99 protein-coding genes and 2 pseudogenes (2 of these 101 only partly in view) are annotated in these 115,343 nt (G+C 55.3%); 46 read left to right on the top strand and 55 right to left on the bottom strand.

The features are described 5' to 3' along the window. Both BEI65_RS02070 and BEI65_RS02075 read right to left on the bottom strand, forming a co-directional pair. A protein-coding gene (locus BEI65_RS02070; RefSeq protein WP_099061901.1) for a VOC family protein crosses the window boundary here: on the bottom strand, nucleotides 1-295 show its 5' portion. Its footprint begins 287 nt before the window's first position; the window shows 295 of its 582 coding nt (coding positions 1-295); it begins with the start codon at nucleotides 293-295; its stop codon lies beyond the left edge, outside the window. A gap of 26 nt (nucleotides 296-321) precedes the next feature. Further along, complete coding sequence (locus tag BEI65_RS02075) at nucleotides 322-1,167, bottom strand: alpha/beta fold hydrolase (RefSeq protein ID WP_232518955.1); 846 nt, start codon at nucleotides 1,165-1,167, stop codon at nucleotides 322-324. Between the two features lie 379 nt (nucleotides 1,168-1,546). Between BEI65_RS02075 and dcp the strand changes: the two genes are divergently transcribed. Together dcp and BEI65_RS02085 are read left to right on the top strand one after the other, a co-directional pair. Beyond that, nucleotides 1,547-3,748, top strand: coding sequence for a peptidyl-dipeptidase Dcp (gene dcp, locus BEI65_RS02080; RefSeq protein WP_099061903.1), 2,202 nt, complete (start codon nucleotides 1,547-1,549; stop codon nucleotides 3,746-3,748). 168 nt (nucleotides 3,749-3,916) lie between these two features. After that, nucleotides 3,917-5,080, top strand: coding sequence for a serine hydrolase (locus tag BEI65_RS02085; protein ID WP_232518957.1), 1,164 nt, complete (start codon nucleotides 3,917-3,919; stop codon nucleotides 5,078-5,080). A gap of 30 nt (nucleotides 5,081-5,110) precedes the next feature. Here the strand turns inward: BEI65_RS02085 and BEI65_RS02090 are convergent, their stop codons facing one another. The 5 genes from BEI65_RS02090 to BEI65_RS02110 form a co-directional block, all read right to left on the bottom strand. Continuing rightward, nucleotides 5,111-6,418: an MFS transporter gene (locus BEI65_RS02090; RefSeq protein ID WP_099061905.1), complete on the bottom strand. Its 1,308-nt coding sequence runs from the start codon at nucleotides 6,416-6,418 to the stop codon at nucleotides 5,111-5,113. A gap of 145 nt (nucleotides 6,419-6,563) precedes the next feature. Continuing rightward, on the bottom strand, nucleotides 6,564-7,199 hold the full coding sequence (locus BEI65_RS02095; RefSeq protein WP_099061906.1) for an N-carbamoylsarcosine amidohydrolase: 636 nt from the start codon (nucleotides 7,197-7,199) through the stop codon (nucleotides 6,564-6,566). A gap of 9 nt (nucleotides 7,200-7,208) precedes the next feature. Beyond that, entirely contained in the window at nucleotides 7,209-7,910 is a 702-nt protein-coding gene (locus BEI65_RS02100) for an Asp/Glu racemase (protein WP_198404393.1), read from the bottom strand. Between the two features lie 67 nt (nucleotides 7,911-7,977). Beyond that, nucleotides 7,978-8,772: an alpha/beta fold hydrolase gene (locus tag BEI65_RS02105; protein WP_099061908.1), complete on the bottom strand. Its 795-nt coding sequence runs from the start codon at nucleotides 8,770-8,772 to the stop codon at nucleotides 7,978-7,980. After that, nucleotides 8,769-9,920, bottom strand: a complete 1,152-nt coding sequence (locus BEI65_RS02110) for an FAD-dependent monooxygenase (protein ID WP_099061909.1) — start codon at nucleotides 9,918-9,920, stop codon at nucleotides 8,769-8,771. The genes BEI65_RS02105 and BEI65_RS02110 overlap by 4 nt, the downstream gene beginning before the upstream one ends. 329 nt (nucleotides 9,921-10,249) lie before the next feature. Here BEI65_RS02110 and BEI65_RS02115 point away from each other — a divergent pair, with 329 nt between their 5' ends. From BEI65_RS02115 to BEI65_RS02130, 4 genes are all read left to right on the top strand, one after another. Then, nucleotides 10,250-11,308 carry a 2,5-dihydroxypyridine 5,6-dioxygenase gene (locus BEI65_RS02115; protein ID WP_099061910.1) on the top strand — a complete coding sequence of 353 codons (1,059 nt, stop codon included), beginning with the start codon at nucleotides 10,250-10,252 and terminating at the stop codon, nucleotides 11,306-11,308. Between the two features lie 66 nt (nucleotides 11,309-11,374). Then, a complete protein-coding gene (locus tag BEI65_RS02120; RefSeq protein ID WP_099061911.1) occupies nucleotides 11,375-11,848 on the top strand; it encodes a MarR family winged helix-turn-helix transcriptional regulator in 474 nt (157 codons plus the stop codon). Nucleotides 11,849-11,933: 85 nt separating this feature from the next. Beyond that, a complete protein-coding gene (locus tag BEI65_RS02125) occupies nucleotides 11,934-12,476 on the top strand; it encodes a (2Fe-2S)-binding protein (RefSeq protein WP_099061912.1) in 543 nt (180 codons plus the stop codon). After that, a complete protein-coding gene (locus BEI65_RS02130; protein WP_099061913.1) occupies nucleotides 12,469-16,044 on the top strand; it encodes a molybdopterin cofactor-binding domain-containing protein in 3,576 nt (1,191 codons plus the stop codon). Before BEI65_RS02125 ends, BEI65_RS02130 begins: the two co-directional genes overlap by 8 nt. 22 nt (nucleotides 16,045-16,066) lie before the next feature. Here BEI65_RS02130 and BEI65_RS02135 read toward each other — a convergent pair whose 3' ends face one another. After that, complete coding sequence (locus BEI65_RS02135) at nucleotides 16,067-16,948, bottom strand: LysR substrate-binding domain-containing protein (protein ID WP_099061914.1); 882 nt, start codon at nucleotides 16,946-16,948, stop codon at nucleotides 16,067-16,069. Nucleotides 16,949-17,060: 112 nt separating this feature from the next. On the opposite strand from BEI65_RS02135, the gene BEI65_RS02140 reads away from it, so the two are divergent. The 4 genes from BEI65_RS02140 (at nucleotide 17,061) to BEI65_RS02155 (ending at nucleotide 21,953) form a co-directional block, all read left to right on the top strand. Next, on the top strand, nucleotides 17,061-17,807 hold the full coding sequence (locus BEI65_RS02140; protein WP_099061915.1) for a sulfite exporter TauE/SafE family protein: 747 nt from the start codon (nucleotides 17,061-17,063) through the stop codon (nucleotides 17,805-17,807). Nucleotides 17,808-18,132: 325 nt separating this feature from the next. Beyond that, nucleotides 18,133-18,504 (top strand): hypothetical protein, encoded by a 372-nt coding sequence (locus BEI65_RS27080; protein ID WP_099061916.1) that lies wholly within the window; start codon nucleotides 18,133-18,135, stop codon nucleotides 18,502-18,504. 42 nt (nucleotides 18,505-18,546) lie between these two features. Beyond that, nucleotides 18,547-19,815: an HlyD family secretion protein gene (locus BEI65_RS02150; RefSeq protein WP_099061917.1), complete on the top strand. Its 1,269-nt coding sequence runs from the start codon at nucleotides 18,547-18,549 to the stop codon at nucleotides 19,813-19,815. A gap of 2 nt (nucleotides 19,816-19,817) precedes the next feature. Next, nucleotides 19,818-21,953 carry a peptidase domain-containing ABC transporter gene (locus BEI65_RS02155; protein WP_099061918.1) on the top strand — a complete coding sequence of 712 codons (2,136 nt, stop codon included), beginning with the start codon at nucleotides 19,818-19,820 and terminating at the stop codon, nucleotides 21,951-21,953. A 34-nt stretch (nucleotides 21,954-21,987) separates the two neighbouring features. Here BEI65_RS02155 and hpxO read toward each other — a convergent pair whose 3' ends face one another. Continuing rightward, complete coding sequence (gene hpxO, locus BEI65_RS02160) at nucleotides 21,988-23,145, bottom strand: FAD-dependent urate hydroxylase HpxO (RefSeq protein ID WP_099061919.1); 1,158 nt, start codon at nucleotides 23,143-23,145, stop codon at nucleotides 21,988-21,990. Between the two features lie 331 nt (nucleotides 23,146-23,476). On the opposite strand from hpxO, the gene BEI65_RS02165 reads away from it, so the two are divergent. Genes BEI65_RS02165 through BEI65_RS02175 form a run of 3 tightly spaced genes read left to right on the top strand, consistent with a single transcriptional unit; the run spans nucleotide 23,477 to nucleotide 27,472 of the window. Further along, nucleotides 23,477-25,684 (top strand): xanthine dehydrogenase family protein molybdopterin-binding subunit, encoded by a 2,208-nt coding sequence (locus BEI65_RS02165; RefSeq protein WP_099061920.1) that lies wholly within the window; start codon nucleotides 23,477-23,479, stop codon nucleotides 25,682-25,684. Nucleotides 25,685-25,697: 13 nt separating this feature from the next. Continuing rightward, a complete protein-coding gene (locus BEI65_RS02170; RefSeq protein WP_099061921.1) occupies nucleotides 25,698-26,156 on the top strand; it encodes a (2Fe-2S)-binding protein in 459 nt (152 codons plus the stop codon). 11 nt (nucleotides 26,157-26,167) lie between these two features. Next, the gene (locus BEI65_RS02175) at nucleotides 26,168-27,472 is read left to right on the top strand and encodes a cytochrome c (protein WP_099061922.1); all 1,305 of its coding nucleotides are present in this window, start codon (nucleotides 26,168-26,170) and stop codon (nucleotides 27,470-27,472) included. Nucleotides 27,473-27,506: 34 nt separating this feature from the next. Here BEI65_RS02175 and BEI65_RS02180 read toward each other — a convergent pair whose 3' ends face one another. Continuing rightward, on the bottom strand, nucleotides 27,507-28,676 hold the full coding sequence (locus tag BEI65_RS02180; RefSeq protein ID WP_099061923.1) for a cupin domain-containing protein: 1,170 nt from the start codon (nucleotides 28,674-28,676) through the stop codon (nucleotides 27,507-27,509). 588 nt (nucleotides 28,677-29,264) lie between these two features. On the opposite strand from BEI65_RS02180, the gene BEI65_RS02185 reads away from it, so the two are divergent. The 3 genes from BEI65_RS02185 to licT are packed head-to-tail and all read left to right on the top strand — an operon-like array spanning nucleotide 29,265 to nucleotide 33,406. Beyond that, nucleotides 29,265-31,130, top strand: a complete 1,866-nt coding sequence (locus BEI65_RS02185) for a beta-glucoside-specific PTS transporter subunit IIABC (RefSeq protein ID WP_099061924.1) — start codon at nucleotides 29,265-29,267, stop codon at nucleotides 31,128-31,130. After that, nucleotides 31,127-32,539: a glycoside hydrolase family 1 protein gene (locus BEI65_RS02190; RefSeq protein ID WP_099061925.1), complete on the top strand. Its 1,413-nt coding sequence runs from the start codon at nucleotides 31,127-31,129 to the stop codon at nucleotides 32,537-32,539. Before BEI65_RS02185 ends, BEI65_RS02190 begins: the two co-directional genes overlap by 4 nt. 27 nt (nucleotides 32,540-32,566) lie before the next feature. Beyond that, the gene (gene licT / locus BEI65_RS02195) at nucleotides 32,567-33,406 is read left to right on the top strand and encodes a BglG family transcription antiterminator LicT (RefSeq protein ID WP_099062080.1); all 840 of its coding nucleotides are present in this window, start codon (nucleotides 32,567-32,569) and stop codon (nucleotides 33,404-33,406) included. On the opposite strand, the gene BEI65_RS02200 is transcribed toward licT, so the two are convergent. Then, the gene (locus tag BEI65_RS02200; protein WP_099061926.1) at nucleotides 33,403-34,323 is read right to left on the bottom strand and encodes a LysR family transcriptional regulator; all 921 of its coding nucleotides are present in this window, start codon (nucleotides 34,321-34,323) and stop codon (nucleotides 33,403-33,405) included. The two genes, licT and BEI65_RS02200, sit on opposite strands and share 4 nt — an antisense overlap. 99 nt (nucleotides 34,324-34,422) lie before the next feature. Here BEI65_RS02200 and BEI65_RS02205 point away from each other — a divergent pair, with 99 nt between their 5' ends. Together BEI65_RS02205 and BEI65_RS02210 are read left to right on the top strand one after the other, a co-directional pair. Further along, the gene (locus BEI65_RS02205; protein ID WP_085116687.1) at nucleotides 34,423-34,995 is read left to right on the top strand and encodes a chromate transporter; all 573 of its coding nucleotides are present in this window, start codon (nucleotides 34,423-34,425) and stop codon (nucleotides 34,993-34,995) included. Continuing rightward, nucleotides 34,992-35,513, top strand: a complete 522-nt coding sequence (locus tag BEI65_RS02210; RefSeq protein WP_099061927.1) for a chromate transporter — start codon at nucleotides 34,992-34,994, stop codon at nucleotides 35,511-35,513. The genes BEI65_RS02205 and BEI65_RS02210 overlap by 4 nt, the downstream gene beginning before the upstream one ends. 39 nt (nucleotides 35,514-35,552) lie before the next feature. Here the strand turns inward: BEI65_RS02210 and BEI65_RS02215 are convergent, their stop codons facing one another. The 5 genes from BEI65_RS02215 to BEI65_RS02235 all read right to left on the bottom strand — a co-directional run bounded on the left by BEI65_RS02215 (nucleotide 35,553) and on the right by BEI65_RS02235 (nucleotide 39,913). Beyond that, a complete protein-coding gene (locus BEI65_RS02215) occupies nucleotides 35,553-35,912 on the bottom strand; it encodes an AprI/Inh family metalloprotease inhibitor (RefSeq protein WP_099061928.1) in 360 nt (119 codons plus the stop codon). Between the two features lie 142 nt (nucleotides 35,913-36,054). Beyond that, entirely contained in the window at nucleotides 36,055-36,555 is a 501-nt protein-coding gene (locus BEI65_RS02220) for a GNAT family N-acetyltransferase (RefSeq protein WP_099061929.1), read from the bottom strand. 29 nt (nucleotides 36,556-36,584) lie between these two features. After that, a complete protein-coding gene (locus BEI65_RS02225) occupies nucleotides 36,585-37,592 on the bottom strand; it encodes an alpha/beta fold hydrolase (RefSeq protein WP_099061930.1) in 1,008 nt (335 codons plus the stop codon). 132 nt (nucleotides 37,593-37,724) lie between these two features. Next, entirely contained in the window at nucleotides 37,725-38,894 is a 1,170-nt protein-coding gene (locus BEI65_RS02230; RefSeq protein ID WP_099061931.1) for a histidinol-phosphate transaminase, read from the bottom strand. A gap of 143 nt (nucleotides 38,895-39,037) precedes the next feature. Beyond that, the gene (locus tag BEI65_RS02235; RefSeq protein WP_099061932.1) at nucleotides 39,038-39,913 is read right to left on the bottom strand and encodes a LysR family transcriptional regulator; all 876 of its coding nucleotides are present in this window, start codon (nucleotides 39,911-39,913) and stop codon (nucleotides 39,038-39,040) included. Between the two features lie 126 nt (nucleotides 39,914-40,039). Here BEI65_RS02235 and BEI65_RS02240 point away from each other — a divergent pair, with 126 nt between their 5' ends. Continuing rightward, nucleotides 40,040-41,290 carry an alpha/beta fold hydrolase gene (locus tag BEI65_RS02240; protein WP_099061933.1) on the top strand — a complete coding sequence of 417 codons (1,251 nt, stop codon included), beginning with the start codon at nucleotides 40,040-40,042 and terminating at the stop codon, nucleotides 41,288-41,290. On the opposite strand, the gene BEI65_RS02245 is transcribed toward BEI65_RS02240, so the two are convergent. Next, nucleotides 41,247-42,164 carry a DMT family transporter gene (locus BEI65_RS02245; RefSeq protein WP_099061934.1) on the bottom strand — a complete coding sequence of 306 codons (918 nt, stop codon included), beginning with the start codon at nucleotides 42,162-42,164 and terminating at the stop codon, nucleotides 41,247-41,249. The genes BEI65_RS02240 and BEI65_RS02245 overlap by 44 nt on opposite strands. 176 nt (nucleotides 42,165-42,340) lie before the next feature. Here BEI65_RS02245 and BEI65_RS02250 point away from each other — a divergent pair, with 176 nt between their 5' ends. Then, nucleotides 42,341-43,210, top strand: coding sequence for a helix-turn-helix domain-containing protein (locus tag BEI65_RS02250; protein WP_099061935.1), 870 nt, complete (start codon nucleotides 42,341-42,343; stop codon nucleotides 43,208-43,210). A gap of 18 nt (nucleotides 43,211-43,228) precedes the next feature. Continuing rightward, entirely contained in the window at nucleotides 43,229-43,666 is a 438-nt protein-coding gene (locus BEI65_RS02255) for a glyoxalase (RefSeq protein WP_099061936.1), read from the top strand. Between the two features lie 52 nt (nucleotides 43,667-43,718). Here the strand turns inward: BEI65_RS02255 and BEI65_RS02260 are convergent, their stop codons facing one another. From BEI65_RS02260 to BEI65_RS02280, 5 genes are all read right to left on the bottom strand, one after another. Beyond that, entirely contained in the window at nucleotides 43,719-44,915 is a 1,197-nt protein-coding gene (locus tag BEI65_RS02260; protein WP_099061937.1) for a multidrug efflux MFS transporter, read from the bottom strand. 124 nt (nucleotides 44,916-45,039) lie between these two features. Further along, on the bottom strand, nucleotides 45,040-46,254 hold the full coding sequence (locus tag BEI65_RS02265; RefSeq protein WP_099061938.1) for a glycosyl transferase: 1,215 nt from the start codon (nucleotides 46,252-46,254) through the stop codon (nucleotides 45,040-45,042). Then, nucleotides 46,247-47,077 carry a mannosyl-3-phosphoglycerate phosphatase-related protein gene (locus tag BEI65_RS02270; protein WP_099061939.1) on the bottom strand — a complete coding sequence of 277 codons (831 nt, stop codon included), beginning with the start codon at nucleotides 47,075-47,077 and terminating at the stop codon, nucleotides 46,247-46,249. The genes BEI65_RS02265 and BEI65_RS02270 overlap by 8 nt, the downstream gene beginning before the upstream one ends. A 231-nt stretch (nucleotides 47,078-47,308) precedes the next feature. Then, on the bottom strand, nucleotides 47,309-47,641 hold the full coding sequence (locus BEI65_RS02275; protein WP_099061940.1) for a type II toxin-antitoxin system RelE/ParE family toxin: 333 nt from the start codon (nucleotides 47,639-47,641) through the stop codon (nucleotides 47,309-47,311). 22 nt (nucleotides 47,642-47,663) lie between these two features. After that, entirely contained in the window at nucleotides 47,664-47,897 is a 234-nt protein-coding gene (locus BEI65_RS02280; protein WP_099061941.1) for a type II toxin-antitoxin system Phd/YefM family antitoxin, read from the bottom strand. Nucleotides 47,898-48,043: 146 nt separating this feature from the next. Here BEI65_RS02280 and BEI65_RS02285 point away from each other — a divergent pair, with 146 nt between their 5' ends. From BEI65_RS02285 to BEI65_RS02320, 8 genes and pseudogenes are all read left to right on the top strand, one after another. Next, the gene (locus BEI65_RS02285; RefSeq protein ID WP_099061942.1) at nucleotides 48,044-48,907 is read left to right on the top strand and encodes a GNAT family N-acetyltransferase; all 864 of its coding nucleotides are present in this window, start codon (nucleotides 48,044-48,046) and stop codon (nucleotides 48,905-48,907) included. A gap of 246 nt (nucleotides 48,908-49,153) precedes the next feature. Further along, complete coding sequence (locus BEI65_RS02290; RefSeq protein ID WP_099061943.1) at nucleotides 49,154-50,026, top strand: MurR/RpiR family transcriptional regulator; 873 nt, start codon at nucleotides 49,154-49,156, stop codon at nucleotides 50,024-50,026. Between the two features lie 18 nt (nucleotides 50,027-50,044). Beyond that, entirely contained in the window at nucleotides 50,045-50,608 is a 564-nt protein-coding gene (gene ddpX, locus BEI65_RS02295) for a D-alanyl-D-alanine dipeptidase (RefSeq protein ID WP_099061944.1), read from the top strand. Nucleotides 50,609-50,643: 35 nt separating this feature from the next. Continuing rightward, on the top strand, nucleotides 50,644-52,194 hold the full coding sequence (locus tag BEI65_RS02300; RefSeq protein WP_099061945.1) for an ABC transporter substrate-binding protein: 1,551 nt from the start codon (nucleotides 50,644-50,646) through the stop codon (nucleotides 52,192-52,194). A 48-nt stretch (nucleotides 52,195-52,242) separates the two neighbouring features. After that, a pseudogene (locus BEI65_RS02305) lies at nucleotides 52,243-53,260 on the top strand (ABC transporter permease). A 5-nt stretch (nucleotides 53,261-53,265) separates the two neighbouring features. Then, entirely contained in the window at nucleotides 53,266-54,153 is an 888-nt protein-coding gene (ddpC, locus tag BEI65_RS02310) for a D,D-dipeptide ABC transporter permease (RefSeq protein ID WP_099062081.1), read from the top strand. After that, nucleotides 54,153-55,157 (top strand): ABC transporter ATP-binding protein, encoded by a 1,005-nt coding sequence (locus tag BEI65_RS02315; protein WP_099061946.1) that lies wholly within the window; start codon nucleotides 54,153-54,155, stop codon nucleotides 55,155-55,157. Before ddpC ends, BEI65_RS02315 begins: the two co-directional genes overlap by 1 nt. Beyond that, nucleotides 55,147-56,094: an ABC transporter ATP-binding protein gene (locus BEI65_RS02320; RefSeq protein ID WP_099061947.1), complete on the top strand. Its 948-nt coding sequence runs from the start codon at nucleotides 55,147-55,149 to the stop codon at nucleotides 56,092-56,094. The genes BEI65_RS02315 and BEI65_RS02320 overlap by 11 nt, the downstream gene beginning before the upstream one ends. A 12-nt stretch (nucleotides 56,095-56,106) precedes the next feature. Here BEI65_RS02320 and lpxA read toward each other — a convergent pair whose 3' ends face one another. Together lpxA and BEI65_RS02330 are read right to left on the bottom strand one after the other, a co-directional pair. Beyond that, on the bottom strand, nucleotides 56,107-56,895 hold the full coding sequence (lpxA, locus tag BEI65_RS02325; RefSeq protein ID WP_099061948.1) for an acyl-ACP--UDP-N-acetylglucosamine O-acyltransferase: 789 nt from the start codon (nucleotides 56,893-56,895) through the stop codon (nucleotides 56,107-56,109). Between the two features lie 231 nt (nucleotides 56,896-57,126). Beyond that, on the bottom strand, nucleotides 57,127-58,653 hold the full coding sequence (locus BEI65_RS02330; RefSeq protein WP_099061949.1) for an MFS transporter: 1,527 nt from the start codon (nucleotides 58,651-58,653) through the stop codon (nucleotides 57,127-57,129). 117 nt (nucleotides 58,654-58,770) lie between these two features. Between BEI65_RS02330 and BEI65_RS02335 the strand changes: the two genes are divergently transcribed. Next, nucleotides 58,771-59,637 (top strand): LysR family transcriptional regulator, encoded by an 867-nt coding sequence (locus BEI65_RS02335; RefSeq protein WP_099061950.1) that lies wholly within the window; start codon nucleotides 58,771-58,773, stop codon nucleotides 59,635-59,637. A gap of 7 nt (nucleotides 59,638-59,644) precedes the next feature. Here BEI65_RS02335 and BEI65_RS02340 read toward each other — a convergent pair whose 3' ends face one another. Beyond that, nucleotides 59,645-59,926, bottom strand: coding sequence for a YjcB family protein (locus BEI65_RS02340; protein WP_085116713.1), 282 nt, complete (start codon nucleotides 59,924-59,926; stop codon nucleotides 59,645-59,647). A gap of 293 nt (nucleotides 59,927-60,219) precedes the next feature. Between BEI65_RS02340 and mrdA the strand changes: the two genes are divergently transcribed. Together mrdA and BEI65_RS02350 are read left to right on the top strand one after the other, a co-directional pair. Then, nucleotides 60,220-62,145, top strand: a complete 1,926-nt coding sequence (gene mrdA, locus BEI65_RS02345; protein WP_198404388.1) for a penicillin-binding protein 2 — start codon at nucleotides 60,220-60,222, stop codon at nucleotides 62,143-62,145. 102 nt (nucleotides 62,146-62,247) lie between these two features. Then, nucleotides 62,248-63,966 (top strand): penicillin-binding transpeptidase domain-containing protein, encoded by a 1,719-nt coding sequence (locus tag BEI65_RS02350; protein ID WP_099061951.1) that lies wholly within the window; start codon nucleotides 62,248-62,250, stop codon nucleotides 63,964-63,966. A gap of 31 nt (nucleotides 63,967-63,997) precedes the next feature. Here the strand turns inward: BEI65_RS02350 and BEI65_RS02355 are convergent, their stop codons facing one another. From BEI65_RS02355 to BEI65_RS02370, 4 genes are all read right to left on the bottom strand, one after another. Then, nucleotides 63,998-65,236 (bottom strand): hypothetical protein, encoded by a 1,239-nt coding sequence (locus BEI65_RS02355; RefSeq protein WP_099061952.1) that lies wholly within the window; start codon nucleotides 65,234-65,236, stop codon nucleotides 63,998-64,000. Between the two features lie 441 nt (nucleotides 65,237-65,677). Next, the gene (osmB, locus tag BEI65_RS02360) at nucleotides 65,678-65,890 is read right to left on the bottom strand and encodes an osmotically-inducible lipoprotein OsmB (RefSeq protein WP_085116717.1); all 213 of its coding nucleotides are present in this window, start codon (nucleotides 65,888-65,890) and stop codon (nucleotides 65,678-65,680) included. 364 nt (nucleotides 65,891-66,254) lie between these two features. After that, nucleotides 66,255-66,548, bottom strand: a complete 294-nt coding sequence (locus BEI65_RS02365) for a hypothetical protein (RefSeq protein WP_099061953.1) — start codon at nucleotides 66,546-66,548, stop codon at nucleotides 66,255-66,257. Nucleotides 66,549-66,879: 331 nt separating this feature from the next. Further along, complete coding sequence (locus BEI65_RS02370) at nucleotides 66,880-67,425, bottom strand: LuxR C-terminal-related transcriptional regulator (RefSeq protein WP_099061954.1); 546 nt, start codon at nucleotides 67,423-67,425, stop codon at nucleotides 66,880-66,882. Between the two features lie 624 nt (nucleotides 67,426-68,049). Between BEI65_RS02370 and BEI65_RS02375 the strand changes: the two genes are divergently transcribed. Then, a complete protein-coding gene (locus tag BEI65_RS02375) occupies nucleotides 68,050-68,184 on the top strand; it encodes an AcrZ family multidrug efflux pump-associated protein (RefSeq protein ID WP_099061955.1) in 135 nt (44 codons plus the stop codon). Between the two features lie 39 nt (nucleotides 68,185-68,223). Here BEI65_RS02375 and BEI65_RS02380 read toward each other — a convergent pair whose 3' ends face one another. The 7 genes from BEI65_RS02380 to BEI65_RS02410 all read right to left on the bottom strand — a co-directional run bounded on the left by BEI65_RS02380 (nucleotide 68,224) and on the right by BEI65_RS02410 (nucleotide 76,332). Continuing rightward, on the bottom strand, nucleotides 68,224-68,985 hold the full coding sequence (locus tag BEI65_RS02380) for an amino acid ABC transporter ATP-binding protein (RefSeq protein WP_099061956.1): 762 nt from the start codon (nucleotides 68,983-68,985) through the stop codon (nucleotides 68,224-68,226). Continuing rightward, nucleotides 68,982-69,899 (bottom strand): amino acid ABC transporter permease, encoded by a 918-nt coding sequence (locus BEI65_RS02385; protein ID WP_099061957.1) that lies wholly within the window; start codon nucleotides 69,897-69,899, stop codon nucleotides 68,982-68,984. Before BEI65_RS02385 ends, BEI65_RS02380 begins: the two co-directional genes overlap by 4 nt. After that, the gene (locus BEI65_RS02390; protein WP_099061958.1) at nucleotides 69,896-70,810 is read right to left on the bottom strand and encodes an ABC transporter substrate-binding protein; all 915 of its coding nucleotides are present in this window, start codon (nucleotides 70,808-70,810) and stop codon (nucleotides 69,896-69,898) included. The genes BEI65_RS02385 and BEI65_RS02390 overlap by 4 nt, the downstream gene beginning before the upstream one ends. A 16-nt stretch (nucleotides 70,811-70,826) precedes the next feature. Further along, on the bottom strand, nucleotides 70,827-72,164 hold the full coding sequence (locus BEI65_RS02395) for an LLM class flavin-dependent oxidoreductase (protein WP_099061959.1): 1,338 nt from the start codon (nucleotides 72,162-72,164) through the stop codon (nucleotides 70,827-70,829). 17 nt (nucleotides 72,165-72,181) lie between these two features. Next, nucleotides 72,182-73,501, bottom strand: a complete 1,320-nt coding sequence (locus tag BEI65_RS02400) for an MmgE/PrpD family protein (protein WP_099061960.1) — start codon at nucleotides 73,499-73,501, stop codon at nucleotides 72,182-72,184. A 276-nt stretch (nucleotides 73,502-73,777) separates the two neighbouring features. Continuing rightward, the gene (locus tag BEI65_RS02405; protein ID WP_099061961.1) at nucleotides 73,778-74,641 is read right to left on the bottom strand and encodes an alpha/beta hydrolase; all 864 of its coding nucleotides are present in this window, start codon (nucleotides 74,639-74,641) and stop codon (nucleotides 73,778-73,780) included. A gap of 161 nt (nucleotides 74,642-74,802) precedes the next feature. Continuing rightward, complete coding sequence (locus BEI65_RS02410; RefSeq protein ID WP_099061962.1) at nucleotides 74,803-76,332, bottom strand: PLP-dependent aminotransferase family protein; 1,530 nt, start codon at nucleotides 76,330-76,332, stop codon at nucleotides 74,803-74,805. A gap of 183 nt (nucleotides 76,333-76,515) precedes the next feature. On the opposite strand from BEI65_RS02410, the gene BEI65_RS02415 reads away from it, so the two are divergent. The 7 genes from BEI65_RS02415 (at nucleotide 76,516) to BEI65_RS02445 (ending at nucleotide 83,837) form a co-directional block, all read left to right on the top strand. Continuing rightward, on the top strand, nucleotides 76,516-77,988 hold the full coding sequence (locus BEI65_RS02415) for a hypothetical protein (protein ID WP_099061963.1): 1,473 nt from the start codon (nucleotides 76,516-76,518) through the stop codon (nucleotides 77,986-77,988). Between the two features lie 13 nt (nucleotides 77,989-78,001). Continuing rightward, nucleotides 78,002-79,282 (top strand): acetyl-CoA carboxylase biotin carboxylase subunit family protein, encoded by a 1,281-nt coding sequence (locus tag BEI65_RS02420; RefSeq protein WP_232518961.1) that lies wholly within the window; start codon nucleotides 78,002-78,004, stop codon nucleotides 79,280-79,282. Continuing rightward, complete coding sequence (locus tag BEI65_RS02425; RefSeq protein ID WP_099061965.1) at nucleotides 79,270-79,977, top strand: class II glutamine amidotransferase; 708 nt, start codon at nucleotides 79,270-79,272, stop codon at nucleotides 79,975-79,977. Before BEI65_RS02420 ends, BEI65_RS02425 begins: the two co-directional genes overlap by 13 nt. A 4-nt stretch (nucleotides 79,978-79,981) precedes the next feature. Further along, nucleotides 79,982-80,782 carry a hypothetical protein gene (locus BEI65_RS02430; RefSeq protein ID WP_099061966.1) on the top strand — a complete coding sequence of 267 codons (801 nt, stop codon included), beginning with the start codon at nucleotides 79,982-79,984 and terminating at the stop codon, nucleotides 80,780-80,782. Nucleotides 80,783-80,811: 29 nt separating this feature from the next. Next, nucleotides 80,812-81,309 (top strand): YbaK/EbsC family protein, encoded by a 498-nt coding sequence (locus tag BEI65_RS02435; protein WP_099061967.1) that lies wholly within the window; start codon nucleotides 80,812-80,814, stop codon nucleotides 81,307-81,309. Nucleotides 81,310-81,324: 15 nt separating this feature from the next. Continuing rightward, nucleotides 81,325-82,236 carry an EamA family transporter gene (locus tag BEI65_RS02440; RefSeq protein WP_099061968.1) on the top strand — a complete coding sequence of 304 codons (912 nt, stop codon included), beginning with the start codon at nucleotides 81,325-81,327 and terminating at the stop codon, nucleotides 82,234-82,236. A 164-nt stretch (nucleotides 82,237-82,400) separates the two neighbouring features. Beyond that, nucleotides 82,401-83,837, top strand: coding sequence for an MFS transporter (locus BEI65_RS02445; protein WP_099061969.1), 1,437 nt, complete (start codon nucleotides 82,401-82,403; stop codon nucleotides 83,835-83,837). Here BEI65_RS02445 and BEI65_RS02450 read toward each other — a convergent pair. From BEI65_RS02450 to BEI65_RS02460, 3 genes and pseudogenes are all read right to left on the bottom strand, one after another. Then, nucleotides 83,816-84,217, bottom strand: coding sequence for a VOC family protein (locus BEI65_RS02450; RefSeq protein ID WP_099061970.1), 402 nt, complete (start codon nucleotides 84,215-84,217; stop codon nucleotides 83,816-83,818). The two genes, BEI65_RS02445 and BEI65_RS02450, sit on opposite strands and share 22 nt — an antisense overlap. An 81-nt stretch (nucleotides 84,218-84,298) precedes the next feature. Beyond that, a pseudogene (locus tag BEI65_RS02455) lies at nucleotides 84,299-85,554 on the bottom strand (LVIVD repeat-containing protein). A gap of 9 nt (nucleotides 85,555-85,563) precedes the next feature. Beyond that, nucleotides 85,564-86,637, bottom strand: a complete 1,074-nt coding sequence (locus BEI65_RS02460) for a sugar ABC transporter substrate-binding protein (RefSeq protein ID WP_099061971.1) — start codon at nucleotides 86,635-86,637, stop codon at nucleotides 85,564-85,566. A 222-nt stretch (nucleotides 86,638-86,859) separates the two neighbouring features. Here BEI65_RS02460 and BEI65_RS02465 point away from each other — a divergent pair, with 222 nt between their 5' ends. Further along, nucleotides 86,860-87,948 (top strand): oxidoreductase, encoded by a 1,089-nt coding sequence (locus BEI65_RS02465; RefSeq protein ID WP_099061972.1) that lies wholly within the window; start codon nucleotides 86,860-86,862, stop codon nucleotides 87,946-87,948. Nucleotides 87,949-88,002: 54 nt separating this feature from the next. Here the strand turns inward: BEI65_RS02465 and BEI65_RS02470 are convergent, their stop codons facing one another. From BEI65_RS02470 to BEI65_RS02515, 10 genes are all read right to left on the bottom strand, one after another. After that, on the bottom strand, nucleotides 88,003-89,424 hold the full coding sequence (locus tag BEI65_RS02470) for a hypothetical protein (RefSeq protein WP_099061973.1): 1,422 nt from the start codon (nucleotides 89,422-89,424) through the stop codon (nucleotides 88,003-88,005). Beyond that, a complete protein-coding gene (locus tag BEI65_RS02475; RefSeq protein WP_099061974.1) occupies nucleotides 89,405-91,330 on the bottom strand; it encodes a hypothetical protein in 1,926 nt (641 codons plus the stop codon). Before BEI65_RS02475 ends, BEI65_RS02470 begins: the two co-directional genes overlap by 20 nt. A 10-nt stretch (nucleotides 91,331-91,340) precedes the next feature. Then, complete coding sequence (locus BEI65_RS02480; protein ID WP_099061975.1) at nucleotides 91,341-93,002, bottom strand: hypothetical protein; 1,662 nt, start codon at nucleotides 93,000-93,002, stop codon at nucleotides 91,341-91,343. Between the two features lie 13 nt (nucleotides 93,003-93,015). Further along, entirely contained in the window at nucleotides 93,016-94,851 is a 1,836-nt protein-coding gene (locus BEI65_RS02485; RefSeq protein WP_099061976.1) for a hypothetical protein, read from the bottom strand. A 66-nt stretch (nucleotides 94,852-94,917) separates the two neighbouring features. Continuing rightward, the gene (locus BEI65_RS02490; RefSeq protein ID WP_099061977.1) at nucleotides 94,918-97,059 is read right to left on the bottom strand and encodes a hypothetical protein; all 2,142 of its coding nucleotides are present in this window, start codon (nucleotides 97,057-97,059) and stop codon (nucleotides 94,918-94,920) included. Nucleotides 97,060-97,080: 21 nt separating this feature from the next. After that, nucleotides 97,081-98,514, bottom strand: coding sequence for a hypothetical protein (locus BEI65_RS02495; protein WP_099061978.1), 1,434 nt, complete (start codon nucleotides 98,512-98,514; stop codon nucleotides 97,081-97,083). Then, nucleotides 98,511-100,262, bottom strand: a complete 1,752-nt coding sequence (locus BEI65_RS02500; RefSeq protein WP_099061979.1) for a hypothetical protein — start codon at nucleotides 100,260-100,262, stop codon at nucleotides 98,511-98,513. The genes BEI65_RS02495 and BEI65_RS02500 overlap by 4 nt, the downstream gene beginning before the upstream one ends. Before the next feature lie 3 nt (nucleotides 100,263-100,265). Then, entirely contained in the window at nucleotides 100,266-101,528 is a 1,263-nt protein-coding gene (locus tag BEI65_RS02505) for a Hint domain-containing protein (protein ID WP_232518963.1), read from the bottom strand. 426 nt (nucleotides 101,529-101,954) lie between these two features. After that, nucleotides 101,955-102,479 carry a hypothetical protein gene (locus tag BEI65_RS02510; protein WP_099061980.1) on the bottom strand — a complete coding sequence of 175 codons (525 nt, stop codon included), beginning with the start codon at nucleotides 102,477-102,479 and terminating at the stop codon, nucleotides 101,955-101,957. Nucleotides 102,480-102,997: 518 nt separating this feature from the next. Then, nucleotides 102,998-103,612: a TetR/AcrR family transcriptional regulator gene (locus BEI65_RS02515; RefSeq protein ID WP_099061981.1), complete on the bottom strand. Its 615-nt coding sequence runs from the start codon at nucleotides 103,610-103,612 to the stop codon at nucleotides 102,998-103,000. A 177-nt stretch (nucleotides 103,613-103,789) separates the two neighbouring features. Between BEI65_RS02515 and BEI65_RS02520 the strand changes: the two genes are divergently transcribed. Then, nucleotides 103,790-105,004, top strand: coding sequence for an MFS transporter (locus BEI65_RS02520; RefSeq protein WP_099061982.1), 1,215 nt, complete (start codon nucleotides 103,790-103,792; stop codon nucleotides 105,002-105,004). A gap of 45 nt (nucleotides 105,005-105,049) precedes the next feature. On the opposite strand, the gene BEI65_RS02525 is transcribed toward BEI65_RS02520, so the two are convergent. The 4 genes from BEI65_RS02525 to BEI65_RS02540 form a co-directional block, all read right to left on the bottom strand. Next, a complete protein-coding gene (locus BEI65_RS02525; RefSeq protein WP_085116739.1) occupies nucleotides 105,050-105,244 on the bottom strand; it encodes a ribbon-helix-helix protein, CopG family in 195 nt (64 codons plus the stop codon). Between the two features lie 56 nt (nucleotides 105,245-105,300). Further along, nucleotides 105,301-106,089, bottom strand: coding sequence for a spermidine synthase (locus BEI65_RS02530; protein ID WP_099061983.1), 789 nt, complete (start codon nucleotides 106,087-106,089; stop codon nucleotides 105,301-105,303). 35 nt (nucleotides 106,090-106,124) lie between these two features. Beyond that, nucleotides 106,125-106,580: a 3-hydroxyacyl-ACP dehydratase FabZ gene (gene fabZ / locus BEI65_RS02535; RefSeq protein WP_099061984.1), complete on the bottom strand. Its 456-nt coding sequence runs from the start codon at nucleotides 106,578-106,580 to the stop codon at nucleotides 106,125-106,127. Between the two features lie 255 nt (nucleotides 106,581-106,835). Further along, nucleotides 106,836-107,330, bottom strand: a complete 495-nt coding sequence (locus BEI65_RS02540; RefSeq protein WP_012145114.1) for a TIGR00645 family protein — start codon at nucleotides 107,328-107,330, stop codon at nucleotides 106,836-106,838. Between the two features lie 310 nt (nucleotides 107,331-107,640). Here BEI65_RS02540 and BEI65_RS02545 point away from each other — a divergent pair, with 310 nt between their 5' ends. From BEI65_RS02545 to BEI65_RS02555, 3 genes are all read left to right on the top strand, one after another. Beyond that, nucleotides 107,641-109,107, top strand: a complete 1,467-nt coding sequence (locus tag BEI65_RS02545) for a serralysin family metalloprotease (protein ID WP_099061985.1) — start codon at nucleotides 107,641-107,643, stop codon at nucleotides 109,105-109,107. A gap of 320 nt (nucleotides 109,108-109,427) precedes the next feature. Next, on the top strand, nucleotides 109,428-111,785 hold the full coding sequence (locus tag BEI65_RS02550) for a TonB-dependent receptor domain-containing protein (protein ID WP_099061986.1): 2,358 nt from the start codon (nucleotides 109,428-109,430) through the stop codon (nucleotides 111,783-111,785). A gap of 83 nt (nucleotides 111,786-111,868) precedes the next feature. Further along, a complete protein-coding gene (locus BEI65_RS02555; protein ID WP_099061987.1) occupies nucleotides 111,869-112,687 on the top strand; it encodes a hemin ABC transporter substrate-binding protein in 819 nt (272 codons plus the stop codon). On the opposite strand, the gene BEI65_RS02560 is transcribed toward BEI65_RS02555, so the two are convergent. Both BEI65_RS02560 and BEI65_RS02565 read right to left on the bottom strand, forming a co-directional pair. After that, nucleotides 112,684-112,977, bottom strand: coding sequence for a SelT/SelW/SelH family protein (locus tag BEI65_RS02560; RefSeq protein ID WP_099062084.1), 294 nt, complete (start codon nucleotides 112,975-112,977; stop codon nucleotides 112,684-112,686). The genes BEI65_RS02555 and BEI65_RS02560 overlap by 4 nt on opposite strands. Nucleotides 112,978-113,044: 67 nt before the next feature. Next, nucleotides 113,045-115,003, bottom strand: coding sequence for a sigma-54-dependent Fis family transcriptional regulator (locus tag BEI65_RS02565; protein WP_099061988.1), 1,959 nt, complete (start codon nucleotides 115,001-115,003; stop codon nucleotides 113,045-113,047). 194 nt (nucleotides 115,004-115,197) lie between these two features. Between BEI65_RS02565 and BEI65_RS02570 the strand changes: the two genes are divergently transcribed. Beyond that, nucleotides 115,198-115,343: the 5' portion of a Gfo/Idh/MocA family oxidoreductase gene (locus BEI65_RS02570; protein WP_099061989.1), read on the top strand. The gene runs 871 nt beyond the window's last position; only the first 146 of its 1,017 coding nucleotides appear in the window; it begins with the start codon at nucleotides 115,198-115,200; its stop codon lies off the right edge, out of view.

A 115,343-nucleotide genomic window follows, 5' to 3' on the forward strand; every position in this document is an offset into this window, starting at 1 on the left:
GGGTATTTGGGCTGGGTTGTGCCGCTATCCCGTCACCCAGATCGAAGAAGGCGATATGCGAATCATCTTTCATGCGGAAAAAGATATGCACATACGGACAGTATTCTCCGGTGCTGGGGACATGATCGTTTTTAATAACATGGACCAGCGGCAAGCCGAGAATATCTTCATAGAAATGTCGGGTTTCCTCTGCGTCCCGGCAGCGCCAGGCAAAATGGTGCAGTCGACGGATCGGCCTGGCAGGGGCGTCGGTTTTAACCGCCGGTTTTTTGGACGATGGAAAATCAGTGTGCATGATGTAAACCTCCAGCAGAGTCGCTGCTACTTAGTTTGTTTGCGCAAGAAACGCTCGATGGCACCCGCCAGATAAAGCGGGATTTCCTGCATTGGGTAGTGTCCACAGCCTTCGAGCAGTTCCATCTCCACATTGACGAACCACTTCAGACAGGTGTTATCCATCATCGGCAGCGTCTGTGCCGGATCGTGCTGGCCAATCAGTAACAGCAAGGGAACTGTGCAGCCGTAAGTTTCGATGGAACAATCTTCCAGCGCCCAGCTACGGAGGTAGGCTTCAAATACCGCTGGGGCACAGGCCGCGCGCGACTGTTGAACGGTATCGCTGACCCAACGGCGAGGCAGCCGGTGATGAGTGGAAAAATCAATCAGAGAATGGCGGCAGGTATCATCCTCGACCGCCTGCTCGAAGATGCGCCAAACCTGCTGTTCTACGTCCAGCCCGCTGGCCGGAACGGGTGTCAGGCCCACGGCACTGCGTACTCGCTCAGAGTGTCTGGCCGCAATGATCTGCGCAATTTTCCCCCCCATGGAATGTCCGACGACGTCGAAGCGATGCCAACCCAGGCTATCCATCAGGTTGACCACATCAGCGACCATTTCATTGGTGGTGTAGCTGCCAGCTATATCGCGTGACTGGCCGTAGCCACGAAAATCCACCAACACATAAGTGAAGGCCTCGGTGTCCAGATAGGGGAACATCGGCTGATAGACGTTATGGTCACCAAACCAACCCGGCAGCATCACCACGCATCGGGCGCCCTGACCGATTATCCTGGCACTAAGTAAGGGGGTTTCATTCGTGGTCCTGTTTTCCTGACGATGCGAATGTCCCCCCAAAATCTGTTCATTAGGTTGAGGTGTTGTAGCCATGAAATATCCATCTCCTGATTTAAATAGCCGCACGTTTTAAGCTGGTGCGAATTTGGTCATGTGCATGACGCGTTTTCAGAATTATTTGAGGGTGACGCTACCTGTGGATTTGATATTGGTATGCGGTTAAGTCGGGTTATTTCGATGAATGATTAGTCGGTTGAATAAGGCTAATGCGCCGCTAATAAAGCGTCTATAGGCGAGTTTGGGATGAACCGTTATATAAAACCGGACAATCAACGGCCTGTTGTCGAGGCCGGTTAGCTTCTAATCACTTGTTTTTGCTCAATCTGCCAACTGCGCCTAAGCTAGGATGTGACTCAAGGGGAGATGAGCTCTCCGCGACCTTATTCTGTGAACATGGAGGAGTTTCGATTTGATGCGTTTATCGACATTGGTGTTGGCGATCGGCATGGCGCTGGGCTCGCAGGCACAGGCAGAAGAAACCCAACCGCACGCGGATCATAGCGCGTTGCCAAGTGGCCAAGCAAAGGAGGCTAACGTGACCGGCGAAGCCAACCAACACAACAATAAAAAGAATGAAAACCCGTTCTTCTATCAAAGTCGTCTGCCATTCCAGGCACCGCCGTTCAATCTGATCAAAGAAAGTGATTATGCCCCGGCGATCGACGCCGGTATCAAGCAGAAGCTGGAAGAAGTGGAGAAGATCGCCAACAACCCGGCCAAGCCTGACTTTAAAAATACCTTCGTGGCGCTGGAACAAAGCGGCGCGATGCTGTCGCGGGTGATGAATGTGTTTGGCGCCATGACCTCGGCCAACACCAGTGACGCGTTGCAAAAGTTGGATGAGCAAAGCTCACCGAAGCTGGCGGCGTTGGATGATGCCATCATGCTCAACAGCAAGCTGTTTGCCCGTATCAAGGCCGTTCATCAGCAGCTCGACACGCTGAAGCTGGATGCGGAATCCCGTCGATTGGTTGAAGTGACCTATAAGAACTTCGAACTGGCGGGGGCCAATCTGTCCGACGCCGATAAAACCAAGCTGAAGGCGCTGAACCAGGAAGCAGCAACGCTGAGCACCCAGTTCTCCAACAAATTGCTGGCGGCGACTAAAGAGGGTGCGCTGGTGATCACCGAACAAGGGAAGCTGGACGGCCTGACGGAAGGCGAACTGGCGGCGGCGGCCCAGGCGGCCGGTGAACGCAAGCTGGATAAACAGTGGCTGCTGGTGTTGCAAAACACCACCCAGCAACCGGAATTGCAGAGCCTGAAAAACCGCGAGACGCGTAAAGCCCTGTTTGATGCCTCGTGGAACCGCGCAGAAAAGGGCGACGCTAACGATACTCGCCAGACTATTGCTCGTTTGGCTAAAGTGCGTGCCGAGCAGGCCAAACTGCTGGGCTTCCCAAATTACGCGGCCTGGAAGTTGCAAAACCAGATGGCCAAAACCCCGGATGCCGCGCTGAGCTTTATGCGCGATATCGTCCCGGCGGCTACCGCGCGTGCCGAACGTGAGGCCAAAGACATTCAGGCGGTGATTGACCAGCAGAAAGGCAATTTCAAGGTTGAAGCCTGGGACTGGCAGTTCTACGCCGAACAGGTACGCAAAGCCAAATACGACCTGGATGAGTCACAGATCAAACCTTACTTTGAGCTGGATAACGTGCTGAACAACGGCGTGTTCTATGCCGCCAACCTGCTGTACGGTATCAGTTTCAAAGAGCGCAAGGATATCCCGGTTTATCAGCCGGACGTACGGGTTTATGAGGTGTTCGATAAAGACGGCAAATCGCTGGCGCTGTTCTATACCGACTTCTTTAAGCGCGACAACAAGGGCGGTGGCGCCTGGATGAGTAACTTTGTCGAGCAGTCGAAGCTGAAAGGTACCAAGCCGGTGATTTACAACGTCGCCAACTTCACCAAGCCGGCACCGGGTCAGCCTGCACTGTTGTCGTACGATGACGTGATCACCATGTTCCACGAGTTTGGCCATGCGCTGCACGGCATGTTCGCCGATCAGGAATATCCGAGCCTGTCCGGCACCAACACCGCGCGTGACTTTGTTGAGTTCCCATCGCAGTTCAACGAACACTGGGCCAGCGATCCCAAGGTCTTTGCGCACTACGCCAAGCATTACAAAACCGGTGAAGCGATGCCGCAAGAGCTGGTCGACAAAATCAAAAAGGCCGACAAGTTCAACAAAGGCTATGACATGACCGAACTGCTGTCTGCGGCGCTGTTGGACATACACTGGCATATGTTGAGTGCTGACCAACCGCAGCAGGACGTGGACAAGTTCGAAGCCGAATCGCTGATGAAAGACAAAATCGATCTCAGCTATGTGCCACCGCGCTATCGCTCCAGCTACTTTAAGCATATCTGGGGTAACGGCTATGCGGCCGGTTACTACGCCTATCTGTGGACCGAAATGCTGGCGGATGATGCCTTCCAGTGGTTCAGCGAACATGGCGGCCTGACCGCAGAGAACGGCCAGCGATTCCGCAATATGATCCTGTCGCGCGGCAACAGTCAGGACCTGGAAAAACTGTATATCGACTGGCGCGGCAAAGCGCCAAGCATTGAACCTATGCTGATTAACCGTGGCTTGAAAGACCAGTAATACGCCACGACGTTAACCAAAATGACCACCAAGGACGCAAGCTTGCTTGCGTCCTTTTTTCATTCCACGGGGACATGGGCGGTGTGATGGTTTATCATGCGCCGATTATTTTTTGGCCCGTGAGCAATGAAGATAAGAATCCTCCTAACGCGCTGTTTTGCTTTGATTATGCCATTGCTGCTTTCAGCCTGTGGCACGCTGTCGCGCATGCCGACCGACACCTCACCGTTGGAAAGCCGGCGTTTGGCGTGCGGCGCTGACCTGCAAGCCGAGGTCGACAGCCTGGCACGGCCGATAGTCGACAGCGGGCAGACGCCGGGATTGGTGGTGGGCGTATTGACGGCAGACGGGCAGGCGCGCACCTATGGTTACGGCGTGACCGATGCGCAGCAACGCTATCCGGTTGACGGCAACACGCTGTTTGCCGTGGGGTCGGTCAGCAAGGGATTTATTGCCGAAGTCACGGTGGTGTTGGTCAACAAGGGCGTGCTGCATTGGGACGATACGTTGGCAACCTTACTGCCGCCCGGCACCTTGCTCAGCAAGGATGCGGCCAACATTACCCTGCTGCAGTTGGTGACCCATACCTCGGGCCTGCCGCGTCAGATGATGACACCGGAGATGCTGGGGGCCTTTGTCCGCTATCTGTTTACCGGTGATAATTTTTATGGCTCGCTGGATACGCCAAAAGTCCTCGACGACCTGGCGCAGTTTGAGGCCCCGGCCGTTGAAGCCCCGCGCTATTCCAACCTGGGCTATGCGCTGCTGGATTACATCCTGCAACGGCGCACCGGTAAAACCGTCGATCGTCTGACCACGGAAAACATCCTCCAGCCGTTGGGGCTGACCCACACCAGTTACGATGCACAGCAGTTGCCGGGTTATGCGCAACGGGCCATTGGCCATGCCGGCGATCAGCCCAAGTTTATTCGGCGCGGGCAGCCGGTGCCCGACTGGCAGTTTTCTTCCTATATGATTGGCGCCGCCGGGTTATATACCGACGCCGACGATCTGCTGCGCTATGCGCAGGCACATTTCGTCCCTACCGGTTCGGCGGCACTGGATCAGGCGCTGAAAGACTCGCTGACCGTGCATTTTGCGCGCAGTAAAGAGGCGGCGGCCATCGCCTGGGTGGTTGACGACGTGGGTTCGCAGCAAATTACCTATCAGGTGGGGTTTATCGGCGGCTATTCCAGCTATATCGGCCTGGATCTGCGCCATAAAACGGCGGTGGTGGTGCTGCAAAACAGCTTCAACTGGAGCAATAATATTGGTCATCGTTTGCTGCAACGCATGGGCGAGGCGGCGGACGGGCATTTCACCTGCCAATAAGTCGGGCCCCGCGAACGGAGCCCAACATCCTCAGCGGTTAACCACCTTGGCCGGCAGCGCGACCACCAGCAGGGAACTGATCAACAGGCAACCAGCGAACGCCCAGAGTGCGCCACCGCTTTTACCGGTCAGATCCAGCGCCAGCCCCATCAGCGAGTTACTCACCAACCCGGCGATATTGGCCAACGAGCAGGCCAGTGCAAAGCCGGTTGCCGCCGCCGTCCCCCGCAGGAAGGTGGCGGGCAGGCTGAAGAACACCGGTACCGCCCCGATGATCGCCGCCTGGGCGACAGAGAACAACAGCACCGTGGCGATCACGTTATGGGTGAAGAAGGTACTACCAGCCATCGCCATCGCGCCGACAATAAACGGCACTATGATATGCCAGCGTCGCTCACGCATACGATCAGAACTGGTGCCGATCAACAGCATCCCCAGCAGGGCGGCGACGCTCGGCAGCGCGGTCAGCATACCTATAGTGGTAATGTCGGTCACCCCGGCGGTTTTGATAAAGGTCGGCATCCAGAACCCCATCGCATAGGCGCTAAGCAGGATCGAGAAGTCAATGCCGCCCAGCATCCAGACCTTGAGATTAAAGAAGCCGTCGCGGAAGCTGTGTTTACTGTGACCGGCCTCGGCGTCGTCTTGTGCCAGATCCTCGGCAATCCGCTGTTTCTCTTCGTCGGATAACCATTTGGCCTGGCGGAAATTGTTCGGCAACACCCAGAAAGTCAGTACCCCCAGCAGCACGCTGGGGATGCCCTCCAGCAGGAACAACCATTGCCAGCCGTGCAGCCCGTGACGCATATCAAAATGCCCCATGATCCAGCCGGAAATCGGGCCACCCAGCACGCTCGACAGCGGCAGGCCGATCATGAACAACGCAATAATGCGGCCGCGGCGGTAGGTCGGGAACCACAGCGTCAGGTAATACAGCACGCCGGGCAGGAAACCGGCTTCCGCCACGCCGAGCAGAAAACGGATGATGTAAAACTGGTTAGGGGTGGTGACGAACATGGTGCAGGCGGAAAGCAGGCCCCAGGTGATCATGATGCGGGCAATCCACACCTTGGCACCGACCCGTTGCAGGATCAGGTTGCTCGGTACCTCAAACAGGATATAGCCGACAAAAAACAGCCCGGCTCCCAGACCGAAGGCCGCCTCGCTCAATTGCAGTTGATCGGCCATCTGCAGCTTGGCCAGCCCGACGTTGATGCGGTCGAGATAGGCGGCCAGATAGCACAGACAGAGGAACGGGATCAGCTTCCAGGTGATTTTGCGGTACAGAAGCGATTCTGCGCCCGCTTTCCCGGTTAACGGGGTTTCAACAATGGCCATGATGATGTCTCCAGGTGGTGCATGGTGGCCTCCGGAGGAGGAGCGTTGTGTGTTTGCTTGGAAGCCGCCCTGTATCGGGCGGTCGCCTGAGGCGCTTGCCGCGCCTTCTTTATTTTTCAGCTCTCCGTGCAGGTGAAACTCTGGATTACAGCCGGTTCAGATAATCAATTGCCTCCCGTTTGGCCACGACGTCGCCGTATTTACTGTCGATGTCGAACAGGTTGGCCTCATGCGGACCAGGGTGACGATCGCCCACGCATTCACGTACCACGATGGTGCGAAAGCCGTGCTGTACCGCATCCACAGCGCTGGCGCGGATACACCCGCTGGTGGAACAGCCGACCAGCAGCAAAGTATCGACGCCGAGCGCCACCAGCATGGGGGCCAGCGAGGTACCGAAAAAGGCGCTGGCATACTGCTTGGTCAACACCACTTCCGTGGCTCGCGGGGCCACCTGGGGACAGAACGCCGCCAGCGGATTCCCCTCCACCATGTCCTTCATAACCGGTGCTTTTTTCACCCAGATGCCGCCATCGGCAAAATGCCCTGCATGATAGCGGATATTGGTGTGGATCACCGGAATTCCCACCTGGCGCGCGGTTGTCAGCAGCGCCACGCTTTCTTCGACCGCACTGACCACGCCGGGAGCGAACAACGGCGCGCCTTCGGTGGTGTAACCCTGCATAAAGTCGACCACCAACAGGGCCGGGCGCAGACCGAAGCCGAGGCGGTTACCCCAGACGCCGTGGTAGTTATCGGTAAGCGAGTTTTCGGCTGCCATTTTACCCCCTTAATAAGCGCCGGACAGCAGGGCGCCGGCACCGGGAACGATCGGCTCCAGTTCCAGTGCCGTCAGCATGGCGTAGGTGGTGGCGATGGCGGCGGTCAGCACCGGCTTGCCGGTTTGCGCCTCAACGGTAGCGACCGCCGGTAATGACGGCATCTGCACGCAGGCAGACAGCACGATGGCGTCGACACCGCTCAGATCCATTTCGGCAACTATGCCCGGCAGTTTGGCCGGATCATGACGGCCGACCGCCAGATTGTCGGCGATCTCCAGCGCGCGCCACACCTTGACCTCGATGCCTTCGTGCTCGATATAGTCCACCACCATTTGGGTCAGTGGCTTCATGTAGGGGGCAACCAGCGCAATGCGTTTGGCACCCAGCACCTTCAGGCCGTTGACCAACGCACCGGCGCTGCTGATCACCGGGGCAGCGGCGTTGTTGTCCTGGGTAACCTGCGCCAACCGGGCCTGGGACTCGCGGTGATAGCCCAAACCCATCGACATGATCGCCACCAGGCAGGCATAGCCCAGCACATCAACCTGGGCGTCGGACAGCTCCAGTGCGCAGCGGTCTGATTCGGCGTCCATTGCCGCCAGTTCCGCCTTGCTGACGTGTTTCATGCGCATGCGGCTGGAGTGAAAGGTAAAGCGCTCCGGACGGATCAACTGGCGTGCCGTCAGCATCGCCGGGATCTCGGTTTCCATCGTGGTGTTGGAACTGGGCACGATCTGGCCGATACGGTAATTTTTACTCATGGCAAAGGCTCCTTAATTAATCCAGAAAATCGCCCAGGGCGTGGAAGAAACCGTCGAAGTCGTCCCACGGGATCATATGGCCGGCTTTTTCAACCTGTACCAGGGTGATTTCCGGCTGCAACTGGCGGATCTCCGCTGCGTCTTCCGGTTGGATCACACCGCCAAGGCCTGCAATCATCAGCAGCGTCGGCATGCTCAGTGAGGGGTAATCGCGATGACTGTCGACCTGATGAAAATCTTCGTAGGCGCGTTGGATCGCCGGTTCGTAGCAGGTGTGCAGCCATTCGGCCCGCAGTTGGCGCTGCTGTTCGCTCCAGCTCGGGCAGTAGGCGCGCATCTGTTCGGCGTCCATTCCCTGCAGCGACTGGCGGATCGAATCTACATACCAGGGCCATTTGCCCGGATATTCACGACGGCCGGGGCCGGAAACCGGTGGATCGACCAATACCAACCGGCGCACGCCAGCCGGTTGCAACGCAGCGGCGCGCAGGGCAAAGCGCGCGCCCATCGAATGGCCGAGCAGGGCATAGTTTTCCAGCTTTAATGCGGCGGCGAAGGCGTTGACGTCCTCGGCGCAGGTTTCGGCGTCATAGGCCAGATCCGGCCCGCTGGCGGACAGGCCGCGACCGCGCACGTCCAGCACATAGGTGTCGTAGCGCTCGGCCAGGCGTTCGGCAACGAAGCCCCAGGTGATCGCCGGGCTGGTGATACCGGGGAGCAGGATCAGTACCGGCCCCTGGCCACCGTAGCGCAGGTAGTGCTGGCGGATGCCGTTGGCCTGCACGTTGGCGCCATACAGAAAATGGCTCATGCGGCGTTCTCCGACTTCAGCGTCTGTGCGTACAGGTCATAGCCGTAGACCCAGGCCGGATCTTCCTGAGTACGCAGGAAGGTGTTGGCATTGGAGACCGCCTGGACGCGGGAGGCGCGCTCTTTGCGGTTGGCCTCATACAGTTGGAAAGCGGTGCGGTAGTCGGTCAAACCGGTCTCCTGCAGACAGCGCGCCAGCATGGCCGCATCTTCGATCGCCATCGCCGCGCCTTGCGCCATGTGCGGTTTCATCGGGTGGCAGGCGTCGCCCAGCAACACCATGCGGCCTTCGCTCCATAACGGCAGCGGTTTACGGTTTAACAGCGGCCATTTGGTGACCTGTTCGCTGGATTCGATCAGCGCTTGCACAATCGGGTGATAGCCGGCAAAGGTTTCGTACATTTCTTCGCGGCTGCTGTCGATAAAGCTGCCCTGGAAATCCCAGGCCGGGTGGGGCACGCCGCTGACGTAATAGTACTCGTCGCGTTTTTGGGTGGTGTAATAGACCATCAGGTGGCGATCTGCCGACCACCATTTCACGCAGTCTTCAAAACTCAGGTTGTATTTGGCCAGTTTTTCTCCGCGGATCAACGCGCGGTGGGCGACCCAGCCGCTGTAGGTGGGCGCTTCTGCACCCAGCAGGTGTTCGCGAATGCGTGAGTTGATGCCGTCGGCGCCAATCACGATATCGGCGCGGGCCTGGGTGCCATCGGCAAAGTTCAGCACCACTTCGTTGTCACGCTCCTCAATCTTGCTCAGGCACTTGCCAAAATGCACGCTGCCCGGTTGCAGGGCGGCCATCTGCAACGCCTGCAAATCGCCCCGATGCACCGTCACGTAAGCCGCACCGTACTCTTTGCGGGCAAAGGCCCCCAGCTCAATGCGCGACAGATAGTCACCGCTTTCGGCGTCGCGGCTGAACCAGAAGTCCGGGTGCGAGGCCATTTGCTCCAGCGGTTGCTCGATGCCGAGACGGCGGAAAATCTTCAGGACGTTCGGCCCCATATGGATACCGGCCCCCAAGCGTGAAAACACCGGGCTCTGTTCGTACAGGTCGACGGTAAAGCCCGCTTTCTGCAGCAGACCGGCGGCGGCAGCGCCACCCAGACCGGCACCGACCACGGCAATGCGTTGTTGTTTGCTCATCATTTTTCCCCTGACTGTTTGGTTTTTTACCTGTCATCCGCAATGATGCCGGACGATTGATTTATAGTGTATACGCTAAATAACGCAAAGTTGCACAAGTGTTAATTTAGATCTGGCTCACGCTAATTAACCGGCCATTGCTGTTAAACTCATGTTAATCACAGGATGGATAGGGCTTAAAATAGGATTTGCTTATGGGTGGCTCCGCAGCCTTGCTTCCTGTTCGATTTTCGGCTTAGATAATTAAAAGAGTGTGATCACTTTAATTTGTACAAAATAACCTCACCGACGCCAGGCGTGTCGGCCAACCCTTAGCGAGACAGGAGATACACATGGCGGTCAATGATAGTCAGTTGGTTCAACTGTTCGAGCAGGTGCTTACGCTGTCGAAGGTTGATGCTTCGCAAAGCGTGGCGATCCTGAAAAGTCACTATTCCGATGCGCGTACGGTGCGCGCTGCCACCGATGCGGCACTGCGTCTGGGCGCCAAGGTTTACGCGGTCGAACTGCCGTCATTTAACCATCCGCGCGCCATGGGCAATGACATGACGGCTTACTGTGGCGATACGGCGTTGACCGGTAACCACGCAGCACAACGTGCACTGGAGGCGGCCGATCTGATTGTCGACACCATGATGCTGCTGCACTCGCCGGAGCAGGAGCAGATCCTGAAAACCGGCACGCGCATTCTGCTGGCCGTCGAACCCCCGGAGGTGTTGGCACGCATGTTGCCTAATGCAGAGGACAAAGCGCGAGTGTTGGCGGCGGCGGCGGTGCTGGAGAAGGCAAAGCTGATGCAGGTGAAGTCTGCCGCCGGCAGCGATTTTTGTGCGCCGTTGGGGCAATATCCGACGGTGACCGAATACGGCTACGCCGACGAACCGGGGCGCTGGGATCACTGGCCGAGCGGTTTCCTGTTCACCTGGCCGAATGAAGAACAGGCTGAAGGGGTGCTGGTTCTGGAAGTGGGCGATATCCTGCTGCCGTTTAAAAGTTATGCCCGTGAACGCATTACGCTGGAGATCGACAAAGGCTTTGTGACGCGCATTCACGGCGGCTTCGAGGCGGAATACCTGCGGGAATACATGAAGTATTTCAACGATCCGGAAGTGTACGGCATCTCGCATATCGGCTGGGGCTTGCAGCCGCGTGCGCAGTGGACGGCGATGGGGTTGCACGACAAAAACGACGGGATGTGTATGGATGCGCGCGCCTTCTACGGCAATTTCCTGTTCTCCACCGGGCCGAATACCGAAGTCGGCGGCACGCGCAAAACGCCGTGCCATATGGATATCGCGTTACGTCACTGCGACATCAGCCTGGATGGCACCACGGTGGTGGCCGATGGCGAAGTGGTGGCACCGGCCGCGTCGCGGGTCAGCCAGGGTTAACCTTGCTGCTAAACGCGGGGGTTTGTACTATTCTCGGTGGTTTCCATAGATGGTGAGAGTAACGCAATGACGCCCCCCGAATACCCGGCTGCAGATAACGGCAAGACCGAAAATTATCACTTTACTGAACAAGTCGGGCACCTGCTGCGTAAGGTTTATCAGCGCCACGTGGCGATTTTCCAGCAAAACGTGGGCGATTCGCAACTGACCGCCGTGCAGTTTATTACCCTGTGCGCAGTGCGCGACATGGGCCCAAGTTCGTTGACCGAGCTGGTGCAGGTGACGGCGGTCGATCAGGCCACCATTCGCGGTATTGTCGAGCGTCTCAAGGCGCGTGACCTGATCACCGTGATGCCGGATCCGATCGACCGACGCAAAGTGGTGGTTGGGCTGACCGATACCGGTGCCGCGCTGCTGGCAGAAACGGTGCCGCACGCGGCGACGATCACAGAATTAACTTTCGGTACGCTGAATCCGGCCGAACGTATAGCACTGATGTTCCTGCTCAATAAAATGCTGGAAGACCAGCCGCCCGGCTGATTCGCCACCCGCAACTGCGGTTGTCTGGTGAGTGCGGCGGTGGCGAGGTCACGGCCGACAAAATAACCAGAGCGGAGACGCGATAATGGCGATAGCTGAAGTGCAATTGCCCAGGGAAGGTGCGGTAAAAACACTGACGGAGCATCCGCTGATGCTGTCAGTCAACGGCGAAAATATTCATATCCAAGTCATGGCGGATACCCCTCTGCTATTGGTACTGCGAAACGATCTGGCGCTCAACGGCCCGAAATACGGCTGCGGTCTCGGTGAATGCGGGGCCTGCACCGTGTTGGTAGACGGCATCGCCGCACGCTCTTGTGTGATCCCGGCGCTGGGTATGACCGGCCGTGCGGTGACCACGCTGGAAGGGCTGGGCGATCGTGACCATCTGCACCCGGTGCAACGGGCCTTTATAGAAGAACAGGCCGCGCAGTGCGGCTACTGCCTGAATGGCATGATCATGACCACCAAAGCCCTGTTGGATCGCAATCCGTCGCCCAGCGACCGCGAAATCCGCCAGGCGCTGTCCGGCAACCTGTGCCGCTGCGGCACCCATATCGAAATCCTGCGTGCGGTTCAGCGCGCCATCATTCTTTGCCGCAGTGAGGAAACCTCGCCCCATGACTGACACCCATTCCTCATTACCGAGCCAGGCCGAATTATTGCAGCGTCATGGCACGTTGCTGATTATCGATCAGATCCAGCCGCCGCCGGGTCTGGTGCCGAAAGGTCAGACGCCGAGCCTGAAACCCAAAGAGCCAGGGCTGTTTATCGCCATTTGCGACAGCGGTGAGGTCTACGCCTTCAACGGTCATGTCGATCTTGGCACCGGTGTGCGCACCGCGCTGGGGCAAATCGTCGCCGAAGAACTCTACCTGCGTATGGAGCAGGTGCGCATGGTGTTGGGTGATACCGAGAGCACGCCAAATCAGGGCGCGACCATCGCCAGTGCCACGCTACAGATTTCTGCCGTGCCGCTGCGTAACGCGGCGGCCGAGGCACGGCGCTGGCTGCTGCAACAGGCCGCGCGGCACTTTGGCGTCACGGTTGAACAACTGACGTTGCATGACGGCAGGGTTGTCGGCCCACAGGGACAAGCGCTGAGCTACGGCGAACTGGTCACCGGTGTGCATGTTGAACTATCGATCTCCGGCGATGCGCCGCTCAAGCCGCAGGCCGAATACCGCTTGGTTGGCACCAGCACCGCGCGTGTCGATATCCCGGCCAAGGCTACCGGCGAATCTACCTATGTGCACGACATGCGGCTGCCGAACATGCTGCATGGCCGCGTGGTGCGGCCCCCGTATGCCGGTTATGACAGCGGCGAGTTTGTCGGCACCAGCCTGCTGGCGGTGGACGAGCAGTCCATCGCCCATATTCCCGGCATCGTCAAACTGGTGGTGATCGGGGATTTTATCGGCATTGTCGCCGAGCGCGAAGAACAGGCGTTCAAGGCGGCGCAGGCGCTGCAGGTGAGCTGGAAGGACTGGCGGCGGAACCTGCCGCAGATGACCGACGTGGCGCAGGCGCTGCGTGATAACCCGCATTCGACACGGGTGGTGCATGACACCGGCAACGTAGATGCGGCATTGGCTGCTGCCGATCGGCGCTTTACCCGCAGTTACCTGTGGCCGTATCAACTACACGCCTCGATCGGCCCGTCTTGTGCGCTGGCGGACTACCAGCCACAGCAGTTACAGGTTTGGTCAGGCAGCCAGAACCCGCATCTGCTGCGTGCCGATCTCGCCTGGCTGCTGGAATACCCGGAAGAACAGATCGAAATTATCCGCATGGAGGCGGCGGGCTGCTATGGCCGCAACTGTGCCGATGATGTCTGTGCCGATGCGGCGTTACTGTCGCGTGCGGTTGGCCGCCCGGTGCGGGTGCAGTTAACCCGCGAGCAGGAACACCTGTGGGAACCCAAGGGCACCGCACAACTGATGGAAGTGGATGGTGGGTTGGACGCCGCCGGTCATCCGGTGGCCTATGATTTTCGTACCTATTACCCGTCCAACGGCGCCCCCACGCTGGCGTTGTTGCTGACCGGGATGGTTGAACCGGTGCCGGTGGCCTATGAGATGGGGGATCGCACCTCGGTGCCGCCTTACGAATACCCGGAGCTGCGCGTCAGCATTGAGGATATGGCGCCAATCGTTCGTGCCTCCTGGATGCGCGGTGTGTCGGCACTGCCGAATACCTTCGCGCACGAGTCCTATATTGATGAGCTGGCCACCGCGGCCGGTGTGGATCCGCTCGAATACCGACTACGTTATATCAAGGATCAGCGGGCTACCGAACTGATGCTCAGCACCGCCGAACGTGCAGGCTGGACGCCGCATACCGAACCGATGCAAACCCCGGCGGAAGATGGGGTGCTGCGCGGGCGTGGTTTTGCCTATGCGCGCTATATTCACAGCAAATTCCCCGGTTTTGGTGCCGCCTGGGCGGCCTGGGTCGCCGATGTGGCGATCGACAAGGCCAGCGGCGAAGTGGCGGTGACGCGTATTGTGGTCGGACACGATGCCGGCATGATGGTCAACCCGGACGGTGTGCGTCACCAGATCCACGGCAACGTGATCCAGTCGACCAGCCGGGTGTTGAAGGAGCGGGTGACCTTCGAAGAATCGACCATTTCCAGCAAGGAATGGGGGGCTTACCCGATCCTGACTTTCCCTGAGGTACCGGAAGTTGACGTGGTGATGATGCCACGGCCCTACGATCCGCCGCTGGGGGCCGGGGAGTCTGCATCGGTACCCAGCGCGGCGGCCATTGCCAACGCGGTGTTTGACGCCACCGGCATTCGTTTCCGCGAGTTGCCGATCACTTCCGACCGGCTGCGCGAGGCCCTGAACGGCCCGGATAGCGTCCGGCAGGAAGCTGCGCCAGCGGTCAAACCCAGGCGCAGTAAATGGTGGTTTGGCGGCGCGGCCGGTATTTTTGGCGCGGTGTTGGGCGTAGCGGCTACGGCACTGCCGTGGCGTGCCGAAATTGCCCCGGTGGCCACTGCGGGAGCGGGTACCTGGTCGGCCGCCACCCTGGAACGGGGTCGTCAATTGGCCGCCGTCGGGGATTGCGCGGTGTGCCACACCGCCTCGGAAGGGGCAACCAACGCCGGGGGGCTGGCGATGGCAACGCCGTTTGGCACCCTGTACAGCACCAATATCACGCCGGATGTGGAGACCGGTATCGGCAACTGGTCGTTTACCGCTTTTGACCGGGCAATGCGTCAGGGCATCAGCCGTGACGGTCATAATCTGTACCCGGCATTTCCTTATACGTCCTTCAGCAAGATGACCGACGGCGACATGCAGGCGTTGTATGCCTATATGATGTCGCAGCCGGCGGTGGCGCAGAGTAATCCGGCTAATCAGATGCGTTTTCCGTTTAATGTCCGCCCGCTGATGGCCGGTTGGAATGCGCTGTTTCTGCGCCAGGGCGAATTCCAGCCGGATCCTGTGCAAACGGCACAGTGGAACCGGGGGGCTTATCTGGTCAATGGTTTGGGGCACTGTGCGGCTTGCCATTCGCCGCGTAACCTGATGGGCGCGGAAAAGGGCGGCGCGAGCTTCCTGGCCGGGGCGATGGTGGATGGCTGGGAGGCGCCGGCGTTAAACCAACTGGCCACGGCGGACCAACCCTGGAACGAAGAGCAGCTGTTCCAGTACCTGAGCAGCGGCCATTCCACCGAGCACGGCGTCGCGACCGGGCCAATGGGCCCGGTGGTCAGCGAGCTGGCTACCTTGCCGGAATCTGACGTGCGGGCGATGGCCAACTACCTGATATCTTTGAGCAGTCCGGTTCCATTGAACGTGCAGCCGCAGGTCAAGTTGGCCACCAATCTGCAACCCACCCTGGGTCAGCAGACCGGTGAACGGCTGTTTCAGGGCGCCTGTCAGGCCTGTCACAGTGCCGCCAGCGGCGGACCGCAGCTGTTTGGCGTCAGCCCGGATCTGGCCAATAACACCAATATTTTCAGTGAGCGACCGGATAACCTGATCAACGTGATCCTGCAGGGCATTGCCAAACCGGCCACCGCCGAGCTGGGCTTTATGCCGGGCTTTAAGGACAGTTTCTCCGATCGGCAGGTGGCAGATCTGGTGAATTATCTGCGTCAGCGTTATGCGGGTGATAAGCCAGCCTGGCGTGAGGTCGAAGCGCAGGTAGCCAGACTGCGTGCCAATCCGGGTAGCCATTAACTATTATGGTTAGAAAGCGCTGCTAATGCGGTTGCAGGAAAGCAACGAGCCGCTGTGCCGGTAGCGATAACTGGGCCAACTGACGCACTACGATAGACAGCTGTCGCGTGGCCCAGGCATCGTCCAGCGCGATAATCCTGACTTGCATGCCCGGCCGTTGCCGGGCGATCTCTTCCGGTACCACGGCGATACCGGCACCGCGCGTTACCATCCGACACACCACTTCAAAGCTGCCTGCCCGTGCGCGTAAACGCATCGGGCTACCGTTGCGTACGGCGTGTTGTGCCAAATGTTGCTGCAGTGCGCTGTTGTCACTCAAGCCAATAAAGTCATAGGCCAGCGTTTCGCTAAAACTGACACTGGCGCGGTCGGCTAATGGGTGATCGACCGGTAGCGCCAGCACCAGGCGATCCTGGCGGAACGGGTAGCTTTCCAGTCCGCGCAGGTCGGCATGGTTGGCGACAATGCCGATATCCGCAGTCTGATCGAGGATCGACTGGCTGATTGCCGTGCTGGGCTGTTCTTCCAGCACAATATCCGTCTGTGGGTGAAGCAGCAGATAGTCGGCCAGCAACTCCGGTAGAAAGGTGCTGGCGGCGACGGTATTGGCGAGGATACGTAAATGACAGGCGCTGCCCGGGGAAAACTCGGCCATATCGCCCCGTAGCCGTTCACTTTGCTGTAACAGCAGACGGGCATGGCCCAGCAGGCGTTCACCGGCCAGGGTAGTTTGTACCCCCCGTGCGCCCCGAGCCAAAAGTTGAACACCGGCCTGTTGCTCCAACCCACGAATGCGCGCACTGGCTGATGCCAGCGACAGGCAGGCGCGATCGGCCCCGGCGGTGATGCTGCCGGCTTCCGCCACGGCGACAAACAACCGCAGGTCGGTAAAATCGAAATGCATCGGCTTCTCCTACGTGTTTGCCACAGGCTGGCTCAGTGATTGCCGCATTGTGCGGCAGGCAAGGGCTGCAGACAATCCATCCACTAAGGGATAATGATGGAAGGATAGACCTATGTCGTTGACGCTACCTGAAATTTTAGCCTTGCTCGGCATCTTTATGCTGGCGGGCACGGTAAAAGGGGTGATTGGACTGGGGCTGCCGACGGTGTCTATGGGGTTGCTCAGCCTGCTGATGCCCCCGGGGCAGGCAGCGGCGCTGCTGTTGGTGCCGTCGCTGGTGACTAATTTCTGGCAGTTGTTCACCGGGCCGGACGTCCGCGCACTTTGCCGCAGGTTGTGGCCAATGATGGCCTGTGTCGCATTGGGGACATTGCTGACCACGGGCACTCTGACCGCTGGTAATAACCCGCTGGCACCGCTGGCGTTGGGAGTCTGTCTGGTGGTCTACGCGCTGTTGGGCTTTAGCCATTTTCAGTGGCAAATATCACCAGCGGTTGAACGCGGCTTGGGGCCTCTGTGTGGTGTGCTGACCGGGTTGATTACCGGTGCTACCGGGGTATTTGTGATCCCGGCAGTACCTTATTTAAATGCATTGGGATTGGCACGTGACGATCTGGTGCAGGCATTGGGACTGTCATTCACCGTTTCGACATTGGCACTCGCCGCCGGGCTGGCGTGGCAGCATGCATTGCCGGGGGCGTTGCTGGGCACGTCTTCATTGGCATTGATTCCTGCACTGGTGGGGATGTGGTTGGGTGGCGTGCTGCGTAGACACTGTCGCCCGGCAGTATTTCGCCGTTGTTTCTTTATCGGATTATTGGCTCTGGGGATTGAAATATTGTGGCAGGGAGTTAATTGACTTCGAGTAAATGGTTTTAATTTAGTTGGAAACTTGCCAGTATATATTGGTGGTGCAGTTAACTGCTTCGTGTAATTTATTGTTTTTAGTCGCGGTGATTATATTGGCGTAAATGGCTTTATATATTGACATGGCGGTGGCGCATGTTTATATCTATGTCTGCTGTATGCGGATCTATGATAGAGTTTAAATATGAATATTATAAACAAATAAGTGAATATTATGAGAACGCTAGCGAAAACCGAAATTATGATGATTGACATTGCAGTCAGTTAATCAATTGGTGCGCTGAATGCTTGTTTGAGTAGTGGGAACGGTTCGCAAAATGCTTCAAGAAGCAACTCTGGTACTTATAATGGCGGCACCTGAAATTGGTAATAAATACGTATATCACCTTAGTGTAATGCGGCTATGCCAGATATTGGCATGGTTGCATGTTAATGTTGAAGTGGTGTCTTTTATGAAGACGTTTTGGTCGGCTTTTATTATTAGCATTATTAGCGTTACGCTATCCCATAATTTGTTTTTTATTGTGGGCCTTAGCCAGTATGGCGGTCTGTTCAGGATCAATATCCCTTGTGAGGTTGCCAAGTGGATGATTTATTTCTTTGTGCTGTTAGGGACAATGACCTTGATGAAAATAATATATATCTCGGCGCGAAGATTTGTCCATAAATGGAAGCGTCGCGGTCAGTAAGCTGATTATCGACCTATAATGCCGATAAAGGTGTAACCCCCAATGACAGGACGTCCCCCCCAGCTTTACCGCGAGGGTTATTTTGCCGCTCAGGCCACCAGGGCCGAGGGTGAAGTGATTATCCCCGCCAACCTCAGTTTAACCGCCTATGCCTGGGTCAGCATTCTGCTGGTGCTAGCCATCATGCTATTTCTGATACTGGGTGAATATACCCGCAAAGCGCGGCTGGAGGGGGTGGTGATGCCGTCCAGCGGATTGATCAAAGTGGTGGCGCGCAGCGCCGGGCAGGTCACCGAACGGCTGGTAGCGGAGGGGGCGGCGGTCAAGGCCGGCCAGGCGCTGTATCGGCTCAGCGGCGAGTATTTCAATGGACAGGGTATCGGTACTCTGGCCTCGGTTTCTGATTCATTAAATCGCCAATATCGCATGCTGGAACATCAGCGTGCTCAAGAGCTGGCGACCCGTGTCCTGCAGCAAACTGGCGTGCGTCAACGCATCGCGCAGCTCAATCAGGAGTTGGCCAGCACAGAGGCGGCAATGGTGCTGGTTCAGCAGCAGGCGCAACTGGCCCAGTCGCTGATGGGGCGTTACCGCAAGCTGATCACCAAAGGCTATGTCTCAGAGCTTGAATTCCAGCAGCAGCAAATGGCGCTGGCGAAGGCGCAGGAAAAGGTTGAACTGCAGCGACAGGCGCAGGTACGGCTACAACGCGAGCTGGCCGCGGCGGCTTCAGAGCTGCGGACCCTGGAACAGCAGCAGCAGGCACGTGACGCCGAACTTGAACGCCAGTTGCTGGGCATTAAACAGCAACAAATCGAACTGGGTGCCCAGCGCGATCATACGCTGACTGCGCCGGTGGATGGTCATATCGCCGTGGTGCTGGCCCGGGCCGGGCAGACGGTAAAACAAAGCGATCCCTTACTGATGATGGTTGCCGACGATGCACAATTGCAGGTCGAACTCTTTGCCCCGAGTAAAGCGGTCGGGTTTATCAAACCCCAACAACGGGTGGGGCTACGCTTTGCCTCATTCCCCTATGAAAAGTTTGGAGTGCAGTACGGCGCCACCCGCGCCATTACCGACACCAGCCTCAGCGCCAGCGAAGCAATGCTGCAAAACCCCATGGTATGGAAGGAAAACGAAGGGCATTACCGCGTCATCGTAGCCTTGGATAAACCCACCATTACGGCTTATGGCCGGCAGGAACCATTGCGCGTCGGCATGACCGTTTCCGCAGATGTAGAACTGGACAGTCGTCGCCTGTATGAGTGGTTGCTGGAGCCATTATGGAGCCTGCAAGGGAGGATCTGAACATGGACGTTACCGAAGTGATTAACTGGGGATGGCGCAAGCGCCTGCCGTTGATCCGCCAGACAGAATCGGCGGAGTGTGGCGTGGCCTGTCTGGCGATGATCGCCGGTTGGCATGGGCATCGGGTTGATCTGCCCACGCTGCGCGCGCAATTTAACGTTTCGCAGCTCGGTATGACATTTTCGCAATTGATGAGCTGCGCCGAACACCTGCACTTAAGCGGACGCGCGGTGCAGTTGGAGCTTGAAGAATTGCACCAGTTGGCACTGCCCTGCATTTTGTACTGGGACATGAATCACTTTACGGTGCTCAAGCGGGTACGGGGGCAAACGCTGGAGCTGCACGATCCGGCGCGCGGCCAGGTAAAAATGAGCCTGCGGGAGGCGGACCGTCATTTTACCGGCGTCGCGATGGAGCTGACGCCCACTCACCAGTTTGCAGCCAAAGACCAGCGTAAAAAGATCCGCCTGATGGATCTGATTGGCAAAACCCAGGGGCTGAAGGCCGCGCTGGGCAGGATCTTTTGTTTTGCCCTGGCGCTCGAAGTGTTTGCGCTGATCGGCCCGTTGATCAACCAACTGGTGATTGATGAGGTTTTGGTGGCGCTGGACGCCAGCCTGCTGACGCTGATCGTCATTGCCATGTTGCTGATGGCCGCGACCCAGACGCTACTGGAACTGGCCCGCCAGTGGGCGACCCTCACCATGGCGGTCAATTTCAACATGCAGTGGACGGCGAACGTGTTTCACCATTTGCTGCGGCTGCCGATTGGCTGGTTTGAGGCGCGCAACATGGGGGATATCAGCGCCAAATTCGATGCGGTCGACACCATTCAGGACACCCTGACCACCACGTTGCTTGAAGCCTTTCTGGATGTGTTGCTGGTGGTGGGTACCCTCACCATGATGTTTTTCTACAGTGCCAAATTAACCCTGGTGGCCTTGGTGGCCGCCCTGGTTTATGGCCTGCTGCGGCTGTTTTGGTTCAGTACGCTGCGTAAAGCGGCAGAAGACAGTTGGGTCGCCGGCACCCAGGAATCCAGCCACTTTCTGGAAAGCCTGCGCGGGGTGTTGAGCCTGCGGGTCAACGGAGCGCTGACGCCGCGGGAATCGGTCTGGCGTAACCTTAACGTCGCCCGGCGCAATGCTCAGCTGCGTGAAAGCAAACTGATGATGGTTTACGGCATTATGCAGACGGTGATCGGCAGCGTGGTGGGGGCAGCGGTGCTGTGGCTGGGAGCCAGCGCGGTACTGGCCGGTCAGTTTTCGGTGGGCATGCTGGTGGCCTATATGTCTTTTCAGGGCCGCTTCTCGTCCAGCATCAACGGGCTGATCGACAAGCTGGTCGCTTACCGAATGCTGGATGTCTATAACGAAAGGTTGGCGGATATCGTGCTGGCAGCGCGTGAAGATGCGGCGTCGCAGGCGGCGGGCGGTGCGGGTGTGCCATCAGCCGTCTGCGTCTGGCCGAGCGATCGGCCGGCGTTGAGTCTGGATCAGGTCAGTTTTAGCTATGCCGGCACTGAGCGGGAGATCCTGTCGCAAGTCTCGTTGCAGATTATGCCCGGCGAGGTGGTGGCGCTGGTTGGTGCCTCCGGCAGCGGCAAGACCACGCTGGCCAAGCTGGTGCTGGGGTTATATCCACCGACCGCCGGGGTGATATGTACACTGGGCATTGAGCACCGGCAGGCGGAGTATCCACAGGTTCGTCAGCATATCGGCGTGGTGTTGCAGGAGGATCAACTGTTTCGCGGCTCTATCGCGGATAACCTGACATTTTTCTCTTCGCGGGTGGATAAGCAAAAGCTCAGCGAGTGCGCCCGTTTGGCGCAGTTGGAGCAGGACATCGATAAGTTGCCGATGGGCTATCAGACGTTAATCGGGGAAATGGGCGGCACCCTGTCCGCCGGACAGAAACAGCGTTTGCTGTTGGCGCGGGCATTGTACAAACAGCCACGACTGCTGATCCTGGATGAAGCCACCAGTCATTTGGACATCAATAATGAAATGCTGATTGGCCGGACCTTGCGTCAGCTTGGCTTGCCCATTTTACTGATCGCCCACCGGCCGGAAACGATCGCCACGGCGGACCGGGTGATCGAACTGGCGGTGGGACGCATACGTAGTCTTAAAACCTGAGGTCGCCCCGTATCGAGTCGCGAGGGGAAGCGACTCAGGCCAGCGGCCCGCCCATAATGGTTTCTTTCATGCCGGAGAGAATACGCTCGCCGGTTTCGGTTTTTAGCTCCTCATACCAGCCACGAGTGATCTCCATCTCTTTGCCATGGGTTACATCGCAACGCTTGCGCGCCTTCAGCACCAAATCCTTCACCCGATAGCTGCGTTTTTCCTGATAGCGCAGCAGTGCGTCTTCAATGCCCAGCGAGTTGGTTTGCAAGGCAATCGCCAGTACCACCGCGTCCTCCATGGCCGCGCAGCCGCCCTGGCCGATATCCGGTGTGGTGCTGTGCCCGGCGTCACCCAGCAAGGCCACGCGCCCACGCACCAGTTGTTCGAAGGGTTCGATATCGTGGATCTCAATGCGGTTGATGGCGTCGGGATCGAGTGCGGCAATCAGCTTCTGCACCGGCTCGGCCCAGCCGGCAAAGTAACGCTGCAAATCGGCACGTGCGGTGCTGCGGTCTTCCGGTAATCCGGTAGGCAGCGGCACATCGAAAAAATAGTAGAAGCGGTTGTCAGAAACCGGCATCAAAGACACACGTTTGCCCTCACCGACAAAGGTGGTCCATTGGTCGGCCGGGGCGATGGACTGATCAATGGTCACCAGCCCGTTCCAGTTAACGTAACCGGCGTAGCGTCGATCCACCCCGTGGCCCAGAACATAAGGACGAATGACGGAATGGGTGCCGTCGGCGGCGATCAGAAAATCGCCGCTGGCCTGGCTGCCGTCTTCAAACCAGGCGGTGACGCCTTGTGGAGTTTCCTCAATACCGCTGACGCGCTTGCCGAAGTGCACCTGGTCGCTGCCGTAAGTGTCCAGCAACATCGCCTGCAGTTCGGCGCGGGCTACCGGGTAAGGGCGTTCACCGACGCTGGCGATCAGTGGATCCAGGCTAAAGCGTGTCAGGGTCTGGCCGTGCAGGTATTCCTGATAAGCCATGTAATGCATTGGGCCACCCAGTGCGCGCAGGGCGTCCTTCATCCCCAGGTAGTTAAGACATTTGACACCGTTGGGCCAGATGGAAATCGCAGCTCCAACCGGTTTGATCTGTTTTACCGCTTCAAAAACCTCGGTGTCGATACCGCAACGCTTCAATGCGATGGCGGTACACAGACCGCCGATGCCGCCGCCAATGACGATTGCTTTCATCTTCTTCTCCTTCATAGCCATGATCGGGAGAAGCAATTTCCATACCAGCCTGCAAATCAGGCGCTGGCGCGACATCGGACCGTCGCCTGATGCAATTTGGTGCAATCCATGGGCCGTGGCGGGGCATCATTAGGTAGCCAAAGCATTTTGTGAACTGCTAACCCGCACAGCACAAATCCGCAACAGAAAACCCGGCCTAAATGTTAAACAGACAAATTAATGGACTACGCTAACTATTAGCTCGCCGTGCTTGTGCATGCAGACGGCGCGCATAAAAAGAATGATTTCGCCGCATTGATCAAGGTTGATCGGCATTTTGGAGCGATGAGCAATGAAACTACCCGAAGTCCCGCTTACCCGGCGGCGGTTTATCGTCGGCACTGGCGCGTTGGTGATCGGCGCCTATCTGCCGTCTACCGGTGCGCTGGCCCGAACCAGCCCCGCCACGGCAGCAGAAAACACCACTTTTGAAGCCAATGCCTTTGTGCAGATTGGCGAAGACGGCATTGTTACCGTTATCAGCAAACACACCGAGGTGGGTCAGGGCGTGTATACCGGCATGGCGACGCTGGTCGCCGAAGAGCTGGACGCCGATTGGGCCCAGGTGCGGGTGGTTGCCGCACCGGTCGATAGCAACGTCTACAAAAATATGTCATTCGGTCTTCAGGGCACCGGCGGCTCCAGTTCGGTGGCCAATGCCTATGAGCAAATGCGCCGCATGGGCGCGATGGCCCGTGCAATGCTGGTTCAGGCCGCCGCTCAAAGCTGGAAAACCTCGGCAGAGGAAATCACCGTGCAGGCGGGGAAAATCCGCCACGCTGCCAGTGGTCGTGAAGCGGGCTTCGGTGAGTTTGCCGCGCTGGCCACCCAGTTGCCGCCGCCCGATCCCGCCACGCTGACCCTGAAAGATCCTTCCCATTTTACCCTGATCGGCAAGGCCAGCGGTTTGCACCGGGTGGATTCACTGGCGAAGACCAACGGCTCGGCGCAATTTACCCAGGATATTCATGAGCCGGACATGCTGACCGTGACCATTAAAAAGCCGCCGCGGTTTGGCGGCAAGGTGGCCTCGTTTGACGCCAGCCATGCGCTGACGGTGCCGGGCGTGGTGGCGGTGAAGCAGACCGACACCGGTGTGGCGGTCTACGCCAAAAATACCTGGGCGGCGATCCAGGGCCGTGAAAAGTTGCAGGTGGAGTGGGACGACTCGCAGGCCGAACGACGCAATACCGAACAGATTTACGCCGAGTTCCGCCAGGTGGCGCAAAAGCCCGGTGCGGTGGCCAAAAGCCACGGCCAGCCGGAGCAGGTTTTTGATAAAGCCGACAAAGTGATTGAAGCGGAATACACCTTTCCCTATCTCGCCCATGCGCCAATGGAGCCGCTGGACGGCTATTTGTTCTGGGACGGCGAAAGCGTCAAGGCGCGCTATGGTTGCCAAATCCAAACCCTCGACCAAATACAACTGTGCAATCTGTTTAAATTGCCGCCGGACAAGGTAGAAATTGAAACTATTCTGGCGGGCGGCAGTTTTGGTCGCCGCATCGATCTGGGCAACCCGCAGTTGGGGCCGGATCTGGCTGCCGATATGGCCGCAGCGGCCAAGGCGATCGGCCCCGGTCACGGGGTGAAGGTGGTATGGACACGTGAAGACGATATCCGCAACGGTTGGTATCGCCCGATGATCCTGCACCGGCTGCGTGGGGCGATCCGTGACGGCAAGGTGGTGGGCTGGAGTGACACCATCGTTGGCCACTCCTGGACGCTCAATAGTGCGATGACGGCACTGGTGGTAAACGGCGTCGATCAGATGATGATCGAAGGTGCCAGCGAGGTGCCTTATACCTTTGAGAGTTTCCTTTGTGACGCCCATATCGTGCCGGGCAAGGTACCTACCACCTCACTGAGATCGGTGGCCAGTACCCATACCGGCCACGCGGTGGAAAGCTTTATCGATCAACTGCTGCAGGAGACCGGGCAGGATCCGGTGGAGGGACGGCTGGCGCTGATGGGGGATGCACCGCGTGAGGCCGGCGTATTGCGGGCGGTGGCGAAAGCCGCTAACTGGCAGGGTGCGAAGGTGGTGGATGGCCGCGCGCGCGGCGTTGGCGTCGCCAAGGCGTTTAATACCCGGGTGGCGCAGATTGCCGAGGTGTCGATCGGCGAAGGGGGCATTCCGCGAGTGCACAAGGTGTGGTGCGCCGTGGACTGTGGCGTGGCGGTCAATCCGGATGTGATCCGCGCGCAGATTGAGGGCGGTATTGGCTACGGTCTGAGCATCGCACTGTACGGCAACATTACGTTAAAAGACGGCGTGGTTGAGCAGTCCAACTTCAATAATTACCGTCCGCTGCGTATCGACGAAATGCCGGAAATAGAGGTGATTATCGTGCCTTCAAGCGAAGCCCCGACCGGCGTGGGTGAACTGGGTGTGCCCACCATCGCCCCGGCGGTCGGTAATGCTCTGGCGCTGCTCGGGCGCCCCCGCAGCTCACTGAGCCTGCCTTTACACCGTCCCAACAGTGACGCCAGCGTCTGAAAAGGAAAACAGCATGATAACTTTAACCGTAAATGAACAACCGCTGACGTTTGATGGCGACCCTCATATGCCGCTGCTGTGGTTCCTGCGCGATGAAGCCGGGCTGACCGGCACCAAATTTGGCTGCGGTATCGCCATGTGTGGCGCTTGCACCGTCCATCTGGACGGCGTGCCGGTGCGTTCTTGCATGACGCCGGTCTCCGCCGCCGAGGGCAAGAAAATCACCACCATTGAAGCGATCGGTGAAACGCCGACCGGCAAAGCGGTGCAGGCGGCCTGGGTCAATCTGGATGTGGTGCAATGTGGCTACTGCCAGTCCGGCCAGATCATGAGTGCCAGCGCACTGCTGGCCCAGAGCAAGAACCCGAGCGATGCAGATATTGACGCGGCGATGAGTGGCAACGTTTGCCGCTGCGCCACTTACGTGCGCATTCGCGCCGCCATCCACCAGGCCGCCAAGGCGTTGGATTAAGGGAGAGACTCATGAGCAACGCCCTGAGATGGCTGTTATGGCTGATTGTCGCAGTAGTGGTGATAGCGGGCGGTTACGCGCTCTACACCCTGTTGCGCCCGGTCGGTCCGGAGCCTGCAGCGCCTATCGCCGGTGCGCCGGCAGGCATTAGCGATAAACTGGCGCGCGGTGAGTATCTGGCACGTGCCGCCGACTGTGTGGCTTGCCACACCGCACCGGGGGGGAAACCTTTTGCCGGTGGTTTTGCCTTTAAACTGCCGTTCGGGACCATTTACGGCACCAACATTACTGCGGATCCGGAAACCGGCATCGGCGGCTGGAGTGACGATCAGTTTGTCCGTGCGGTGCGTGAGGGCGTCGGTCCACAGGGCAATCTGTACCCGGCGATGCCTTATACCTCCTACACCGCGCTGAGCCGTGACGACGTGCTGGCGATCAAGGCTTATCTGTTCAGCCTGCCGCCGATAAAGCAGGCCAATCCGGAAAACGGGCTGTCGTTCCCGTTCAACCAGCGTTGGGGCATGAAGTTCTGGAATTTGGCGTTCTTCAATGAAAAACGCTTCGAGCCGAACCTCAATCAGGATGAGCAATGGAACCGGGGAGCCTACCTGGCGACCGCCCTGGGGCACTGTAGCGAATGCCACACGCCGCGTAATCTGGGATTTGGCATCAATCAGAGCAAAAACCTCAGCGGTGAAGTGATCCAGGGGTGGTTTGCTGCCAATATTACCCCAGACAAGCAGACCGGTATTGGTGCCTGGAGCGAACAGCAACTGTCACAGTACCTGGCAACCGGCCATGCGCCAGGGCGCAGCAGCGCTTCCGGGCCGATGGCAGAAGCGGTAGAAAACAGCCTGCAATACCTGACGCCGGAGGATAACCAGGCGTTGGTGAAATACCTGCGTAATATCGAACCGATTGCCACCGACAGTACCAGCGCAGCGAACCTGCAGCCGAAAGGGGCTATGTCTTCCAGTGCGATATTGCCGGGTGGTCAGGAAGATTCGCTGGGGCGTCGATTGTTTGCCGGGGATTGCAGCGGTTGTCACCAGTGGAATGGTACCGGCCGCCAGAGTAAGTATGCCTCGCTGGTCGGCAGCACTGCCGTTAACGATCCACAAGGCCGCAGCGTGGTGCAGGCGATCCTCAAGGGAACGCGTATCAGCATCGGTGAGCAGCACGAGCTGATGCCGGACTTTGGCGCCCAATACTCGGACGAGGAAGTAGCGGCGGTGGCTAACTACGTGGTGGGTCAGTTTGGTGAAAAACAAGGCAAAGTGACCGCTAAACAGGTCGCAGAACAGCGTAAGCAGTAACCATCGGCGAGGGGGAAACCCCTCGCCATACCCATCAACTTCTGCGGCGAGACATCACCAGTTTATCCTTGGGGCGATCCTGCCAGTCGGCAATCTGGTTATTGAAGTTATCCGCCAACAGATAGGCTGGGGTTTTTGCCAACCAGTCCGACAGCGAAATATCCTGGTAAATACCGTTATCCAGTACGATCAAGACCTTCAGATCTTCATCACCCATATTCTCAATGTAATGACCAAACCCCTGTGGTACATAGCCAACATCGGTCGGTGCATATTCTTCGGTCTGCGCATGGCCGTGTGAACTGAATACCGTCATGCGGCCTTTTCCGGAAATATAATACTGCCATTCATTGGCGTTGGGATGCCAGTGTAGCTCTCGGATTGCACCGGGTTTGACGATTTCAATAATCCCGGTAATGGTAGTGGAAATAGGAAACTCTTTCGATGAAACCAGGTGCACACTGCCGGCATCATTTTCAAAAAAAGGTTTCTTTTTCATTAATTCATAACGGTGAGTCAGAGGGGCATTATTCAAGCCGCCGTCGTTGCTGGGCAGGGGAAGCGCCGGTGGAACGGCACCGCCGACAATATAGGCTTCACCCTGCTTGGCTTTGGAAAACACCGCTGCCGGCATATTGACGCTTTTTTCCAACACCTCTTTGGGCATGTGTGCCACCCAGTCGGTAATGCTGAAAGTACCGAACTCGGAAAAGTGGCCGTTATCAAAGGTCAGGATGAAATGTGCGCCGTCTGCCAGCGCCTGAATCGAGTGTCCGTAACCTTTGGGGAAGTACCAGACGTCGCCTGGGCCAAAGTCCGCCACTTCACACTTGCCTTCCGGGTCAATGATGGTGATGCGGGCATGGCCTTCCAGCATAAACGCCCATTCGGCCGCAATGGCGTGCCAGTGCAACTCACGCACACCGCCCGGTTCCAGCGTCATATCTACCCCGGCAACGCCCTCGGAAATGGGGAATTGTTCGACGGTGGCCTCTCTGGCCCAACCGTTGGGCAGGCTGCGTTTTTTACTGTGAGAAAAGATATATTTATATACGCCTTGTGCATCGGCGGCGGGTTGGAAAGAACTGGGCGGAACAATATTACGGTGATCGTCGGCACTGGCAGACTTAATCATACCCCCCATAACGCTGGCTGCCGCCGCACTCACTGCGGAGGCTTTTAATATATCACGACGCGATATCATATAACTTTCTCCAAAATATAGAGTACCTGCTGAAATAACAGCAGGATTTATCTGTTTATTTTATTGTTTGCAGGTGTCTATTGCCGAGGTGGAAATGTTCGGCGACGGTTAAATCATAGTGGGTAAATTTACCTTCGCAGTTAATAATGTATTTGTTTGTGTTACTAATTGAGTGTGGTTGTGATTATTAAATTACTTTTTAAATAATAATGCGTCGGTATCAATTAAATCCTGTTTTTAATTAAATAAAGCATAAACGAAATTAATTCACTGGCGGAGTTGTTTTATGGTCAGTGCTATTTTAATCGGTTAATTAAACGCGGATGCGCCAAAGCGGGGCGAGGTCGGTAACATTGCAGTGCATTTTCGGGAAAAGGTGATGCTACTCACAAAGCTTAACGAAGGCCCTTGCTGAAAAAACACAATTATGGCGATACTTTCGCCGCGATCTTAGCGATCGCCAGACATTTTTATTAAGGCGTGTTACTGCTCAGGCAGGCAAGACCAAAATAGGAATGCACCTCTCCATGCGATGAGGTGCATTTTGATTTTGGTCTTTTTTTTTGCATTTTTTACCGGGGAAATTCGATGGATTACAAACAGCTGGGCCTGGAAATACTGGCAAGGGTTGGGGGCAAGGCCAACGTCAGCAAGCTGACGCACTGCGCCACTCGCTTGCGCATGGAGTTTAATGATGACAGCAAGGTAGAGGCGAAAGCCATCGAGGCTTTGCCGGGGGTGATCAGCGTGGTGGAGCGCGGCGGCCAGTTCCAGATCGTGGTCGGTAACAACGTGCAGCAAACCTTCCGCGCGCTGCAAAAAGAAATTGGCGATCTCAGCGACCGGCAGAGCGAAAAGAAATCCCAGGCCCGCGGCGGGGTGATTTCGCAGATTATCAGTGTGATTTCTACCACTTTCACGCCGGTGATCCCGGCGATCACCGGCGCGGGGATGATTAAGGCGCTGCTGGCGATCCTCAAGCTGACTGGGACGATAGATGCCGCCAGCCCAACCTATCATCTGCTGGACACCATTGCTGACGCAGCCTTCTTCTTCCTGCCGGTACTGCTGGCGTACGGCGCGGCGATCAAGTTCGAGTGCAATCCGATACTGGCCATGACCATCGCCGGCGTCTTGTTGCACCCCAATCTGGCGCAGATGCTGGCAGCTGGCGCACCGATTGATTTCATTGGTATCCCGGTACGAATGGCGGATTATGCCGGTTCGGTGCTGCCGATTATTTTCACCGTCTGGCTGATGTCCTATATCGAGCGCTTTGCCGAGAAAGTTTCGCCGACGATGATCAAATTCTTCACCAAGCCGATGATTATCCTGTTGGTTACCGCGCCGCTGGCATTGGTGGTGGTGGGCCCCTTCGGTATTTTCCTTAACGATCTGGTTGCCGCCGGTGCGACCATTGTCGACGGCAAAGCCAGTTGGCTGATCCCGATGCTGATGGGCGGGCTACAACCCTTCCTGGTGATCACCGGCACCGCCTGGGCAATGACGCCGATTGCGACCGGTCAATTGAGCAAGAACGGTTTCGAAATGATTAACGGACCGGGCATGTTGGCCTCCAACATTGCGCAGGGCGCCGCAACCCTGTGTGTGGCCTTCCGTACCAAAAACAAAAACCTGCGCCAGTTGGCATCCTCCGCCGGTTTTACCGCGCTGTTGGGTATCACCGAGCCTTCGCTGTACGGCGTGACGCTTAAGCTGCGCAGACCGCTGATTGCGGCGATGATCGGTGGTGGCTGTGCCGGTATCTATGCCGGATTGAGCGGGTTGGTGCGCTACGCCTTTGTTTCTCCGGGGTTGGCGGCGCTGCCGGCATTTATCGGCGAAAACCCGATGAATATCGTCCATGCGCTGGTCACCTGCGCCATCGCCATCGTGGTGACCTTTGCGCTGACCTGGATCCTGGGCTTTGAAGATCCGGTCGAAGAGCAGGATACGGCGGTGACGGAGCCTGTCAGCGACGGTGAACAGCAAATTTTCAGTCCGCTATCCGGTCAACTGGTGGCCCTGGATCAGGTTAACGACGATGTCTTTTCCCAGGGGCTATTGGGCCAGGGCGTGGCGATACTGCCACAGGAAGGGCTGCTGCGTGCGCCACTGAACGGTGAGGTGGTGACCTTCCTGCCGTCGAAGCATGCGGTGGGTATCAAGGGTGACAACGGCGTCGAACTGTTGGTGCATATCGGCATCGATACCGTCAATCTGGCAGGGCAGCATTTTAGCTCCAACCTGCAAGTGGGTGACCGGGTCAAGGTGGGTGACGAACTGGTGCGTTTTGACCTGGCGGCAATCGCCGGGCTGGGTTACGACCTCACCACGCCGGTCCTGGTGGTCAACAGTGAAGCTTTCCCGCAGTTGAGCTGCCGTCAGCCGGGCAGTCTGGGCTTCGGTGAACCGATCATCAGCCTCAATAATACGCAGCCGGAGCAGGCATGATTTATCAACGACTGAACGATTTCCCCGCAGATTTTCTGTGGGGGGCTTCCACCTCCGCCTATCAGGTGGAGGGGGCCTGGGATGAGGACGGCAAAAGCCCGTCGATTGTGGATATGCTCGATCACCCGCAGGAAACCGCGGATTTTAAGGTCGCCAGCGATCACTATCACCGTTTTCGTGAGGACGTGAAGCTGTTTGCGGAGTTGGGGCTGAAGGCCTACCGTTTTTCGATTGCCTGGACGCGGGTGCTGCCCAATGGCACCGGTGAGGTGAATGCCGCCGGGCTGGATTTCTACCGCCAGTTGATTGATGAACTGCTGAGCCATGGCATTGAGCCGGTGGTGACGCTGTACCATTTCGATCTGCCTTACGTGCTTGAACAGCAGGGCGGTTGGTCTGATCGCACCACTATCGACGCCTTTGTCGAGTATGCCGGGGTGCTGTTCGACGCCTTTGGCGATCGGGTGAAGTACTGGCTGACCATCAACGAGCAGAACACCATGATCCTGCACCCGGGAGCCATTGGTACGCCAAAGGGCGGTGAACTGCCGTCCAAACGGGTGCTGTATCAGCAAAGCCACCATATGTTGGTGGCCCAGGCGCGGGTGATGGTGCTGTGCCACCAACGCTGCCCGGGCGGGAAAATTGGCCCGGCGATTAACACCACCTCGATGTACCAGGAAACCTGCCACCCGCTGGACGCTATCGCCGCCCATAACTGGGAAACGCTGCGTTGCTGGAGCTTCCTCGACGTGGCGGTGCATGGCCGCTATAACCCACTGGCATGGCGTTATTTGCAGGATCGCGAATTGGCACCGCAGACGGAACCGGGCGATGCGGCGCTATTGCAGCAGGGCAAACCGGACTATGTGGCAATAAACTACTATTCGACAGCCACTATTGCCGCCAGCCGCGGCGACGCCTCGGACATCAGTGCACGCGCCGGCGATCAGCAAATCATGCTGGGAGAGCCAGGCGTGTACCGTGCGGCGGAGAATCCGTTTGTCGGCAAAACCCGCTACGGTTGGGTGATCGACCCGGTTGGATTACGGCTAACGCTGCGCAAAACGGCTGAACGCTACCACTTGCCGATATTAATTACCGAAAACGGCATCGGCGCCCCGGATGAGTTGCAGGCCGATGGTACAATTAACGATGATTACCGCATTGAATTTATGAGACAGCACGTCGAACAGATGCAGTTGGCGATCAACGATGGGGTAGAACTGATCGGCTATTGCCCCTGGGCGGCGATAGACGTGGTCAGCACTCATCAGGGCTATGCCAAGCGTTACGGGTTTATCTATGTCAACCGGGGTGAGCAGGATCTGAAAGATCTGCGGCGGATCAAAAAGCGCAGTTTTGACTGGTATCAACGGCTGATTGCCTCCGATGGCCGGCAACGCTAATAAAAATAAAGGGTGATGGCCGCGACGATGAAAGTCATTAAGGTACTCAATAATAGCCTGGTGCTATCGACTGACGACGATAACAATGAAGTTATTGCTATGGGCAAGGGTATTGGCTTTAACAGCAAAGTGGGTGACGTTCTCGACCCGGCCGCGATAGAGAAAGTGTATGTGGTGCAAAACGGCCAAAAGGGCCGTGATTACCTGCGGCTGATAGAATCCACGCCGGAAGAGCATATCGAGATCGTGCAGATGATCCTCGCGGAGGCCAATCGGCAGCTCAATGGGCGGATTAACGAGCAGATTTTCTTCACGCTGGCGGACCATATCAGCTTTGCCATTGAGCGTTATCACAAGGGCATTGCCATTCAGAACCGTCTGTTGTTTGAGGTGAAGCGTTTTTATCCGCAGGAGTTCGCGGTGGCGACGCAGGCGCTGGCGCACATCAACCAGCGGTTGAACATTAGCCTGCCGGAAGAAGAGGCGGGCAACATCGCTTTCCATCTGGTTAATGGTCAGACCGATGTGCAAAACATGGAGCATACGCTGCTGGCGGTGAAGATGTTGAAGGACATTTTCAATATCATCAAATACCATTTTCGCATCAATATCGATACCGACTCGCTTAACTACTCGCGTTTTCTGGTACACATGCAGTTTTTTATTCAGCGCATGGTTGAAGGGCAACAGATGGCGTCGAAAGACGATTTTATCTTTGCACAGGTGACCAAAGAATATCCGCATGCCTATCGCGGTGCGCTGCTGATCCGCGACTACGTGAAGAATCTGTTGCAGATGGAAATGTCGAACGATGAGCTGCTGTATCTGGTGATCCACCTGACGCGCATCGCCGACAAGCAGGATTAGCCGGGTGGCCGTTCACTGACCGCTTCGGTCACCAGATCGCGAAAACGGCTAATGATGGCTGAGGATCGGTTGCTGCGCAGCGCCAGATAAAGCGGTGCACTGAGCTGGGCCTGATCGCTAATCGCCCGATAGACGATGCCGTCACCGCCCAGCCGCCGCATCGAGGCCGGCACGATTGACAGCCCCAAACCGGCGCCCACCAGGCTGAGGGTGGCGGGCAGGCGCGGCGCCTCCTGGATCACCCGGGGGCTGAACCCGGCGCGGTGACAGGCGGCCAGAATGGCATCATATAACCCCTGGCCCGCAGGTCGACGGTACAAAATAAAGGCTTCGCGGGTTAACGCGGTCAGCGGCAGTGGTTGTTCGCCGTTAACCGCCAGCCGATGACCGACCGGAAGCGCGACCAACATCGGTTCGCGCAGCACCGGTTCAATCGTCAATCCGGGAATGCAGCCCACCGGTGAACGCACAAAGGCCACGTCGAGCCTTTCATCCACCAGTGCATCCAGCAACTCACCGCTGCCGGCTTCTTCTAACTGGGTGGTAATGCCCGGCAGGATCTCACGGTAGCGGCGCAGCAGGTTTGGTACAAACGGATGCAGTGCGGCGGAGCTGGTGAAGCCGATGGCAATATGCCCCTGTTCGCCGCGTGCGGCACGGTGTACCGCTTCGGTCAGATGTTCCGCACGTGCCAACAGAGCACGCGCTTCATTGAACAGCACATTGCCGGCTTCGGTGACGCGAACGCCGCGCGGCAGGCGCTGCAACAGTTTTACCCCCAGCTCATCTTCCAGCCCCTGCAACAGGCGGGTTAACGGCGGCTGCTGAATAAACAGACGTTCGGCGGCGCGGGTAATATTGCCTTCTTCTACCACGGTAACGAACGCCCGAAGGCGGCGAAGTTCGATCATAGCCATACCCTAAAGGTATCCTTGTTGCTTATGAAATGCATTAGACAGCATGACATGGCGGCGCGCATCATACCAGCCATCATAATAAACAATGTGGAAGCGGCAATGTCTGAATCTGATGCGGTAAAAAACAGCCAACTTGCGTCACCACCGGGTAATGGCGAGTTATTTTGGGGCTTTCTGATGCTTGGGTTAATGGGCTTTGGCGGCGTACTGCCGCTGGCGCGCAACATGCTGGTGGAGGATCGTCGCTGGTTAAGTGGAGAACAATTCACCGAACTGCTGGGCTTGTGTCAGTTTTTGCCGGGCGGCAACGTGATCAACCTTTCTGTGGCAGTGGGCATGGAGTTCCGCGGTCTGCGGGGGGCTTTGTGTGCACTGTTGGGGTTGATCAGTGCGCCGACGGCGATTGTGGTGGGACTGGGCATGGTCTATGCCCGCTTCCAGAACGATGCACATGTGCAGCACGTGTTTGCCGGGTTGGCCGCGGCGGCGGCAGGTTTACTGTTGTCCACCGGGGTAAAAATGTTGTTACCGCTGCGCGGTAAATGGCTGGCACTGGCGATTGTCGCACTCAGCCTGATCGCCATCGCCTGGCTGCGTCTGCCGTTATTACCGACCATGCTGGTATTGGCACCGTTGAGCATTCTGCTGATGGGGTGGAGGAGCCGTTCATGACGGGCATCCTGATTTCGTTGGCGCTGATCTTCACGGAGCTGTCGCTGCTGGCGTTCGGTGGCGGCATGACCATTCTGCCGGAAATGCAGCGTCAGGTGGTGGAGGTTCACCAATGGATGAGCGCACAGGAGTTTAGTGCGCTGTTCGCCATGGCGCAGGCCGCACCGGGGCCGAATATGATGATCGTGCCGTTGATTGGCTGGCACGTGGCCGGCTGGGCCGGGTTACTGGTTTCTTCGGTAGCCAAGTTTGGCCCGTCGTCGATTGTCACCCTGTTGGTGATGGGTGCCTGGCGGCGTTTCAAGGACAAACCCTGGCGGCGCAGAGTGCAGAGCGGTCTGGTGCCGGTTACCGTCGGTTTGGTGGCGGCGAGTGGGGTGCTGATTGCCGAGGCTTCCGCGCCAAGCTGGCCGCTGGCGGCGATTATTCTGCTGGCCACGCTCGTGAGCATGAGCAAGCGCATTCATCCGCTATGGGTGCTGGCGGGCGGGGCGTTAATGGGATTGTTGGTGGCGTGACGGCAGATTTTTACGCTGCCGCCATGCCAGAAAAGCAGGTTATTGGCGTGGTGTCAGCGTAAAGCGCGGCTTGCCGTTATGGTTCATCACTTCATAGTGCTTAGGGGCCGTCAGCGCCAGGAACGCGACCATGCTGCCGTCGGCGTTGGTTAACGTCATACCGTCCGGCGTTGGGCGCCAGGCAACCGGCAGTTCTGTCAGGGCCAGCGGCTGCAGACACTGTGTCGAGGCGGTAAAACGGTAGGCGTTGGTACCTTCGATCAGTTCATCACTTAATTCAACGTCACAGGTGGCGGCGTTGTTTTCCGCATCATTCAACTGCCAGTGCCCTTTCAGTGCAGAGGGGGCCAGCAGGGGCAGTGAACTGGCAAAGCTGGTGCTGCTTAACATAAGGCTCATAACAACTCCTGTCAGGGCAACGCGCCGTAGTGTGCGCAAACAGAGAAATCTCGACATCGGCCACTCCTTACTGAAATCCGCTAATACCATAGCACGATCCCCAGAGCCGGGTGAGTGAAGGGTAAGGGGTTTTAATGCTCGTTTACCGGCGAAAAATAAGCACCATCAGCATTTCGTCGAGATAACCCTGTGCGGTTTTTAAAGCTCGAGGTTCCACGCCATAGGGCTCGAAACCGTATTTTTTGTAGAGGCTGATTGCGGCATCGTTGTCGGCTACAACCGTCAGCAGTATCTGTTCGACCTGGTTGGAACCATAGTCAATGACCGCTTTTAGCAGTGCATGGGCGACCCCCTGGCCTCTGAATTCGGGTTCAACAAATACCCCGGTCAGGGAAGCCTTATGGGCATCTTTAATCCCCTCGGCCTGCCTGAATACCATAATCCCCACGATCTTGCCGTCTGAATAGGCACCGAATACGGCGCAGTTGGCAAGTCTTTCGGCAAAAAACGGTAGCGGTTTCACGGCCTCAACCGAATAAAGCGAGCCGAACATCTCGGGGGACTTTTTTAAAGCCGATAGCCGGATAGTCCGAAAATCCTCGGCGTCTTCTGCTTGCAGGCGGCGAATTTTAATATCAAGCATGGAGGGTTTCCTGTCCTGTATCGAGAGGGTTATGGCTGCAATGCCTTGATCAGCGCCTGATTAAATTGCGCAGGTTGTTCCATCTGTGGCGCATGGCCCAGCCCCGGGAACTCGATCAGGCGGGCATGCGGGATCAATTTCGCCACCTGTTTACCCAGCAGATTATAATGCCCAAGCTTGGCCTTGACCGCTGGCGGGGCGATGTCGCTGCCGATGGCGGTAGTGTCAGCGGTGCCAATCATCAGCGTGGTCGGCGTTTGCAGATCCTTAAATTCGTAGTACACCGGCTGGGTAAAAATCATGTCGTAAATCAGCGCCGAGTTCCAGGCCACCAGGCGATGCCCCGGCCCGTTGTTCAGCCCGGCCAGCATATCGACCCAGCGGTCATATTCTGGTTTCCAGCGGCCGACATAGTAGGTATTCAACTCATATTGCCGGATACCGGCAGCGGAAGTTTTTAGTTCGCGCTCGAACCATTGATCGACGCTGCGCCATGGCACGCCCTTGGCCTTCCAGTCTTCCAACCCAATCGGGTTCACCATCACCAGCCGCTCAACCGCCTGCGGATACATCAGGCTGTAGCGCGTTGCCAGCATGCCACCGGTGGAGTGGCCGACGATCACCGCTTTACTGATTTTCAGGTTATTGAGCAACGCGTGGGTGTTCTGCGCCAACTGCTGGAAGCTGTATTGGTAATGCTGTGGTTTGGTCGAACTGCAAAAACCGATTTGGTCCGGCGCGATCACCCGGTAACCGGCTTTGCTCAGCGCCTTGATAGTGTCTTGCCAGGTGGCGGCACAAAAGTTTTTGCCGTGCATCAGCACCGCAGTGTGACCATTGGCTTCACCCTCTGGCGGCACGTCCATATAACCCATGCTTAACGGCTGCCCTTGAGAGCTAAAGTTGTACTGCTCCAGGGGATAAGGGTAGTGAAAGCCCTGCAGTTCCTGGCCGTACTTCGGCGTTTCGGTTGCCGCGCCAGCCGTAAAGGCGGTGAGGGCGGCGGATAGCAACCAGAGGCGGGAAAATCTCAGCATCCTGATCTCCTTATGAAAAATCGGCAAGAATCTGAGTATAGCCATAATGGAGTGGTTTTCAGGATGAAAAAGGGGGTTGTCGAATGATAACCGCCAGCGAACTGGCGGCGGTGGTTTAGCGTATCAGGGCCACTATACCCAGCCCTTGGTACGGAACTCGTACAGGGTTTTGGCGACAAAGGTCATTTCCTGCGGCGTACCGAGCGAGATGCGACACCAGGCATCCGCCGGTGGGAAGGCGCGGCCAATCAATACACCGGCTTGCTTCATGTGCTGCTGGAACTCTTTCAGCGGCCCGCTGAGTTGGAGAAAGACAAAATTGCCTTCGGACGGCAGATAGGGAATTTTCAACGCTATTAATGCATCCAGCAGGATCTGGCGTGAAGTATCGTTACTTTTTTTGCTGTAAGTAATGAAGGCCTGGTCATCCAGTGAGGCCAGTGCGGCATCGACGCCGCAAAAGTTGATTTTTTCACCGGCAACGTGGTTGCTCAGATGCGCGACAATCGCCGGTTGAGCAACGGCATAACCCACGCGCATGCCAGCCATGGCAAAGATTTTTGAAAATGTTTTCAGCAGGATAACGTTATCTGCCCCTTGGCTGACTAATGGATTGACCGAACGAAAACGCGGGTCGTTAACAAACTCGGCGTAAGCTTCGTCGACAATGAACATGGTATTGGCCGGTTTGGCGGCGATCCAGGGTTCGATTAAATCGGCCGGTGTGATGGTCGCAGTGGGGTTATTGGGGTTGACCAGATAGACCAGCGACGGCCCGCTGTAGCTCGCAACCGCCTGTTTCAGGCCATCGATGTCAAACTGCCAGCCTGCGAGCATCGGCACTTTGGTGATTTTCATGCCGGCAATTTTGGCAAAGTGCTCGCCGTCGCCGTAGGTCAGCTCCGGGATCACCAACTGAGTATCCAGCGTGGCGTAAGCCTCTACGGCTGCACGTATCCCTTCAGACGACCCGGCAGTGAGCAAGATCGCGCTTTCCGGCACCTGATGCAGGCTGGCCAGCTTACTGCGCAGGGCGACGATCTCGTCCTTGGCATAGCGATTGGCTTTTACCACCGCATCGCGCGCCGCCGCTTGTGCCTTGGGTGACATGCCGAGTGGGTTTTCGTTGAAGTTTATGCGGATCGGATTATCTGCGGTGGGGGTGGTGAACGGTGCGTTACCTGATGCGACGTTCGCCAGTGCGCTGCGATTCAACCCTGCCAGTGCGATACCGCCGGCCAGGGCCCCAGAGAGTTTTAATAACTGCCTACGCTTAACGTTTAAGGTGTTGCTTTCTTGCATGTGTCCTTTCTCCTTTTTATAAAGTTGCAGGGAGAACAGGCAGAAAACATGCCAACTTTTAATATGTTGATTTTTAATAGTTAAAATTATCTGGTGCACTATAGTGCACCAGCGTAAGTCAATAATTGCACCGTGACACGCTTTTACTTATGCCATTCAGCGTCTTCCTTTCTAAAAATATCCTGCAAAAATTCGCTTATCGCTCGAACGCGCGCCGAGGCACGGACGTCGGCATGCGCAACCAGCCACAATTCCTCTGTAAATACATCCTTCGGCATTTGCGTTTGAACCAGTCGATCATCATTCCTCACCATAAAGCAGGGTAAGACGGCTAAACCGATACCCATTTTGGCTGCTGCATATTGTGTCGCGACACTGTTGGTGGTTAATACCGGATCATGGCTATGTCCATGCTTTTCCATCCACTGTGCGGCGGGTAGATGTGCATAGGTTTTATCCCAGCAGATGAAGCGCCTTTCCTCGGGCGAGTACCGGGTAAGGTAATCCTGATTGGCATACACCGCAGAGGCCATATTCCCCAGTTTTTGGATCACTAAATTGCCATGTTCGGGGCGCACCAGACGCAAAGCTAAATCGGCCTGATAGCGCGGTAGATCAACCATTCCGATACCGGTGATCAACTCCAGCCGTAACCTGGGATAGCGTGCGGCCAATAACGGTAGAGCAGGAATGATAATCCGGGTGGCCATAGTTTCGGCAGTTGCCAGCCGGACAACGCCGGCAACGGTAGCGTCCAGGCTGGATGAGCCCTTTTCCAGTTCAAAGATCCGCACTTCAACCTGTTCGGCTCGTGCCAGAACGTCGTGCCCATTGTCCGTCAGATAATAGCCCGTGGCATGGCGTACAAATAACGCAGTACCAAGGCTTTCTTCCAGTGCTGCAACCCGCCTCGCGACTGTGGATTGGCTGACTCCCAGATCTTGTGCTGCACCGGTCAGGCTGGCGTGCCTTGCGACACAAAGGAAATAACGCAGATCGTTCCAATCCATATTTTTCATTTTTAGAAAACCAATTGGCAATTATTTCTATAGTTACGCAAAAAACGAAAGCTAATAATAAAACCCAGACGTTGATTGATCGAGCCTTTAATGGCGAGTCTTTTTATTTTGCAAAAGGAGTATCACATGACAGACCTTACCTCAGCCAATATCGGGGTTGTGCAGCGCTATATTCGTGCATTTGGAAAAGGGGATGTTGATGGGGCGTTGCGACTGATGACCGACGATGTTGTGTGGCATGTTGACGGTGTCACCCAGGTTTTAACCGTTGGATTACTCAAGGGGCGTGAACGTGTGCGCGAGTGGCTCCAGTCATTCCCTGAGCGTTTTCAACCGCGGGTGTTCCGGTTGGATAACTGGTTGGCGTCGAATGATAGCGTCATGGTGAGCGGATATTTCCGCCACCATGTGATTTCTACCGGCCGCAGTGTAGGCAGCGATTTTATGCTTTATTTCCGGATCCGTGATGGTTTGATAGCACGTTATCAGATTTTCGAAGACTCAGCGTTGCTGGCGCGCGCTTTTGATTCTACCCACGATTGGGAACGACAGAGGATCCGCCTGAATAACACCGAGTACGCCTATTCGGATCGTGGGGAGGGGCCCGTGCTTATTTTTGCCCATGGTCTGTTTGTCGATCGCAATATTTTTGCCGAGCAGGTCGCCGTGCTTGAAAGGCATTATCGCTGCATTGTCCTTGATATGCCGGGCCACGGAGAAAGCAGTTTTAATCACCTGGGGTGGTCGCTGGATGATATTGCAGAAGATTTAGCGTTAATGATTAACGAGCTTTCCCTTGGCCCGGTGATATTCATTGGGCAAAGCCAGGGTGGGATGGTTGGGATCCGCTTGGCTGCACGGCATCAGCAACTGTTGTCCGGATTGATATTGATTGGAACCAGTGCGCGTGAGGAATTCTCGCAACGCCAGGCTGACTGGGCGCGTTTAAAGACGATTATCTCGCAGGGTAGCGTTGAAGATTGTGAGGCCGCTTTTCTGAAGGTGCAGCAACAGGTAAATGCACCTGATTGGCGGCTTAATCATCCGCAGACCATGGCGAGAGAACGGGCGGTGATGCTGCGACACGACCGCAGAGGTTTAACGCTGGCGATTGATGCTGCGGTGATTGCACGGACAGATTCCCGTGATCTGTTGTCGCTGATAACGGCACCTACGCTGGTCATTTGTGGGACGCAAGACCTTGCCACGCCACCGGAACTCAGTGAGGAGATGGTGGGTGGTATTGCTCATGCCAGTCTATTAATGATGGGTGGCGTAGGGCATCATCCTCCTTTGGAGGCCGCCAGCGAACTGGTGGTGGCCATTGAGCACTTTATTCGGGTAACGTTGCCGCCCGGCGACGCCACAAAGCCGTGAGCCTGCCCGGTTTGGCGAACATCACCAGATTGCCCAGCAGGATCAGGCACAGGCCAATCACCGCATTGAGGTGCCACTGGTAGCCTTCGTAAATTGTCGAAATACTCAGCGCCACCAGAGGGAACAACAGGGTGCTGTAGGCCGCTGCGCCGGCACCGATACGACCCAGCAGGCTGAAATAGGCGGCGAAGGCAATCACTGAGCCGAATATCGCCAGATACAGCAGTGAGCCGATATAGCGGTTGCTGAACTCAATCTGGAACGATGCGCCCTGAGCCAGGGCAATCAGCGCCATCAGGATCGCGCCGTAGCTCATGGCATAGGTATTGGTGGACAGAATATCCAGACCGCGCCGCTGGTGACGGGCACTGATCATATTGCCCAAAGAAAATCCGTAGGTGCCCAGAGCGCTCAGTCCGATGCCTTTCAACAGCTCCGGTGCCAGTTGTGTGGCGACCAGATCCTGCCAGAACAGGGCGACGATCCCGGTCAGGCCCAGCACCGCCGCCGGCAGCAGGTTTGGGCTGGGCCGTTGGCGGAAGAACAGCATGCCGTTAACGGCGTTGAACAGCACCGCCATTGAGAAAATCACCGACTCCAGTCCGCTGCTAATATAGGCAGCGGCATGGTAGAAACAGTAAAAGTTAAAGCCGAACACGCAGCAGCCTTGCAGGATGCAAAACATATGATCGCACGGGGCAATACGGCGCAGGCGGCGTGCCAGTAGCAGAATCACCAACATCACTCCCGCAGCAACCACAAAGCGGTAACTGATGGAAACGGGAATGGCTACAAGCCCTTCCTGCTGCAAGGTAATCGCAATCCAGGTCGTGCCCCAGATCAGCACTACGGCAAGGTACAACAGCGTGTTCATCATAGACTCCAGTAAACAATAGACCGGCTCAGTATCCGTTGTTGCAGGCCGCCGTGCTTTCAGCGCTTTGCGTACAATTGCATATTCTTGCGCTTTTTTTGGCAAAAGCGCGGGCTGACGGCTGGTGTGGCGCAGTGCCTCTCTCTACACTGGAGGGATTGAGAAACGGAGGCGCGATGTCCAGCTACAAGGCGTTCGAAACACTGCGGGAGCATAACGCGCGGTTGCACAACAGTGTGCAACTGGGTTCTGGCGTGGAATTGGCCGCCTGGTCAAACTGCAACGATCGCATTACTCAGGAAAGCGCCAATCACCATACGCTGAGCCTGTATGTCGCCGACGGCTATGAGTGCTATCAAAAGGTGCCGGGTGGCTGGAAGAACGGCGGTGGGCCGGACCGTTTTTGTATTATGCCGCGTCAATATGAATCTACCTGGGATGTGCGCAGCGATTTATCTTTCGTGCATCTATACTGCACCGACCAACACTTGCGCCAGGTGGTGGAGCAAATCTGGGATCGCAGCCCGGCGTCAATTAACCTCGAACAATGCGCCTTTGGCGAAGATCCCCAAATCACGCTGCTGTATCGCCAGTTTTTACTTAACTGCAATTGGCAAGAACGTGCCAACCAACTGGCGCTCAGCAGTGCCACCACTTTGCTGATGTCGCACCTGGTGCAGCGCTATAGCCAACTGCAATGGGCGATGCCGCAGGTGCGCGGCGGTCTGGCCCCGGCGGTCGCCAGACGGGTGAAAGAGTATATTGAGCAGCATCTCGACCAGCCGTTATTGCTGGCAGACTTGGCTGCGCAGGCCGGACTGAGTGAGTTCCATTTTGCTCGCATGTTCAAACATGACACCGGTCTGGCACCACACCAGTTTGTCATGCGCGCACGGCTGCAGCAGGCGGAAAGACTGTTGTGCCACAGCCTGCTGCCGTTGACGCAGATTGCGCTGGAGTGCGGTTTCAGCTCCTCCAGCCATTTCAGCAACCGTTTCAAAGCGGCCTACGGAATTGCCCCGATGCAAATGCGTTTGGGGCGTTGATAACCAACAGGAGAGAACATGGAACAGCAGTTCGCAGGACTAGGCGTGTTGTTTGTCGCCGGATTTGGGCCGATTACCCAACAAACTGAGCACAGCAAGGCGTTTTATGCTGACGCGCTGGGGCTACCGCTTAAGCCGATGGACGGCAATGCCGATTATTTGTTGACCGAGCATGGCGCGCTGGAGGGGGTGAAGCACTTTGCTCTGTGGCCATTGGCGCAGGCCGCACAGTCGTGTTTCGGTAGCGATCAATGGCCGGCCGATTTACCGGTACCCCAGGCGTGGATGGAGTTTGACGTCGCTGATATGGCGCTGGCGACGCAGGGGTTGATTGATCGCGGTTATCGTTTGCTGATCGCCAACCGTAAAGAGCCCTGGGGTCAGAGTGTTACCCGGTTGCTCAGCCCGGAAGGGCTGTTGATCGGTGTGACCTTTACCCCCTGGCTGCGAGATTAACCGTTGCCAACGTTTTTTAAGAACGACAGGGCCGCGGTGGTGGCCCTCTTGATCACTTCCGTACGCCCTCGACCTTGTTAAACTGGCTACGTACCTGCAGGCAGTTAATCAGCACCAGCACCGCCGTTACCGCAAACACCCAGCGGAAGCCCATCAGTGCCGAAACGCCAGAGCCAATTAGCGGACCCACCACATTTCCAAGATACATAAACGACTGGTTATAACCGAAGATGCGGCCAGTGACCTGATCGGAAGAGTACTTCAGCAGCAGCGTCTGCACGGCAGGCATCAAGGCGCCGTCGGCAAAACCCAGCAGAAAACGCAGGATCCCCAGCTGTAGCGGTGTTTCCACCCACGCCATGATGGCGAACAACACCGTGGTTAACACCAACGCCGCCAACAGAATACGTGCGGTACCGATACGATCGCCAAGTCGGCCGAGGCTCGGTGCGGAAATCAATGCGGCAACGCCGGGAACGGCGGCGATCATGCCGCTAATAAAGGCTATATTGCCGCTATCACCGGACAAATCCTTGATAAACAGCGTCAGAATGGGACTGATGGAAGAGTTGGCCAACTGGATCATCAGTGTGCTGATAAACAGCGTCACAATCAGCGTCGGATAGGGCAGCGACTGGAATACCGCTTTGCCGCTTAGCCGATCGGCTTTTTTCACCTCAATACGGCGTTCTTTTATCAGGAACAGGGTGATCAGGAAACTGACAAACATCAGCCCGGCGGTGACGAAAAACACCACGCGTAACCCCAAATGGTCAGCCATCAGGCCGCCCAGCAGTGGACCAACGATCACTCCGGTCACCGGGCCGGTAGACAAGGTGCCCAAAGCCCAGCCGCTTTTATCTCGCGGCACCTGCGACGCAACCAGCGCCATGGCATTGGGGATATAGCCGGAGGTCAGGCCCATCAAGGCACGCAGCGCAAACAGCTGGTATACGTTGGTCACCATGCCTTGCAGCGCAATCACGACCGCCATCCCCAGCGAAGCACGCAGCAGCATCAATTTACGTCCTTTGCGGTCAGCCAGGCTGCCCCACAGCGGTGATACCAGCGCCGAGACCAAAAAAGTGCCGCTGAACACCAGACCGGACCAGATGCTCAGCGACTGGTGGCCGCTGACGCCGAGCTGTTCGATATACAGCGGCAGAAAAGGGAGGATTTGGCTCATTGCCAGCCCGGTGAAGAAACAGCCGAGCCAGACCGAGATCAGATTGAGTTTCCACGCTTCCATCAGCTTGTCGTACCACTTTGAATTAGGAGGGATTTATTGAGCAGAGTAATAATAACACCGGTTATCAGGCGCTGCTGGGCGAAATCAGTGAACAAAAGTAAAACCCGCCAAACGGCGGGCGCGTTTACTGCTGATTATCTTGCTCCACGGCGTCATACAGCCGCTGCAGAATGTCCGGGAAGGCGGACTGTACGCGGTTCCAGCTCGGCACAAAGGGTTTGTCACCGGGATTTTCGCTAAAGGCGTGACCCGCCTGAGAAATGACCCGGGAGAACAGCTCGACCGCCGATTCTTCACTGTGACGATCGAAGTCCAGACCGTTCATTTTGGCGTCGTGCTCGAAGGCGTCGATCATATCCAACGCGGTGCGGTAATAAGTGGCGCGCAGTACGCGGAAAGAATCACTGGTGATCGGCACCCCCTGGATCGCCAGCTTGCGATACAACGCCTTGGTAATGTCGCTCGCCATACGTTGCAGGCCGGTGTTCGGGTCATCTTCTGACATTGGCTGATGCTTGTGGTCGTAATGGTCGGCGATATCGACCTGACAGATGCGGTTGGTGGCGGTATTACGGTGGATTTCCGACAGCACGCCAATCTCCAGGCCCCAGTCGCTGGGAATACGCAGGTCATTGAGGATATGGGTACGCATGGCGAACTCGCCGGAGAGCGGGTAGCGGTAGCTGCGCAGATAGTCGAGAAAATCCGAGTTGCCATAGACCTTTTGCAGTGATTTCAATAGCGGAAACACCAGCAACCGACCCACGCGGCCATTCAGCTTGCCGCCGGCCACCCGTGCGTAATAGCCCTTGCAGAAGTCGTAATGAAACTGCGGGTTGGCCACCGGGTACAATAAGCGCGCCAGCATGCGACGATCATAGGTGACAATGTCACAGTCGTGCAACGCCACACAGCTGCTGCGGCGCGATGCCAGGGTATAGCCGACGCAGAACCACACGTTGCGGCCTTTTCCCGGCTCGTTGGGTGCCAGTCCTTCGGCGCTGAGCTGTTCGGCAATCGCCGTCAGGCGCGGCCCATCATTCCACAAAATCCGGTGGCGCTGTGGCAGGCGCGAGAAGAATGCTTTGGCGTGCAGAAACTGCTGATGGTTGGCGCGATCCAGGCCAATCACGATTTCCTCCAGATAGGGCACCTGTGCCAGCGTATCGACGATCTTGTCCAGCGCCGGGCCTTCCAGTTCGGAATAGAGCGAAGGCAAAATCAACCCCATGGTGTTGCGGCCGGAGAACACCTGCAGCTCATATTCCAGCTCGGCCAAGTCACGTTGGGCCAGATTGTGGAAGTTGGTGATGATGCCGTCCTGGTAAAATTCACTCATGTTGAGATCTCCCGTTAAGCAGAAAATGATCCAATCCTTCGCACCAGCCCTGTGGGCCTTGCTGTTGCGTGCGGTACAGCCGGCCGGAGAAGTCGTTCGGTAAGTTAAGCGGTTGGGCCTGCTGGCCGCGGATCAATACCGCCAGATCGCTGGCGTGCAGCAAGGAGAGATCATTGGGGCCATCGCCCAGACTGAGGGTGGTTAAAGGTTGACGCCGAATTAATTGATAACGCGCGGTCAGCCAGCGGGCAGCATTGCCCTTGCTGACCTCTTGGCTCATCAGGTGATAAAAGCGCCCCCCCTGGGTCAGATGCAGGTCGTGTTGCGTCAGCAGGGTGCGAAAGTGTTCAAGTTGGCGATCGGTGCCTGCCCAACGAAGCGGTTCAGAACCGGCACGTTGCCGTGCCTGGCGGGCTTGCGTCAGGGTTAAGCCGGTCCAGTCTGCCACCGTCGCGGCATCCACATCGGCAAATCCCTGGAAGGCGAAACCGGTCTGGTGGCGCAATGCCCGCAAGGTTGCCGTCAGGCTGTGGTAATCGGCCCCCAGGGTTTTCGCCGGGTAGTCGGGTTGGTCGTGCCATCCCTCGGGAAAAACAATCTGCGCGCCGTTTTCGGCAATAAAGGGCCAGTGGCTCAGCCCCAGTTGCTGTTGCAACGTGCAGACCTCGGCGGCGGTTTTACTGGTGGTGATGATCAGCGGCGTCTGGGCCTGTGCCAGACGATCCAGCCAGGGCTGCGCCGCTTGCCAGCGGTAGCTGTGGTGATCCAGCAGTGAACCGTCCAGATCGGTAAAAATTAACAGGTCGGGACTCAGTTTCAGCATTTCATCTCCATTCTATCGTGCACAATTCGCTGATAAATAGGCGGATTACTTTGTTTTAACGCGGGATACCAAGAGGGGGATTTATCGCCGCACGCATCTTAAAACTGTGATGCAAATCACAATTAACCCTAACGGGTTATCGGCGAGGGCGCAAGTTTTGGCCACCGCGGGTGGCAGGGAACCTTTGTTTTTGCGTGGCAAAATGAGGGAGTATCAGGGAGCCCGGTGGGCTTAGGGCGCAATCAGTCGATTGAATAATATTTGCTGAATATCCTGCTTTTGTGCAAGAAAAGCGTGCACGGTAATGAGTGAATCTTCGAGCGAATAGATGACGCGAGAGCCATTTACCGTATTACATTCACGGTATTTATCGCAGCCAATTTTTAAAAGTTCAGGGCATATCTGACAACCGGTGGAGAACTGACTTACCCTTGCTTCAAACGCGTTGATGATTTCGCCCACGACAGGCATCGGAGGGACATTATTGGCTTTAAGATAACGGATAATCTCGACCAGGGTGCTTTTTGCCGTTGCGGTATACTCAATATCAAGCTGTTCCTTCATGCGACATCTCCTTTTTACCGCATTAGTTATCTATATCAGCCAGTAACTGGTCGCGGGTATAAACTTTCCCTTCTTTTTTGTCTTTTTCGGACAGCGTTAGCAATTTAAGCAGGGCAATAGCGTCATCCCGTTGCCTGCGCTCTTCATAAGACTCGATCACATAAGCCGGTGTGCCATTTTGCGTAACCAAAATAGGTTCAGACAAATCGAGCGCGGCGGCGTGTTTCTTTACATAGCTAATGGTTTCAACTTTCATACTGATCTCCTTGCAGAACGAATGTGTCAAATTTAGTCCATATTAAGACCACAAGCAATGCGCCAGACAGAACCAAATCTGATACTTTGTGATAGGGCGATTCTCGCCACCCACTGACCCTATGTTTATTGAATCAGGAGGCAAACGTGCCCCAGGAAAATCAGACCATTAAGTTGCGCCCCATGGTCGAAACAGATCTGCCGGCCGTATTCGGGCTATCACAGCAGGTGCAGTGGCCCCATCGGCTGGAGGATTGGCAGCAGGCGTGGTCGTTGGGGGGCGGCGTCATTGCCGAGGCCAGCGGTGAGGTAGCAGGTTGTGCGCTACGCTGGCTGTGGGGCGAACACCGTGCCACGCTGGGGCTGGTGATTGTCGCCGAGCAGCACCGGGGGCAAGGCATCGCCAGGGCGATGATGCAGCAGTTGATGGCACCATTGAGCACTTTTCAGCTGCAATTGGTGGCCAGCGATCAGGGCAAGCCGCTGTATCAGCAATTGGGGTTTGTCGAACAAGGCCCCCTGGCGCAGCATCAATGCCGGGAGTTGCCAGTACGCGATGCCGCACCTTTGCCAAACGGGCTAAGTCTTCGTCCGGCTTTACCTGCGGATATTGCCTTATTGAGTGAGCTGGATTTGCTTGCCAGTGGCATGCAGCGTCAACCGCTGTTGGTAGAGTTACTGGCAAGTGCCGGGCAGGCGCTGGTGCTGGAGCGGCAGGGGATTGCCGTCGGTTTTGCCCTGCGGCGTCGTTTTGGTTATGGCAGCATGATTGGCCCGGTGGTGGCGTCAGATCCTGCCGACGCGATCGCCTTGATTGACGCCCTGTGCCAACCCTGCGGTGGTCAGTTCGTGCGGGTGGATACGCCCCAGGGCAGCGGCCTTGGCCCATGGCTGAACCAGCGCGGTCTGCCTTGCGTGGATACGCCTACTATTATGGTTCGTGGCACACCTCATAGTCCGGATTGTCATCTTGCACAGACTTTTGCACTGGTTTCGCAAGCCTGGTCATAGAATTGAAATTAAGGGTTCACGGCGGTGCATTGCCAGATGCATTGCCCAAATGTTGTGCAATAGTTATCAACTGATGACTATGTTGTAACCGCAGGATCTGCCGTTCCTGCACCGCCGTCCGCCGCCGCGCGAGAATTTTTCCCCAGTAGTCCGCAATTGGCACAGGCCATGCATTGTCATCATCAATCTCTGTTACCTGAGTAACAGAAGGTGGCTTGGTGACAACTCAACAACAGCGGGCGAACTATGGCAGAGCATCCTGATGTGATCGCGCAAATAGAAGCGTCATTTGCGGTACAGACCCCGACCGGCAAACGCATCGCCGGTTACCTGCTGGCCAATCTGGCGCAGGTGCCGTTTGAAACGGCCGACAGCATCGCCCGTAGCACCGCCACCAGTGGCATATCGGTGGGGCGCTACCTGCGCAGCCTGGGTTACCGCAATCTTGATGATTTGAAACGCACGCTGCGTGAACAGGGGACGGCACTGTACCAGCCCTGGGGCGTGACCGATCGCCTGGGAGCTTATCGCCAACGGCGTGAACAGCCGCAGCCGCAAAAGCTTCGTCAGTCGTTAACGCTGGAGCTGGAGGCGATCGAACAGGTTTATCAATTGGCCGGAGGCGAAGCCTTTGCTCAGGTCAGCCGACAGTTGGCGCAGGCGGAAGCGGTATTTGTGATCGGCATTCAATCGACGCGCGGCATCGCCAACGCCTTCTACAGCCACCTGGAGTACCTGCGCCCCAAGGTCTACTACGCCGACGGGTTGTCCGGCACCTATGTGGAATCACTCAACTCTGAGTTCAGCACGCCTTATCTGGTGCTGACCGACACTCGCGCTTATTCCACCATCGCCCAGAAATACTGTCAGGCGGCCTGTGCGCGTGGGCTAAGGCTGGCGCTGATCACTGATATTTACTGCCCGTGGGCACGGGATTACCCGATTGACCTGCTGCAGGTGAAAACCGATACCGGCCAGTTTTGGGATTCGCTGGCGCCGTTCAGTTGCCTGTTCAACCTGTTGTTGTCTTCGGTGTTGGAACAGGGCGGCACAGCGGTGGAACAACGGCTGGCCAATAACCGCAGCCTGCAAAAAGAGCTGGGGCAATTTGAATCTTAACCGCTATGGGAAAACGCAATGAGTGACAATGTAACTTTAATCGATCTGGCTGAGGCCTTTCCCGGGTTGCCGATCGATTTGAAATACGCCAGCGCCGACAATCTGACCGGCCGGGCGATTTACCTGGAAAACCGCTGCCTGTTGCATCCCGATGCACTACCGGGGCTACAGCGCTGCCTGTTGGCGGCGAAGCTGGCCGGTTTTTCCTTGCTGGTGTTCGACGCCTATCGGCCGCAGCGGGCGCAGGCGCTGCTGTGGCTGGCCTGTCCGGACCCACAGTATGTCACCAGCACACAAACCGGTTCGCACCATAGCCGCGGCGTGGCGATCGACGTGACGCTACTGGATGCCGACGGCGCGGCACTGGATATGGGCACCGCCTTTGATGAGATGAGCGAAGGCTCCCACCCGTTTTACCCAGATTTCCCTCCGGAGGTGCAGCGCAACCGGCTGCTGCTGAATGCGGTGATGGCCGCCGGAGGTTTTCGCGGTATCGCCAGCGAATGGTGGCACTTTGAGCTGCCCAACGCCGGGGATTACCCGCTGCTGGCCGATCGCTTCGGCTGTTTTTCTTACGATTAAAACAACACACATTCAACGCATCAGGAGCTTTGTTTATGAATAAGATCAAATACGCCGCTCTGGCGGCTGCAGTGACGTTGGGCCTGGCGGTAATAGGTCCGGCGCAGGCGGCGGTCCCCAAGGACATGCTGGTAATTGGCAAGGCGGCCGACCCGCAAACGCTGGATCCGGCGGTCACTATTGATAATAACGACTGGACGGTGACTTACCCGGCCTACCAAAGGTTGGTGCAGTACAAAACCGAAGGTGGCAAAGGCTCGACCCAGGTGGAAGGTGAGCTGGCCGAGAGCTGGACGGCTTCTGACGATCAGTTGGTCTGGACCTTTAAACTCAAACCCGGCAACAAGTTTGATGATGGTTCGGACGTCAATGCCGAAGCGGTGAAGTGGTCGTTCGAACGCCTGATGAAGATTGGTCAGGGCCCGTCCGAAGCCTTCCCGAAAGATTTGCAGGTCACGGTGGTGGATCCGCTGACGGTACGCTTTACCTTGAAAACGCCGTTTGCGCCGTTCCTGTACACCCTGGCCAACGACGGAGCCGGTATCGTTAACCCGGCGATTGCCAAGGCCAATCCGGCGGATGAGGGCAAAGCCTGGCTGGCCAACCACAGCGCCGGTTCTGGTGCTTACAAGCTGGATCGTTGGCAAAAAGGCCAGCAACTGGTGCTGGTGCCGAATCCACATTACAGCGGGGCCAAACCGGCGTTTAAACGGGTGACGGTGAAAATCATCGGTGAAAGCGCTACCCGCCGTTTGCAATTGACACGCGGTGACCTGGATATTGCCGAATCGCTGCCGATTGACCAACTGACGGCACTGAAGAGTGAAAACAAGGTGGCGGTCAATGAGTATCCGTCACTGCGGGTGACCTATCTGTACCTTAACAACGGCAAAGCGCCACTGAACCAGGTCGATCTGCGCCGCGCTATTTCCTACGCGGTGGATTACCAGGGCATGGTGAAGGGCATCCTCGGTGGCAACGGTAAACAGATGCGTGGCCCGATCCCGGAAGGCATGTGGGGTTACGATGCCAACGCGCAGCAATACAGCCAGGATGCGGACAAGGCCAAGGCGGCTCTGGCTGCGGTGAAGGATAAACCCGCTTCACTGAACTTCCTGTACTCGATCAGCGACCCAAACTGGGAGGCGATTGCGCTCTCGGTGCAGGCCAGCCTGGCGACGGTGGGCATCAACGTCAAACTGGAGAAACTGGCCAATGCCACCATGCGTGACCGCATCGGCCAGGGGAATTACGACATCGCCATCGGCAACTGGAGCCCGGATTTTGCCGACCCCTACATGTTCATGAACTACTGGTTCGAATCCGACAAGAAAGGGCTGCCGGGCAACCGTTCGTTCTACAGCGATCCGCAGGTAGACGCGCTGTTGAAGAAAGCGGTCTCGGTGTCCGATCAACAGGTGCGTACCGCCGATTACCAGGCGGCGCAGAAAATCGTCATCGACCAGGCGGCCTATGTTTATCTGTTCCAGAAAAACTACCAGGTGGCGATGAACAAAGACGTGAAGGGCTTTGTGTATAACCCGATGCTGGAGCAGGTGTTCAACGTTGGGCAGATGAGTAAGTAATCTTCTTCGGGCAGCCGTTTGGCTGCCCCTGCACCATGGGAAATCGCTATGAACGTTTGGAGCCTTATCCGTCAGCGTTGCTGGGGGTTGGTGCTGGTGATGTTCGGGGTGTGCGTGATCACCTTTACCATCTCGCACCTGATCCCCGGCGATCCGGCCCGGCTGCTGGCCGGTGACCGTGCCAGCGAGGAAATCGTCCAGCACATTCGCCAGCAACTGGGCCTGGATCAACCGTTATATGTGCAATTTGGCCGCTATGTGCTGGATCTGCTGCATGGCGATCTGGGTACCTCCATCCGCACCGGCCGCCCGGTGCTGGAGGAATCTGCGTGCCTTCTTTCCCGCCACGCTGGAGCTGGCTTTTTGCGCCTTGCTGCTGGCAATAGTGCTGGGGGTGCCGCTCGGCGTGGTGTCGGCGGTTTATCGCAATAAATGGCCCGATCATCTGGTACGACTGCTGTCGGTAACTGGCATCTCCACCCCGGCGTTCTGGCTGGGGCTGGGCGTCATTATCCTTTTTTACGGCCAACTGAATCTGTTACCCGGCGGCGGCAGGCTGGACGACTGGCTGGATCCGCCCACCCATATCACCGGCTTCTACCTGCTGGACTCCCTGTTGACCGGCAACGGCGAGGCGTTCTGGAACAGCCTGCAGCATCTGATCTTGCCCGCGCTGACGCTGGCGTTTGTTCACCTCGGGGTGGTCGCGCGGCAAATCCGCTCGGCGATGCTCGAACAACTGGGGGAAGATTACATCCGTACTGCGCGCGCCAACGGCCTTTCACACTGGCGAGTGGTACTGGGTCATGCATTGCCGAATGCGTTGATCCCCTCGGTAACGGTGTTGGGGCTGGCACTGGGAGATCTGCTCTACGGTGCGGTGCTGACCGAAACGGTATTCGCCTGGCCGGGCATGGGCGCTTACGTGGTGGATTCTATACAGGCGCTGGATTTCCCGGCGGTAATGGGCTTTGCGGTGGTGGTGTCCTTCGCCTACGTGATGGTTAATTTGATCGTCGATCTGCTTTACCTGTGGATCGACCCGCGAATGGGGGGCGAGGGATAATGACGATGACTCAAATCGAACAACCGTCGGCAACACAACCGACCTTACGCTTTATCAGCCTGCGACGTGCCTGGTACCGGGTGCGGCGTAGCCCGCTGACGCTGCTGGGCGCCGCCATCATGATTGTCGTGCTGTTCCTGATGCTGTTCTCACCGTGGCTGGTACCGCACAACCCGGATGCGATTGACCTGACCGCGCGCTTGCTGCCGCCTTCTGCCAACCACTGGTTCGGCACCGATGAAGTGGGTCGAGATCTGTTCAGCCGGGTGCTGGTCGGCAGCCGACAGTCGGTGGCCGCCGGGCTGGCAGTGGTGGTGCTGGCGGGGGGTATTGGCTCGCTGCTTGGCTGTTTCTCCGGCGTGATCGGCGGTACGGTCGATGCACTGATCATGCGTTGCATGGACATCATGCTGTCGGTGCCTTCGCTGGTGCTGACCATGGCGTTGGCGGCGGCGCTCGGGCCCAGCCTGTTCAATGCCATGCTGGCGATTGCGGTGGTGCGTATTCCGTTTTATGTCCGACTGGCGCGTGGCCAGACGTTGACGCTACGCCACCAGGCCTACATGCAGGCGGCGCGTACCTTTGGCGCTTCCCGCTGGCACCTGATCGGTTGGCATGTGCTGCGTAACGTGATGCCGCCGTTGGTGGTTCAGGCGTCGCTGGACATTGGCACCGCGATCCTGATGGCGGCTACGCTGGGCTTTATCGGCCTGGGTGCCCAGCAACCGACCGCTGAATGGGGTGCGATGGTGGCCAACGGCCGTAACTATGTGCTCGACCAGTGGTGGTATTCAGCCTTTCCCGGTACGGCGATCCTGATCACCGCCACCGGCTTCAACCTGTTCGGCGACGGTCTGCGCGACCTGCTGGATCCTAAAGCTCGGGGGCGCTGATGAGTGAAACTACCGTTTTATCTATCGATGAGTTGCAACTGGAATTTCCGGTCTACGGCGGCAGCGTCAAAGCGCTGAACCGTGTCTCACTGCAGGTTAAGGCCGGTGAGATTGTCGGCGTGGTGGGCGAATCCGGCTCCGGCAAGTCGGTGACCGCGATGATGACCCTGCGCCTGCTGGCGGAGGACGGCTACAGCGTGACCGGCGGTTCGCTGGAGATGTTGGGTACCGACGTACTGAAGGCCAGCGAGCGACAAATGCGCCAACTGCGGGGGGCCAGGGTGTCGATGATTTTTCAGGAGCCGATGAGCGCGCTGAACCCGACGCGCAAGATTGGTCGCCAGATGTGTGAAGTGATCCGTCTGCATCAGCGGTTATCGGCGGCAGCGGCCCGTGACAAGGCGATCCAACTGCTGCGGGAGATGCAAATTGCCGATGCGGAGCGGGTGATGGAGCGTTATCCGTTTGAGCTGTCCGGCGGTATGCGCCAGCGGGTGCTGATCGCCATGGCATTCTCCTGTGAGCCAGAGCTGATTATCGCCGACGAACCCACCACCGCACTGGACGTCACGGTGCAGCGTCAGGTGCTGCGTTTGTTACAGCAGAAAGCGCGCGCCAGCGGTACGGCGGTGCTGTTTATCACCCATGATATGGCGGTGGTGTCGCAGCTTTGTGACCGGGTGTATGTGATGTACGCCGGGCACGTGATTGAAAGCGGGGTTACCGCCAGAGTGATTGAACACCCGAGCCATCCGTATTCCATTGGGCTGTTGCTGGCGGCACCGGAGCGCGCCGAACCGCGCAGCCTGCTGCGGGCTATTCCCGGCACGGTGCCCAATCTCAGTGCGTTGCCGCCGGGCTGTGCCTTCAGCAACCGCTGCCGCTACGCCGACGCCCAGTGCCAACAAACCCCGTCGCTGCTGCCATTGGCCGCTGAACCGACCCAGCGGGTGGCCTGCTGGCATCCGCAGTCAATCGAACTGGAGGTAAGAAATGAACCTTGAAGCGCTGCTGGAATTGCGCGACGTGCGGCTGCGCTTTCCCGCCAGTTACAACTGGCGCGGTAAGCCGCGAGAGTATGTGCATGCGCTCAATGGGCTGGATCTCAATATCATGCGTGGGGAAACCCTGGGTATCGTCGGCGAATCCGGCTGCGGCAAAAGTACGCTGGCGCAGTTGCTGATGGGGTTGTTGAAGCCCAGCAGCGGCGAACTGTTGCGTGCACGTAACCAAGGTTCCTGGTTTGGCAGCGGCATGCAGATGGTGTTTCAGGATCCGCAGTCGTCGCTCGATCCACGCCTGCCGGTGTGGCGCATTATCACCGAACCTGTGTATGTACAGCAGCATAACAGCGTGACGCAGCGGCGAGCACAGGCGGCAGAACTGGCGCAACAGGTCGGTCTGCGGCCGGAGGCGATTGACCGGCTGCCGCACGAGTTTTCCGGCGGGCAGCGCCAGCGCATTTCCATTGCTCGTGCGCTGTCCTCACAGCCGGATATCATCGTGCTGGATGAACCGACCTCGGCACTGGATATCTCGGTGCAGGCGCAGATCCTCAATCTGCTGGTGGAACTGCAACGCCAGCGCAACCTGACCTACGTGCTGATCTCGCATAACGTCTCGGTGATCCAGCACATGAGCGACCGGGTGGCGGTGATGTATCTGGGGCAAATCGTTGAGCTGGGGCCGACCGCGCAGGTACTGCGCCAGCCGCAGCATCCTTATACCCGGCTGTTGCTGGATTCGGTGCCCCGTGCCGGCCGTTCGCTGAGCGACAGCGCCATTGAAGATCGCAAGGGTGAACTGCCGGGTAACCGCCAGTTACCCCTGGGCTGCTTTTTCCGTGAACGCTGTCCCTACGCTGGAGAAGGCTGCCAACTGCCACAAAACCTGCGCGTCAATCTGGCAGGTACGGCGGTGCGTTGCCATAAGGTGGCATAACGGCCTCTTTGATCAGCGGATAATACCGCGCGTCGAACGTGTAAAGAAATCGTGGAACAGGCTCAACAGCGGGTATTCCACGCTGAGGTGAATGACTTCTTGCCGGACATCCTCCAGCGCCATGGCCCGGTGGTAGATCATGTCATACAGCGAGTGAATCACCCGCTGCTGTTGCGGGTCGGCGGCCAAAAAAGCCGGGGCGGACAGGTGTACACCACCGGGTTTGGCGCGCTGCCCCGCAGCCAGTACGAAAGGCGGTAGATCTTGCACCGCCAGGGAGTGGTCGTCTAACCGCGCATGGGCACCGATAATGCAAAATTGATGTATCGCGCACCGGGCGCCGATCCAGGCGGCATCGCCCAGTTCAACATGCCCGGCCAAACCGCTGTGATCGCCGAGGTAAGTGCCGTCACCGATGATACAGTCGTGGGCCACATGCACATTGTCGCGCAGATCATTGTCATTACCGATAATGGTTCGCTGGCAGCCTTGTAGCGTCCCGCGATGCAGGGTGGCATATTTGCCGATGCGATTGCGATCGCCGAGGGTTAGCGTGGTCGGCTCACCGGCATATTTCAAATCCTGGCTGGCTTCGCCGATCGAGGAAAACGGGCCGATAATATTGTCTCGGCCAATGCGTGTCAGGCCATTAATCACCGTGTGTGAAGCGATCGAGGTGCCTTCACCAATCTCAACGCCGGCAGAAATAAAGCAAAAGGGGCCGATACGCACGCGGGCACCGATAATCACGCCGGGCTCAATCACACTGTTGTCGGCAATACGGGCAGAGGGAGAAATCATGACGCATCCTGATGGCGGCGCGTGGCTATCCATCAGCCATGCCAGTCATCGGTTAATTATTAAGCCGGATTCTGGATTAATTAAGGAGGGAACAGGAAAGTGTGGGCAGGAAGTTTGCCTTCCCGTCGGTGTGACAAGGTTGTCTGGGGCCAGCATAAGCCCCAGTTGGTCTCAGACCACCCGATTATATTTTATTTATTTTATGAACCATTCAGTCATAGCGAGATGTTATTACCGGGGGAGTGCGGCTGCAGTTTTCCAGGGGGCGAAAATCATCAGGCTGGCAGCAGCCAACGCCCAGGCACCGAGGCCGCCGTACAACATCACCAGGCCAAAACTTTGCGTCAACGCAGCATGACCCAGGGGGGCCAAGGCATCCCATTCGGGGAGTGTTTTCAATGCGGTGAGATTACCCGCCACTATCTGCTCCGCCACCGCACGTAGCGGCAAGGTACCGAATGATTCGGGCAGCGTTTGTCGCAGGCAAACGTCAACGCCCGCCAGCAAGATAAAACCCATGACGGCAATATTGACAGCCAACGCGATCATTCTGGCACTCATGTCTATCCCGGAGGCCATGCCGGCGCGGGCATTCGACACCGAACCTGTGGTGGTGTTGGTCACCGGGGTATTGGTGATCCCCAGGCCGATGCCGGCGATAAGTAACCCCGGCAGCATAGCCAATCCGCCGGCATGTTCGCCGCTGCTACCTGATTTCATCAGCAGGAAGCCCAATCCAAGCGCGAATAGCCCCGAGGGGATCACGGTTCCAGGGCGGTAACGCAGAGCTAATCGCTCACCCACCGGGGGGAAGACAAGCGTGGGAAGCGTATAGGCGAGCAGCGACAAACCTGTGGTCAGGCTGTCATAACCCAGCCCAATTTGAAAATAGAGCGGCAGGTAGATCATAAAAGGCCAGAAGCTGAAATTCATGCCGATGGATCCCATCAGCGCCCCGGAAAATTGCCGATTCCTGAACACGGAAAACTCAATCATCGGATAGGGGCTGCGTCTCTCAACCCCGATAAACAGCAGCAGGCTGAGGGCTGCAGCCAGAAGGATCCCCCCGGCGCGAACGCTGGTGAAACCGAATCCCGCCCCCTGAGTGATAAAATAGACCAACCCAAAAACCGACAGCGACAATGTGACGATCCCCAGACTATCCAGTTTTGCCGCCTGAGGATCGCGGGATTCTTGCACGCTGAAAATCACCAGTAACAGTGTCAGAGCGGCGATGACCACATGAATCAAAAATACCCACTGCCAGTTGGCGATCGCCACGATAACGCCGCCGATCGCCGGCCCAAATCCTAACCCAATGCCAAAAACGACGCCCCAAATGCCGAAGGCCTGGCCACGCTGTTTGCCGTTCTGAAACTGATGCGACAATGCTGCTACCTGGCAAATCAACATGGCGCCGCCCGCCATGCCTTGCATAAAGCGGCCCACGATCAGCATCGTCGAGCCGTTGGCCAGGCCGCAGAGTAAGGAAGTGAGGCCAAAAGCGACAATGGCGATGATGAAAACTCGCCTGCGGCCAAAACGGTCGGACAGCGTTCCGGTGGCCATCATCACTGCGGTACAGGCCAGAGTGTAGGCATTCATAATCCACTGCATTTCGCTGAAATTGCTGTGTAATACCCGTTCCAGCGTCGGCAGTATCACCGGCACGCTGGAGATTTCCAGGCCGAACATCAGCGCGGCGAGGCAAATTGCCGTTAATGCCAGTCTGTTTTTACTGGTGTGAGAGAGCGTCATGAATTTTTCCACAAAAGAAAGGTTACGGAAACGAGTAACCATTCTGGATAAATGATTTGCATGATAGAAATGATTTAATTTATTGTTATTAATTAAAATCCATCATGTAATCATCCTATGAACATTGACCCGACACTGCTGCGCACCTTCGTTGCGGTTACCGAAACCGGCGGCTTTACGCGCGCTGCGCAGCAACAGAATCTGACCCAATCCGCGGTCAGTCACCAGATCCGTCGGCTTGAGGAGCAGATTGGCCGACAGTTATTGCACCGTACTACGCGCCGCTTGACGCTAACCGAAGACGGTGAGGATTTGCTACGCCACGCCATGCAAGTTTTACATGCGCTCGACGCCTTGCGGCGGCGCTTTGAATCCTCACCCGTGTCGGGAGTCGTACGCTTTGGCCTTGCGGAGAGTTTTCTGGGGGAACGATTGCCGCCGTTGTTATCCCAGTTCGCCCGGACTTTTCCTGCGGTCAGGTTGGAAGTCAATGTCAGTATCGGGCTGGATCTTTGTGGGATGGTGAAGGGCAACGAACTGGATTTGGCCGTCGTGATGTCGCTGGCTAACCATATTGAGGGCCGGTTATTGCGGAGGACGCAATTGGTGTGGGTAGCGGCTGAGACATTCAGCCTTGAGGGCACGTCGTTGCCGCTGGCATTGTTGCCCGCGCCGTCGGTCAGTCGCGAGGCCGGGATCGCCGCTTTGGAAAGCAAGGCTATCGAATGGCATACCGCCTTCACCTCACAAAGCCAGCAAGGGCTACGGGCGGCCGTGCTGGCGGGACTGGGCGTTGCCGTCATGGCAAGCGGCGATGTGGCGCCGGGAATGAAAGTGATCGGCGACCAGTACGGGCTACCCGAATTGCCCGACATCGATTTCACCCTGATCGTCAACGGCGCTGAACCTGGCGCGGCTGCGCAGGCATTCTGCAAAATACTGCTGGAGATGTCGGTGCCGTTGCCTGCCGTTGAGGGAGATTAAATGCGGCTCAGGGCATGGGCCAGTCGGTGGGAGTGTTGCTGACCACTTCGACATACATGTCCCAGGCGTGGGACCAGAAAAGCACAAAACCTTCCTGACTGAAGCTGATGCCCATCAAGCCCATGACGAACCAGCAGGTGGTGAACAACCCCAGGCTGCTGAACATAAATGCCATACCGTTGCGGCTGGTCTTACGGCAAACGACGTTTAGCTGGCTGGCCATAAACATCATAACGGCGCTCAGTAACTCCCAGCGCATCATAATAAAACCTGTGGCAATGGCACTCATCGAACATGGTCCTTGGAAAAAGCCGCAACCGGCAGGGCGCCGGGAGGTTTGTGCGGGCAAAAATGGAATAGTGTGATCTGTGTCACATTGTAGCACTGGCGCAAACGGCGGCTCAATCCCTGAGCGGGAGAAAAATCGGCATTTGGTAACATTCCAACATGCTGAAACATTTATGCCATTTCATTAGCAACCTTTTAATGGGGCGCCTTCGGCAATAACGCTATGCTTGCCGACTTTTCACTGCCCTGATTTATCTTGGGAAAGTGTGACGTCAGACAGGTAGCTCGCCACGCATGGCCCTATTACAAGATAAAATTCGTGACCATTCCGCAGAGGAAATGCTGTTTATCCGCCGTGCCAGTGTGGCTATGGTGCTGGTTGTCGCCTGTTTTGGTGTACTGGTCGCCAACCTGTACCGTTTGCAGATTAAACAGCATGGATTTTACCAAACGCGATCGAATCAAAACGACATTAAAATGGTGCCGATTGCCCCCAGCCGCGGGCTGATCTTCGATCGCAATGGCACCCCGCTGGTGCGCAATATTACGCTGTACCAAATCCAGATCATTCCCAGCAAAATCGACAATATGACCGCGCTACTGCAACAACTGACGCCGATTGTCGATCTGACCCCCGAAGACATCACCGCCTTTCGCGATGACATGCACCACAATGGCCGCTATAAGCCGGTGACGCTAAAAAACGGGCTGACCGAAACGGAAGTGGCGCGCTTTGCCGTCAATCAATACCGCTTTGACGGGGTAACCATCGATACCTATCAGCAACGTGAATATCCCTATGGTGCCGAGCTGGCGCATGTGGTGGGTTATGTATCGAAAATCAATGATGGTGATTTGAAACGGTTGGATAAAGAAGGCCTTAGCGAGAACTATGCCGCCGATCACAATATCGGCAAGCAGGGCATTGAGGCTTACTATGAGTCTGAGCTGCACGGTACCACCGGCTATCAGGAAGTGGAGGTGGACAACCACGGCCGGGTGATACGCCTGCTGAAGGAGCAGCCACCGCAGGCCGGCAAGAATATCTACCTGACACTCGACTTGCGGTTGCAGCAGTACATTGAATCCGTGTTGAAGGGGCAGCGTGCGGCGGTGGTGGTTGAGGATCCGCGTGACGGCGGCATTCTGGCGATGGTGTCCAGCCCCAGTTACGATCCCAATCCTTTCGTGAAGGGCATCAGTTATCCCGCTTACAAGTCTCTGCTGGCTAACCCCGATTTACCGCTGATTAACCGCGTTACGCAGGGGCTGTATCCACCGGCCTCCACCGTGAAACCCTACATGGCCACTTCTGCGCTGTTTGCCGGGGTGATCACCCCCAACACCACTTTCTTTGGTGCTCCGACCTGGACCTTGCCGGGCACCCAACGCCGTTACCGTGACTGGCTAAAAAGCGGCCACGGCATGCTGAACGTGACCAAGGCGATTGAAGAGTCTGCCGATACCTTCTTCTATCAGGTGGCGTATGAAATGGGCATTGACCGTATTCACAGTTGGCTGAGTCAGTTTGGTTACGGTCAGGCGACCGGGATCGATCTTAATGAAGAGTATCGTGGCGTGCTGCCAAGCCGCGAATGGAAGCAGCGGGTGCATAAAAAACCCTGGTACCAGGGTGACACCATCTCGGTAGGGATTGGCCAGGGATATTGGGTCGCCACGCCGATCCAGATGGTGAAGGCATTAACCACGCTGATCAATAACGGCAAGGTGAAAACACCGCATCTGCTGTATTCGATGAAGCAGGGCAACCGGGTCAGCCGCTATCAGCCGCCGGTACAAACCGCGCAGATTGGTGATGCCAAATCACCGTATTGGGGCATCGTACGCAACGGCATGTACGGCATGGCCAACCTGCCGAACGGCACCGGTTACAAACTGTTCCACACCGCGTCATACCAAATCGCCGCTAAGTCCGGTACTTCACAGGTGTTCGGTCTGAAAGAAAATCAGACCTATAACGCCAAGATGATCCCAGTGCGGTTGCGCGACCATATCTTCTATACGCTGTTCGCCCCCTATAAAAATCCGCGGGTGGCCATGGCACTGATTTTGGAAAACGGCGGCGGTGACGGCGTGGTTGCAGGGCCGACCGCCCGGGCGATCCTCGACCATATTTTTGACCCGGCTAATGCGCCACAGGCTGCGGACGATCGGCAAGTTAAACCGGAGTTAAACGACAGTGCGGACGTGCAACCCTAAACGCGTTTGTTTTTACTTTCTTACAAACTGCAATCTTCTAAAGATTTTTGTCAGGGTAGACTGAAATCATTACATAACTTTAATAAAAACGCAGGGTTAACAGTGGCGCCATCAACAAAAAAAAGCGGTAAAAATTATTCCACCCTTCGCTTTGGCTGGATTTGCGCCGGGATACTGGTGTGCTTTTTCCTGCTGGCGTTCCGGGTCGGCTACTTACAATTGCTGGAGCATCAGCAATTGGCTGACCAGGCGGATCAGCGTTCGATCCGCACCCAGGTGCTGCCGACCAACCGGGGGATGATCACCGATCGCAATGGTGAAGCTTTGGCCGTGAGCGTGTCTTCAAGAGACATCGTGCTGGATCCCAAGCATATTCTCGACACCCATACCGATCTGACTAATGAACGTTGGCAGAGTCTTGCCACCGTGCTGAAAATGCCACTGACCGAGGTGCAGAAGCTAATCCAGACTAACGCCCATAAGCGATTTGTCTATCTGGCGCGTAAGGTTGAAGATGATAATGCCAGCTATATCAGCAAGCTGCATTTAACCGGTGTCAGCACGGAGCAGGACTTCAGCCGCTTTTATCCGATGAGTCAGGATGCCGCCGGGTTGATCGGTATTGTCGGGCAGGACAATCAGGGGCTGGAAGGCATTGAGCTGGGCTTTAACCACCTGCTGCAAGGCAAGAACGGCGTCCGCGTCTACCAGAAGGATGGCAGCGGGGCGGTGATTGGCGTGATCAAAAACGTCGACCCTGTGCCACCGCCGAACGTCACGCTGAGCATCGATAAATTCATCCAATACGTGTTGTATGCGCAGATCCGCGACGGCGTGGTGGCGAATCAGGCCGACTCCGGCTGTGCGGTGTTGGTGAAGGTGAATACCGGTGAAGTACTGGGCATGGCCAGCTACCCGTCATTTAACCCAAACAACTATGCCAATACGCCAACGAAAGACATTCGTAACGTATGCAGCAGTGACAGCTTCGAGCCGGGCTCTACGGTGAAACCGATTGTGGTGATGGTCGGGCTGGAGCACCACTTGATTAAACCGGATACCGTGCTGGATACCACGCCTTACCGGGTCAACGGCCACCTGATCAAGGACGTGGGCCACTGGTCGAAGCTGACCATTACCGGCGTGCTGCAAAAATCCAGTGACATTGCCGTTTCACACATCGCACTGGCGCTGCCGGCCACCGTACTGCCGGCGGTTTACAAAAGCTTTGGTCTGGGGCTGCCAACCGATCTGGGCATCGGTAACGAGAGCAGCGGCTACTTGCCGCAGCACCGTGAGCGCTGGGCGGATATCGAACGTGCAACCTTCTCCTTTGGCTATGGGCTACGTGTGACGCCGCTACAAATGGCGCGTGAATATGCCACCATCGGTTCCTATGGGGTTTATCGACCCTTATCGATCACCAAGGTCACTCCACCGGTGATGGGACAACGCATTCTGCCAGAAGATACGGTAAAAACCGTGGTGCATATGATGGAAAGCGACGCCTTGCCGGGCGGCAGTGGCCTCAGCGCCGCCGTGCCGGGTTACCGGTTGGCGATTAAAACCGGTACCGCCGAGAAAATGGGGACCAACGGGAAATACGACGGCGGGTATATCAACTACACCGCCGGTGTGGCCCCGGCCAGCGATCCTCAGGTGGCACTGGTGGTGATGGTCAACAACCCGAAAGCTGGTAAGCACTTCGGTGGTTCGGTGGCCGGCCCGGTGTTCGGCAAAATTATGGCCCAGGTACTGGAGCATATGAACATCCTGCCTGATGCCCAGCCGCTGAAGGTGGTATCTCAGGTTAAGGGGTGACACAAAGCCCCCTCGATGGAGGGGGACCGGATCAGAAGTAGTAGCCGATGTTCACGTTGGAACGAAAATACCATTTATTGCTGCCGGAGGACTGGGTGCTGGTCCAGCCGGTGGCGTTTTCGGCTCCACCCCAGGGGTTGGCATTTTGCGCCCAGGTCAAATCAACCCAAACCATCACCGGCATGGCGAAGATCTGTACCCCCAGGGTATTCATTTTAGAGTCTGACCCGCCGTCCTTATCCTTCCACAGCACGCTGTAGTCGTTATAAAAACGCAGTTTTTTTACCGGTCCCCAGGGCACTTCGACATCGCGTGCCAGGTTGATAGACGCGGTAGTGGCCTGTGCCGGAATCAAATAGGCTGGGGTCAGGCCGTTGCCGCCCATTAAAATCACCGAGTTGTTTGCCCCCTCAGGCCCCTTGGCATCATAAGAATAACGGATAACCTGAGTCGACAGATGCCATGGATCGTGGTTCACCAACGCGTGCAGGCCTGCCGCCCAGAAAGAGCCATTATCCCCAGTGGCATGATTATAGAGCCGGGAGCCTGCCAGCGAGCCGCCGAGCTCGTTGTTCCAGTCACCCTGATGGAATTCACGCGTCAGACGCAGGTTAACCTGGTCGCGTTTCTCGTTGGATTGCAAATGCTGCGAGCCGTAGTTGGTGTTTTTCAGATCGTCATAATTGCCCACCTCCGGCGCATAGCGCACGCCTGCCGGCATCATGCGGGGAAAATAGGCTGCATCGAACGCCCAAGCATTGTCATGGTATTGATATTTGGCACCCAGCCCGTTATTAACACCGAAACCGAGGTAAAACGGGATGCCGTAGGACCAACCAAACTGGGGATAGGGCTGCAAACCAAAGGGTTTGAACGGCGCGCCAAGCTGTAGGTCCGAGTTGCCAGTCAGGTGATAACCGACATAAGCACGGTCGATAGCGTATTTCCGGTGATCCTGAAACCAAAAACCAGAATCAAAGAATGCGTCATTATAATTGGCGCTGGTGTCGATGCGGAAGGCGTCAAAACGCAAGTGCGGCGGGTGGCGGTAATTGCTACTACCCCAATCCTCATAGCGGTAATTGGCACGCAATGCTCCACCGATATCAATGTTTTTCTTATTATCTTCACTTTGCCAATGAAGGTGAGGAAATACCGGGCTGCTCTTTTTTACCGGCGACCCGGTGACGAGTTTATCCTTGTCTGGTGTGGTGGTGTTGGCGTAACTCATTGGTGATAAAAGTAAAGTTATGATGATGGCCTTACGCATGGCTTTCCCCTGATCAAGACTGACTTTTTAAAAACGAGCGCGTTCCGCCATAAAATAATGGAAGCGTTGCTTGGGTTTTATATATGAGACAAGATTTGGTTAAGTATTTATTATTTTAACTTTGAGTAAGTTTCAAATATGAAACTTTGTTCCACATTTAATATTGGAACTATAATCCTGACATGGTGTAAGTCAAGAAATAAAAATAGCAGTGCGAATAAAGCGAACATTGCTCACGAAAGGTCAGTTGCCAGGTCACGGAAAGGTGAGGGAGTACGTGGGTAGGACCAGGAATTTTATTCTGGTTGGGTTTTATGAGGGTAATAAAAACCACTACTGAGTTTCTTTAATATTAATAAATAATGGAATGGCATAGATTTCAGGTCGATTACTTTAAACAGACAATAACCGACCTGAAACTGATATTTTTTGCTGTAAGGATCAGCGGCTGGTCTGGTGACCGATGATGCCGCCCAGCGCTGCGCCGCCCAAGGTCCCCAGCGTGCTGCCGTCGGTCAATACTGCACCACCCAATGCACCTACGCCGGCGCCAATAGCAGTGTTGCGATCGCGGTGAGACATATTCCCGCATGCAGTCACGGAAAGCGTTGCCATGATAACAACCATTACGCCTGCAGCACGTTTAATGTTCATAAGAGTTTCCTGGTAAAGTTGCCTAATTAACAGACAAAGAAAGCACTGGTTAATCGGCCGGTAAAAGTTGAGATGAATGTATTCCTGCGAAAGAAATTAGAATAGGTAAATATTCTTAATTTTTAGCATTCGGATTTTGCCGATCGGCTTCCCGCATTCGTTATGACGATAAAATGAACAGCCTGACTGCAGGACCGAAACAATGGCATGTCACCGGCACCGGGCCGGATAACAGGACTGGCCAGCAGAACTACACGAGTTACAAGCGACATTGACAACGGCATGCCTTGGTTTGCATTAGGGGGAAGAGACAGGGGCTTCTGCCCTCAAGAGAGGGCATTGAAGTTATTTTATAATGATTGACTTAAAGTGAACTCAGAAACCAAATAAACCCACAGACCACCAGCCAAAATAAGCCGCTGACAATAAATACGCCATGCCAGGCATAGCGTTCAAACCACTGAATAGGTGTCCTTTTTATTTTTACCGTTGATGTCGTCATCTTGCTATTGATAGTCAAAGATATCAAATTGCTGAATATCCCCCGTTGATGTTTCTGGAGGGTGAAATTTCTGTTGGCTGACTGTGTTTTTTTAAAAATCACTGGCGTGTTTTTTATGAGTGAGGTGCTGAGATGTTTCTTCGTTTTAATTTTCACCTGTCTCTCCCTGAAACAAATATGTAACAATTTGACCATGTATATCTATTTTTAATAATGCTTTCGCGATAACGATAAGCTGCGTCCATTATTTTTGCACAAACGGGCGTTTACTCACTACTTCATTCCTGCTGTTTGTTTTTGATAATTGCTTTTTAAAATATATTGAATTATATATTTCCATTTAAATCAAACGGATGTGGCATATGTTCCATGTGAAACAAAATTAAATTTTGAACATAATGTGAGTATATCCAGGGCGAGATAGCTTATGAACAGAGACCTCTGTGCACCAATTCAAAGGACATCAAAAATCTCTCTTTAGGCCGTCTCAACCTGAGGGTGATGCTTCACTGCCAGGTTTTGGCCAGCCAGACCAAGATCTCAGCAACACCCGCGCCTGTTGGGGGGCCAGTGCGAATAACGCCACATCATTATTCAGCCCCAGCTTTTGCATTAATCGACGTTTCTGATAGCTGACCGTTTTCACGCTACGTCCTTGTTGATAGGCGATATCTGTCACGCTTAACCCCGTGAGCAGGGCATTCAACACCAACTGTTCACGGGGAGCCAGTAACCGACGACGGACAGTAATATCCGCGCTCAAGGGGGGGCCGAGTAGAGCCCCCAGGGCATACAACATGGCATTGCTGGTCAAAGAGAGTCGAGCCATGGCCGCCTGCTTTTGGTTGCTGACGGTGCGGATATCGCGCTTTAATCTCCAGGCAATAGTGGTCAGAGCCTGACCGCTGAGTAGGGCCTGCATAATAATGCGTTCATTAGCGGTCAACAGATTAGCAAGTTGGGGCGGCAATAGCGGCAGAGGTATGGGTTGTTTGCCGTGAATATCGGTAATGGCAGGTTTCGGTAGTATCATGGTGATGTTTCCCTGGTAGGGGCACGCCTCTTTTTTGGCAATATGTGCATATGGACTGAGTCCGCGGCCAAGGGCATTGGCAAAAAAATAAAAGTTAATTTTTTAGGTATTTAATTAAAATGCCACCGGCATGATCTGAATTTTTCTTTGTTTATCATCATAGATATCTCCCTGAAATAATCTTGTGAAAGGTCATATGTATTTATGATTCTTGGCTATGAATTTGTGGGGGATACCCTACGCAATTATTATTATTTTCGCATAAACATATCTTTGGTGAATATTTCATTCTTGCTGTCTTCCTACAATAGTTGCTTTGTTGGGGTATTATTTTATGTATTTTCAATATGAACAAAACCGGGGCGTTGGTTCTTGCAGGCGAGAGCTGCTGGGGGTTCTGTCAGGATGGCGCAGTGATTTTCAGTACCTGGCTTGAGGGACAATCGGCTGGCAGGAAAGAGCATTTTTTTGTATTGCGGTAATGCAACTGTGTAAGTTACATTAGCGACGTTAGGGTGTGATCTGCATCACAGATTGAAATCAAGCAACAATAACCTTAAGAAAACTCAGGGAAATATTTTTTCCTGAGAAGGCTTTTCTCTGCTTAAAAACCAGGTGACGACGATGTTAGAGATGATTGAGAGTTTGGCAACCGTGGTGGTCCTGGTACCGGTAATGATAGCCGTGTTACTTGGCTCGATTTATGGCCTGGGTGAGCTGTGTAATCTTTTCTCCGCCATAGGCAAAAAGAAAGACTGAATTTAATGATCAGGGGGCGCAATGCCCCCCGACGCAGGTTTAGAGCACGGTGGCCAGAAAGTCACGCGTTCTCTGATGCTGCGGCGCATCCAGTACCTGCTGCGCAGTTCCCGTCTCCACCACTTTCCCCTGATCCATAAAGATGATTTGATCTGCCACCTCGCGGGCAAAACCGATTTCGTGCGTCACTACCACCATGGTCATGCCCGAATGCGTCAGGCCCTTCATGACCTGCAGCACTTCACCCACCAGCTCAGGATCGAGTGCGGAAGTCGGCTCATCGAACAATAACACCTCGGGGTTCATCGCCAACGCGCGGGCAATCGCGACCCGCTGTTGTTGACCGCCCGAAAGTTCGCGTGGCCAGGCGTGGATACGGTGTTCCAGCCCGACGCGGGTCAGCAGGGCCTTTGCCCGTTCCAGCACCACAGATTTCTTTTCCTTTTTAACCAGCAATGGCGCTTCGGTGACGTTTTCCAGCACCGTGCGGTGGGGGAACAGATTGAACTGTTGGAATACCATGCCAATACTTTTGCGTTGTTCGGCGACCTCACGTTCCTTCAGTTCATACAGTTGATGACCTTTTTGGCGATAGCCGATGAGCTGTTCACCCACGCGAATAGTGCCACCGTCGAGTTTCTCCAGGTGGTTGATGCAACGCAGCAGGGTCGATTTCCCCGAGCCGGAAGGGCCGAGGATCACCGTGACCGACCCTGCCGGGATCTGCAGGCTGATATTCTTCAGCACTTCGGTGCCGGAAAAGGACTTCCGCACCTGATTAATCACAATGGCGGCGCTCATGATTCTGCTCCCTGTGCCTGGCTAACCGGGGCCTTACGGCTGCGGAACAGCCAGTTGCTGCCCGTGGCCTGGCTGCCCCGACCAAAGTAACGCTCAACGTAGTGCTGGCCGACCGACAAGATAGAGGTCATCACCAGATACCACAGCGTAGCGACCAGCAGCAGCGGGATCACCTCGTAGGTGCGCTGGTAGATGATCTGCGCCGAATACAGTACGTCCTGCAAGGCAATCACCGACACCACCGCGGTGGTTTTAAGCTGTCCGATCACCTCATTCCCGGCCGGTGGCAGAATTGTGCGCATGGCCTGTGGCAATACTACTCGCCACAGGATCTGCCCACGGCGATAGCCAAGAGCCTTGGCGGCCTCCAACTGACCGCTGCCGACGCTTTGGATACCGGCACGCACAATCTCTGCCGCATAAGCCGACTGATGCATTACCAGGGCGATCACCGCCGCGCTAAAGGTGCTGATAATGGTGTTGGTCGGCGCGCTGGCGACTTCGCCCAGAAAGGGGAACCACAGACTGATACGCGGGTAGAGCGCGGCGATGTTGTACCACAGGAAAAGCTGCACCAGCATCGGTACCGCGCGGAAGAACCAGGTATAGAACCAGCTCACTGCCACCAACACCGGGTTGGCCGACAGGCGCATCAATGCCAGCACTACGCCGCCGGCAAAGCCGAAGAACACCGAAATTACCGTCAGTTTCAGCGTCATGATCACGCCGTTGATAATCGAGTCTTCGGTGAAGTTTTCCGCCACCACCGCCCATTCGAAGCGCGGGTTGTGCACCATCGAATTGGCGATGATGCCGAGGATCAGCAGCACCAGCAGCGCGCTGAACCAACGCCCATAATGCCGATGACCGACGATGCGCAGCTCGGCATCGTCGATGGGGTGTTGCCCACTCATTTTGCGATCTCTTCGTTGATACCGGCAGTTTTCACCGCACCAAAACCGATATCCCAGCCGTCGAGGATTTTCTGGTAGCTACCATCGGCAATCAGCGAGTTCAGCGCCGCCTGCACCGGTTTCACCAACTCGGAGCCCTTTGGCAAGGCAATGGCGACGGTGGTGCCTTCAATGTTGATGTCGCCGGCCAGTGCCAGCGGCTTCACATGAGTAGCCTGGTAACGCAAGCCTTCATAGGGGCCGAAGAACATCGGTACGCGACCGCTGATCACCGCCTGAACGCCGGCCGGGCGGTCGGGGAAGATCGGAATAGTGATAGCCGGTTTGCCGTCGCTGACGCATTGATCGCTGGCTTGCTGCAAACGGGTGATCTGCGAAGTGCCGGCACCGGCACCGACGGTCTGACCACAAAGCTGTGCCAAATCGGTATAAGGACCAAGTGCCGCATCTTTACGGGCAATCAGCGCCAGTTTGGAGGCATTGTAATAGCCGACGAAATCGACCTGCTGGAAGCGTTTTTTGTTGGCGTCGATGTTGGCCAGCGCCACGTCATAGCGGCCGGATTTCAGGCCGGGAATGATATTGTCGAAGCCGCCGGTATCCTTCCAATGGATCGCTACGCCAAGACGATCGGCAATCGCGCTCATCACATCAATTTCGCGCCCAGCCAGCGTTTTATTGTCCGTTTCATAGAAAGTGGTTGGCGGGGTATTCGGGTTGGTCCCCGCCACGATGTAACCGGCCTTTTTGATGGCTTCTGGCAGGCTGTCGTGCAGCGCTGGATCGGCGCTGGCTTTTACTGCGGCACGGAAGGGCACATCGCCTTCTGCCGCAAATCCGTTGGCCAGCGGAGCCAGTGTGCCAGCGACCAACAGCAGGGACAGTGCGGTGCGTTTTGTGGTGATTTTCATGATATTCCCCTGCGAATTAAGCCGACTTAACGTTGGCGAAGTTGATTGCCGGTTGCGGCAGGCCCAGGTTTTCACGCAGGGTTGAGTACTGATACTCCTCACGGAACAGGCCACGACGGCGCAACTCCGGGATCACCAGTTCGACGAACAGCTCCAGTTGGTTCGGCAGCACGGCAGGCATGATGTTAAAGCCGTCGGCACCTTGCTGTTCCAGCCACAGTTGGAAGTCATCGGCGATCTCTTCGGCGGTACCAACCACCACGCGATGTCCTCGTGAACCTGCGGCAACGGCGGCCAATTCACGCAGCGTCAGATTTTCACGCGCGGCCAGATCGGTCAGCAGTTTCACCCGGCTTTGGCCGCCTTCGGTCGCACCCACGTCCGGTACCGGACCGTCGAGCGGGAAACCGCTCAGGTCAAAGCCAAAACGGGCAGACAACTGCTCAATACCATTGTCGATATCCACCAACTGATTGAGTTGGTACCAGGTTTCCTGTGCTTCGGCCTTGGTGCGGCCGATGATCGGCATCACGCCCGGCAGGATCAGCAAGTGATCCGGGTTACGGCCGGCATCGGCGACAAATTTCTTCTGGCTGCGGTAAAACGCCTGGCCTTCTTCCAGCGTGGCGGCAGCGGTAAACACCACCTCGGCGGTTTCAGCCGCCAACTGCTGCCCGGCCGGTGAGGAACCGGCTTCGATAATCACCGGACGCCCTTGTGGCGAGCGCGAAATGTTCAGCGGTCCCTGTACCGAGAAATGCTTGCCCTTGTGGTTGGCGGCATGGATTTTCTCGTCAATGGCGTAAACGCCGTTTTCTTTGTCACGCACGATGGCGTCTTCTTCCCAGCCGTCCCACAGTTTGTAGCTGGCCTGCAGGAATTCGCGCGCTACTTCATAGCGCTCGGCGTGCGAAGGCAGGTCGTCACGGCTGAAGTTGCGTGCCGCATCGCTGGAGAATGAAGTCACCACGTTCCAGGCTGCACGGCCGTGGCTGATATGGTCAATGGAAGCCATGGCGCGTGCCAAATGGAAAGGCTGGTCGAAAGTAGTGGAGGCGGTGGCCGCCAGCCCGATATGGCGGGTATTGACCGCCAGCGCGGCCAGCAGCGTCAGCGGCTCCAGGCGTGACATCGTAGACGGCAAACGGTGCACGCTGGTCGCCAGCGCATCACCGACGAAGAACATGTCAAAGGTGCCTTCTTCGGCCTTTTGAGCGATCCAGGTAAACCAGTCAATGTCGGTCGGTGAACCGCTGGCACCGGCGGCACGCCAGCCGCCGACGTGGTGACCCAGCGCCTGAACAAACAGGCCGAGACGTAATTGACGCGATGGTGTTGAAGGTGAAGTACTCATAATTATTCCTATATTTATTATTGGTTTAGTAATTTTATTAAGCGGAGCAGCGCCTCGGGCTGCGCTAACGCGCAATCACCCATCACGCTGTCGCTGTCCAGATGCGGCATCAGTTGCAGGATGCTGCGCAGCTTGGCGTTGACGTCGGTTTGGCGGGCGGCCGTTTGCTTTCTGGTGACAACGTCACTAAATTGACGGCCATCATGCAAAGTTAAGGTCACGCGGTGGAAGCGTAACTCTGCATCCAGTTCATCCGGCGGGGCCGTCAGGTCGGCATGGCGTTCAACCCTTGCCGCCAGAGCGGCAATCACCGGGTCCACCGGATTTTCGCCGTAGTGCATCAGTGGCACGGCTCCGCTGTACAGGGCATCGGCGATGACGTATTCCAGGCTGAAACGTGCTTCAACCCCGTTTGACGGACGACGAATATAGGGCGCGGTATCGGCACCAGGCGGAAAACTGACCTGAATGTGGCTGATTGCCGCAGGAATATCGGCAGAGGGAATACCTTGTTCGATCAGACGCTCACGCAGGTTGAATGCCGCTTCGGCGGCGCTGTGGGTGCCGCCGCAGGTCGGGTAGCGTTTAAACTCCAGACCCGGTTGCAGAATGCGCCACGGCGCGCCCCAGTCGGCGGTCAACAACTCTGGCCGTTGCCTTCCATCACCGTGCGAGTGCAACAGGCTGTCTATCACGCCTTCTGGCTGGCCGGCAAAGCCCGCCTGTGCCAGCAGCACCGCATTGACCGCGCCACGCGCCGCCAATCCTGCATGCAGCGGTTTGGCTGCCGAACCAAACTGGCTGCGTAACCCGGCGGCCTGGGTGGCGGCCAGCCCGAGGGCGATCTGCGTTTGTTCGGGTGTCAGCTGTAAATAGCGTGCCGCTGCCGCACTGGCGGCCACCGCCCCGAGGGTAGCGGTGCTATGAAAACCTAATTGATAATGCTGAGTCCCGGCCGCCAACCCCAGTCGCCCGGCGGCTTCCACGCCGACCACATAGGCGCTCAGCAGCGCATGTACATCAGGTGTATCGCCGGTCAGCGCCAGCAGCGCAGACAGCACCACCGTAGTTGGGTGGCCGCGTAGCGCAGGGTGATAATCATCAAAATCCAGTGAGTGGCTGACATAGCCAAAGTACAGCGCGCGGTTCTCTGCCCCGATGGGCGGGAATACCGATGTCACCGCCGCCAGGCCGCTGTCGGTGAGTGCGCCCTGGGCGACAGGCAATGCGCAGGCGAAATAATCCATCAGCCCGACACGGGCGGCCGACAGGGCGGAACCCTCGGGCTGGCTATTCAATACCAGACGGGCAAATTGAGCGGTAATTAGCGATGACAAGATATAAAACCTGATTTTTTATGCGGTTATGCGCTGGACTGCGATTCAGATTTCATTGTGTGGTGATTTGAACGCACCCGAAAGAACGAACGGGACTTTGATATTTCAAAATGGAATATAGAAGGGGCTGGATAGCGCAGAATACCGAAGGAATAGGCTGTCGCGCCTGCCTTAGACATTTTTGTGCAAAGCAAAGCTGGAATTGAGAATAAGCAGCCACTACGGCGCTCAGCATCAGGCTTTATCACCGGATGAACGCCGTAGTGAGCGATGACGTTATTTAATCATCGCCATCACACGTTTGAACATGGCGCTGTCAGCATTGGCCAACTCATTCACCAGGGTGAAATGGTTGCTGTGCCGGTCTTCCAGCAGGGTGACATCAAGCCCTTTCTCGCGGCAGGCGGTGTAATAAGCCAGCGTCTGGTTCTTAAATCCCTGGGTTTCTTTGGCCCCTACGTCGAGCAGGATCTGCGGTGCATTGGCCTTTTCCGGCAGCATAAACAGCGGACTGAGCGTTAGCGCCTGCTCCGCGGTCAGGCGCATCCAGTCATTCACGTAGATATCACACAGCGGGCGAATGTCGAACAGGCCGCTCAACGCCAGTGCGCCTTTAATCACATTCACCGGCAACTGATAAAGGTGCTGCCAGTCATCGGCGATCAGCATGCCACTCAGGTGGCCACCGGCCGAGCTGCCACTGACAAAAATACGCTCGGGATCGATGCCATATTGGCCGGCATGGTGGTAAAGCCAGGCTATCGCGCTGCGCACCTCGCGGACGATTTCCGCCAACGTAGCTTCCGGTTGCAGGGTATATTCCAGCGTCGCCACCGCTACGCCGTGACGGGTGAAACTGGCGGTCATCGAACAGGCTTCTTCTTTGCGCTGGGAATGCCAATAACCGCCATGAATAAAGACCAACAGGGGCGAAGGCTGGGTGGCGGCCGGGAACAGATCAAGGCGTTCGGCAACGCCCATGCCGTAGTGAATGTCATAGATCCCCGGCGTTTGTGCTTTGGCCTGGGAGGCCAGCGTCGCATATTGCGCCATGCAAGCGTCAAAATCTTCTACCGAAGCGCGGGCGTTGTATTGCTCGGCACGCACGGACAGGTCATCAAACAGCAGATCGATTTTCATCTTGTCTCCTTGTGTGGTTCCTCATCATCTGCCTGAAGCGGATTTGAAGTTTGATCCTTAATGCTGACCGATGACATGGCGTCATATGCATTAATAAACTGCATAGGCTGCGCCTTCCGCCATATCATGGGCTGACATAGGCGGGGTCGCTCACTGAGAGCTTAGTCTCCAGGAAACCCGGTGCGGCTCAGTTTGTTCACCCAGATATATTCAAGTCCACCTGTGGGCTCATCCGTTGCGCCCGATGACTTCGCTTCCTGCGATTGAATACACCATTGTGCAAGCTGCGCTATCGCTTGTTCTACTTCCTCGTTGTAACCAAACCCGGCGTTTAGACGGAAGCAGTGATCATAGCGATCATCCGTGGCAAAAATATGCCCGGGGGCAATGCCGATTCCTGCATTGCGAGCCTTTATAAACAGGGTTCGTACATTCAGGGTTTTTTCCGGCATTTCTACCCACAGCACATATCCCCCCTGGGGGGTAGAAACTTTTGTCCCCAAGGGAAATTTCTGTAGTACTGCCTGACGGATCTTGCCAATCTGGCTGGCCAGCTCACGCCTTAGCTTACGTAGGTGGGCATCATATCCGCCATTTCTGAGTAATTCACCAATGGTTGCCTGAGATAATATTGGTGAGCCCATGGTTGAGGTATATTTCAACGAAGTGATTTTACGCATGTAATTGTTACTGTGCACCCAACCAATGCGAACACCAGGCGCTACAGTTTTAGAAAAACCACTGCACAGAATGACGTGTGGGCTAAAGGCTCTCATTGGAAAAGGCCGCTGTTCGCCAAAGGCTGTATCACCAAAGATATCGTCTTCAATAATGATTACATCGTTTTCATCCGCTTGTCGGGCGATGTATTCTTTTTTATCGTTCGGTATGATTTTTCCCAGAGGGTTATTAACATTGGCAAGGGTAACAAATACCTTAACGACTTTTCTCTGGAAAAGCGCAACCAGCTTTTCGCTGTCAACATAGCCTTCTTTACAGGCGTCGACTTCTATCACACGTAAGTTGAGATTGCGTAGCATTTGTAATAAAACGAAATAGCAAGGTGATTCAACGGCGACTGCATCCCCCGGTTTTACTGTTGCACGCAGCGAAAGCGAAAGAGCTTCAATGCAGCCATTGGTCACTAAAATGTTATCCGGGTTGATATTGCACCCATAGTCTATCGCCCGTCGGGCTATTTCCGCTTTTAACGGCGGATAGCCGGTACCTTTTACCGTATCCCCTAGTAAAAATGGCTTACTGTAACCCAACTGCCGCATGATCAAACTCAACTTCTTGATGGGGTACAGAGAGCTATCACCGTTGGCCAAATCCAAACGAACGCGGCAATTTTCACCTACCATGGCCATGTGCAACTCCGTTTGCTCATCAAGTGGCGCAATTTCGTGCGGTTGCTCGATGACGACAGGCTTCATTTGTTGAATGTGCTGCTGTGGCGCGACAAAAAAACCGGATTTGGGTTTTGCTACTGCGTAATGTTCATCTTCCAGAGTGCGCAAGGTTTTTAACGCGGTTGTCAGGCTGATACTGTACTGAGTGGCTAAGGTTCTCACTGAGGGCAAACGAGTATTGGGAGGAAATAAACCCGTATGAATCGCCTGCTTTATCAGCTCAGTAATCTGACGATATCGGCTGCTCTGTTTTCTTGGTTCCGCCTTGTCGATAGGCATCTGTTCCACTCCATTTCGATCCGATCTGTACGTATAAAAGAGGTTACTTTGATAGTAGTTTAATTATCTAGGTTTGGAAATGATTGAGTTATATCATTTCTTGTCAATAGTCTTTTCTTTTGGTGAAAATATTCCAGGCATTAGTTTCGAGGTTAAATGACGAGTTATTTATAAGGGTAAAATATGAGTGGTCTCTCAGGGATGATGGCGGGTATTGAAAAGTATCTTTCGCCATCTATTATTTTTTCCGCTAAAAAATGTGCGAAAAGATTGATGTCGACCTTAAATGACGGGAAGGGCAATCGCCAGAAAATAGTCTTGCTCGCGTATGGCGGAGGAAAAGATAGTAGTTATATGGTCGCTTATGTTCGGTATATACAAGGACTGATATTGGCCGAGCAAGGCGATACTTTTCGCCTGCGAATTAGCACCAATCGTCATGCGGGTATGAATGATAGTGTGATGGAGAATATTGACAGGGTATATCGTGCGCTGCATATTCACGGTGATGAGTTAGTGGAATGTTTAATAACTGATGGTTTATTGATTCGCCCTTTCGACCGTTATTTGAGTATGCCGGATGCTGTACGCTGGCAAAACCGTACGGATGCTTTAATGAATGGCCACCGATTTCAAGCCGATGCGCGTTCAACTTTTTGCAACGCCTGTAATCTGAGCATGGTGAACTCGTTCGGACTCGCCGCCCATTACGATGGAGGCGCTGATATCATCATCACTGGCGACTCCCCCCAGGAGCAAACGGCTTATGCCGCCTGGGCGCGTCACCTTTCCCGCCTGTTTGAAGCGCCAAAAGCACAGCATCATCACGGATTCTCAGGTTTTCTTGAAACGTTGGACAGCGTGGCGAAAGCGTATTTTGGCGACATCTACGGTGCTGAAAATGTCACTTCTGCCCATCGCATTACCTTCAAGCTGGCGCGTGACCCCCTGTTCTTCAATATCTATCAGGATACGGCCTATGAGGCGGGGGCACACTGGGCCTTGTTAAATGATTTCATGAAGTTCAGTTTTGATCCGCTGATGTTCAGTTTTTCCGAATCGGATTGCGGCAATCCGACGTTGATGGCGCATATTCGCGGATTGCGAGCGGAGACGTTGTTGAAACGTAGCTATCCCGAGGGCATTCGTGAATATGTTCGTTTTGCGCTGGGGCTTATGCAGCAGAAAGATTTTCCATCGCACTTAATCGCTGAAATGGCCCTACGCTATCAGGACGATGATGCCATTGCCGGCCAGCGGCAACGTGCCGAGCAGTTTGCGTTGGATGCTTTCAATTTCACGACCCAACAGCTGGTATGCATGATCTATTCACCGTTTACCGAGCGGGGAAAAAATTTGGCGTCTTACCTGGCGCAGGAAAACCTCCGTTTTTCGGAAAGTGCGATTCGTGCTCTCCTTGAGGGAAGCGATGAACCGAACTGCATCTCTCTGAGCCAGGATTTGCAGCAACTTTCCGGTCTCACTTTGCCTCATCTGCGTCAGTGTTATCGCAGTAAGCTGGTGAGCTCATTATTGGAGGGCAAATCTACCGACCCACTGGCACGCATACTCCGTTTTGATCCGCATAAGGCCGTTATTCAGGTTAGCAATGGTGTAACGCAACGAGTTGCCAGAGAAGTCATTTCTGGGCGTTAATCAAAGAGGCCAAATGATGAAAAACATCTTTCTGCAAATTGGGGCGACACGTGATGGGCAAAACCCTTACTGCGAAGTGGCTCAACGTCAGGGATATTTTACCGTGCTGATCGAAATGGGGGACTTTATTGACTATCAGTCGCTATGCATAGCATTACCTTTCGATATGATTTTGCCTGTCAACCACCCCGAGAATCCCGTTGAAGTAATGCAAGCCTACATGAGCGCCGGGTTGTTGCAGCAACCTCAGGTAGTGTTAGCCGGTTTTGAGGCCTATAACCAAAGTGCAGGTTGTGTGCGGGCAATGGGCAGCCACTCACCCGAACACAATCGCTTTATCCCGTTGGATAAGTATGCTCAACGTATGGCTTTAAAAAAGGCCTGCGCAGCCTGCTTACAACCAGAATTTCGTTTTTTTTCCTCAGTAGCCAGCATTAAAAGCGCGCGAGATGTTTTAGCTTACCCTTGCGTCATTAAGCCGGTCGATGGCGGTGGCGGTCTTGGTATTTGGCTGGTGAAATCGCCGGAGGATTTGGATACCGCCGTCGATCAGCTTGCGACCACCATGAACTATGGTGGCCGCTCGTTCTCCGGGTTTATCGTTGAAAGTTACCTGCAAGGCGAAGAGTATTCGTTGCAAGGCGTGGTCTGTAATGGACAGCCATGGGCGTTGACCTGTTGCCAAAAAGTTATCGAAATAAGGGAGCATAACGACGGCAACATCAGTTTTTATGAATCAGGACATGTGGCCGTCAGCGCCAGTCAATTGCCTGATTCCTTTATCAACTTGATGTGGCGCTGTTGTGAGACCTTTGATTATCGACAAGGGGCGTTCCATATCGATTTCATCGTGTTTCAGGGGGGGCCGTATTTCCTCGAAATGGGCTTTCGCTTATCGGGTATGGGCGTGGTTAATCTGGTGAGGGAGACTACCGGTCTGAACTGGGCAGAGATCGCCTTTAATATTGAGCAGGGCAAATCGTTTGAGAGTCTTGCCGATTTACAGCACTCGCATGCTGTGGGGCAGTTACGCCTGCGTCAGGAAGCCTGTCTTTCTGCTGCCGAGTTATGGGTACGCCAACATCAACGTGGCAGTGTGTTGCCGCCCATTCATTTTCTGCAACTTAATGTCACCAGTGAATCCTCTCTCTATGCTGACTTGAGCCGCCATGCCGGTATCTTGGGTACGCTGCGTCTGACGGCCCCTGACCAGCAAGAGATCCTGACGGTCTTCAACAATATCATGGCAAGGGAGCGGACATCCGCGAACTGGGGGTTATCATGTGCAGAATGATCCTGGCGCGCGGCGATTTTTCGGTGCAGCAGGTCATGGAAGCCGCGCGGGCCATGTGCTGCGGCGAAACAGCGCGGCATGATGGTCCTATAACGAAACATCCTAATGGCTGGGGGTGTCTGTGGTTGGATAATGGGAAGGTGCGCACACTGCATGGTACAGAGACCTTCGCCGATGCGCTGCCGGGGATTGATACCGCCAGTATTCGCACCCATTTTCTGGCGATTCATGTACGCCACGCTACGTTGAGCAAAAATAGGGGCGTCCAATTTTCGCATCCGTTATTTCGGCTATGTAATAGCACGCCATGGTATCTGATGCATAACGGTTTTTTACCAACCGTTTATCCGCACCTTGGCTTGCATGCCTCGCATTTCGATTCGGAGGAATATCTGGAATATATCGTCGGTCGTATAACACCGGAGGATTTAACGCGTCCTTACCTTGTAGGAAAAATGACGAAGCTGGCACCTGGCGGTAGCTCTGGCAACGCTTTTTTCATTACAGATGATAAAGCTTGGGCTTGGCAATGGCATGCTGAAGATACACTGTTCCCGCATTATTTCACGATGCACATGTATCGGCATGGCGATACGCAATACATAGCATCGGAGCAAATTTTGGCTCTGGGGGAGGCGTGTCATTGGCGTCAGATGCACAATCATGAACTGCATGAAATATCCTTGAGGGAGTAAACCTATGGCCGCCTTACATCAAATCCGCGTGATTGAACCGACGATGCTTGTGGAGCCTGACTGGCTTGAGGACATTATTACAGCACGTGTGCCGTTGCTGGTTTTACGCAACTTTCTGCAAGTGGAAGTCAGAGAAACCGTCATTGGTGAGTTACAGCAATGTCGAGAAAACATTCGGGTTTCTCATTACCCAAATGGAACGCTGACTACCCTGGGGCCATATTTGGCCAAATATACCTCCGCACCGGAAAATTATTTTACGGAATTGCGCGATAGCTTACCTTTATTGCCAAAATCACTCATCTCTTTGCAGCAAAATGTTTATCAATGGGTCAAGGAGGTGTTGAAATTAGACGCGCTGGATACGGCTTGCGAAGCACAGTATGGCCCTTATTCCGGTTCAATCGTTCGATTTCATGCTAATGGCGTGGCGAACCCGTTGCATAGCGATCACATCGTTCGCGATGCTGCCGGTACTGGTTTGACCGTCACGGCAATTCGACACCAGCTTAGCTGTGTCGTCTGCCTGCAGGAGTGCAACGATGGCGGTGCCTTGCGCATCTACAACAAGAAGTGGCGGCAGGAAGATGAGCGTTTCAAAACGTCAGGTGAACTGGGTTACCGTGATGGCATAAAAGAGGGATGTGAAAGTTGTGAATTCCGTCCGCTCAGTGGCGACATCTATCTCTTCAATCCGGCTTATTACCATGAAATAGATCGTGTCGTCGGCGATACGCGCATCACCATGGGTTTTTTCTTCGGAATTACAGATGAAAATATGAAGCGGGCAATCGCCTGGAGTTAACAGTGATTTCCTGTGAAAAGAGGTTTTCTATGACGACGTTTGAGAAGATTACTGATTTGCTGAAGTCGCATCAGGTGGCATTTGACATTATTGAACATCCGGCAGAAGGTCGGACCGATATTATTAGCGAAATACGTGGCAATCACCTTCAGCAAGCCGCAAAGGCCATGGTTTTGCAGGTGATTAATGGTTCGGCGCTGCTACAGTATGTTCTGGCGATTGTTCCGGGCGACAGTAAGGTCAATTTCAAAGGTGTTGCCCGTTTAATGGGCGGGAAAAAGTCCAGCTTTGCGCCATCCGAAGTGGCGCAGGAGCTTACGCAGTGTCAGATGGGGGCGGTTCCTCCTTTTAGCTTCAACGACGCGCTGGTGCTGCGTGTGGATGAACGTCTTTGTCGCGTCGGAAGGTTGTATTTCAATGCCGGTGAACTGGATAAATCGATCTCACTGAGTGTTGACGATTATTTCCGTGTGGTAGGTCGGCATTGTATCGGTGAGATTGCCCTCTCGGTATCAGCGAACGAGTGATGGGAGGAAGGCCCCATGTCAGTTAGAGATATTCTGTTGGCTCTCTGTGTGATTGTGGCCTGGGGGGTTAATTTTGTCGTGATAAAAATGGGGCTTCAGACGATGCCGCCGTTTTTATTAGCTGGTTTGCGTTTCGCACTGGTGGTCTTTCCGGCCGTATTCTTTGTTAAACCACCAAGGATACCGGTCCGCTGGCTAATGGCGTATGGCATGACCATCAGCTTTGGCCAGTTTGCCTTTTTGTTTTTGGCGATCAAAATTGGCATGCCGGCAGGGTTGGCATCACTGGTGATACAAGCACAGGCCTTTTTTACCCTTTTGTTAGGGGCCTTAGTGCTTGGCGAAAAATTGAAGTGGAATCATATTCTCGGAATTGTGATCGCTGCGATTGGCATATTCATACTGGCCACGGCAGGTATGGCAGGGCCGTTCTCTGGGGGCATCACGCTTACCGCCATGATGTTAACCTTAGCCGCAGCGCTGTCGTGGGGGCTTGGCAATATTACCAATAAAGTGATCATGCGTAATAACTCAGTGCCAATAATGTCACTGGTCGTTTGGAGTGCGTGGGTGCCGATAGTCCCATTTCTCGCCTGCTCCTGGCTGTTTGAGGGCAAAGCCGCTATCACTGATAGCCTGATACATATCCAGGTGAAGACTATTATTGCCCTGATTTATCTGGCGTTTATTGCCACTATCTTCAGTTACGCTATCTGGGGGCAGTTATTAAGCCGCTATGAAACCTGGCGTATTGCGCCGTTGTCATTGTTGGTGCCCGTCGTCGGGATCTTGAGTGCTGCATTAATTTTGGGGGAAAAGTTGTCGACCTTACAATTTGCTGGTGCCCTGGTGATCATTGCAGGTTTGTTGGTTAATGTTTTTGGCGGCCTGCTAACGTCGAATCGAAATTCATTTCAACAACGTTGACTGATCCTTTATGGTTCGATTCGTGAGCTATCCTACAGTCGCTTAGCAGCGGATGCTGACCGATGACATGGCGTCATATGCATTAATAAACTGCATAGGCTGCGCCTTCCGCCATATCATGGGCTGACATAGGCTACTGACAGGTTCTTTCAGGAGTCAGTACTATGAAGCTAATTACTCAATCTGCGGTGGGCAGCCCCCATTCCGGCGGCATTCTCACCGGCCTTTCTCTGACCATGCTGGTTTCATCGCTGGGCACCAGCATTGCCAACATCGGTTTGCCCACGCTGGCACAGGCGTTCAACACGTCGTTTCAGGCGGTGCAGTGGGTGGTAATCGTCTACCTGCTGGCCATTACCACTTCCATTATCGCCATAGGGCGTCTGGGGGATCGGATCGGCCGCCGCCGCTTGCTGCTAATGGGCATTGCCTTGTTCACCCTTGCCTCAGGACTGTGCGCCGCCGCACCGGATATCTGGCTGCTGTTGGCGGCACGCATTGCCCAGGGGATGGGGGCCGCAGTGATGATGGCGATGACTATGGCACTGGTGGGTGAGACGCTGGGAAAAGAAAACACCGGCCGTGCTATGGGGTTGCTTGGCAGCATGTCGGCTATCGGTACCGCGCTTGGGCCTACGCTCGGCGGCGCGTTGATTTTTGGCTTCGGCTGGCGGGCGATGTTTCTGGTGAGCCTTCCTATGGGCGGGCTGGTATTTATGCTGATATATCGCTATTTGCCGGTGGGCCAGCCGCAGTCGCAAAAAGATAACGGCAATTTTGATCTGCCCGGGACTTTGCTGCTCGGTCTGACGCTGGCCTGCTACGCGCTGTCGATGACGCTGGGGCATGGTAACTTCGGTGTCATCAATTTGCTGTTGTTACTCTGTGCGGCGCTGGGGATCGGACTGTTTGTACGGCTGGAAAACACCACGACCTCTCCCTTAATACAGTTGGCGCTGTTCCGCCAGGCTGGGCTGAGTGTCGGGTTGGTGATGAGTGCACTGGTCATGACGGTGATGATGACATCGTTGGTGGTAGGGCCGTTTTATCTGACGCATGGTCTGGGGTTGGCGGTGGGACAGGCCGGACTGGCGATGTCAGCCGGGCCGTTGGTGGCTGCTTTGCTCGGCGTGCCGGCCGGTCGGCTGGTGGATCGTCTGGGGGCACAAAAAATCACCGCCGTGGGCCTGGTGATCATGACCCTGGGGGCCGGCGTAATGTCGATGATGACGCTCAATCAGGGGGTCTTTGGCTACGTGACTCCCCTTTGCCTGATTACTCTGGGCTATACGCTATTTCAGGTCGCCAATAATACCGCGCTGATGAAGCATGCGGCCCCTGAGCAGCGCGGGGTGATCTCCGGCATGGTTAACCTCTCACGTAATCTTGGTCTGATCACCGGGGCCTCTGCCATGGGCGCTTTGTTTATGCTGGCGGCAAACACCGGTGATATCACGTTAGCCACGGCGGAGGCGGTATCAAACGGCATGCGAGTGACTTATCTGGCGGCAGGCGTGTTGGCGGCAATAGCACTGGTGATGACCCTCAGAAGCCATGCCGCCATTAAACCGGACGGGGATTACAGCAGGTCGCCGCGGTAGGCGATATGAATTTTGTTGCCGTCCGGATCGCGCAGGTAAGCACCAAAATAGCCTTGGCCATAATGAGGGCGCTCACCGGCTTCACCTTCCGAAATGCCGCCTGCCGCGATACCGGCGACATAGGCTTCACGCACCTGTTGTTCACTGTGGGCGGTGAAGGCCACCATGCTGCCGTTACCGGCGCTGGCCGGTTGTCGATTATAGGGCTGGTAAGCGTAAAAACGCGGCAATGCCTGATCGGGCATCACCCAGCAACGTGCGGCGGGGCCTCCATCCGGGGTGACCGGGCGTTGTATTAACCCCAACGGCAGCAAAATGGCATCGTAAAAAGTGGCGGCTTGCTCCAGATCGCTGACGCCTACGGTGATATGACTAAACATGCTTTCCCTTAATATGTCTGGTTTACCGGTTCATTCATCTTATGCCAATGAACCTAAAATGGTCGTGGCAATCCTAAACTCTCAGCCCAAATACTCGATGATCGACAAACCGCCGTTGTAATCCGTGCTGTAGATAATGCCCTGGGCGTCGACAAACACGTCGCAGGATTGGATCACCTGCGGGCGGTCCGGGCGTTTATCCATCATCGTTTCTGGGGCGGCGGGCACCAAAGCCCCGGTTTCTTTCGGTTGATAAGGGTTGCTGATGTCATAGGCGCGCACACCGGCATTTTGGTAGGTGGCAAAAATCAGCGTTGAGCTGATAAAACTGCCGGGGCGGTTCTCATGCAGGTTATGTGGCCCGAAATGCGCCCCCTTGCTGATGTAATCACGTTCCTCCGGTTGCGGGAAGGTGGCAATGCTCACCGGATTGGACGGTTGGCGGATATCAAACAACCAGATCAACTTTTCGCCGTCCTGCTGGTTATCGAGCACTGCCTCATCCAGCACTACCAGCAGATCCCGGTCCGGCAGTGGCAGTGCGGTGTGAGTACCGCCACCAAAAGGGGGGCTCCAGTTGCGGTGGGCGATTAACTGCGGTTGGCTGCGATCTTTGATATCCAGCAGGGTCAGGCCGCCATCGCGCCATCGCGCCAACTGGCATAGGCGGTATCGCCGCTGATAATGGCATGGTGCAGGGCGTAGCGTTTGCCTTCCGGCCAGTTTGGTGTTTCTCCACCGGCGCTGTGCATGCCCGGCAACCACCAGCGGCCGGCGATCTGCGGATTGCGTGGATCGGCCAAATCGACGGTCAGAAAAATGTAGTCACTGTAGCCGTCAATCAGGGCGGAAACGTAGGCCCAGCGGCCACCGACATACCAGATGCGGTGGACGCCGATCCCCTCCAGTGCCAAAAAACCGATCTCCTTTGGCTGGTCCGGGGTAGAAATATCGAAAATTCGCACCCCGGCACTCCAGCCGCGGGCGTCATTGCCTGACACCGTCTGGCTGATGGCGCGGGTGTAGTAGACCTTCTCATCGGCGAAACGGGCATCGGCAAACAAATCGCGAGCGTTGATCACCAGCAGCAAATCATCGTGCGCCTGTAAATGTACGTTCCAGGTACCCGGCGGCGCGGGGACAAAACCGGCCGCACGCGGATTTTTCACGTCACGCACATCGACGATAGAAAACCCCTGCGAAACCATATGCCCGATATAGGCATAACCCCGGTGAACCATAACCTGCACGCCGTCAGGCTTACCGCCCTGATCGCTGTGGCCGATCAGCCGCATATTGCGGCTGTACTCGGGTTGGGGAAGCGCTCGCGATGCCATTTTCGTTCCTTATTTCTTAGCCTGTTGCGCTTCAAGCGTGGCAAACCACGGCGCGATAAAATCGTCCGATTTGCCCCAGCCAGGAATGACTTTGGCCAGTGACGCGACGTTGGTGGCATCCGGGTGGCTGAGCAACAGATCCTGTGGGATGGCAGCGGCTTTAAATTCATAGGTCGCCGGGGTTTTCTCTCCGGCAATCTTATTGGCCACCAGACGCAGGTTAACGGCACCAATCAGCTTGGGATCGACCGCCACGCTAAGCTTCCAGGCGCTGCCCTTGGCACGCATCAGCGCCAGATCCTGGTTCGAAATATCAATGCTGTAGAGTTTGATTTCGGTGCGGCCATTCTCTTCCAGAGCCTTGTAGGCACCCTGGCTAAACGCATCCCAGGTTCCCCAAATGGCGTCGATTTTGCCCTTTGGATACTTGGCCAGGATCGCGCCGATTTTGTTGGCGGTGTCACCCTGAACGTCGGAGGATACCGCGCCGATGGACTCAAGCTCCTTGATGCCCGGCTGATCCTTCAGCAACTTTTGATACTGCGCCTGACGCCGCTCCATCGGTGGGAAACCCGCCACCCACAGCTTGACGATATTGGCTTTGCCGTCGAAGTCTTTCACCAGTTGGCCGAATGAAAGATCGGTCAACGAAGCATCATCCTGCTGGCTGATGGTTACCCCCGGGATCTCACCCTGTACGGCGGTATCGAAGGCGGCCACCGCAATACCGCTGTCGGCAATGCGTTTCAACAGGGCGGTGGAATAGGGGTCACGTCCCTGAGACAGGATAATGCCGTCGTACTTCTGGCTGATGGCCTGGTTGACGAAGTCCTGGAACTTGGCATCGTCACCGTTGGTCAGGAAGGTATTGACCTGGAAACCCAGTTTGCGGCCTTCCTGCACCGCGCCGCTGACAAACTGCGTGGTATTGTCGTCAGACCCCAGATTGCGGATCACCGCGATACGGATTGGTCCCTGGTGATTGGCAATCGCCGCCGGGATCGGCGCGATGGCAGGGGCGGAGAACGCGGGAAATACGGCGAACAGGCTTAACGCCAGTAGTGAGGTGTTGAACAGTTTCATTAAATTTTACCCTGCATGGTTAAGCATCATTAAAAACGGGAGGACAATTCATCGTCACCATTGGGATGGTTGTTTATTCAAAGAATGAATTGAAGCCGTCAGTTTCCACGCGGGCGGAACGGATGACAATGAACGAAAAATCATAAGCTAATGCTAAAGAGTATTAGGCAACGTTAAACTCGCCTTTATGATGGCAAGATCAGACAAAATAAGGACTTGAACATGAGTGATAGCCAGATTCGCGTGGTCGCCGGCCCCGCCAACTATTTTGCTTACCCTGGGGCCATTGACCAACTGGCGCAATTTTATTCTCCGCAACAGTTGAACACTGCGCTGTGGGTGTATGGCGAGCGTGCGCTGGCCGCGGCCAAACCCTGGCTACCGGCGGTGTTTGATGCTGCCGATGCCCGCCGGGTGTTGTTCGACAGCCACTGTAGCGAAACCACGGTGCAGGATATCGTGCAACAGGCCGGGACAGATCGTCAGGTGGTGATTGGCGTTGGCGGCGGTGCGGTACTGGACACCGCCAAAGTGGTGGCCCGTCGGTTGGGCTTACCCGTGGTGGCTATCCCGACCATTGCCGCCACCTGCGCCGCCTGGACGCCGCTTTCAGTGTGGTACAACGACCAGGGGCAGGCGCTGCGCTACGAGATTTTCAACGATGCCAATCATCTGGTATTGGTCGAGCCGGAAATTATTCTGCGCGCGCCAAAAGAGTATTTGCTGGCCGGTATCGGCGATACCCTGGCGAAATGGTACGAAGCGGTGGTGCTCAGTCCCCAACCGGAACGTTTACCGTTAACCGTGCAGTTAGGCATCAATACCGCGCTGACCCTGCGTGACGTGCTGCTGACCGAAAGTGAGGCGGCGCTAAAGGCGCAGGCGCAAGGGCAATTGGCTCAGGCTTTCCTCAACGTACTGGAAGCCATTATTGCCGGCGGTGGCCTGGTGGGCGGACTGGGCGATCGTTATACCCGCATTGCGGCAGCGCATTCGGTGCACAACGGCCTGACCGCGCTGCCGCAGACCGATGCCTTCCTGCATGGCACCAAAGTCGCCTATGGCATTCTGGTGCAAAGTGCATTGCTGGGGCAGCACGACACCGTGGCTCAGTTGATTGCGCTGTATCACCGCCTGGATCTGCCCGTCAGTCTGGCGGCGTTGCAGGTGGACATTCACGATGAGGCGCAAATCAAACGGTTGATTGAGCGCACCCTGCAAGCGGGAGAGTCGATTCATTTGCTGCCGCTGGCGCTTAACGAAACCCTATTGCGCAGCGCGCTGAGTTATGTGGAATCACAGACGGCTTAACAGCGTTGTTTCTGCGTAGCCTGCTGTGGATGCCAACAGCAGGCTAGCCGTTATTCAAGGCACGTAAATGATCTCAAAGCTGGAGGTTTTGTCGTAGTAGGGCGTCATGCCGCCATCGACGTAGAAAACCTGCAGGTCGTAATGATAAACCAGTTTTTTATCCGGATTGAGGATCAGATCCAATGCCGAAACTTTGACCGTCACGTCATGGCTGGGGTGCTCTTTAGTCAACTCAACCGTCTGGTTGTCGATGTTCACCAAAATGCGTTTGATCGGGCGTGGCCCTGAGGGATCGTAAGCGCCGCTGTCGCTTCTGAATTCAACGGTTTTGTAGATGTCCACCGGGGCGGACTGTTGGATAAAGTCGAGCACCTTGCTCTGGTATTTGGCGTCCAGCGCCAGCACCACCGGCAGATGATCCGGGTTAAAGCCGGTAAATTGCACCGCCAGATAGCCTTTCAACAACAGGTTTTGCGGTGAACGGTTAAATAGCGCGTCCCAAATCAGCGCGAACTGCCGGGCGGGCAAGGTGAATGAATCGACAATCCCGCTTTGCAGGTTGATCAGCGCATTTTTTTCCTCGGTTTTCCCCTCTGGCAATGCCAACTGCAACACCAGCGAGTCGGCGTTGGCGAAAGGGGCCAATCGGGCATCCGGCTGCATGTGTGAAAACTGTGCCGTGGCGTTAGCAATGCGCCCCTGGTTCACTTTGGGTGACAGGAAGTAGTCAAAGGTCACCTTGATCTCATCGAGCGAGGTGGCGTGCTCGCCGGCAGAGAATGAAATCGACAGCATCGGTTTGCCGTCGGTATCGGTGGCCAACAGGAAAGTGTCCGGCAGGTAGTAAAGGGAATTTTTGCGCACATAGTCCTGATAGTAGTTGTACCAAAGCTGCTGATACTCCAGTGGGGTGAGGATCAGCTGTAGACGAGCCGGTGGTGGCAAAATACCCTGATAGATATACGGATAGTAGTTTTCGGCAAAGTAGAAAACTTTAGGGTCGGTGACGGTATTGGTAATGCCATGATCGGTTTTGATGGCGACCACCAGCGTGGTTTGCGCATCGTAATCCGAAAGGGCCTGCAGCAAGGCATCGCGCTGCTCCAGCTTGTACAGATCAAGCTGTGCCTGATAGCGATTTTCCTGCGATGTCAGCATCACCTGGTCGAAGATCATCTCTTCGACGCTGCCAAAGCGGGTGAAACTCAGCACCACATAGGGAACCTGTGGCACCTGGCGACTCAGGGCGAAATCCAGCTGCATGCGCCAACTGGTGCCGTCGGTGCTGGTGGCAATCTGGTAACGGGTTTCTCCTGAAACGATCTCGGTGCAGACCTCGGCGGTCATCTCATCCGCCAGCACCGGCGGGGCAGCCCGATAGCGTAGCTGCCTGGCCTCGACGTCAGGAAACTGTTCGCGCGCATTCTGCAGAATAATTTGGTTCAGTGTCACCAGGTCATTGAGAAAGGTATTCATGGTTATCCTCGTTGCGTTCAGTTTGGGCCAGAGTTCTGAATTGGTTCAGGCAGGACGAGGTCCAGAGAAAGCGTCCGTCATGCCGACGATACAGCGGGCTTTCCAACCGGTCGGTGGGCCAGTGCCAGTGGGCCAATGCATCCATCAGCGGTGTGAGCTGCGGGATCCCCGCCAGGCTGGCGTACTCCAGAGCGGCGCGCCATTCGTTGGGATGGGCGTAATAGGGGGTCAGGGTACTGATTCGGTCGTAACGGTGGCCACTCCATTGCAACGCCTGATTCAGCATCTGAATAATGCGCCGATAAGCCGGCAGTACGGCGTCGCTCCCGGCCACCAACGTATGGAGCAAAATCAGCGCGTTGGTATTTACGCAGCAATCCAGTTGGCGAATATCATTGTCGTCCTTCATCCAGGTATGAAAGCTTTGGCACTCTGCCCATTGGTGTTGTACGGCGGCCTGATGGGGGTCAACCCGGCGGATCTGGTAGCCGTTCATCTGGGCAATCGTCTGCCTGACCTGTGCCAGCGAAATACGGCCAAACTTGTACAGCAGCTCGGTAATGATGGCGGTATCGTCAATGTCGGCGCAGATACGCTGGTTAGTCATCCATTGGGGATGGGCCGCCGTCGGCCAAAAACTGAAGTGGAACGGGCGGGTTTCGCAGGCGATTAAAAAATCCAGCGCCCTCTCAATAAAGGGAGCGGTTTGTGGGGTGTAATCCAGGGTGCGTAACACCTGCGCGGTAACAAAGGCATTTTCATCCTGATGCCAGCGTCCGTCCGGCGTTCGGACATGGGCGATAAAGGCACCGCTGGTACACTGTTGCTCAAGTAACGCCGTGAGACTGGAGCGGACAGTCTTTATAGTGGAGGGAGCCGGACTCAGCGGTATCTCCTCGAAGTGGGTATTTTGCGGGCTGAAAGTACAGCTGATGGCCTGACGATCCTGCATATCCACCGAAAACCCCACCACGTTGAATTGCAGCGGAACCTGCGCGCTGATTGCGCATTGCAACAAGGGCATGGTTTGACGGCTTTGGGTCAGCAAGGTTTGTACCGCAGGAAATACCCGGGTGTTATCACCAAAGAAACTGGCTGCCATGGTGAACAGCGTGAAGCTTTCCAGTTCGTCGCCGGGGCCGTAAACCAGGCTAAAGCCGTAGGTGGTCGCTGGAAAACCTTCACTGCTCAAAGTCTGTTGCAGGGCGTGGCCCAGCAGCGGTACCAGCGCAGGGAACCGCCGTTCGCAGCCGAAAAAGGTCATCACCGCCAAAATCTCGGCATCAGTGATGCGAGCGCTGTGCCACTGAAAGTAATATTCACGCGGTGAGGCGGGATGCTGCGGATAATAGCCCACCATCAGCAGTGACAATCCCGCCTGTTGGCAGGCAGCGGCAGGGTAATCCTTCACGCCGCCGGGCCAACCGTCCGGGTCTGGAGTTCCGGGCGGCACTTCGGAATACACTTTGGTTTTTACCGTCTCCGGGCTGTATTTTCGTCCCAGCCAGGATCCAAACCGCAGTGGCTGTGCGCTCTGGCGCTGCATGTGGCCGACTGCCGCCAAACAACTTTCGACCTTCTGCTGCGGTGGCGAAAGGGTCAGTTGCTGGTAGTGCCGGTAAAAACTTTCAACTCCCCGATCTTCGGCGTAACGCGGAAAAAATGGATCCAATGTGCAGGAAAGTGCCTGCGGGTTAGACGACGAAACGGTGAACTCGAGCGGGCAGCCATTATACCCCAGCAGGCTGGTGTTAAAGGCGGCAGACAGGCAGCCGGAGGCCAGGCGTGCCTGGCTGAACCGGGCGATCTCGGGCACCAGCGTAGTGTGTAAATACGGCACTTCCTGACACAGGGCGCTTACCAGGGCGTTCCATGCCGCTGGTAATACTGCATGGCGTTCGACCATCGTCAGTCACCTATGCCACGGCCGGGATAACAATGGCCGGAGGGTTTTCGCTGCCGTCTATCGTGACGCTGTCACCTCCTACTTTCAGGTAGGTGATTTTGTAGTCAACCGTCCAGGGCTGCTCGGTCAGGCAGCGATACTTAAAGGTCTGCTCTTCGGTTTTATCCGGATTAAACTGGTATTTCTTGGTTTTTCGACTCTTTTTGTCGTCCAGATAGGTCAGTTCGACGATCACCTGATTGTAATTCTCCCAGGAAAATTTCCGGTCGAGGAAGATGGCAATCTCGTTGAAGGTCAGCACCGCCCCGGGATCCAAATTCAGCAGGGTCGACGCCGAGACCGACTGCGGTTGATAGCTGCTGCTGCCTTCCCAGCCGGTGGTGGCGGCAGACTTGAAGGCATATTCGCTGTGGATCACAAAGAGTTCATTGCGGTCGCTGCTGCGAGAAATGCTTTTGCTCCATTTACCGTCATCGGTGATAAACGGCTCGGCGGTATAAACCTGTTTGTTGTAGTCGATTTTGAAGGTGGCGGCTTTAATGCCGTACTCGGCAAAGCCGTCCGGCCCCAATACGGTAAAGTCGATTTTCTGGAAGAAGGGATCGTTAACGTTCACTTCAATAAAGTAAGGCGGTTCTTTTTTGGCGCGCAGGATATCGCTGCCGATAAAGTTTTGCGGCACTGCCGATTGGCTGAGGGCTTTCGACGAAATGTAATTGAAGTTCAGGCTTTTGGTTTCTTCGATCCGCACCAGCTTGATCTCCAGTGAGGCGCTGGGGAACAGCCCGCCTTTACCGCCTTCTTCGCCGTCTTCCTTGCCGCTGGCGAGCAGAGATTCCAGAATGGAGTCGCTGGCCGATTTGGCCTGGGTATTGCTGTCATCATTAGGTTTAAGCGACGCAGTAAAGAAGCTTTTCAGGATCTCTTCTTTGACAAACTGCAGCGCCCACTCTTTCTCTTTGGCTTCCTCCTCGCTTGGCATGCTCTCGGTTACCTTGATAATTAACTTCTGATCCTGCTGCAGTTTTTTGATCACGCTGTCAAAGCCCAACCAAAAACTGGCGGGGGTTTCCACCGGGATCGGGATATTGGCGCCAAATTTCAGGTCGAACTCCTTGTAGAGGCTTTCAAACTTGGCCTCGACCTCGACTTTCAGCGCCGGGGTAATGCCGGTAAAGCTAAGGTTGTAGGCCACGGCGGCCGGGGCCTGTGCCTTATTAAACGCCGCCTCGAGGATCACCGCCTGCTGCGGCGTCAGTTTGGCGCTGAAGATGGCGCTGTTGTTGCCAAACAGGCTGGGGCACTGCGCGCTGATTAATTCGCCGTTGGCATTGCTGCCGACATCAAGCACAAAAAAGTTCACCGTGCCTTTGTCATAGGGGACCTGGGCCTTGCGGGCGGTTTTCGGATCCACTTTCAGTTTGCGCAGGTATTCGTTGAAGGCGGTGTCCAGCTCGGCGGGGTCGATCGAGGTATTGACCTCGAAGTTGATGTAACCCCCTTGCTGGCCGCTGCCGTCGCCAGTGTACTTGATCAATGAAAAGATCGGCTTTCCGTCTTTCGCTGCGATATGGATATCACCGGGCAAATACCAGAACTGCTTGTCATCGGAATCGTCGGCAAAGAAGGTGATGTTGTTGATAGTGGCGGTTCTTGCTCTGAGTAATAACATGGCGTTTCCTTAATTAATTGAGGTTGGCAATATCAATAGCGTCTTGATTGGTGGCGGTTTGGACGTACTCGGGTTTATCGCCGCCCTGACCCGGCAGGTAGCTGAACCAGATCTCCAGGTCGACGGCAAGCCGCTCTGGGTCGATTTGGTCGGCGCTAAAGCGCTGGGGGGCGGCTTCGGTTTCGGTAAACTGAAAAATTTGCTGCAGAGGCGGAGTGTCATCGCCGGGCAAATAGGCATAGCTGGCGGAAACCAGCACCGACGCCACCTGCTGCCAGTCCATACTGGCGGACAGCATTAATACCCGTTGGTGATACAAACTGGAGGGCAGATACACATCCTGACTGGTCGGTTCGTTCAGCACCGCAGAGATATGGGGTGAGTTGGCGACGCTGCTGTACTCCTTGGTTACGTCAAATAAATACTGGTCGGGGTTGGGCAGCATCACCGGGTAGCTGTCCTGCTGCGCAGTCTGGCTAATCTGAAAGCTTTTCGACAGGCTGGATGCCGTCTGCCCGATTGGACGGCAGCGCAGGGTGACCAACACCGACTGGTACCAGCGCCAGTCAAACAGGTTGGCGGCCTTGATGACAAAATCGTAGCGGCCATAGAGCGACTCAATATCCAGATAGACATCGTTCAATTCGGTTTGCAGCGCGCCGGAGCTGACCGACCTCACGCCGCCCACCGCCTGGTTGAGATAGACGGTGAAGTCATACTCGACGGGCCACAGCATTTTGCCGGTTTGTGGGTCGATAATACTGGGTGACCTGAAGATTTTCGGTTTGGTATCGCCCTGGCGGAAGGTGTATTGCTTGTTGTCCGGGCCATAGCGCAGACGCACCATCACCAGTTGAACGTTATCGTCCAGTTCGTCGGACAACAGATTGATCCGGACCTCGCGGTGGGCGAAGAAATCATCCTGCAGATCGCTTTGGCTGATCACCCGATCGGCCTGATAGTCGGTACCGGCGACCAGTTCAGCAAACAGCGCCTGCGGATAAAGCGAGCGTTTGACCACCGTGGTTTCCGTCAGTTTTCCGCTTAAACGTCGCTGGTCAATATCCTCAACCGACAGTCGTTGCAGGTAAAAACCGGCCTGGGGTTTGTCTTGTTGTGGCACTTCGGCAAACACCGGGGTAAAAAACTCGCCGGTCAGGATCTGCGTCAATTCGGCTGTGGCCTGCCTGAAGTGGCCATCAGGATCGGTGTCTCTGACTTTGATGGTCACCACTTTTTCGCTGATCAGCTGCGCCGAGGTTTTTTCGATATCGACGGAAAAGAACAGCAGGTTAAAACCGACCGACTGTTGCAGGAATTGATAAACCTGGTCCCAGCGGGCCTCCAGTTCAAAGGTGGCCGGAGGAAGTTGTTGCAGGTAGTCAATTTTGTAGCTGATGGTAATCGGCGCAGTGGCCGGTGTGGCCATCAGGCTGGCCAGCAGGGCGATATTGCTGTCCGTGGCCAGTTTGGCCAGCAGATAACAGTTGAGCTGCTCGCTCAAGGAGGTCTTGCTGGTTTGGCCTGCGATAAAGCCGGGAATGTTCAGCGTGGCGGTACAGCCGATCGCCTGCAACGGCAATAAGACCGCGTCGTGCGGCATGTCCGGGCTGGCGGCTGCCGCGGCACGGGCGGCCTCGGGACTGCTGCTCAACTGGGTTTGCAACGACAGCATGGCATAGTAAACCGTGGCCGGTTGACTGCTGTTTCTAAATATCTGTAGCTGGACGGCGGGCTGGTTATCGTCAATAACGCTAATGCCCGGCGCCGCCGCGCAATAATAATAAATCGGCCTGTCCGGGTCGGCTCGGATAAAACAGATGTTTTGCACTACGACCTGAGTGTTCATAGCGACCATTCCATTTTATGAAGGTGAATCAGGGCAAAGAAGCTTTGCCCTGGGGGGCTCAGCGCGTCAGAAAGTCACCACCACGATGGTGCTGGTTCCTGTCACATCCTTCTCGACGGTTTTTTCAAGATTGTCAGCCCCGTAATACACCGTAGAAACGTAATGGATCTTCACCTCGTTGCCTTTTTCCACCTGCATCAGATCGAAGGTCAGATATTGGGTGAGGGATTTAGGATCAAACTCGGTCAGGGCCAGGGATTGGGACTGCGTAAAGTCCCATTTCGGGTAATACACCACCATTTCATAGGTGATCAACGTGACGTCTTTCTGGGTCGGTTTGAAGATAATGGTGTACTTCTGCGTTTTCGGTAGAGCATTGGCGACCAAAATCTGGTGGCCACGGATCAGCCCATAACCCGGTAGCTGCGGGCTGGTCTCAACGCCGTTGGGGATGTAGGTCAGACTGTCCCCATCCAGGGTCTGGTAATCGGTGGAGAAATAAATCGGTTTATCCACATCGACGCCAATCGGATAAATAAAGGGTTGAGGGAGTGTCGACTCATTGACCACCTGGCTGTTGGTCTTGAGTTTGACCCCCTTATCCGGATCGGAATATTGGGTTTTGATCACCACCTGGCTGAAGACTTTCCAGCCCATAGGGTCAAGCAGCGTAGCAATGTCGGCATAAACGATGCCGCATTCGGCCACGTTGATGGAGATAATCAGATCCTGATCGCTCTGAAGGTCACCAGAGTGGTAGGGTTTGGCCTGCATACCGGTGAAGTTGACGGTATAGGAGTATTTAAATGCGCGGCCCAACTCGGGTTTGATAAACCATTTGCCGGTTTTTTTTGCTCCGCTGTCGCCAGGGGAAAACTGCAGGGTGCTCTGGTTGTCTTTGTCGTAGTAGGCGGTCACCACGATATTGGCCACGTTGTATTTCGCCAGATCCTGAGTGACAAAAAACTCGGGCTGGATGTACTGATAGAACGGGTCGTTGAGATCGTACTCTTTGAAGTACTCTTTCAGATTGGCTTCGCCGACGATGGATTGGATCGACGGCAACTGGGTCTGTGGCGCAATGGAGAAGGAGACCACCGAGTTTTCTTCATAGACGCGAGTAAAGCTTTTGGTTTCGCTGAGGCTGGATTTGAATTTATCAAAACCGTCGGCGTCATTAAGCAACTCGAGGCTCATGTCCAACCCGGTTTGGCTACTTAAAATCTGTTCGACCTGTTTCTGACCCCAGGCGGTCAGACCGTCCTTCCATTTGATGTACTGATCAGGTGACATGCCCATTTCTGCTGCGGTCAGCCCGACCTGAACGTCGATCTTGATCGCGCCTTTTTCGATATATTCGCGCTCAATTTTTTTCTCATCGGCCGACCAGGTATGGTAGCTGATGCTTTGCGTTACCGACTTGGTGATCTCACTGTCGTAGCTGACGGTGACTTTGGCGGCCGGCAGGGAGGCATCCAGGCTGAAGTCGAAGCGAATACCTACGCTGGAGTTTTTATCGGTGCCTTTCAACACCTGTTCGAACAGGGTGGCACCTTCACCGGTCAACGACAGGCTGAACACGGTGTTGTTATCCCCCAGGCCTGATGGCGACAGCGTGGTGGGGATTTGACGATAGAACTTCTCGTTGCTGTCCAGAATCAATGAGGCCTGTGCCGAGGTGAGTCTCGGAACTTCCAACCTGATTTCTGTCGGCGTCAATTCCAGCACGAATTGGTCATTGCCTTTGTTGGCGTCATACAACGCGACAAATCTGGCGGCCTGGTCGTCATTCAGGCTGGTATTGCGCAACGCGGTATCCATGGCGGCTTTTTTGGTCGCATTTTCAGGATCGGCCACCGAGGCCTGCTCGGCTTGAACATACTTGACGATCAGGGTGGATTTCGCGATCAGCGGATCTTTAAGCTTGCCGAGCAACTCGATGCTGATCTTGCTTTTCATCTCCGAATCAGGCTGCGGCAGCATCACGGTAAATTGCGCATAGCCGCCCTGGGTGTCTTCACTGCGATACTTGTAGAACATGAAATAGGGGCTTTTGGCATCCCTGGCGACAAACACCGGGATCTCGGGCACCACATAGAAAGTATTCTTATCAATGCTGTCGCCATAACAGGTAAAGGCATATTCCTTAATACCCAGATATTTATCCGTAGGGATTTTGACCGATTGCTGCAAAGCGGTGGTTAACATAGGGTGTTCCTCTTGTTTATATCACTTGTTGTATTGCAGTTTGACGGGGCTGGCGCTGGCCTGTAGCGGGCCAGAGTCGTAGGTTTTGGGGAATATCGAGGCGGTTTTTCCTTGCCAACGGTAGTCAATGCGACCGTTTAATCCGTTGGCATGGGCATTGATCCACCAGTTGGCTTGCCACTGTTGGGTGCTGAACGAAAAGCTAAAGTTTTGTTTTTTCCCCTGGCCGGCCGGCGAATAGCTCGCGGTGCCGCTGACCGTTTTAAACTCTGCCTTCAGGTGTTCGGCTTCAAACAGCACGCTGTAAAACCCCAGGTCTTGCGGAGTGAGCGCGATGTTGTCCTGCCAGTGGAGTTGATTCTCATAGCTGGAGTAATCAGAAAACGTCACTTTGAGGGTGATATCGCTGACCTCATCAGTGGTTTTCAATGTGACCGGGGGGAAGCTGGGCCACTGCATCGGCGTTTGCGACTGGGCATAGCGCAGCTCGATCGACATGATGTTAAAACTCTTGGGGTTGAACCCCAGACTCACCACGCATTCGCGGTGCTTGACGGGTTTGTCCGGCCGAGTGGGTTCAGGCAATGGCGTCGGCGTGAACGTGATTATGCTGTCGGCAGGCAGTTGACCAAGCAGGGTGGCAACATCCTGCTGCTGCGCCAGCAAATAGCGCTGCGGCACGCTATTGCTGTAGCTGACGTCATAATTGAGCTTGCTGGGGATCTCATCTATCGAGTGGATGTTACGCAGCGTGTTGCTGACCAGTTGTGACGCGGTTTTCACCAACGAATTCCTGACCAGCTCGCGGGTCTGTTCCGAGGGGGCGTTGTCGAACTGTTCCAACAGGGCGATCACCCCGGCGTCGATCTGCTGGTTGAGCAGGATGGCGATAACTTCCGGTTGGCGCGCCTGTTCGTTGAAGGCCAGGGTTAAAAATGCCACCCAGTCGGCCTCCAGCCTGGCGGTGGCGCGGCTGCTGACGCTGAAGCGGCTGTGGGTCACCAGATAAACCTGGCTCTTGGCTCCGCGAATGGCGCTGTCCAGCAGGCCTGACTCAGTGTGGGTCAGCGGCATTTTGGACAGTTCAAACTCGACGTTATAGCTGTCTGACTCTGGCTGGCGGATAAAACGCAGGAACAGCGATTGGCGGATATCGCCTTGCTCCAGGCTGATTTTTCCGGGTGCCGGAATGAAATGCTGGCGGATATAGGCCTCAATTGCCGCCGTGTCGACCGGCAGGTTGGGCGCGATAAAGGTCGCCAGACCGCCGCCCGGACTGGTCAGCAAATGCAGCGCACTGATTTTACCGCCCGGGCCGTCCAGCACCACCTGCGGAGTATAACTGCCGTAGGTATAGCACCCCGGTGGCTGCGTTTGGTCGTGGAAGGCCAGGGCTCTGCCAAGCAGGAAAAAGTTTTGTAACGTCTGCTGGGGATTCAGTTCTTCAGTGTTCATTTTTCACCTTTGACATCAATCGTTTGATCGCCGGTCACATAGGCCGACCATGGGCCGGTGCTGATTTGGTAGCGAAACCCACTGGCAAAAATCGAAGTGACCGTCCAGGGGTAGTCGTAGCTGTTCTGCTGGTGGGTAAAGGTGTGCTCCGTGGTGCGGCTTTGGCTTTCCGGCTGAAAGGTCAATGCGACTTTGAGCATTTCAGCGGGCAGAGTGACGGTGATCCGCGCTCGCTGTGAGCCAAACTGCGGGAAGCTGTAAGCCCCGATAGTGGTGGCCTGGGTAATCGGCATCGGTAGCGGCACGACTCCACCAGCGGCCAACTGGTAAGCCGTTGCTTCAATAAAGGTTTCGTCACCGAGAACCGGGCAACTGAAATAAGGCTCTGCTGCGGTTAAGGCCAAGTCCTGCCGCCAACCGGCAGAATGATAGATACCGCCAATCCGACTCTCCTTGGCGAAACCCGGATCAAGGCTGATGGTCAGGAATGGGCAGGGCAATGCGGCGTAATCCAGTACCAGCGCCCGTTCGGCGCAGGGGCGTCGTTCACCGATCAGGGTGTGCCAGCTTCCTTCCTGCGGATAATTAACCCGGATTTGGTAGAAAAAAGGGGCTGGCTCCAGCGAACTGGTAAGAAACTTGAAGGTCAGCCGGCTCTGGTCCGGACTCAGTCGCTGGGTTTGCGTTTGTTCCTGCGGGTAAATACCTCCGGCTGGAACAGTCAGCTGAATATCGATAGAAACATTGCTTTTCAGTCCCAGCGGCAAGACGTAAAAGACATCGATTTCCCGTTCGCCCGGCGGTAATGGCGGGGCTGTAGTGCGGTGAATAATGGTATCAGGTGAGACCTTGGCAATTTGCTGTGCGGCGGCAAAAGGATCCAGTATGAAGCACAGCGGACGTCGGCTCAGTACCACTGTGTCGAGCATGAAGATCACCCGGCCACCTTGCGCTGGAATACTCAGTGCGATCATCGCCGTATTACTGGACGCCGGACCGGCGTAGGGTGTACCCCGCAAATTGTAGAGACGGTCAAGCAACGTCTGACTGAACAGCAGGTTTCCCTCGGGATCGCTCACTGGCAGTGGCGGGCTGATTTGCAGCGGCAGCAGCGCAATATTCTGGTAGAGATATTGCGTCAGCAGACCATAGTCGAAGGCCACCCGATCATCGCCAACAGGCTGCGCGCCTTTGACTCCGGCGGCCAATGCCAGTATCAGCTCCCGGGGATCAAACTCGACGGAGTACGCCAGCCGTGGTGAGACCCCTTCGACAAAACCGTCCAGCCGGGCATTAAAGCCGATAGTCTCATTGAGCAGGGTTTTCTCGATCAGTTGAGTGCTGGCCGAGTTCAGCAAAATAATAAACTGGATGCACTGTGCCGAATACCAGGTCGGGTCATAGCTTTGCCCACTGAGGGCGCTGTGATACTCAATCGGTACGTCAAAGCCCAGGCTGGCAGGCAACACGGGCAGCACTTTCACCGCTTTATCCGGGTGCTGTTGTTTGAAGTCCGCCAGACTTTGGTCACCGGCATACTGCAGTTCGGTGGTGAAATTCAGCCAACCGTAAATACTGTCGGTGCTGGGACTGCGAACAATATCCAGCGAGAACGCCAAGGGATCCGCTGCCAAAATGGTGAGGGATGCCGGGTATAAAAAATAGGCATCATTTTGCTGATAGGCCGCAATGAACCTGTGCCGATCGGCAATGATAATCTGCTGAAAGTCCGGGTATCCCTGATACATAAGTTATTTACCCGTCGAGTTGAGATGGTTTTGGTAATCCTGATGCCATTCTTTTGGCAGTTTGTTCAGGATATTCGCCGGACGTTGGTAATATTCATCCTCATAGATGCGCTGCATCTGGATATCGCCGACCAGGATACCGTTAGCGTACAGGGTGTTATCGTCGTAAAGAGCATTGTCAGCGGATGGTTCGGCGGACAATTGCAGGTTATATACCTTCAGATTACCTTGTTGTTGCACCAGGCTTATGATTTCGCTTTCACCGTCCAGGGTGATTAATTTAGTAGCATGATTTAATTCACGGGCTATCACTACGCCTGAAGAAGTAATAAAAGGATGCCCCCGGCTGGCAGTAATGTTCGTTATTTTTCCTTTGTCATTGCGCAGGGTGAATTCAATATAATGGTGTTCCTGGCCGCTGGTGACGGCTTCAACCTTTAGCAGTTGATTATTTCTCGATAACACGATTTCACCGATACTGATGGCTGAAATGGGTTTCTCACTGCCATCCTGCATCAGGATTTTTGTATCTTCGGCCAGGCAACCGTAAACAATACGCATCGGCTTTAACTGTACGGTATTTAAAAATCGCTGGTCGGGTTCAAGGTTTTTAGGCGCATTGGTAATAAAGCTGACAATACTTTTTCCGTCGACGTTAAGAATCACCTTGAAGACATAATAAACCCATTCGCCAGACTCAAAATCAACCTGATTGAACCTTAGCCAGTCCAGATCCCAGGCAATGTTGTTACCATTAATTCGGGTGTTGGGTGAGTTGAAAATATTATAATCACCGAATGGCGTGACAGGATCGCCGCCAGCGCGGGTGCGAATTAAATAAATACTATTACTGGCGTTGATCGGCCGACCGCCGCTGAGCTCAATTTGGCCGAGATAGGTGATATTACCTTTAATGGGCACCCTGACAGAACCATCATAGGTGTTGCGGTAATCGCAGTCACCTTCATCGCGGGTTAAACAAATTTTTATTTCGTTTGGATTGTTAATGCTCCGCGGTGATTCATTATAAATATCTTTAGGGTAACTCTGGCTGGTAATAATTTCCGCGCCGTAAAGCGTATTGTTGTTGATGGTTTGGGCAAAGGTATAAATCACCGTGACCGGATAATCCGCAGCAATCTGGCTACCCGGATAGACCCCGCTGGCGCTAAGGGTGCAGTCTGCGGCGTAGACATAAGCCTGGTTGTAATTCACCGCGCCGACATTGGTCGCTTCAGCGTCAAACAAACCCAGGGTTTGCGTCACATTGGCTGCGGACACCGGCAGGGAGCCAATGGCATCGGCGCGGTAGTTTCTGCCGTCGGTGGAGTCGAGCCGGACAATGCTGTACACCGGTTGGGCGGCGCCGTCACTGGCTTCGCTCAACCGGCCGGCGCTGCGTTTACGCAATTTTGCCTGTTGCCAGCATTGGGTAAACTGCGGAGTATTGCCTGAGGCAAGGCCGGCCAGTTTTAATTGAATATCGTAAAAGCTGACCAGCAAAGGGTCGCCGGGCTGAATAATAAACAGGCCGGCATTGCTATATTTGCTGATGACACTTTTGACAATAGTCTTTTCATCTGAAGTATAACCTTGTGTGATCATAATATCAGCACCCAATAAGTTTCAGACATAAACATGCGAAAAGCAAGACAGAGATAAATCAGGCTTTGGTGTTAATAACCTATGAATTTATTTGCAGGTTTCTTTGCAATAGGCATAAATAGCGCTCAGGGTATCGGAACCCAGATATTCTGCAAATTGGGCATCGGTAGGGTCGACATCAGGATCCGCAGTCATGTTATACAGCTCTTGAGCAAACATATCTTTGGTGGCGGAGGGTTTACTTTTGAAATAAGCTTTCAATTTACCTTTGCTGACCTTGCGTATCCAGGCGAACTCACCGCCAAGCGCTACCTTTCCGGTGAAGAGAAATACCTTGCTGGTATAGAATATAATATCATTGGGGAAAACCTTATAGCGAACAACCTGTTCTACTTCAATATTTTTCAGGGTTTCTTCCAGGGTTTCTCTTTTTATCACGTTTAAGGCAAAGTTCTTGCCATCAACCGGGCCATCTTTTGCATCCGCAGTGCCGCCAAATAACATCGGACAACCTCGGGCAAAACCTTCATTTTTCAAACCTAATAGAATAAAGTCATCATTCCCAACAGCAGCCGGATTGCTGTCAAGAATGACGTATTTTTTAATGGGCATAGTCAGGTCCTTATACATTTGTGAGTATAAAAATAGGATTTATTTGTCGGGTCGGGAGCGATGAATTACTCATCTTCAACAATAGCAATGGCGACTAAAAAATCAACTGACACTTAAAAATAAATGAAGTATTTTTTTGTTGTGTTCGAGATAATCAAGCAAATCACCGCGTTAACAAAACCAAGGAAAAATTATTTAAAGAATCAAATAAACAGGAGGGAATTGTTTTTATTTTGTTAATTCTGATTTTTAACTTCATTAAATCAAGGCATTGAGCAGGTCGGTTTTGTAAGCCTTTTTACGGTTGTCAAAATAAGCAAAAACGCTTAGCCAAGAAATTAATTTTGGCGTGGGAATTTCTTTAATCATAAAGGTTGTGAATAAATGATTAAACAGTTGAAATAGTCATCACAATAGATCGGTAATGATATTTATACCTTGCTAATGATGTAGCGGTGAGATGATTTGCCAAAGTGTTCGCCGGATTGGGTCCGGTAAACACTTAAGATCAGGTGCCATCAGGCATGGGCGTTAGTATCCCAAACCGTCATCAATACCGTGACGGCGTTATCCAGCACAGGGTAGTCGACGCCGTCCCGTGCCAGCGTCGAAACGCCCAACAGAAAGCTGTCGAACAGCGTGGCGATAACCGCAGGATCAATCTGCTTTCTTAACTCCCCGCTCGCTATGCCCCGTTGAATACAGTGACTAAAACCGTTCAAGGTGCGTTGGCGGGAGTCTGTCAGCGGTTTCAGCACCGCGGCATGCTCATCCGAGCTGCCGGACATCACCGCCAGAGCTACCATACAGCCTTTGGGATGATGGTCTTCGCATTGCATCTTAACCGAGCGGCGCAAGGAAATTTCAATCGCTTCTCTGGGCGGCAGTGAATCATCCCACAGCGCATCATTAACCCGCCCGTAGCTATTGAGATAGCAGGACACCGTCTCGTTGAACAGCGCCTCTTTGGAACCAAAGGCAGCATAAAAACTGGGTGCGGTAATGCCGCCACCGATCTGCGCCTTAAGCTGTGCCAGAGAGGTGGACTGATAACCGTGCTGCCAGAAAAGATGCAGTGCCTGCTGCACGGCCTGGTCGCGATCAAAGCGGCGAGGGCGGCCCATTTGTGCCATAGCTGTCTCCAGGTTTGTTAGTTGTATACCGATCGATATGAATGTTATTGACACTCAGATGATACCCGCTTAGCATTATTATACCATTCGATACATAAATCAATTCGCGTGATGAACTCACGGGTACGGATAAGTGTCAACTATATTTATACCGATCGATATATAATGAGGTTATTGATGAGCCAGACCCCTATCAGTTGTATTGAAGACAAAGAGATACCCGTTCAGGCACAGCGATTGCCGATGGCGGCGCTGTTGGCATTGGCCATGACCGGTTTTATCTGTATCGCCACCGAAACCTTACCCGCGGGTTTATTGCCGCAGATGGTTCCCGGTTTACAGGTGTCGCCCTCGCTGATCGGACAGATGATTACCGCCTATGCGTTGGGGTCTGTGTTGGCGGCCATTCCCCTGGCGCTTGCCACTCAACGCTGGCGTCGACGTAATGTTTTACTGCTGACCATTGGCGGTTTTTTTGTCTTCAACACGGTCACGGCACTTTCCTCCAGCTATGTTGTCACGCTGGCTGCGCGTTTTTTTGCCGGAGCGGCAGCAGGGTTGGCCTGGAGCCTGCTTGCCGGTTACGCGCGCAGAATGGTGGCGCCTCATCTGCAGGGAAAAGCGATGGCGGTGGCTATGGTTGGCGCGCCAATCGCGCTGTCGCTGGGTGTCCCTCTGGGAACATGGCTGGGGGCGGTGGTGGGTTGGCGCAGTGCTTTTGGTGTGATGTCTTTGATGACGCTGGCATTAATCGTTTGGGTGTTGGCAAAGGTGCCGGATTATCCTGGCCAGGCGGGGCCACAGCGGATGCCGCTGTATAAGGTTCTGATCACTCCGGGTGTCAGATCGGTATTGGGCGTCGTCATGCTGTGGATGTTTGCGCATAATATTCTCTACACCTACGTGGCTCCGTTGGTGACGCCAGCAGGGCTGGCTAACCAGGTTGACGCCGTGTTACTTGTTTTTGGCCTGGCGGCACTGGCGGGTATTTGGTTCACCGGTCGGGTGGTTGATCGCCATTTGCGAAAGGCGGTGCTGGCCAGCCTGGCACTGTTCGCCGTGACGACGTTCCTGCTGGGTATCGGCATTTATTCAGCGGCCGCGGTCTATGTCGGGTTGGGGCTATGGGGGTTGAGTTTTGGTGGGGCGGCGACGCTATTGCAGACCGCACTGGCGGACACTGCCGGTGAAGGCGCAGACGCCGCGCTGGCGATGAACGTGGTTATATGGAACAGCGCCATTGCCGTCGGCGGTATTTTCGGTGGCCTATTGCTTGATCACTTCGGCGCAGTGTCCTTCCCATGGGTAGCGCTGGTCCTGATACTTGGCGGTTTGGCGCTCACAATGACGGCCAAACGGCATGGTTTTTCTGCCGAGGCACGCAAGGGGTAATCACTGCTGCACTTTCAGATGGCGCCAACCGAGCGCCATCTGACGTCAGGCGTTATCCACACGTGGATTAGAGTGGGTCGGCTGGCTCGGATACTCCACCTGGTGTTTCTGCAGATAGTCGCGTATGAGCTGGCGGATCACCTGAGAAGGGGTGACGTCCTGTTGCAGACACAAGTCTTCCAACGCTTTTTTCTTGTCAGGATCAATGAGTACGGTCAGACGTGCCGTTTTCTTTTCCATGATGGTGACTCCAGAGAATAATAATCAAATGATAATCGTCAGGCGGCCATACCGCCTCAGCTAAAGTGCAACCGTTCAATCTTGCGTGACAGGAAGCGGAGATCGCAGTTAAAGCTCGGGCCAATCTCGGCGGACAGACGGCGCAATAAGCTTAACGGCGTCTCGATTTCGGCCGGTGTCGCATAGATAATCACGTTGCCGCTGGGTGCCACGCAGTACAACACGGTGTTAAACACCCGGTGCAGGCTGTGGTACAGCAGTGAGTTTTGATCGGGCACTTCATGGTAGTTCAGCACTAACCAACCCTGCGGTGAAAGTCGTCCGGCACAGCGCTGAAGAAAGGTTTGCGTACCCTGTTGCGGATCCATACTGAAGGCGCTGTAGAGATCCGAGAAAATCAAATCATAGTGTCGCGTTACCGCAGCCCGTAAAAAATCGGCCGCATCGGCCAAGTGCAATATCACCGTTTCGTCAGCGGGCAAGGTAAAGTAACTTTGGGCAACAGAGATCACCGCCGCACGCAGTTCCACCACTTCCAGCAGCATATTGGAGTCATAGGCATGCAGCGCCCGCACCAGCCCCCCTCCGCCCAGACCCAGGATCAATGCAGATGAAGGCGGTTGCCAGGCCACCGCCATCAACATGGTTTTGATGTAGTTGTGAACCGGTACCTGTGGCGCGTCGATGCACATTTTGCTCTGCTCGCAGATGCCGTCAAAACGCAGGGTCCGGTAGCCCTTGTGGTCAGAGACAATAATTTCGCCGCAGTGATCCTGCTCACGGGCGATCACCTGACCGCGAGGCGAGAAATCCAGACTATTGAGCAATTTATCAACCAAAGACATAGTAATTTCGTTAAGCCTCCATCAAAACGGCGGTGTTACTTACGGGCGCACATAAACTCGGCGGTACAGATACGGCGGCCATCAACCGTGGCACGGCCGGTAAAGCGGGCAAGGCCGGAGCGTTGTCGGACAAAGGCGACTTCCATGCGCAGTTGATCGCCAGGCCGGGCCGAACGATAGAAACGGGCACGATGAATAGCGGCAAAGTAGTAATGCTCGCCGGGCAACAACGGGCTAAGAAAGTAGTGGGCCAACAGGCCAGTGGTCTGTGCCAGCGCTTCTACCATTAATATGCCGGGAAACACCGTAGTCTGATGGTGGCCGGTCCAAAAGGTCGGTTCATTGGCGGTGATATTTTTGATGGCGCTTAGGCGGCCTTCGGCAATAGAGGTGCCGTCAGGCAGGATGCGGTCAACCAGCAGACAGGGAAAGCGGTGTGGCAGGATAGATTGAACGTCCTGAAACTGTATAGGTTTACCATTCAGCGGCATGATTGATTTGGGTCCTGTCAGCGGGACGAAGCTCAGCTTACGCCGGCTTTTGTGCCTGTCGAAGTGTAATAACATTATAATGTTATTATCATCAGATGCACTAAATGAAAATGATCAGGCTGGTAAACAGGGGCCTTTTAGTGACAAGGTTACTAATAATAGATATTAATAATATAATTCAATTTATTGATTAATGGGATTTTTTGCAGGAAGGGGAGTGATTAGCCGCCAACAGAGGGTGACGGCTAACGGGGATCATTTTTTATCGCGGGTCAGTTTATCGAGGTAGCCCATCACAAAGGCGGAAAGCACGAAGGTGAGGTGGATGATCACATACCACATCAGCTTGTTGTCCGGCACGTTCTTGGCATCCATAAACACTCGCAGCAGATGGATGGAAGAAATGGCGACAATCGACGCGGCCACCTTGCTCTTCAGCGAGGTGGAGTCCATTTTCCCCAACCAGCTCAGTTTTTCTTTGTCGTCGCTGATATCCAGTTGCGAAACAAAGTTCTCGTAGCCCGAGAACATCACCATCACCAGTAATCCACCCACCAGTGCCATATCGATCAACGACAGCAGCGTCAGAACCAAATCCGCTTCTGCGATGGCGAATATGTTTGGCAGAACGTGGATGATCTCCTGGAAGAATTTTATCGACAGCGCCAACAGGGCCAGCGACAGGCCAAAGTAAACCGGCGCCAGCAGCCAACGAGAGGCGTACATGGCATTTTCTAGAAAGCGTTCCATAGTCATCTGAGTTCGTTACAAAAAGTGGGGCACAGTATAACGCAACAGGCCCGGCAAATGGCAAGTGACCGTGGCGCGATTAAGGGGGATTTCACCGGGACTGTAGCTGTTCTGGCCGAGGGGTTAATTCCCTCTTGTTATAAGGTGCTTTTATAGCGGTTTACTCCGGCGTGATTTATTTTGCCAATATATATTGAGCTATCTTGAAATTATACTAGGATTTAAATGTCGCAGAATAACATGGCGATAATCCTTTATATCGAGAGAGAATTATATATAACGGAAATGAATTAATCGAATGGAGATGGAGATGGAAAATTCCCTGAATGGAAAAGCAAGCGGTTGGGACAGCGTTAATGATTTGCTGAATTACCATAACAGAGGTAATGGATTAACCCTTAATAATAAGCCTTCTTTTGGTGTGGAACAGGCCGGTAAACAAATAGCGCGCAGTGAGCAGACCTGGAATGGTATTCATGTTACCGGTCAAGGCGCTACTGTGACTTATTCCTTCCCGGATTGGGATTATAATCAGAATAATTTAAATACCCGTTTCGCTGACCAGGACACCGGCCTTAGCGCCTTCACTGCCGATCAACAGGCGCAGGCCAAGCTCTCGCTGCAGTCCTGGGCGGATGTGGCAAACCTTAACTTTGTTGAGGTAGCCTCAGGGCAAAAGTCCAACATTACCTTTGGTAATTATCAGGGCGACGGCCAGGCCTACGCGATTAAGCCTCTTAGCGGTGCCGGCAACGACTACCGCGGGCATAATACCGATGGTCAAAGCTGGTTCAATATCAATTACAAGTATGAGGATGCCCGGGATGGGGTTTACGCCAACCTGCACCCTGAATTGGGTAACTACGGGCGTTTGAGTATCACCCATGAACTGGGGCATACGTTGGGACTGGATCATCCTGGCAAATATAATGCCGATGAAAATAATCCACCCAACTATAGTATGGCGAGTTATGCCGAGGATACCCGCCAGTTCAGCGTGATGAGCTATTGGGATGAAGCTGTTACCGGCGGTGATAACGGTGGCCATTATGCTGCCGCACCGTTGGTTGACGATATTGCCGCTATTCAGTATCTCTATGGCGCCAATACCACTATGCGCACCGGGGATACGGTGTACGGGTTCAATTCCAATACTGGCCGGGATTTCTACACGCTGACGGACAGCAACCAGAAGCTGGTGTTCTCCGTTTGGGATGCGGGCGGCAACGATACGCTTGATTTCTCGGGCTATACGCAGAACCAACGCATCAACCTGACGGAAGGCTCCTTCTCTGACGTCGGCGGGTTGACCGGCAACGTTTCCATCGCTCTGGGCGCCATCATTGAAAATGCCATTGGGGGTTCAGGGAATGATGTGATTGTCGGCAATGATGCGGCCAATATTCTCCATGGCGGTGCGGGCAATGACGTTATTTACGGTGGCGGCGGACAGGATCAGCTATTCGGTGGCAGCGGCAAAGATATCTTTGTTTTCGCGGCGGTGAGTGACTCGCCAATCAAATCACCGGATAAGATCATGGACTTTGAAACCGGCATCGACAAGATTGATCTGTCCTTCTTTAATCATGGCGATAAAGGCACAGACTTTATTCACTTCGTCGACAGTTTCAGCGGCCAGGCAGGGGAAGCACTGCTAACCTATAATTCACAAAGTAACTTAAGTGAGTTAGCGCTAAATATAACTGGCCAGGCTGCCCCGGACTTTCTGGTTAATATTGTAGGGCAAGCCAATACGGCCACTGACTTTATTGTTTAAATTTGCAACGGTGGGATATGCCCACCGTTTTTTAAGGTCTTTGTTCTTCATCCCTCCTGACAGTCGTCTCTCTGACCCGGTACCTGCGTCACTTCGTAAGGATTTCGTAAAAATTGAGGAATATCCCAGCAATAGATTTAATAGGGTCATATCGATATTGCTTATGATAAGCATTATCATTATCATCTGTTCCATCAAGTCTACGCAGAAAGACCTTTCTTTAAGCATTATTACTTTTTATTAATATCATTTATCCCGGAAAACCACCGGGAGACGAAGCAACTGCGAGCGCATACTAATAATTACTGCAGGGCCAACACATGCGCAAAACCTTTAATTACCGGGGAGTTATCGGACAGTCTTTCCTGTGGCGAACCTTGTTCACCACCGCCTTTAACGTGAATGCCGAGGTAAAGAAAAACTTAACAGAAAAGACCACGCAAAATGAAGAGGAAATAACGGTTGTTGCACCGGTGATTGAGAAGAGAGCCGGTACCCTCACCACAATTTCTGCGCAGGATATGCAGGAAAAGGGCGGTAATGATTTCGGTTCGATTATGCGCTATGAACCGCTGATTAGCGCCACCGGCGTTAGTGGCGGCTCATCCTCAGGCAAAAGCGGGTTCGATCGCAGTGGCTACACCGGCTATAACATCCGTGGTCTTGAGAGTAACCGTGTCGGGCTGGATGTCGATGGCATTCCACAACCGGATGCCACCGGGCGCAGCTATGTCAGCCGTGCCGGTCTCAACACCTTTGGCATTGGCCGCGACTATCTTGACCCCTATATGTATGGTCAGGTGGACATCGAGTCAGGGGCCACTTCAACCGAACGTAGCAACACCTCCATCGGCGGTGCGGTGTCGTTTTCACCGAAGTCGGCGGACCAGTACCTGTCACCGACCAAGCCGACCTATTTTGGTTACCAAAGCGATTATGACTCCGCTAACCGCAGCTGGCATAACGGCATTACCGCAGCAGCGGGTGATGAACAACTGCGCGGGGTGTTTGTTTATAGCCGCCGCGATGGTCAGGAAACGCGTAACAACAGCGGTACCCACCAGGCTTATCCGGCCAACTGGCATTCCAACGCGTTGATGGCTTCCGGCATCTGGCAGCCGAGTGACGAACATAAACTCACCGGTACGGTGGATTATTACGACAAAACCAACCACACCCATTACGACAGTTGGAACTCGGCCGGCAGCGCCATTCTTGGTACCGCCCAGCAGCAGAGCAATACGCGCCGCTGGGGTATCAGCCTGAAAGATGAATGGACGCCGTTCAATGATTACGTCGACACCCTGACATCGAAAGCTTATTACCAGCAAACTCAGGCGCACGACAACACCTACATGCCGACCAGTACCGGCAGCATGGAACGGGTTTACTCCGACTACAACGTCAACACCTACGGTTTTGAAACGCAAATCGCCAAAACTCTGGGTCGGCATACGTTGAGCGGTGGGCTCAATGGGCGGATCACCGATACCGAGCGTCCCTTCCGTGAAGAGCCTGCCCCCAGTGCATTTACCGCCATCATGCAGCCGGAGTCAGACAGCCGCAGCTACGTGTTGGGCGGGTTTGTTCAGGACCGGGTCCAGTTTGATCTGGACGGGCACGGTTTTGCCGTGGTACCTGGCGTGCGCGTGACTCACCAGAGCACCAAGCCGCAGAACCTGAGCAGCCTGACCACCGGCAGCACGGTGCTGACGGAATCCGAACTGGAAACGCTGTACGGCAAAAGCAACACCGATACCCAGGTATTGCCATCACTCAGCTTCCAGTACGACATTACGCCGGGGTTGATGACCTACCTGCAATACAAACGCGGCGCACAGTTCCCGAATGCCAGCCAGCTATATGGCTCCTGGAACCTTGGTTCCAGCTACGCGGGTACGGCGCAGTACGCGTTGATCGGCAACGCCGATCTGAAAACCGAGACCAGCAACAATCTGGAATGGGGCGTGAAGGGGGAAGTGGTGGAAGGGGTGACGTTGCGAACCTCGTTGTTCTACAACACCTATAAAAACTTCATCGCCTATACCCGTTATCAGCGTGCCAGCAGCCCAGACCGGTTCACTAACGTGCCTTCCAATATCTACACCATTTATCAGGCGGAAAACCGTGACAAGGCCTACATCTACGGCGGGGAAGTCAGCACCCGGCTGAATTTTGGCACCTGGTTTGAGCAGGTTAACGGCCTGAGCGCCAATTTTGCTCTGGGGTATAACCAGGGTAAATCCAAGTCCAGCTACTCCGGTGACAAATATGTCGATATCGACAGCGTCGCGCCAATGAAGGCGATAGTGGGCGTGGCGTGGGATGATCCGGCAAAACGCTACGGTGCGGCGGTGACCGCGACCTTTGTCAAAGGCAAGCAGGCAACGGCTACCAACCGTGAAAGCTACAACAACGCCAGCGGTGGAACGCTCACCGACTCTACGGCTGAGTATCTGCGCGTGCCGGGTTACGGTCTGGTCGATATGTCGGCCTACTGGCAGGTGGCCCGCAATGTGAAGCTGAGCGGCGGTGTATATAACATCACCGACAGAAAATACCGCGATTACCTGAGCAGCCGCGAACTCACGGACTCCACCAATCAGGATGCATACGATAATGCCTTGGCGGTCATGCCGGGAAGAACCTTCCAGCTTGGCGTCAACATAGATTTCTAAGCCCTGCCTTGAATGCAACAGCCGTCGCTCACCTTTGAACGACGGCTGTTGTGTCAGTCATCTTCTCCATAAGGAGCTAGCGGATGAAATCATGGATTATCGTGTTGTTGGCATTGCCGTTTTCGCTGTTCGCCAGCGAGCGCGTGATAGCTATTGGCGGTGACATCACGGAAATTATTTATGCGCTGGGTGCGCAGCAAACGTTGGTCGCACGCGACAGTACCAGCCAGCAACCACCGCAGGCCAGCGAATTGCCGAATGTCGGTTATATGCGCCAGCTCAACGCGGAGGGGATCCTGGCGATGAAACCCACGCTGGTGATCGCCAGTGAACTGGCACAGCCGTCATTGGCCTTGCAGCAGGTTGAGCAGGCCGGAGTTAACGTGGTAACGGTGACCGGCAAACCCGAATTAGGCGTGATTAACCAAAAGATTGCCGTTATTGCAGCCACTTTGGGACGAGTTGCCGAGGGGCAAATTCTGCAGGCCGAACTGGAGCGTCAGATCGCCGCCGTACCTACTCGCCCGTTGCCCGTCAGGGTACTGTTCATCATGGCGCACACTGGGATAACGGCCATGGGGGCAGGCAATGGCACCGCAGCCGATGGTGCCATTCGCAGCGCCGGGTTGGAAAATGCCATGGCTCGGGTGGCACGTTATCAGTCGTTGACTCAGGAGGGGTTGGTGGCTGCTGCGCCGCAGTTATTGGTAATAGGGAAAGCCAGTCTGCAACGGTTGGGCGGAGAAACCAATCTTTGGGCATTACCGGGATTGGCGTTTACCCCGGCGGGTCAACAACGGCGGCTGTTAGTGATTGATGACAACGCCTTGCTGAGCTTCGGGTTGGCGATGCCGACTGCCATCGGCCAATTGCGACAGGCGGCGCAGGCGGTTATGCCTTAACTTTTAGCCCCTTTATTATCCACATGTCCTAAGGAACGCTCGGGGAAGCAGCGATCGCGCAGGCGTTGCTTTAACGCTGCTGCCTCCGGGAACCCACCGTCGATTTTTCGATCCCAAATGACCACGTCATCAACGGTTACCTGGTAAATGCCTCCGGTGCCGGGAACCAGCGTGACGGAGGCCAAATCGGTGCTGAAAGTATGGAGTAACTCTTGTGCCATCCACGCGGCTCGCAGCAACCAGTTGCATTGCGAGCAGTAATGGATCGTGACGGCAGGGGATGTTTTCATGGGTTGGACCTGAGCGGTAACATTGCCAGCATCATCGGATGCCATCGCCATGCTGTCAATGCGTCACTCAGGGGCGAAAAAGCGTTAAATCGATCTGCCATTTATTGATTTTGTTGTACAGCGTGGTCCGCGACAGCCCGAGCATCTGGGCTGCCTGCCTCAAATTACCACCATTGGATCCAATCACCTGAATGATATGAGCGCGTTCATTATCTTCCAGTCGGCTGGAGGGGGCGGCGTCCGCTTCCGGGGGCCTGCGCCGCATATCCTCGGGCAGGTCGCCCACGTCGATCAGTAATCCTTCACACAGGTTCACCATCCGTTCCACCAGGTTTTCCAGTTCGCGCACGTTGCCCGGCCAGGGCCAGACGTTCAGACAGGCCATCGCCTGCGGTGAAACCTGCGGCGGGACTTTTTTCATCCGCGTACTGAGCTTATGAATGAAGCCGTTGACCAGTCCGGCGATATCTTCCCGGCGTTCACGCAACGGCGGAACCGGGATCGAGAGCACGTTCAGACGGTAATAGAGATCGCGCCGAAACGCGCCGGTCTCCACTGCCTGTACCAGGTCACAATGGGTGGCCGCAATGATGCGCACATTTACTTTTACCGGGTGTGCCGCACCAATCCGCAACACTTCGCTTTCCTGCAGCACACGCAGCAGGCTGGTTTGGGCTTCCAGCGGCATTTCACCAATCTCATCCAGCAGCAGGGTTCCCCCGTCCGCCAGTTCGAACTTGCCGGCGGAACCGCCACGGCGCGATCCGGTAAAGGCACCGTCTACGTAGCCAAACAGCTCGCTCTGCACCAAATCGCGCGGTAAGGCTCCGCAGTTAACGGCGACAAAGGATTCATTGCAACGCCCGCCGCCGTTGTGGATCGCCTGGGCAAACAGCTCCTTGCCGGTGCCGCTTTCGCCGGTCAACAGTACCGTGCTGTCGCTGCGGCTGCAGGTGCGCGCTTGCATAATCGCCTCGCGCATGCGGTTGGAGTGGCCGTAAATCATTTCAAAGGTATAGCTGGCGCTGACCCCCATTACCCGGCGGGTAATGGCGCGGATACGCTGGTTCTCTCGCAGGGATAGCACCCGGCCGTCATCCGGCGCGGGCATCAGGGAAATCACGCAGGAAAGGGCGGGCTTGCCTGCCGGCATAAACACCATTTCACGGTCGTTGCAAAACGGCATGGTCAGCAGTGAACCGGATTGTGGGCGCAGCAACTCATCGATAGAGAGATTGCCGGGTTCCAGGCCGTCAAAAATCTGGCGGGCATAGCGATTAACGGTTTTCAGCCGCCCCTGGCGATCGCAAACCATGACGCCTTCATTCAGGGTTTCCAGAATCGACTGTTGTTCGGCCAGCAGCCGGTGCAGCTTTAGTTGCTGGCCAACGGCCTCTGCCGCCGCCTGCACGGTGCCCAGCGTATGGGCATTGAAATTATCCGGCGTGGCGGTGAGCGTCAGCACACCAATCATCGCGCCCTCGGCGTTACGTACCGGTGCGGCGGCACACTGGCGATGCCGTTGGCGCAAACCCAACTTCCAGTTCTCGCCGCTTAATACATATACCAGGCGCTGTTCCAGCAGGCAGCGGGCGGTGCAGTTGGTGCCCTGAACCTCTTCACGCAGAATGCTGCCGACCGGCGTCAGGTCGGCGCCGCAGTAGTGAAGGGTGACGCCGTTGGCATCGGTCAGATTGATATGCCCATCGGGATTGTAGGCCAGCAGGTTTTCCATGATGCTTCGCGCCACGGTAATCAGCTCGGCGTTGTGCAACAGGATGGCCTGTAGCTGGTCTGCCGGAGGTGCGTGATAGACAAACTCATCGGGGTCAATACCGTACTCCCGCGAGCGCCGCCAGGATTGCAGGATCGATTTGCGTATCCAACCCGGCTGACCTCCCTCGTTGAATGCCTGCCAGCCTTGCCAAAACAGGCTGTCCCATTCGCCGGCTTCCGGCCCTTCCGGCAGGCTGAAGATCGGGTCGCTCTCATCTTTGATTGGCATCAGGCCAGCGGCGGTGTGCATCGGCAACTCCGTTTTGGAATGTAATGTCCATTTTATTGACATGTGAAATTGACATGTCAATTTAGTTGTCACTTTGTTACGCCTATCTGTGCAACGCCTCACAATTTCCCCGCGTTTCAAGCTGGCATCCCCTTTGCAATACCGCTAATGAACTCTGTTGCCCGCGAGGGCGTAACCCCACATAAGGAATCACTATGAGTCATTCACCCAAAATCCTGCGCGTTGGTCTGATTGGTGCCGGCCGCATGGGCAGCTTTCATGCAGAATCGCTGGCGCGGCGAGTGCCGGGCGCAGTGTTGGCCGCGGTGGCCGATCCGTTACCGGGGGCGGCGCAGCGGCT

Origin of the sequence: Serratia sp. BW106, assembly GCF_002607755.1 — a bacterium.
Taxonomy (GTDB): domain Bacteria; phylum Pseudomonadota; class Gammaproteobacteria; order Enterobacterales; family Enterobacteriaceae; genus Serratia; species Serratia proteamaculans.

Bases quoted from the DNA above. Each gene is read 5' to 3' on its own strand.
- BEI65_RS02175 (WP_099061922.1), top strand. From the start codon at position 26,168: ATGAGCAACGCCCTGAGATGGCTGTTATGGCTGATTGTCGCAGTAGTG.
- BEI65_RS02460 (WP_099061971.1), bottom strand. From the start codon at position 86,637: ATGAAACTGTTCAACACCTCACTACTGGCGTTAAGCCTGTTCGCCGTA.
- BEI65_RS02555 (WP_099061987.1), top strand. From the start codon at position 111,869: ATGAAATCATGGATTATCGTGTTGTTGGCATTGCCGTTTTCGCTGTTC.
- BEI65_RS02130 (WP_099061913.1), top strand. From the start codon at position 12,469: ATGACTGACACCCATTCCTCATTACCGAGCCAGGCCGAATTATTGCAG.
- BEI65_RS02525 (WP_085116739.1), bottom strand. From the start codon at position 105,244: ATGGAAAAGAAAACGGCACGTCTGACCGTACTCATTGATCCTGACAAG.
- BEI65_RS02340 (WP_085116713.1), bottom strand. From the start codon at position 59,926: ATGAGTGCCATTGCCACAGGTTTTATTATGATGCGCTGGGAGTTACTG.
- BEI65_RS02380 (WP_099061956.1), bottom strand. From the start codon at position 68,985: ATGAGCGCCGCCATTGTGATTAATCAGGTGCGGAAGTCCTTTTCCGGC.
- BEI65_RS02075 (WP_232518955.1), bottom strand. From the start codon at position 1,167: ATGGCTACAACACCTCAACCTAATGAACAGATTTTGGGGGGACATTCG.
- BEI65_RS02170 (WP_099061921.1), top strand. From the start codon at position 25,698: ATGATAACTTTAACCGTAAATGAACAACCGCTGACGTTTGATGGCGAC.
- mrdA (WP_198404388.1), top strand. From the start codon at position 60,220: ATGGCCCTATTACAAGATAAAATTCGTGACCATTCCGCAGAGGAAATG.
- BEI65_RS02120 (WP_099061911.1), top strand. From the start codon at position 11,375: ATGACGCCCCCCGAATACCCGGCTGCAGATAACGGCAAGACCGAAAAT.
- BEI65_RS02085 (WP_232518957.1), top strand. From the start codon at position 3,917: ATGCCATTGCTGCTTTCAGCCTGTGGCACGCTGTCGCGCATGCCGACC.
- ddpC (WP_099062081.1), top strand. From the start codon at position 53,266: ATGACTCAAATCGAACAACCGTCGGCAACACAACCGACCTTACGCTTT.
- BEI65_RS02355 (WP_099061952.1), bottom strand. From the start codon at position 65,236: ATGCGTAAGGCCATCATCATAACTTTACTTTTATCACCAATGAGTTAC.
- BEI65_RS02465 (WP_099061972.1), top strand. From the start codon at position 86,860: ATGAGTGATAGCCAGATTCGCGTGGTCGCCGGCCCCGCCAACTATTTT.
- BEI65_RS02415 (WP_099061963.1), top strand. From the start codon at position 76,516: ATGAGTGGTCTCTCAGGGATGATGGCGGGTATTGAAAAGTATCTTTCG.
- BEI65_RS02450 (WP_099061970.1), bottom strand. From the start codon at position 84,217: ATGTTTAGTCATATCACCGTAGGCGTCAGCGATCTGGAGCAAGCCGCC.
- BEI65_RS02390 (WP_099061958.1), bottom strand. From the start codon at position 70,810: ATGAAAATCACCACAAAACGCACCGCACTGTCCCTGCTGTTGGTCGCT.
- BEI65_RS02255 (WP_099061936.1), top strand. From the start codon at position 43,229: ATGGAACAGCAGTTCGCAGGACTAGGCGTGTTGTTTGTCGCCGGATTT.
- BEI65_RS02270 (WP_099061939.1), bottom strand. From the start codon at position 47,077: ATGCTGAAACTGAGTCCCGACCTGTTAATTTTTACCGATCTGGACGGT.
- lpxA (WP_099061948.1), bottom strand. From the start codon at position 56,895: ATGATTTCTCCCTCTGCCCGTATTGCCGACAACAGTGTGATTGAGCCC.
- BEI65_RS02240 (WP_099061933.1), top strand. From the start codon at position 40,040: ATGACAGACCTTACCTCAGCCAATATCGGGGTTGTGCAGCGCTATATT.
- BEI65_RS02245 (WP_099061934.1), bottom strand. From the start codon at position 42,164: ATGAACACGCTGTTGTACCTTGCCGTAGTGCTGATCTGGGGCACGACC.
- BEI65_RS02250 (WP_099061935.1), top strand. From the start codon at position 42,341: ATGTCCAGCTACAAGGCGTTCGAAACACTGCGGGAGCATAACGCGCGG.
- BEI65_RS02280 (WP_099061941.1), bottom strand. From the start codon at position 47,897: ATGAAAGTTGAAACCATTAGCTATGTAAAGAAACACGCCGCCGCGCTC.
- BEI65_RS02510 (WP_099061980.1), bottom strand. From the start codon at position 102,479: ATGCCCATTAAAAAATACGTCATTCTTGACAGCAATCCGGCTGCTGTT.
- BEI65_RS02165 (WP_099061920.1), top strand. From the start codon at position 23,477: ATGAAACTACCCGAAGTCCCGCTTACCCGGCGGCGGTTTATCGTCGGC.
- BEI65_RS02495 (WP_099061978.1), bottom strand. From the start codon at position 98,514: ATGAACACTGAAGAACTGAATCCCCAGCAGACGTTACAAAACTTTTTC.
- BEI65_RS02440 (WP_099061968.1), top strand. From the start codon at position 81,325: ATGTCAGTTAGAGATATTCTGTTGGCTCTCTGTGTGATTGTGGCCTGG.
- BEI65_RS02235 (WP_099061932.1), bottom strand. From the start codon at position 39,913: ATGAAAAATATGGATTGGAACGATCTGCGTTATTTCCTTTGTGTCGCA.
- BEI65_RS02090 (WP_099061905.1), bottom strand. From the start codon at position 6,418: ATGGCCATTGTTGAAACCCCGTTAACCGGGAAAGCGGGCGCAGAATCG.
- BEI65_RS02410 (WP_099061962.1), bottom strand. From the start codon at position 76,332: ATGCCTATCGACAAGGCGGAACCAAGAAAACAGAGCAGCCGATATCGT.
- BEI65_RS02230 (WP_099061931.1), bottom strand. From the start codon at position 38,894: ATGCAAGAAAGCAACACCTTAAACGTTAAGCGTAGGCAGTTATTAAAA.
- BEI65_RS02290 (WP_099061943.1), top strand. From the start codon at position 49,154: ATGGCAGAGCATCCTGATGTGATCGCGCAAATAGAAGCGTCATTTGCG.
- BEI65_RS02520 (WP_099061982.1), top strand. From the start codon at position 103,790: ATGAGCCAGACCCCTATCAGTTGTATTGAAGACAAAGAGATACCCGTT.
- BEI65_RS02275 (WP_099061940.1), bottom strand. From the start codon at position 47,641: ATGAAGGAACAGCTTGATATTGAGTATACCGCAACGGCAAAAAGCACC.
- BEI65_RS02550 (WP_099061986.1), top strand. From the start codon at position 109,428: ATGCGCAAAACCTTTAATTACCGGGGAGTTATCGGACAGTCTTTCCTG.
- BEI65_RS02425 (WP_099061965.1), top strand. From the start codon at position 79,270: ATGTGCAGAATGATCCTGGCGCGCGGCGATTTTTCGGTGCAGCAGGTC.
- BEI65_RS02105 (WP_099061908.1), bottom strand. From the start codon at position 8,772: ATGAGCCATTTTCTGTATGGCGCCAACGTGCAGGCCAACGGCATCCGC.
- BEI65_RS02335 (WP_099061950.1), top strand. From the start codon at position 58,771: ATGAACATTGACCCGACACTGCTGCGCACCTTCGTTGCGGTTACCGAA.
- licT (WP_099062080.1), top strand. From the start codon at position 32,567: ATGAAAGTCATTAAGGTACTCAATAATAGCCTGGTGCTATCGACTGAC.
- BEI65_RS02370 (WP_099061954.1), bottom strand. From the start codon at position 67,425: ATGATACTACCGAAACCTGCCATTACCGATATTCACGGCAAACAACCC.
- BEI65_RS02100 (WP_198404393.1), bottom strand. From the start codon at position 7,910: ATGGAAACCGAGATCCCGGCGATGCTGACGGCACGCCAGTTGATCCGT.
- BEI65_RS02225 (WP_099061930.1), bottom strand. From the start codon at position 37,592: ATGCTGAGATTTTCCCGCCTCTGGTTGCTATCCGCCGCCCTCACCGCC.
- BEI65_RS02115 (WP_099061910.1), top strand. From the start codon at position 10,250: ATGGCGGTCAATGATAGTCAGTTGGTTCAACTGTTCGAGCAGGTGCTT.
- BEI65_RS02210 (WP_099061927.1), top strand. From the start codon at position 34,992: ATGACGGGCATCCTGATTTCGTTGGCGCTGATCTTCACGGAGCTGTCG.
- dcp (WP_099061903.1), top strand. From the start codon at position 1,547: ATGCGTTTATCGACATTGGTGTTGGCGATCGGCATGGCGCTGGGCTCG.
- BEI65_RS02490 (WP_099061977.1), bottom strand. From the start codon at position 97,059: ATGTTAACCACCGCTTTGCAGCAATCGGTCAAAATCCCTACGGATAAA.
- BEI65_RS02220 (WP_099061929.1), bottom strand. From the start codon at position 36,555: ATGCTTGATATTAAAATTCGCCGCCTGCAAGCAGAAGACGCCGAGGAT.
- BEI65_RS02500 (WP_099061979.1), bottom strand. From the start codon at position 100,262: ATGTATCAGGGATACCCGGACTTTCAGCAGATTATCATTGCCGATCGG.
- BEI65_RS02155 (WP_099061918.1), top strand. From the start codon at position 19,818: ATGGACGTTACCGAAGTGATTAACTGGGGATGGCGCAAGCGCCTGCCG.
- BEI65_RS02215 (WP_099061928.1), bottom strand. From the start codon at position 35,912: ATGAGCCTTATGTTAAGCAGCACCAGCTTTGCCAGTTCACTGCCCCTG.
- BEI65_RS02540 (WP_012145114.1), bottom strand. From the start codon at position 107,330: ATGGAACGCTTTCTAGAAAATGCCATGTACGCCTCTCGTTGGCTGCTG.
- BEI65_RS02315 (WP_099061946.1), top strand. From the start codon at position 54,153: ATGAGTGAAACTACCGTTTTATCTATCGATGAGTTGCAACTGGAATTT.
- BEI65_RS02545 (WP_099061985.1), top strand. From the start codon at position 107,641: ATGGAAAATTCCCTGAATGGAAAAGCAAGCGGTTGGGACAGCGTTAAT.
- BEI65_RS02320 (WP_099061947.1), top strand. From the start codon at position 55,147: ATGAACCTTGAAGCGCTGCTGGAATTGCGCGACGTGCGGCTGCGCTTT.
- BEI65_RS02515 (WP_099061981.1), bottom strand. From the start codon at position 103,612: ATGGCACAAATGGGCCGCCCTCGCCGCTTTGATCGCGACCAGGCCGTG.
- BEI65_RS02485 (WP_099061976.1), bottom strand. From the start codon at position 94,851: ATGAACACTCAGGTCGTAGTGCAAAACATCTGTTTTATCCGAGCCGAC.
- osmB (WP_085116717.1), bottom strand. From the start codon at position 65,890: ATGAACATTAAACGTGCTGCAGGCGTAATGGTTGTTATCATGGCAACG.
- BEI65_RS02205 (WP_085116687.1), top strand. From the start codon at position 34,423: ATGTCTGAATCTGATGCGGTAAAAAACAGCCAACTTGCGTCACCACCG.
- BEI65_RS02180 (WP_099061923.1), bottom strand. From the start codon at position 28,676: ATGATATCGCGTCGTGATATATTAAAAGCCTCCGCAGTGAGTGCGGCG.
- BEI65_RS02140 (WP_099061915.1), top strand. From the start codon at position 17,061: ATGTCGTTGACGCTACCTGAAATTTTAGCCTTGCTCGGCATCTTTATG.
- BEI65_RS02260 (WP_099061937.1), bottom strand. From the start codon at position 44,915: ATGGAAGCGTGGAAACTCAATCTGATCTCGGTCTGGCTCGGCTGTTTC.
- BEI65_RS02530 (WP_099061983.1), bottom strand. From the start codon at position 106,089: ATGTCTTTGGTTGATAAATTGCTCAATAGTCTGGATTTCTCGCCTCGC.
- BEI65_RS02190 (WP_099061925.1), top strand. From the start codon at position 31,127: ATGATTTATCAACGACTGAACGATTTCCCCGCAGATTTTCTGTGGGGG.
- BEI65_RS02470 (WP_099061973.1), bottom strand. From the start codon at position 89,424: ATGAATACCTTTCTCAATGACCTGGTGACACTGAACCAAATTATTCTG.
- BEI65_RS02150 (WP_099061917.1), top strand. From the start codon at position 18,547: ATGACAGGACGTCCCCCCCAGCTTTACCGCGAGGGTTATTTTGCCGCT.
- fabZ (WP_099061984.1), bottom strand. From the start codon at position 106,580: ATGCCGCTGAATGGTAAACCTATACAGTTTCAGGACGTTCAATCTATC.
- BEI65_RS02265 (WP_099061938.1), bottom strand. From the start codon at position 46,254: ATGAGTGAATTTTACCAGGACGGCATCATCACCAACTTCCACAATCTG.
- BEI65_RS02445 (WP_099061969.1), top strand. From the start codon at position 82,401: ATGAAGCTAATTACTCAATCTGCGGTGGGCAGCCCCCATTCCGGCGGC.
- BEI65_RS02430 (WP_099061966.1), top strand. From the start codon at position 79,982: ATGGCCGCCTTACATCAAATCCGCGTGATTGAACCGACGATGCTTGTG.
- ddpX (WP_099061944.1), top strand. From the start codon at position 50,045: ATGAGTGACAATGTAACTTTAATCGATCTGGCTGAGGCCTTTCCCGGG.
- BEI65_RS02375 (WP_099061955.1), top strand. From the start codon at position 68,050: ATGTTAGAGATGATTGAGAGTTTGGCAACCGTGGTGGTCCTGGTACCG.
- BEI65_RS02475 (WP_099061974.1), bottom strand. From the start codon at position 91,330: ATGGTCGAACGCCATGCAGTATTACCAGCGGCATGGAACGCCCTGGTA.
- BEI65_RS02330 (WP_099061949.1), bottom strand. From the start codon at position 58,653: ATGACGCTCTCTCACACCAGTAAAAACAGACTGGCATTAACGGCAATT.
- BEI65_RS02095 (WP_099061906.1), bottom strand. From the start codon at position 7,199: ATGGCAGCCGAAAACTCGCTTACCGATAACTACCACGGCGTCTGGGGT.
- BEI65_RS02200 (WP_099061926.1), bottom strand. From the start codon at position 34,323: ATGGCTATGATCGAACTTCGCCGCCTTCGGGCGTTCGTTACCGTGGTA.
- BEI65_RS02405 (WP_099061961.1), bottom strand. From the start codon at position 74,641: ATGAAAATCGATCTGCTGTTTGATGACCTGTCCGTGCGTGCCGAGCAA.
- BEI65_RS02395 (WP_099061959.1), bottom strand. From the start codon at position 72,164: ATGAGTACTTCACCTTCAACACCATCGCGTCAATTACGTCTCGGCCTG.
- BEI65_RS02420 (WP_232518961.1), top strand. From the start codon at position 78,002: ATGATGAAAAACATCTTTCTGCAAATTGGGGCGACACGTGATGGGCAA.
- BEI65_RS02125 (WP_099061912.1), top strand. From the start codon at position 11,934: ATGGCGATAGCTGAAGTGCAATTGCCCAGGGAAGGTGCGGTAAAAACA.
- BEI65_RS02300 (WP_099061945.1), top strand. From the start codon at position 50,644: ATGAATAAGATCAAATACGCCGCTCTGGCGGCTGCAGTGACGTTGGGC.
- BEI65_RS02480 (WP_099061975.1), bottom strand. From the start codon at position 93,002: ATGTTATTACTCAGAGCAAGAACCGCCACTATCAACAACATCACCTTC.
- BEI65_RS02435 (WP_099061967.1), top strand. From the start codon at position 80,812: ATGACGACGTTTGAGAAGATTACTGATTTGCTGAAGTCGCATCAGGTG.
- BEI65_RS02560 (WP_099062084.1), bottom strand. From the start codon at position 112,977: ATGAAAACATCCCCTGCCGTCACGATCCATTACTGCTCGCAATGCAAC.
- BEI65_RS02135 (WP_099061914.1), bottom strand. From the start codon at position 16,948: ATGCATTTCGATTTTACCGACCTGCGGTTGTTTGTCGCCGTGGCGGAA.
- BEI65_RS27080 (WP_099061916.1), top strand. From the start codon at position 18,133: ATGCTTCAAGAAGCAACTCTGGTACTTATAATGGCGGCACCTGAAATT.
- BEI65_RS02185 (WP_099061924.1), top strand. From the start codon at position 29,265: ATGGATTACAAACAGCTGGGCCTGGAAATACTGGCAAGGGTTGGGGGC.
- BEI65_RS02385 (WP_099061957.1), bottom strand. From the start codon at position 69,899: ATGAGTGGGCAACACCCCATCGACGATGCCGAGCTGCGCATCGTCGGT.
- BEI65_RS02565 (WP_099061988.1), bottom strand. From the start codon at position 115,003: ATGCACACCGCCGCTGGCCTGATGCCAATCAAAGATGAGAGCGACCCG.
- hpxO (WP_099061919.1), bottom strand. From the start codon at position 23,145: ATGAAAGCAATCGTCATTGGCGGCGGCATCGGCGGTCTGTGTACCGCC.
- BEI65_RS02110 (WP_099061909.1), bottom strand. From the start codon at position 9,920: ATGATGAGCAAACAACAACGCATTGCCGTGGTCGGTGCCGGTCTGGGT.